Consider the following 115343-nt stretch of genomic DNA (forward strand, 5'->3'; position numbering starts at 1 on the left):
TCCGTTCCAGCCTGCGCGGTCCTGCTGACCTGAGAGTTTCCGGGGCGGTTGCTCCTTCGGTGGTGAGGCGCCGGTTGCCCTGCCCTCACGCTCTCCCGCGCGGCCGGTCGAATCTCTTGCGAGACCCGACAGACACCCGAGCCTTGGCGCTGCCCTTTTGCGGAGTCAATCGGCGAGCGCGCGGATTGCATCGTTTTCGTGGATATGCGCGCCCGAACCGCCCTGCGCGGCGAGTGCGACGATCGCCGCCGCGACGGTTGCGCCCGAAATCGAGCGATAGCGGCGGAAGGAGCCGTGGAGCAGCGCATCGGTCAGGGGCGCAGCGATCGTCGCGAGCCCCTCGCCCAATCGCTGCGGGCCCAGCCGGTCGCCGCGCAGCAGGCCGGGACGGATCAGGTCGAGCCGCTGGAAACCGAGCACGCGCAGCCCGTCCTCGGTCTCGCCCTTGGTGCGCAGGTAGAAATTGCTGCTTTTCGACGCGGCGCCGACCGAGCTGACCGCGATCATATGCGGCGTGCCGGCGCGCTTCGCGGCGCGGGCGGCGGCGAGGATGAGGTCGTGGTCGACGGCGCGAAACGCCGCCTGCGACCCCGCCTGCCGGATCGTCGTGCCGAGGCAGCAGATGAGGACCGCAGGCTTTTCGGCAGCGATGATGTCGGGCCAGGTTTCGGTCGGCGCGATTCGTTCGATGTGGTGCGGCGGCAAGCCTTCGACATCTCGACGCGCGAGGATAGTGATGGGTTTGCTACCGAAGCGTTCGATCACCGCGCGCCCGACAAGCCCGGTCGCCCCGACGATGAGCGCCTCAGGCATGCGCGAGCGCCGCTGGCACCGCATCGCGGCCGAAAATCCCGGCAAAGCGGTCGATGGCGAAGCGGTCGGTCATCCCGGCAATATAGTCACCAATATGGCGCACTGTCGCGCATTCTTCTCCGGGCACGCGCGACGACCAATCCTCGCCCATCAGGCGCGGATCGTCGGCATAGGCGGCGAACAGCCGTCCGACGACCTGGTTCGCCGCCTCGGCTGCGGCGACCTGTTCGGGGTGATGATAGAGATTGGCGTACATGAAGCGCTTGAGCTCGCGCTCTTCTGCCGCGAGACCGGCCGAGAAGCCGCCGAGGGTTCGGCCGGCGGCGCGCACCTGGTCGATGCTCGCCACGCCCGCAGCGGCAACATTGGCTTCGGTCGCGGCGATGACGTCGTTTACCATCACGCCAATCTGGTCGCGGACGAGTTCGCGCAGCAGCCGGTCACGCGGCGCGCCGGGGAAACGTCCCTCGACGGCGCGAAAATTGGCGGCGACGAAGGGCTGTTCCATCAACTGATCGAGGTCGAGCAGCCCGGCGCGCAGGCCATCGTCGATATCGTGATTGTCATAGGCGATGTCGTCGGCGACCGCCGCGATCTGCGCTTCCAGACTGGCATGACTACCGAGGCCGAGCCCGAAATCGCCATCGATTTCGGCGAGCGCCCAGCCCGGATTGATCACCGGGCCGTTGTGCTTGGCGAGCCCTTCGAGCGTTTCCCACGTCAGGTTGAGACCGTCGAAGCGCGGATAGGGACATTCGAGCCGCGCCAGCGTGCGCAGCGTATGGCCGTTATGGTCGAAGCCGCCATGCGCAGCCATCGCCGCCTTCAACGCGTCCTCGCCGGCGTGGCCGAAGGGCGGATGGCCGATGTCGTGCGCGAGGCAAAGCGCCTCGGTCAGATCCTCGTTCAGCCCGAGCGCGCGCGCGATGCCGCGGCCGATCTGCGCGACCTCAATGCTGTGGGTCAGGCGGACGCGGTAATGGTCGCCGTCGGGCGCGACGAACACCTGCGTCTTGTGGCGGAGGCGGCGAAACGCGATCGAATGGATGATGCGGTCGCGGTCGCGTTGAAAATCATCGCGCGGCCCGCGCACGACGCGACCTATTTCTTCAAAACGGCGCCCGCGACTGGCTTCGGGACGGCTGGCGCAATCGGCAACGCTCACTTGATCGGGTCGACGGCCTGACCCGCCTCGCTGTTGAAGAGGAAGCCGTCGCCGCCCGCCTTCTTATAGCTTGCGAGCCAGTCCTGCGCCGCCTTGCGGTCCTTGAACGGGCCGACCAGCAGCCGGCGGGTCTTGCCCCATTCGGCGGTGGCGCCCGACTTGCCCTTGAAGACGTCGGGGCTTTTCCTGGCGAATTTGCCATAGTCGGTGGCGAGCGCGCGCGCGTTGGCGCCGGTTGCGACCTGGATCCAGATGCGCGCCGGGCTGGCTTTCTTCTCGGCCGCTTCCGCCTTTGCCTTGGCGTCGGCTTCGGCCTTGGCTTTTGCCGCAACGCTATCCTTTTCGCGCTTCGCCGCCTCGGCGACATCGGCGCGACGCTTGTCTTCGAGCAGCTTGGCCAGCGTCTCGACGCCGATCGCGTTGTCGGGCTGGTTCAGTTCCTCGGGCGGAATTTCGATCGACCCGACGATGTCGGCGAGCGAGGCGAGCGGAGCGGCGGCCGTCGGTGCGGGCGCGGGCGCGATGGCGGTGGGCAGGCCCGAACCAGCGGCAACGGGCGACGATGGCGAAGGGATCGCACCGCTCGACGGCGCATCGACCGCACCACGCCCGATGCCTGCAATCGAGAAGCCCGGTCCAACGCGATCGGACGGCTGTGCCGCGCTCGTGCCGATCGAAGCGGGAGCCGGGGCGGATGTCGGCGCGGACGCGGGCGCCGACGGCGATGCTGGAACAACGGCCGGTTCAGACCCTCTCGCGACAGGGAAAATACCCTCGGGCGTCGGCACGACCCCGATGATGGTCGGCTTCGTACCGCCCACAGCGGGAAATGGATTTTCCGGCGTCGGCCGTAGCGGCGCAGGTGCAGGTGCAGGCCGAACCGTTGCCGGGAATGTCGCAGGAGCGGGCCGCACTGTCGCCGGGGATGTCGCAGGCGGAATTGTCGAAGGACGCGGCGGTGTGCTTGCGGGCGCGGGTTCGGATTTGCGCGACGCGGTCACCGGTGCGGGGGCCGGCGACGGTGCGGGCTGGCGCCTGGCGCTGGCGGGTGTGCGCTTGCCTGGCGCAGTGGCAGGCGGCGGCGCCGCGGCCGCCACCTGCACGGGCGCCCGCTTCGGGCCGAGCTGGCCGTTCGGGAAGCGCCCGAAATGCGCGGCGGCCGCCTGTTGCGCCGGATTGAGCCGGTCCATCTGGGTCAGATAGGGCAGGATATTCTGGGCCATCGCGGGCGGCATCGTCGCGTTGACGATCTCGGTCGCTTCCTTGTCGCGGCCGTTCATCGCAAGGATCATCGCGCGCAGCCGCCACGCGCCGCGATCCTGCGCGCGCAATTGCGGCGTCAGCATCTGGATCGCACGATCGGCATCGCCGCTGATACCAAGCGACAGCGCATAGCGCCGCGTCAGTTCGTCATTGGGGGAAATCGACAACGCGAGCTGGTAGTCGCGCTGCGCCGCATCCTGCTGTCCGAGCAAATCGCGCGCGAGCCCGCGGTCGGACAGGAACAGCCGTTCGGACGCGCCCATCAACTGCGCCTCGCCGAAATAATCGAGCGCGCGTGTCGGGTTTTCCATATGGACCATCGCCGAACCGAGCGCAGCCTTGACCGCGCCGTCGCGTGGGCTCGCCTGTTCGGCGCGGACGAGGAAGCCCAGCGCGGCGCGATAATCTTCAAGCTCGATCGACGCGCGGCCGGCGTCGAGCAGCGCGCCGGTGTCGCTGTTGTTCGACGCGATGCGGGCGAGCGCCGACGACAGCAAGGAGCGCGCCGCGGTGCGCTTTTGCATCGCCACCCTGGTCGCGGAATCGGCCGGCGTCGCCTGCATCGCCTGAACGGGTGATACCGTCACGGCCCCAAGCAGCAGCACACCGAGCGCGCCGACATAAGACCGTGCGCGCACCGGCTTCGCCGTCATTTTCGCTTGCCGCATGGGCAAATCATCCCGATTCCCGGCCTGCCGTGCCCGGCGGGCGGCCGCTCGATAGCCCTGTTACTGGTTGTTCTGGCGCCCCAGGAAACGCGGGATGTCGACCCCGTCTTCCTTGTCGCCTTCTTCGCCATCGGGTGCGGTTGCCCCGCGCGAAAGCCGCGACATGCGTTCGAACAAGGTGCCGCCGCCGATCGATCGCGCAGGCGATTCCTCGGTGAGATCGGCATCCGTGGCGGTCGCCGGAGCGGGGCGGTATTCGGCCGGCGCTTCGGGGGCGTCGAGCACCAGCTCGTCGGCCGTATCGTCATAGGTCGCCGCGACCTCCGACAAGATCATCGGTTCCTCTTCGGCAGCCGCTTCGGGCTCGGCCGCATCGGCCAGCGAGAAGCCGGGGGCCGGGTCATTGTCTTCGATCGCTTCGACGACAGGTTCTTCCTCGACCGCCGGTTCGATGATCTCTTCAGCCACCGGAACCGGCGTTGCCGCCCGCGCCGGAGCGAAGGAAAAGCTGCGCGTCGCGGGCGAAGCCTGCGCCGCGCTTTCGCCGTTGCTGTCGATGCCCGTGGCGACCACCGAAACGCGGATCTTGCCGTCGAGATTGTCGTTGAACGCGCTGCCCCAGATGATGTTGGCGTCGGGGTCGACCAGCTCGCGAATATGGTTCGCGGCCTCGTCGACTTCCATCAGGCGCATATCTTCGCCGCCGGTGATCGAGATGATGACGCCCTTCGCGCCCGCCATCGACACGCCGTCGAGCAACGGGTTGGCGATCGCTTTCTGCGCGGCTTCGAGCGCGCGGCCATCGCCTTCGGCCTCGCCGGTGCCCATCATCGCCTTGCCCATCTCGCGCATCACGCTGCGCACGTCGGCAAAGTCGAGGTTGATCAGGCCGGGCATGACCATCAGATCGGTGATCCCGCGCACGCCCTGTTGCAGCACTTCATCCGCCATGGTGAAGGCTTCTTTGAAGGTCGTGTTCGGATTGGCGACCAGGAAGAGATTCTGGTTGGGGATGACGATCAGCGTGTCGACATGGTCCTGCAGCTCGGAAATGCCCGAATCTGCCGACCGCATGCGGCGCTGACCTTCAAAGGTGAAGGGCTTGGTCACGACGCCGACGGTCAGGATGCCGCGGTCGCGTGCCGCCTTGGCGATCACCGGCGCCGCGCCGGTGCCGGTGCCGCCGCCCATACCGGCCGCGATGAAACACATATGCGCGCCGTTCAGCGCCTCTTCGACCTGCGCGATGCTTTCCTCGGCCGCCGCGCGGCCGACCTCGGGCCGCGAACCCGCGCCCAGCCCCTGGGTGATCTGCGTCCCCAGCTGGATGCGCCGTTCGGCCGGCGAAGCGTTGAGCGCCTGGGCGTCGGTGTTGGCGACGATGAAATCGACCCCTTCGACCCGCGCCGCGATCATGTTTGCGATGGCATTGCCCCCCGCGCCGCCGACGCCGATCACCGCGATGCGCGGTTTCAGCTCATCGACCTGCGGCGGGCCAATATTGATGCTCATCAATCAGTCTCCCTGCAGCGGCGAACCGGTGCCGCTTCCCTCACCATGCGACCCGGACGGACGGTGGTCCTGCCGCCCGGATTCCTGTCACCGCATTGCACTATTGTGACGTGGGAATCACCCAAAAAATTAACCCTTTCGATGGCCAGAGGCCTAGAAACTGCTTTTAAGCGCCGCCATCAGGCGGTGCAGGATCGAAGTACCCGCCGGCCGATAGACATCCTGCGACATCATCGGCAGGTCGCGAAGGTCCACCGGGTCCGACGCGGCATAGAGAACCAGACCCGCGAGTGTCGCGAAAGCCGGGCCGCTATGCGCATCGGGCAGGCCGTGCAAGCCGCGCGGTCGCCCGACGCGCGCGGCGCGGCCAAGCGCGCTTTGGGTATAATCGGCGATCCCTTTCAAGTCGGCGCCGCCGCCAACCAGCACCACCTGACGCCCGATCGGTCCGACGAAATGCAGGTCTTTGAGCGTCCTGCCGATCTCTCCCATCATCGCATCGAGGCGCTGGCGGATCACCGACACCAGTTGCGCCCGCGTGATGCGCGGGGAATCGCCATTCGTCGGGGCGCCGGGCTCGAGCTCGATGATCTCGTTATTGTCGCGGGGGGACGCCGAGGCCGAGCCGTAGAAGCTCTGGAGCCGCTGCGCCTGGCTGCGGCGGATGCCGAAGGCCGAGGCGATGTCGTCGGTGATGTCGCTGGCGCCGAAGGGCAGCGACGCCATTTCGACGAGCATGCCGCCGGCATAAAGCGAGACGGTGGTGACCGCCGCGCCGAGTTCGACGAGCGCGACGCCGAGGTCGCGTTCCTCGTCCGACAGGCAGGCGAGCCCCGCGGCGATCGGTGAGGCGACGACGGCGTTGACGTCGAGATGCGCCTGCCGCACCGCGGCCTCGAGGTTCCGCACCGGCGCGCCGTCGGCCATGATGATATGGATGTCGACCCCGAGCCGATCGGCATGGAGCCCGATCGGGTTCTTCACCCCCGTCAGCCCGTCGAGCGTATAAAGCGCGGGCTGGGCATGGAGGATCATCCGGCCCTCGGGATCGATACCGGCACGTCCCGCCGCCAGCAAATCGTCGACATCTTCCTTTTCGATGCGGTGGCCGCCGAGCTCGCTTTCGATCGGCGCGACGTCGCTGATCAGCCCACCCGCCGAAAAGGCGACCCAGACATCGTCGATGTTGAGCCCCGCGATCCGCTCGGCCTGCTCGATCGCCTCGCGCACGATATGCTCGGTCTGCTCCATGTCGGCGACATAGCCGCGCTGGACCCCGCGGCTTTCGCGCTGACCGGTGCCGAGCACATGCAGCTGGCCATCGGCGGTCTGCCCGGCGATCAGCGCGCAGACCTTCCACGACCCGACATCGAGCGCGGTGATGATCTTTTCGATGCGCGGCGGCGCCATGGCTTATCCCTTCTCCGCCGTCGCTTCGGCGACGGCATCGACCGCGGCGCGGGCATCGTCGAGCTTCGCGGGCGCCACCTGTCCTTCGTGGGGCAAGCGTAGCACGAAGCGATCGGGATCGCGCATGTCGAAACGCAAGATGCCGCGCCCGAGCAAGCGGTTGGCGCCGTCCATATGCGCGAATTTGGCCAGCGCGGCCTTCGCCTCGGTTTCGCCTTCGGGAAGCGACAGGGTTTCGCCGCTGCGAAAGCGCAGGTCCCAGCGGCGGTTGCCGACCCAGGTCGCGCCCGCGAGCAATTCCTTGAGGCTGCTCGCTTCGGAAAGCAGGCGGCCCAGATCCTGCGAACGCTGGTTCGCCTTCGGCCCGATCACGAGCGGCAGATCTGGCATCGTCGCGACGCTCACGGGTTCGAGCACGACGCCCTTTTCGTCGATCAGCGACAGGCGATTATTATGCTGCCAGATTGCCGCCGGGGTCCGCTCGACGATGTCGACGACGAGCGTGTCGGGCAGGCGCCGCGACACGCGCGCATCCTTGATCCAGCCATATTTCATCAGGTCGCCGCGCACATCCTCGAGGTCGACCGCCGCCATCGAGCGGTCCTTCTGCGCGAGTGCGATGTCATAGACCTTGAGCCGGTCGATGCGGTCGGCGCCGACGACTTCGACCTTCTTGACCTGAAAACCCGCGCGGCCGACCGCCTGCGCATATTCCTCATGCACCTTGGCCGTCACGCCGGTGGCGTGGGCGGCGAGGCCAGCGACCGCGAACAGGCTGAGCCCGACCGTCCAGTTCGCGACCTTCTGCAATCGCTGCGGGCTGATCGGCAGCGCGTTGATGACCGCGTTGAGGCGCGACGTCTTGATCGTCTTGCGCTTCTTCGGCGCGCGCGACGGGCGCCGCGGCGGCGACTTGCCGCGTTTGATCTGTGTCTTGCTCATAACGCTTCCCCCACGATGCGTTCGACCAGTTCGGCATAATCCAGGCCCACCGCCCGCCCCTGTTCGGGCACGAGGCTGAGCGCTGTCATTCCCGGCTGGGTGTTGACCTCGAGCAGGAATATCCCCGCGAGGCCATGTTCGTCGTCCCAGCGGAAATCGGAGCGCGAGGCGCCTTTGCAACCCAGCAGGCGATGCGCCTGAAGCGCCAGATCCAGCATCCGCTGCGCCACGTCATCGGGCACCTCGGCGGGGCAGACATGTTCGGTCAGACCGTCGGTGTATTTGGCGTCATAGTCGTAGAAACCCGATTTGACGCGGAGTTCGGTGACGGCGAGCGCCCGGTCGGCGAGTACCGCGACGGTCAGTTCGCGGCCCTTGATGAAGGGTTCGGCGAGCAGGCGGTCGAACTCCTGCCACGGCCCCACCGCTTCGCGCGAGATCGGGTTGCCGTAATTGCTGTCGTCCTTGACGATCGCGACCCCGACCGACGAGCCTTCGTTGACGGGCTTCAGCACATAGGGGCGCGGCAAGGGATCGACTGTAAAGAGGCTTTCGCTGTCGACCATCGTCCCCGTCGGCATCGGGATTCCATGCGGCACGAGCGCCTGCTTCGTCAATTCCTTGTCGATCGCGATCACCGAGGTGACGAGCCCGCTGTGGGTATATTTGAGGCCCATCAGGTCGAGCATGCCCTGCACGGTGCCGTCCTCGCCCGGGACGCCATGGAGCGCGTTGAACACGACATCGGGCTTCGCCTCGGCCAGCCGCAGCGCGACGTCGCGGTCCATGTCGATGCGCGTGACCTTGTGGCCGCGCGATTCGAGTGCGTCGGCGACGCCGTTGCCGCTCATCAGCGACACTTCGCGCTCGGCCGACCAGCCGCCCATCAGGACGGCGACATGCCACGGACCCCGGCTCACTTCGCCACTCCCACGCGCTGAATCTCCCATTGCAGTTCGATGCCGCTCTTGTCCTTCACGCAGCGGCGGACCTCTTCGCCCAACGCCTCGATGTCGGCGCTGGTGGCTTCGCCAGTGTTGATGAGAAAATTGGTGTGCTTCTCGCTGACTTGCGCGCCGCCGACCATGAAGCCGCGGCAGCCGGCTTCGTCGACGAGTTGCCACGCCTTGTGCCCCTCGGGGTTCTTGAAGGTCGATCCGCCGGTCTTCGAGCGCAGCGGCTGCGACGCCTCGCGGCTCGCCGAGATGCGGTCCATTTCGGCCTGGATCACCGCAGGTTCGCCGGACTGGCCGCGGAAAGTCGCGCCGATGACGACCGCGCCCTCGGGCAGTTCGCTGTGGCGATAGGTGTAACCAAGGTCGGCGAGCGGCAGCGTCCGGCGCTCGCCCGAACGCAGCACGACGTCGCAGTCGATGAGGATGTCCTTGACCTCAGACCCATAGGCGCCGCCGTTCATGCGGACGAAGCCGCCGACGGTGCCGGGGATCGAGCGGAGGAACTCCATTCCCGCGATGCCCGCGTCGCGCGCGGTCGAGGAGACGAGGATGCCTGACGCGCCGCCACCGCAGCGCAGCGCCGTGGCGTCGATGGCTTCGACCTTCGCAAAAGCCTTGCCAAGGCGGACGACGACGCCAGGGAAGCCGCCATCACGGACAATGAGGTTCGACCCGAGGCCGAGCGCCATCACCGGCACGGCGGGATCGAGGTCGCGCAGGAAGTCCGAAAGGTCGTCGGCATCCCTGGGTTCGAACAGCCAGTCGGCTGGGCCGCCCGACTTGAACCACACGAGCGGGGCAAGCGGTGCCTGCTGAGTCAGCTTGCCGCGCACCACGGGAAGGGTTTCGACGGCGGTCATGCCGCCTCCACCGCGGCGGCAAGGCCCGCCGCCATTTTGGTGATGTCGCCCGCGCCGAGACAGATGATCTTGTCGCCCGCGCCCAACTCGCCCGCCGCAATGCTCGCGGCGAGGGCCGAGGCTAGCGCACTGGCGTCGGCAACGACATTCGCCTGACGATGCCCACGGTCGCGCAGGCCCGCGACCAGCGTATCCGACGACACGCCCTCGATCGGGCTTTCGCCCGCGGCGTAGACGGGCAGCGCGAGGACAATGTCGGCGTCATTAAACGCCTGCTGGAAATCGTCCATATGGTCGCGCAGGCGCGTGAAGCGGTGCGGCTGGACGACCGCGACGACGCGCCCAGCCCCAGCCCCTTCGCGCGCGGCGGAAAGAACCGCGCGGATTTCGACCGGGTGGTGCGCATAATCGTCAATCACCGTGACCATACCCTCGCCCACGGCGATCTCGCCGACCTTGGTGAAGCGGCGCTTGACCCCGGCGAAGCCATCGAAGCCCGAGGCGATCTTGTCGTCCGAAACCCCCATGTGCAGCGCCACGGCAATCGCGGCCAGCGAGTTCTGGACATTGTGGCGGCCCGACATCGGCAGGTGGATGCCCTCGATCGTGCGGCTGTTGCCGTCGCGGTCGCGCACGACGACATCGAAGCGGTTGCCGTCGGGTCCGGGCACCACATTGGTGCCGCGCACGTCGGCCTGCGCCGAGAAACCGTAAGTGATAATGCGGCGGTCGCGGATGCGCGGGATGATTGCCTGCACCTCGGGATGATCGAGGCAGAGCATCGCGGCGCCATAGAAGGGGACATTCTCGATAAACTCGACGAAGGCGTCCTTGATCGCGTCGAAGCTGCCATAGTGATCGAGATGTTCGGGATCGATGTTGGTGACGACCGCGATCGTGCCGTCGAGGCGCAGGAAGCTGCCGTCGCTCTCGTCGGCCTCGACCACCATCCAGTCGCTGGCGCCGAGGCGCGCGTTCGAGCCGTAATTGTTGATGATCCCGCCATTGATCACGGTCGGATCGATCCCGCCCGCATCGAGCAGCGCCGCGACGAGGCTGGTCGTCGTCGTCTTGCCGTGCGTGCCCGCAATGGCGACGGTCGATTTGAGGCGCATCAGCTCGGCGAGCATTTCGGCGCGGCGGACGAGGGGGATGCGGTGCGCGAGCGCGGCCTCGACCTCGGGGTTGCCGCGCTTGACCGCAGTCGAGGTGACGACCACCTGAGCGCCGTCGACGTTCGAGGCTTCATGCCCGATCGCGACCTTGATGCCTTTTTTGCGGAGGCCTTCGACGACATAGCTCTCGGCAATGTCGCTGCCCTGCACCTGATAGCCCAAATTGTGCATCACCTCGGCGATCCCCGACATGCCGATGCCGCCGATGCCGATGAAGTGGATGGTGCCGATGTCGGTCGCAACGCCGCGCATCATTCGGCTCCCTTGCGCGCCGACGCCATGCCGCCCGCGGCAGCGCGCTGGCCCGACGGTGCACCGACGCGGATCACATCCATCATCGGCGGCGCGGCGAGCGATTCGACAAGGTCGGCAAGGTCGCGGGTCGCATCGGGCAGGCCGCAGCTTGCGGCGCGCGCGGCGGCGTTTTCGAGCGCACCGGGTTCGAGCGCCATGCGCTGGATCTGCTTGGCCAGCTCGCTCGGGGTGAATTGCGGCTGCGGGATCGAGCGCGCGCCGCCGGCTTCGACCATATCGACGACATTATAGGTCTGATGATCGTCCATCGCGTGCGGATAGGGAACGAAGATCGCGGGGCGACCGGCGCAGGCGAGTTCGGCGACGGTCGACGCGCCCGCGCGTGCGATCACCAGATGCGCCCAGCGCAGGCGTTCGGGGAAATCGGAAATATAAGGCGCGCATTCGGCGGCGACCCCGAGCTCGGCATATTTGGCGCGCACCGTTTCCAGATCGGCCTCGCGGCACTGCTGGACGACCTGCAAACGGTCGAGCAGCGCACGCGGCAGCATCGCGATCGCGGCGGGAACGACCTCGCTCAGTACCGTCGCGCCGAGGCTGCCGCCGACCACGAGCAGGCGGAAGATGCCGTCCTCGGGCAGCGGCGGGTAACCCTCTTCACGGATCGCGATGATTTCGTCGCGCACTGGATTGCCGGTGATGTGCTTCTTCAGCTCATGCCCCGCCGGATAGCGCTGGATATTATGATAGGCGACCGCAACCGCATCGACACGCGGCGCCATCAGCCGGTTGACGCGGCCGAGCACGGCATTCTGCTCGTGGATGACGCGCGGGCGCCTTGTCGCGCCCGCAGCAAGCAGACTGGGGAGCGAGGGATAGCCGCCGAAACCGACGACCACCGCGGGGTCGAATTCGTCGATTAGGTCCACGCCCAGGCGCCGCCCCTTGCGGATCGCCAGCGCGGCCTTGACCCAGCCCACGGGGCCGCCCGAGACGCGGCCGGCGGGAAGCACATGCGTTTCCATCTCGGCGGGCGCGCCCGGAATCTTGAGGCCGCGGTCGTCGCTGACCAGCGCCACGCGGTGTCCGCGCGAAATCAATTCGCCCGCAAGGGCATAGGCGGGCAGCATATGGCCGCCGGTGCCACCGGCGGCGAGAAGGAAGTGGCGCGTTGCGGTCATTTTCGGGCGGTCATTTCTTGTTCCAGTTTCGGGTCATCGACACCCGCGCCGCATAGGGGTTCCGCCGGGTCAGCGACAAGAGTAAACCCATACCGATCGACAAGGCGATGAAGGACGAGCCGCCATAGCTGATGAAGGGCAGCGTCATCCCTTTCGACGGGAATATCTGCGTATTCACCGCCATATTGATCACCGCCTGCCCGCCGAACTGCGCGATCAGCCCCGAAACCGCGAGGATCAGGAAGCTGTCATCCTCGTCGAGCAGGCGGACGAGAACGCGCACGATGATCGCGAGATATAGAACCGCGATCGCAATGCACGCGATCATCCCGAATTCCTCGCCGATGACCGAGAAGATATAGTCGGTATGCGCTTCGGGCAGCTGGAACTTGGCGAGGCCGGCGCCGGGTCCGGTGCCGATCAGGCCGCCGGCGGTCAGCGTCGCATGCGCCTTGTCGACCTGGAAGCTGTCGCCTTCGGCAAACAGCCAGATGTTGATGCGCTGCTGCGCGACCGGATAGAAGAAATAGGCGAGGACGAGCCCGACGATACCGGCGCCCGCAAGGCCGGCGAGGATGCGCATCGACAGCCCAGCGACCATCACCAGCACCAGCCAGGTCGCCACGAAGATGACCGTCTGCCCCAGATCGGGCTGCCCCATCAGCAGCAGTGCGATGACGCCGGTAAGCACAAGAGCCAGCGGCACGACGGGCAGGCTTTGGTCGTGCAGCCGCAGCGAAAGTATCCACGCAAGCGACACCGCGAAAAAGGGTTTGAGGAATTCCGACGGCTGGAGGCGGAACACGCCGCTGCCGATCCACCGCTGTGCACCGTTCACCGATGTGCCGACGAGCGGGACGAGGAACAGGAGGGCCAGGAAAGCGATCGTGCCGTAAATGGCAAAACGGCGCGCCTGCGCTTTCGGCAGCATCGACACCGCGAGCATAACCGGCACGCCGACCATCACCCACATCAACTGGCGATAGAAATAGTAGAGCGGATCGAGCGACGCGGTGGTCGTCGACAATTTCTGCGCCGCGACGGGCGACGCCGCGGCCACCGCGACCAGCCCGATGGCGACCAGCATCGACACGAGGAGCAGGAGCACGCGGTCGATTTCCCAGAACCACAGGCCCAGCGGGGTGCGGTCGGCGCGGCTGAGGCGCGGGCCGCGGCGCTTGACCGTGCGGGTGGTGGTGGCGATCACGGGCCTTTCGGTCGTCGCGTCCATATTGTCCATTCTCCCGCTCATGCCCCAAGCGCCCGCACTAACCCACGAAAAACATCGCCGCGCTGCTCATAATCCTTGAACTGGTCGAACGACGCACACGCCGGCGACAGCAGCACAATATCGCCGGGCTTTGCCGCCGCTGCCGCATTCGCGACCGCATTCGCCATGTCGCCGGCAAGGTCGACAGGCATCGCATCGCCGATCTCGGTCGCGAACGGCTCCATCGCCTCGCCGATCAGATAGGCGTGCTTGACGTGCCCGAACCAGGGGCGGCACGCCGCCAGCCCGTCGCCCTTGGCCTGTCCCCCCGCAATCCAGTGCAAACGCTGGTCCGGCGCCGGCGGGAAAGCCGCCAGCGCCGGTGCAGCGGAAGCCGCGTTGGTAGCCTTGCTGTCATTGAACCAGCTGACCCCCCCGACTTCGCCGACCAATTCCATACGGTGCGGCAGCGACTTGTAGGTCGCCAGCCCCCGCTCAATCTGTTCGTCGTTCAGCCCCAGCACGCGGCACACCGCGATAGCGCACACGGCGTTCTGGGCATTGTGCGGCCCCTGCAATGCGGGCCAGCGTATTTGGTCAACCGGATCGATATCCTTCGCCGACACGCGGTGGAGGCGGTGGTTGATGCGGCTCGCGATCATCTTCGACGGATCGTCGTCGACCGCGACGATCGCGACCTGATCGCGGTGCTGCAGGCTGAACAGGCGCGCCTTTGAGGCCGTATAGCCGGCAAATCCGTCATAGCGGTCGAGATGATCGGGGGTGAGGTTCGTCAGCACCGCAACGTCGCAAGCGAGGCTGTGCGACAGGTCGATCTGGTAGCTCGACAGTTCGAGCACATAGACGCCGCCTTCGGGAAGCGGATCGCGGCTGAGGATCGGCAGCCCGATATTGCCGCCCATCAGCGAGGGTATGCCCGCGCTTTCGAGCATATGCTGGATCAGCGCGGTGACGGTCGACTTGCCGTTAGTGCCGGTGATGCCGACGACCTTGTGCGGCGGCAGATCGCCGCGCGCTTCGGCGAAAATCTCGACATCGCCGATCACCGGGACATGCGCTTCGCGCGCGTGCGCGACGATCGGATGACGGTTGAGCGGCACGCCGGGCGAGACAACGACGCCGGCAAAGCCAATCAGGTCGATCTCGAGCGGATTGCCGATGTCGGCGCCGAGCGCCATCGCATCGTCGCGTGCTTCCTCGCGATCGTCCCACGCGGTGACGCCCGCGCCGCTGGCGACAAGCGCCTCGACGGTCGCCAGACCCGAGCGCGCCAGTCCCAGCACCGCATAGCGGCGGCCGGCAAAGGCGCGCGAGGAAATCACCGGAGTTTCAAGGTCGCGAGCCCCGCGAGCGCGAGGACGATCGAGACGATCCAGAAACGGATGACGACGGTGGATTCGGGCCAGCCCAACTGCTCGAAATGGTGATGGATCGGCGCCATGCGGAACACGCGTTTTCCGGTGCGCTTGTACCAGAAAACCTGGATGATCACCGACAACGCCTCGACCACGAACAGTCCGCCGACGATGACGAGCACCAGTTCGTGCTGCGCGGTGACCGCGATCGTCGCGAGCGCCCCGCCGAGCGCGAGGCTGCCGGTATCGCCCATGAAGACGGCTGCAGGCGGCGCATTGAACCACAGGAAGGCGAGACACGCACCGATGATCGCGGCGGCAAAGATCGCGAGCTCGCCCGCGCCGGGAACATGCGGGATCCCCAGATATTCCGCGAACTTCACGTTACCCGACAGATAGACGATGACGAGGAACGTCAGGCTGGCGATGATGACGGGGAAGGTCGCGAGCCCGTCGAGCCCGTCGGTCAGGTTCACCGCGTTGCCGAAACCAACGATCAGCACCATCGCAAAGACATAATAGAGCGGCCCGAGTTCGAGCACGATGCCGCTGAAAAAGGGCAGATACAGGTCGGTCCCGGTGCGCGACACGATCAGGAACACCGCGACAGCCGCGATCACGAATTCGATCAGCAGACGGACGCGGCCGGGGATGCCCCGGTGGCTGGCCTTCGTCACCTTGTCGAGATCGTCGAGGAAACCGACCGCGGCGAAACCGCCGGTGACGAACAGGCACGCCCAGACGAAGCGGTTGGACAGGTCCATCCACAAGAGTGCAGAGACCATCAGCGAGATGAGGATCATGAGGCCGCCCATCGTCGGCGTGCCCTTTTTCGCGAGATGGCTTTGCGGCCCGTCATCACGGATCGGCTGCCCCTTCCCCTGCCGCATGCGCAGCATCAGGATGAAGCGCGGGCCGATCCACAGCCCGATGATCAGTGCGGTCGCGACCGCGGCGCCCGAGCGGAAGCTCAAATAACGAATGAGGTTGAGGACCCCCGGAAAGCCAAGCCATTCCGCCAGCCAGTACAGCATCAAAATTCCCCGTTGGTCAGCGCCGTCACAAGATGCGACAGGCCGACGCTGTTCGACCCCTTGATCAGCACGGCGTCGCCGGGATGAATCAAGTCGCCCAGCCGCGCCCTGGCGGCCGGATGGTCGGGCACATGCGCGAAATCGATGCGTCCCTCAAGCGCCTTTGCCAGCGGCGCCATCTCTTCGCCGACGAGCAGGGCGAATTGCACGCCCGATGCGACGAGCGGAGCCGCGAGGGCGGCATGATAGTCGTCGCTGCCCGGCCCGAGCTCGCGCATCGCGCCCAGAATCGCGATGCGCCGGTCGCCGGATTCGCTGGCGAGCTGGCTGATCGTTGCGGCCATCGAGGCGGGGTTGGCATTATAGCTTTCGTCGATCAGCAGAATGTGACCGCTGCCGAAAGGCACGCGGTGGCGCGCGCCACGCCCGGCAAGCCCCGCCATCTCGGCAAAGGCCAGCCCCGCTGCGGGAAGATCGCCGCCAACCGCCTTGACCGCGGCGAGAACCGCGAGCGAATTGGACACCCAATGTGCGCCCGCCTGCGCAATGGTGAAGCAGAGGAGCGAGTCCTGCACCTGCGCGGTGACGAGCGAACCGCCACGCCCGTCCGAAAGCCAATCGACCGCGCGGACGTCGGCGTCGGCACCGAGGCCGAAGCTGATCACATGCGCCGCGTGCTTTTCGGCTTTGGCGCGGAGCCGCGCATAGTGCGGACTGTCGAACGGGACGATCGCGGTGCCGCCGGGCTCGAGCCCCTCGAAAATCTCGCCCTTCGCGACTGCTATGGCTTCTTCGCTGCCGAAAAATTCCATATGCGCCGGGGCGATGGTGGTGACGATGGCGACGTGCGGGCGCACCATGCGGGTCAGCGCGGCCAACTCGCCCGCGTGGTTCATCCCCATTTCGAACACGCCGTAATCGGCGGTCGAGGGCATGCGTGCGAGGCTCAGCGGCACGCCGACATGATTGTTGTAGCTTTTGACCGAGCGGTGCGCCTTGCCGGGGCGGAAGCGGTCGAGCGCCGCGAACAGCGCCTCCTTCGTCCCGGTCTTGCCCGCCGAACCCGTCACGCCGATGATGCGGCCATGGCTGCGCGCGCGCGACGCGGCACCGAGCGCGTTCAGCGCCGCCACGCTGTCGGCGACGCGGACATGCGGATGGTCGATCGCAGTTTCGCAGACGATGCCGGCAGCGCCCGCGGCGATCGCCTTGTCGATGAACTTGTGGCCGTCGGTCGCCTCGCCGCGCATCGCGACGAAGAGATCGCCCGAGGTGACTTCGCGCGAATCGAAGGCGACGCCCTGCACGGTAAAGTCGGCGCTCGCATCGCCGCCGGTGGCGGCGGCGATGGCACGGGCGGTCCACAGCGGGTTCATGCCGCCGCCTCGCGCGCCACGGCGACATCGTCGAAGGGGATGACGCGCATGTCGGCGCCGGCACCGACGATCTGGCCCTGTTCGTGACCCTTGCCCGCGATGCAGATGATGTCGTCAGCCTGCGCCTCGGCGATGGCAGCGGCGATCGCGGCGCGGCGATCGCCGATGATCTGCGCGCCCGGCGCGCCTTCGGCAATCGCGGCGCGGATGACCGCCGGATCTTCGCCGCGCGGATTGTCGTCGGTGATGATCAGCACGTCGGCCTTGGCCGCGGCAGCACGGCCCATTTCGGGGCGTTTCGCCTGATCGCGATCACCGCCCGCGCCGAAAACGAGGACCAGGCGGCCCGTCGCGTGCGGGCGCAGTGCGTCGAGCGCCGCCTCGATCGCATCGGGGGTATGCGCATAATCGACATAGACGGGGGCGCCGGCCTTGGTGATCGCCGCGCGTTCGAGGCGGCCGCGCACCGGCTGGAGCCGCGCGAGGTTGCTGAGTGTCTGCGCGACATCGCCGCCGGTGGCGATGACGAGGCCCGCCGACACGAGCGCATTCGCGACCTGATAGGCGCCAATCAACGGCAGATCGACCTTTTGCGTCAGATCGCCCGCCGCGATGACGAGCGACTGGCCGAGCTGGGTCGGCTCGCGCGCAACGAGGCGCAGATCCTGGCCGGTCGTGCCCACCGTCATCAGGCGGACGCCCCGCGCCTTTACGGCGTCGATGACCGCCGACGACCAGCTGTCGTCGCTCCAGACGATCGCAGTGCCATCCTGCTCCACCACTTCGGAAAACAGTCGCAGCTTGGCGGCGAGATAGGCCTCCATCGTGCCATGATAGTCGAGGTGATCGTGGCTGAGATTGGTGAAAGCGGCGGCCTTCACCGGCAGCCCTTCGGTGCGATACTGGTCGAGGCCGTGGCTCGACGCCTCGAACGCCGCGTGGGTGACACCCTCGGCGGCAAGGCCCGACATATTGCTCAGAAAAGTGACGATGTCGGGAGTCGTGAGGCCCGTCGACGCGCTTTCCTGCGACGTCGTGATGCCGAGCGTGCCGATCGAGGCGGCGTGAAAACCCGCCATGCGCCACAGCTGGCGCGTCATCTCGACGGTCGAGGTCTTGCCGTTGGTCCCCGTCACCGCGACGCAGGTTGCGGGAAAGCGGTGAAAGAAGCGCGCCGCGATATGGGCGAAGGCGCGGCGCGGATTGGTATCGGCGATATGCACCGCCCCCTCGACGCGCGCCTCGGGCCGCGCAACGATCGCGATGGCGCCCGCCTCGACCGCGGCAGCGATAAAATCTTCACCGTTGAATTTTTCGCCGGAAAAAGCGCCGAAAACGGTTCCCGGCGCAACCTTGCGATGGTCGATAGCGAGGCCGGTGACGACCGGATCGGTGCCCACAAGCCCAGACTCGTCGAGCAGCGCGGACAGGCGCATTATTCGTCTTCCCCGTTTCTCCACAGCAGCGGGGTGAGCTCGGTGACGTCGACGTCGCGGCTTTCGTCGGGAAAAACCCCGAGCATCGGGCCGGCGCGGGTCACGACCTTGCTCACGACCGGCGCCGCGGTCCAGCCGGCGGTGCGCTGGCCCGAGCTAAAGGCGTTGCCCTTCGGTTCGTCGATCATCACCAGCACGACATAGCGCGGATTGTCCATCGGAAAGGCCGCGGCAAAGGTCGAGACGACCGAGCTGCGACGATAGCCACCGATGCCCGGCTTTTCGGCCGAGCCGGTCTTGCCGCCGACGCGGAAACCCGGCGCGTCGGCTTTTTTGCCGGTGCCGTCCGAGACGATCAGGCGCAGCAGCTGGCGCATCCGCGCGCTCGTCGCCGCCTTGAACACGCGGCGGCCCTGCGGCGGCGCCTTGTCGCCGAGCTTCGTCAGCGTTGCCGGGCGCCAGATGCCCCCATTGACCAGCGCGGCATAGGCGCTCGCAAGGTGCAGCGGAGTCACCGCGATGCCGTGGCCATAGCCGGTGGTCATGGTGGTCAGCCGACCCCAATCCTTTGGCCACAGCGGGAAGGACCGTTCCTTCAGTTCGATATGCGGACGGCCGTCGAACTCGAGGCTGCGGAACATCGCTTCCATCTTGTCGCGGCCCAGCTCGTCGGCAATGCGCGCGGTGACGATGTTCGAGCTGTGGATCAGCGTTTCGGGCACGTTCAGCCAGCGCCGCGACGGATGGCTGTCGCGGATGCGGAAGCCCGCGATCGCAAGCGGCTGGGTCGCGTCGTAACGGCGCGCCATGCTGGTCACCGTCCCGGCGTCGATCGCCGCCGCGACGGTCAGCGGCTTGAAGGTCGAACCGAGCTCATAGAGATTATAGGTCACCGCGTTGCGCCGCGCTGCCGGATCCTCGCCCATCAGCTTGTTGGGGTTATAGGTTGGCAGCGACGTCATCGCGGCGACTTCGCCGGTGTGGACGTCGAGGATGATACCCGCGCCGCCGATCGCCTCCAGATTGGCGACCGCCGAACCCAGTTCGCTTTCGAGCACGCCCTGCACGCGCGCGTCGATCGACAGCGCCAGCGGGTCGCCGCGCGTCGCCTTGTCGATCAGCCGCTCGTCGAAGGCGCCCTCGACCCCGGTGACTCCATGGCCTTCGGCATTGGTGAAGCCCAGCACATGCGCCGCGAGCGACAACTGCGGATAGAGGCGTTCCTTTTCGCGCGGAAAGTCGAAACCGACGTCGCCGATCGCATTCACCGCGGCGACCTGATCGGGCAGCGCGCGGCGGCGGATATAGGTCGGGCGCGAGCCGCTGAGCTTCGCCAGCAGTTCCTCGCGCGACGTGTCGGGGAAAATCTTGTGCAGCTCGTCGGCCAGATATTGGCGATCATTGAGCAGCTTCGACGGCACGACACGGATCGAATAACCGTCGATCGTGCGCGCCAGCGGCACGCCGTTGCGGTCGACGATGTCGGCGCGCGCCGGGACGAAGGCGGCGGCCGAACCGCGATCCGAAGCGGTATCGAACAGCGCGAAATAGAGCAGGCGCACCGACACGAGGAAAAAGGCCGCCATGAACAACAGCATCAGGATCATCAAACGCTGCTGCGCGGTCAGCAATATCTGCTGCCGCACACCAGCGGTACGAACCCGGGTCGGACGGACGACCAGCGTGTTCATCGACCCGCTTTTCCTCCCGCCGCTTCGGCCGCGGCCGCGCGCTTGAGATCGGCAAGCGTCGATTCGGCGAGCAACTGGTCCTCGATCATCTTGAGCTGTTCGCGGCGGCGCGTCGGCGCCATCCGCGGCGGCGTATCGCTGCGAATGTCGGCCTGCGCCATCACGACCGGCTTTTCAGCCTTGGCTTTCGGGACGGGCACCGGTGCGGTCGCCGCCTTGACCGGCTCGGGGACCGCGACGGGCGACACCATCGCCATCAGTACCGGCGCGACCTCGTTGGCGCCGCGGGCACGCGGCAGGCGGTCGAGCGACGCGAGCTGGCGTTCGCTGGCGAGATACTGGTCGGCGGCCGGCGCCGAATAGCCGAAAGTCTCGGCGTTCCATTGCTCAAGCTGGCGCATCGAGGCGCGCACCGCGAGTTCGGATTCGAGGTAGCGGATGTTGTCGCGCGTCCGGTCGATCTGCTTTTCGATGCGCGTCAGTTCGCTGCGCGTCGCCGCAACCTTGAGCGACACGGGATATAGCATCATCGCGAAGATGAGCACGAGCAGGACCAGGCCGATTCCCTGGAGCTTGCGAGCCGCCATCAGCATGACATTGCCTCCTTCATCGAATGGGCCGGAGCCGCGGTCCGGATCGCACTGCGCAGCGTCGCCGAGCGGGCGCGCGGGTTGCGCGCCTCTTCGGCCTTGCCCGGCCGCACCTTGCGCGCCGGGGTTTCGAAAGTTGCGGCCCGCGCCAGAGGGGTAGGCGCGGGCCGGTGGCGCGAACCAGCGGCATCGCCACCGCTGCGTTCGCGCAGGAAGTTCTTCACGATCCGGTCCTCGGTGCTGTGAAAGCTGACCACCGCGAGCCGGCCGCCGGGGCGGAGCAGCCGCTCGGCAGCGCCCAGACCGGCGACCAGTTCGTCGAGTTCGCCATTGATGTGGATGCGGATCGCCTGAAAACTCTTGGTCGAGGGATCCTTGGGCGCGCCCGGCGGATGGCGCAGCGCCTTGCGGATCACCGTGGCGAGTTCGCCGGTGCGGCTGAGCGGGCGCGCGGCGACGATCGCGCGCGCAACGCGGCGCGACTGGCGCTCGTCGCCATAATGGAAGAGCACATCGGCGATCGCGGTCTCGTCGGCGCTGTTCAGCCAGTCGGCGGCGCTTTCGCCTTCCTGCGCCATGCGCATGTCGAGCGGGCCATCCTTCTGGAACGAAAAGCCGCGATCATCGCGGTCGAGCTGCATCGACGACACGCCGATGTCGAAGGTGATCCCGTCGACGGCGTCGATCCCGCGCTCGGCAAGCAGCCGGTCGATCTCGCCGAAGCGGCCGTGGATCAACGTCAGCCGGCCATCGCTCGCCTCGACCAGCGCCTGCCCTTCGGCGATTGCGTCGGGATCGCGGTCGCAGGCGACAACCTCGGCACCTGCCGCAAGCATCGCGCGGGTGTAGCCGCCGGCACCGAAGGTCGCGTCGACATGGCACTCGCCGGGGGCAATGGCGAGCGCGGCGAGGACTTCGTCGCGAAGGACGGGATCATGGCGAGGGTCGCGCGGGAGGTCGGTCACTTGCGCCCCTTCCCTTTTGCCGCATCCCACGATGCCGCGAGGCGCTGGAGCACCGGATCGGCGTCGGCACATTCGGCGAGCGCCGGCAGCCACCAGATTTCGAGACGGCGGCCCGAGCCCACAAAAGCGGTCGCGCCGGCATCGCCGACGCGGTCGCGGTGGATGAAGCTGGGCAGGAAGCGACCGCTGTCGTCGAGCGTATAGGGCTCGGTATAGCTGAAGCGCTTCTTGAACTCGGCGTCTTCGTCGAAGTCGAGGTTGCGCAGCCGCGCGGTTTCGCGGTCGCGCTCGATCTCGCCGTTCAGGCGGTCATACTGGTCCTGGCCATACGCGACCAGGCAGGGCAGTTTTTCGTGGAAGCCGACCCAAAGCACGCGCTGGCCGTCCGCAATGAGGGGCACATTGTTGCGGAACTGAGAGGGGACGGCGATCCGCCCCTTGCCATCGATCGCGGCGAAATTGGTGCCCGCATATTGGCCGGGCGTCACAATCGCCATCGCTCTGCCCCCCCGTTTCGCGTCACCGGGCAAAACTTCCCCGTCCCCGGAATCGCAGGATTCCGGCTGGTTCGGCGCGGGTGGAGATTGCCCCTCTCCGATTCCTGAGTATCAACTATAGATCGGGGTGAAAAGGGGTAATTTAGGGTAAAATAGGGAAACTAGCCCCCATTTACCGCAAAAACCCCAAATGGACGTGTGAAAAGCGACCGTGCAGCGCAAAGCGGCACCGCAAAGCGAAGCATCATTGGGGTAAAATGGGGCGAGAATGCCGACTCAGTTGGCGCGGGCGCGGATCCAGAGCGGATGCAGCAGGCCGCTTCCCGCGCCGCGCCACAGGCGAGCCGACAGAAATTCTATCGAATCGGCCTGCCGAAGATGCGCCGCGCCGGGAACCAGCGGCTGCCATAACGGCGCGAAGAGCAGGTCGGCATCGCCCACCAGCCACGCCTCGCCCCCGCCGATCCGGCACAGCGCAACGCGCCGGTCGGCGAAGGCGCGGCATTGCGGCGGCAAGCGATCGAAGCGCCCTGCGCTGAACAGGCGAAGCCGCGCGCCGTCGATATCGACCGGCTGCGCCCAGCTCTCCCCGACAGGCGCGGCGCCCAGCGTCACGCCCCAATGGTCGAGCAGCGGGGTGAGCAGGCTGGTCACCGGCGGATTGCGCGGATCGCCGAGCGGGTGGCGCGCCGGCCAGCCCGAGAGAGCATCGGCCAGCACGACGGCGCGCCCGCCACCGCGGACGAAGGCGTCGATCGCGACCAGTTCCTGCGGCGCCAGCGCGCGCGGGTGCGCGAGAAGCAGCGTTCCGCCGGGCGGCGGCACATGATCGACAAGGCTGTCGACGAGCGCCACCGGCCCTGCCGCCTCCAGCCGCGCGAGCGCCGGGTCGTCGCCCGCCCCTTCGGCAATCATCGCCCCAATGTCGCCGCTTCCCGACCAGCGCAGCGGCAGTCCGGTCAGCATCGTCGCCGCGGGAGCCCCCGCCGAGGCCGCCGCCGGCCGGTAAAGAATGGCGAGCAGCGCATGGCCCGCGGCGAACCAGCCAACGACCAGCGCCAGCGCGGCCAACCATGGCCAGAGCCTTGCTCGCGCGCGCCACCGGACGAGTCCGTCGGCGACCAACGCCGCAGCCGCGCTCGCAAAGGAAGTTAGCAGCAGCTGGAACCATGCCGCCGATCCGGCCAGGACGGCCCCGAGCAGCGCCTGCGCCGCCGCCAGAAATGCCACCGTCAAAAACAGCGTGCGCCGCCTCTCGGCGGCCGCTTCGCCGCGCTGCCACCAGGCGAGAAGGAGCATCGGCAGCGGGAGCAGCGGGGCGGCCAGCGCTGGGTCGATCCGGCCGAGCAGCGCCTGCCCGCCCGCGACCCAGGTTAACGCGGCAATGCCGAAAGCTGTTGCGAGGGCGCGCAGCACGGGCCGGCGCAAGGCCGCTGTCACTGTTTCGACTGGCGCGCGCGCTGGAGTTCGGGGTCGGGTTCGAGATCGGGGACGGTGGCCGACGGTGCCGCCTGCGGCACCTTCACCGGCGTCGCCTCATTTTCATCCTTTGACACGGGCTGGACGCCGAGTTCTTCGAGCGGTGCACCGCCGCTATTTTCCTCCTCGCCCGGCATCTTGACCTCGGCCGCGGCCGTCGCGTCGCTTGCCACATTTTCGCGGGCGCGATCACCGATCAGCCCCGCCATGCCGACGAGCAGCAACACCGTCAGTACGCCGGCAATGCCGATCTGGAGCCGTCGCATCGTGTCGTTAACTGGCGCGGCGGCGGGCACCGGCTGCACCTGGGGTGCGCTATTGTCGATCCGCATGTCTCTCATGCCCGCGTCTCCCTTGGCGTCTCCGCCAGGCCTTTGCTCGCCAGCCACTGGGGGTTGAAGAGCGTCGAGAGATAACGAAACCCGCTGTCGCACAACATGGTTGCAATACGCTTGCCCGGACCCAATTGCCGCGCGAGCGCCATCGCCCCGGCGACATTGATCCCCGACGAGAGGCCCAGGCACAACCCCTCCTCGTCGAGCAGGGCGCGAACCACGGCCAGTCCCTCGGCATCCGAAATGCGGAACTGGGTGTCGATCGGCGCGCCGTCGAGATTGGCGGTGATGCGGTTCTGGCCGATCCCCTCGGCAACGCTGGTGCCCTCGGCCTTCAGTTCGCCGCACTGGTAATAATTATAGAGCCCCGCGCCATGCGGATCGGTGAGCGCGATGACGATGTCGGGATTGTGCGCCTTAAGCCCCAACCCCGTTCCCGCGATCGTACCGCCGGTGCCCGCCGCACAGGTGAAACCGTCGATACGGCCGTCCATCTGCTCCCATATCTCTTCGGCGGTTCCGTGCACATGCGATTTGCGGTTGGCGATATTGTCGAACTGATTGGCCCAGACCGCATTGTCGGTTTCCTCGGCAATCCGGCGCGAGGTGTGGACGAAATGGCCGGGGTTGGCGAAGGGCGCTGGCGGGACCAGCACCAGTTCGGCGCCGAGCGCGCGGATCGTCGCCATTTTCTCGGCGCTCTGGTTGTCGGGCATGACGATGATCGTCTTGTACCCCAGCGCATTGCCGACGAGCGCGAGGCCGATGCCGGTGTTACCCGCGGTTCCCTCGACGATCGTGCCGCCGGGTTTCAGGCTGCCGTTCGCCTCCGCATCGCGAACGATATAGAGCGCGGCGCGGTCCTTTACCGATCCGCCGGGGTTCGCATATTCGCACTTGCCCCAGATTTCGCACCCGGTGGCTTCGCTCGGCCCCTTGAGCAGCACCAGCGGGGTGTTGCCGATGAGCTCGAGGCTGTTTGCAGCAATAGTCATGCGCCTGATCTAGGGCCGCCTCCCGAGCCCCGCAAGACAGCTTCGCTTGTTCAGCGGAAGATCAGCCTTTGTCGACTAACGGGCATCGACGTCCGACGAACGGTCGTCACCGCCTCGCACCGGGGCTTGTCATTGTAACAATATATCATTACTGCCGCGCCAACAGGTCGCCATAACAACAGGACTCTCCCCTCATGCGTTTGCTTTGCTCTGCCGGTTTCACCTTTGCGATGTTGCTCGCCGCCCCTGCCTTTGCGCAGGATCGCCCCGCCGCGGGCAGCGATGACGATGTGCATACCGGCGAACCGATCGTCGTCACCGCGCCCTATGTCCGCAGCCTCGACATATTGGGCAATGTCTCGGTGCTCGAAGGCGACGAGCTGGCGCGCGACATTCGCGGGCAGATCGGTGACACACTCACACGGCAGCCGGGCGTCTCGGCCACGAGCTTTTCTCCCGGCGCCTCGCGCCCCGTCCTCCGCGGCTTTTCGGGCGAACGCGTGCGCGTGCTCACCGACGGCATCGGGTCGATCGACGCATCGAACACCTCCGCCGACCATGCGGTCACCATCGACCCGCTTACGGTCGAGCGCATCGAAATCCTGCGCGGCCCCGCGGTGCTGCTGTTCGGCAGCCAGGCGATCGGCGGCGCGGTGAACATGTTCGACCGCCGCATCCCCAGGAAAGTGCCGGCCGACCATGTCCATATCGACGCGATCGGCGGCTATGCGACCGCCGCCAACGACCGCAATGTCGGCAGCTCGATCGACGTCGCGCTGAGCCCGCAGATCGTCGCCCATGTCGACGGCAGCTGGCGCAAGACGGGTGACATGCGCACCGGCGGCTTCGTCTATGCCCCCGATATTCGCGGCGACCTGTTGCACCTTGCCGAGCATGCGGTGGAGGACGGACATCTCGACGAAGCCGCCGAACTGACTGCGCAGGCGGGCAAGCGCGGCAAGATCGACAACACGCAAAGCGAGACGTGGACCGCTGGCGGCGGCCTGTCGCTGATCAACGACGGCGGCCAGCTCGGCATTTCGATCGGCTATTTCGACACCAATTATGGCGTGCCCGACCGGCCGGACACCGCGCACGATCATGGCGGCGAGGAAGAAGAAGGCCATGAGCACGGCGAAGGCCCCGTCACCATCGGCATGAAGCAATGGCGCGCCGACCTGCGCGGCGAGGTCGAGCTGGGCGACGGCTTCTTCGACAAGCTGCGCATCCGCGCGGGCTTTGCCGACTACAAGCACACCGAGTTCGAGGGCGACGAGGTCGGCACGGTCTTCACCAACCAGGGCGTCGAAGGCCGGATCGAGCTGGCGCAGAACGACCGCGGCGGCTGGCGCGGCGCGAGCGGCGTGCAGTACAGCCACCGCGATTTCAACGCGGTCGGTGAAGAGGCGTTCGTGCCGCGCAACCTGACCGACCAGTTCGCGCTATTTACGCTGCAAGAATATACGATGGGCCCGCTCGGCCTCGAAGCTGCGGCGCGCTACGAAAAGACCAGCGTGCGTGCGCAGACTGTGGGCTTTGACCGCAATTTCGACAGCTTCTCGGGCGCACTCGGTGCGACCTATGACCTGTTCGAAGGCGCAAAATTCGGCGTATCGGTGTCGCGCGCGGTCCGCGCACCGTCGGCCGAGGAATTGCTGTCGAACGGTCCGCATATCGCAACGCAAAGCTTCGAGCTCGGCGACCCGAATTTGAAGCGCGAATCCAACTGGGGCGCCGAAGCTTCGTTCAAGATCAAGACCGACGCCTTCAACCTGAGCCTCACCGGCTATTCGAACTGGTTCGACAATTTCATCTATTCGGCCGCGACGGGCGCGGAAGAAGATGAATTGCCCATCTTCCAGTATTTCCAGCGCGACGCGCGCGTCTATGGCTTCGAGGCCGAGGCGAGCGCGCGGCTGGCGCAGATCGGCGGGTTCAACATCGTCGGCGATGTGACGGCCGACATGACGCGCGCGAAGATCAAGAACGCGGGCCTCGACCGCAACGTGCCGCGCATTCCGGCGCTGCGCGTGCTGGGCGGGCTCGAAGCGCAGGGCGAACGTGTCGATGCGCGCGTCGAGGTCGAATGGACCGACGACCAGACGCGCGTCGCGCAGTTCGAGACGCCGACCGACGGCTTCACTTTGGTCAACGCCTCGATCAGCTGGCGCCCGCTTCCCGATACGAAGAATCTGACGCTGAGCCTGTCGGCGAACAACATCTTCGACGTCGAGGCACGCCGCCACGCGAGCTTTACGAAGGATTATGTGCCGCTGGCCGGACGCGATTTCCGCCTCACGGCGCGGGCGAGCTTCTAACCCCTCTCACCGCTCGTCCCGCGGAGCCGGGGCCGGTTTGACCGGCTCCGGCTCCTATCCGGATCAGAAAGAGAGCAGCTTGCGCTTGTTCCAATAGATGGAAGTCGCCGCCGCATAGGCGCCGACCTTTTCCCATATCGCGCCGTCGACCTTTTCGATGTCGACGCCACTGTCGATATAGGCCTGGACGATCGCCATGATCTGGCCTTCGGTCATGTCGCCCGACAAATCGGGGTTGGCGCGGCCGAGGCCAAAGTCGAGCGCCTTGTCGACGACCGTCGTCGACAGGTCGAATTTCGCAAGGTCGGTGACCAGCCATTCGCGCGAAATACGCGCGAGACTATAGTCGAAATAGGGACCCTTTTGCGCATCGGTGATGCCGTGGCGCGCGACACAACCGTCGGTGATCGTCGCGAGTTGCTTGAACAACGCCTCACGCGAAGCTTCGTCCCCGCCGCCGGCCATCGAAGCACCGATTGACGATTTCACGTCCTCCGGCACCGACATCACCACGCAATCGAACGTCGCGCCTTCCTGCGCCGGGGTGGTGGCGGGCAGCGTTGCCAAGGCCAGCGCAACGCCCGCCATCAAAACCTTGTGCATCGATGTATCCTTCCGCCCCGCAATCCGACCCCTCAGGACAGCATGGCCATTCCGCCGTTCACATGCAACGTCTGGCCGGTGACATAGCCTGCCTCTTTCGATGCCAGGTAGACGACCGCCGCGGCAATATCGCTCCCCTCGCCCATCCGGCCCGTCGGGATACGCTGGTTGAGCGCTTCCTTCTGCGCGTCGGGCAGGTCGTCGGTCATCGCGGTGGCGATGAAGCCCGGTGCGACGCAGTTGGCGGTGACGCCGCGGCTCGCGAGTTCCTGCGCCAGCGCCTTGGTCATGCCGGTGACACCCGCCTTCGACGCCGCATAATTGGCCTGCCCCGGATTGCCCGTCGCGCCGACGACGCTGGTGATCGAGATGATGCGCCCGAAGCGCGCCTTCATCATCGGCTTGGCGGCGGCGCGCGCGAGGCGGAAATTCGCCTCGAGGTTGATGCGGATCACGTCCATCCACTCCTCGTCCTTCATCCGCATGATCAGATTGTCGCGCGTCACCCCGGCATTGTTGACGAGAATGTCGAGCTGCCCCAGCGCCTCGACCGCCGAGGGCACGAGCGCGTCGACCGCAGCGGCATCGCCGAGGTTGCACGGCAGCGCGACATGATCGCCGCCGAGCGTATCGCGAAAGGCATTGAGCTTGCCGGCGTTGGAGCCCGACACCGCGAGCCGCGCACCTTGTGCCGCCAGCGCCTGCGCGATGGCTGAGCCGATGCCGCCCGAAGCGCCGGTGACAAGGGCGGTCATGCCGGTGAGATCGAACATATTATTCTCCTGAAATCCGAATCCTAAAGCGTCTTGAGCACGGCTTCGATGTCGTCCATCGAAATGACGCTGACCGTCTCGACCTCTCGCGATGCGCTACGCTTGACCATCGGCGAAAGCACCTTGCCGCCGAATTCGAGGAACTGCGTGACGCCGATGTCCTCCATCGCGCCGACGCTTTCGCGCCAGCGGACGCGACCGGTGACTTGCTGGACGAGCAGGTCGCGGATCGTGTCGGCGTCGCTGACGGGGCCCGCGGTGACATTGGCGACGACCGGGATCAGCGGCGCGGCGGGCGGGTTCGCGCCGAGCGCCTCGGCCATCGCGTCGGCGGCGGGCTGCATCAGCGGACAGTGGAAGGGCGCCGACACCGGCAGCAGCACGCCGCGCTTGATGCCATAATCCTTGACCAGCGCGACCGCGCGCTCGACCGCGCCCTTGTGGCCCGAGATCACGACCTGCGACGGGTCGTTATCGTTGGCGACGGTGCAGATTTCGCCTTCGGCCGCGGCATCGGCGAGCTTTTGCGCGGTCTCGATGTCGGCACCGAGCAGCGCCGCCATCGCGCCGATGCCGACGGGGACCGCCGCCTGCATCGCCTGTCCGCGCGTCTTCAACAGGCGCGCGGTCGTGGCGAGGTCGAACGCACCCGCCGCGCAGAGCGCGCTATATTCGCCGAGGCTGTGCCCCGCGACATAATCGGCCTTGGCGGTGAGCGTCACGCCGCCTTCCTTTTCGAGCACGCGCAGCGTCGCGATGGCGTTTGCCATGATCGCGGGCTGGGCATTTTCGGTGAGAGTGAGCTGGTCCTCGGGGCCTTCACTCATCAGCTGGAACAGCTTCTGGCCGAGCGCGTCGTCGACCTCCTGGAACACTTCGCGCGCGACCGGCGAGGCGTCGGCGAGCGCCTTGCCCATGCCAACCGCCTGGCTGCCCTGACCCGGAAAAATAAATGCGCGCATATTGCGTCCCCTGCGATGCTATTCGTTATCGCGCGCCTATTCCCTCACCCCGCGCGATGCAAGCCGAAGGGGACGACCTTGTTCGCCGCATCATGGCCAATGTCGGCGCGGCCGAGCCACGCGATGCCGGTGCGTGCACACCAGCCTTGCGCAATTTCCTCGGCTTCCATCCCGAACGGCCGGTCGTTTTCAAGAATGTCGCTCACCCGCCCGAGCCGCAGGCCGGCAAGCCCGCGCGGACCCAGATAGGTCGCGACATGGAAGAAGGCGCGGTCGAAGGCGTAGAGATATTCGCTCACCTCCTCGACCAGCAGGACATGCCCCGACAGATCGGGTTCGAGCGGGGTGCCGAGCAACATCGACAGCGTCATCAGGTTGAACGCCGCGTGGCGCGCGCCATGCTGCAATCCCGCCTCGCATGCACCCGGATCGCGCGCAACGAGCCAGTCGAGCGCGCGGAGCACCGCCGCATCGCCGCCCTCGCGGCGGATGTCGGCGACCATCGGACCGTGCGCGACATGATCGAAACCTTCGCGATACAGCGCGCCGAGCAGATTGCCTTGATCCGAATAGCCGAGGAACGCCTTGTGTCGCGCCGCGTCGGTCATCGCCGCGACCGCATCCTCGGCGATCCGGCACGCGCCATAGCCGCCGCGCGCGAACCAGACCGCGTCGATGTCGGGTCGGCTCGCCATTTCGACGAGTGCGGCGAAGCGGTGGCCGTCCTCGCCCGCGAAATGGCCATGGACCGCGAAGCATTGGGGATCGAAAACCAGCTCGACGTCGGGATAGCCGAGGCTCGCGAGCGCGCGCACGGCCTCCGCGTCGTCGGGCAGGATCGGGGTCGATGGGGCAACTATTCCTATGCGCATCATTCAGCCAACCCCATGATCCGTTCGCATCGAGCGAAGTCGAGATGCCCCTCGGCATGGCGCTATTCCCATAGGTGTCTCGACTTCGCTCGACACGAACGGAATTTGCGGTGAGTGCCGGTTGCAAACCCTTCGCCAAGCCCATATCGCGCCGCGATGGCCGAAAACAAATCCTATTTCTTCTGCGGCATCGGCGGGTCGGGCATGTTGCCCCTCGCAATGATCGTCGCCGCGCGCGGCGGCAGCGTTTCGGGATCGGATCGCAGCCGCGACCAGGGCCGGACGCCCGGGAAATTCGCCTGGCTCGAAAGCCAGGGCATCGCCTTTTATCCGCAGGACGGCAGCGGGCCGAAAGCCGGCCAGATCCTCGTCGCCTCGGCGGCGATCGAGGACAGCGTCCCCGACATCGCCGCCGCCAACGCCCTCAGCCTCGTCCGCATGACGCGCGCCGACCTCAACGCCGCACTGTTCAACGCCGCCGCCAGCGCGATCGGCGTCGGCGGGACGAGCGGCAAGTCGACCGTAACCGGGATGATCGGCTGGATTCTCGAAAGCGCGGGCCGCAAGCCGACGGTGATGAACGGCGCGGTGATGCGCAATTTTTCGGGTGAGGACAGGCCCTTTGCGAGCGCGCTGGTCGGCGATGCCGCTACTTATGTCAGCGAGGTCGACGAAAGCGATGGTTCGATCGCGCTTTACCAGCCCGACGTAGCAGTGATCACCAACATCAGCCTCGATCACAAGAGCCTCGCCGAATTGCACCAGCTGTTCGGCGACTTTGCCGCGAAAGCACGCGTCGCGGTAGTCAATGCCGACGACCCCGAATCCGCGCCGCTGCTGACCAGCGACAATGCCGTCACCTTCGGGTTCAACGAAGCCGCTACGGTGCGCGGCAGCGATTTCGAAGCGCTAACCGACGGCTGCCGCTTCACCGTCCATGTCGAAGGTACCGCCTATAAGGTGAATCTCCGCATGCCCGGCCGGCACAACGCCGCCAACGCGCTTGCCGCGATCGCGGCCGCGCACGCGGCTGGCACAACGGTCGCGCAGGCCGTCGAGGCGCTGGCGGGCTTCGCCGGCCTTGCGCGCCGCTACGAGGTACTCGGTCAAGCAAGCGGTGTCACCGTGATCGACGATTTCGCGCACAACCCCGACAAAGTTGCCGCGACACTCGCCGCGGTCGCCGAACTGCCCGGCCGCGCCTTGCTCTTCTTCCAACCGCACGGCTACGGCCCGCTGCGCCAGATGGGTAAGGAACTGGCAGCAAGCTTTGCGCAGGGCATGCGCCCCGACGACAAGCTCTATGTCTGCGACCCCGTCTATTTCGGCGGCACCGTCGACCGCAGCATCGGCAGCGAAGCGCTGGTCGCCGACATCGTTGCTGGCGGCGCTGATGCGGTCCACCTGACCACTCGCGCAGCGTGCGGCGCAGCGATGCTCGACGAAGCCAAGCCCGGCGATCGCATCCTCATCCTCGGCGCGCGCGACGACACGCTCACCGAGTTCGGGCGGGATTTGCTCGCGCGGCTCTAGATCAGCCGAACGTATCTTCGATGTTGCTAATCCCCGCCTTGCGCGCTCGATAACGCCCAACGCCAAAACCGGCAAAGAAGACGATCGTTTCCAGGATCAGCTCGAAACCGATTGTAAAAATCATCACCAGGCCGACCGGAACGCCGTCGCCACCGGCGATCAATCCGCCCAAGCCGCCAAACAGACACGACAGCAGCAGAATAACCCCGGCGTGTTTGAACATCAGCCGGTCGCTGTTCATTCCCCAGCTGAACAGCCCGATCAGCGCCGCAATTTCCAACATCGCCCTCTCCCCAGAAAAACCGGCCTTTGTGTCGCGCACCAGCCCCTGCCGGGCAAGGCTTTTCCGGACGCCCCAGTGCGGAACCCGGCTTGCAATCGCACGCAAAACCTGTATAGGCGCGTCCATTCGGGGCGAGGCCACGTTGCCATCGCCCCGTTTGCTTTGCACCATTCGCAAAGCGAGACGACAGCCGGAGGGGTTTCGCGATTGGCGCGGAACCAGCGATCGGCCAAATCGAAGGAAGCGCACCATGCCGTTTTACGAGCATGTTTTTATCGCGCGTCAGGACCTGAGCCAGGCTCAGGTCGACGCGCTGGCGGAAACCGTCACCAACGTCATCGGCGAGTATAAGGGCCAGGTTCACAAGACCGAAACCTGGGGCCTGAAGCAGCTCGCCTACAAGATCCAGAAGAACCGCAAGGGTCATTATGTGATGCTGTCGGCCGAAGTGTCGGGCGAAGCCATCGCAGAGATCGAGCGCCAGGCTGCGATCAACGAAGACATCATCCGCTGGCTCACCATCCGCGTCGACGAACTCGAAAAGGGTCCGTCCGTGATGATGCGCAAGCAGGAACGTCGTGGCGGCCGCGGCCGTGACCGCGACGGCGAAGAATAAGGAAAACGATCATGGCACGACCCTTTTTCCGCCGCCGCAAGACCTGCCCCTTCAGCCAGAAGGACGCACCGGTCATCGATTACAAGGACGTCCGCCTGCTCCAGGGTTACCTGTCGGAGCGCGGCAAGATCGTCCCGTCGCGGATCACCGCGGTGTCCACCAAGAAGCAGCGTGAGCTGGCGAAAGCGATCAAGCGCTCGCGTCACATCGGCCTGCTCCCCTACATTGTGAAGTAAGGAGGGCTGGTCCGATGGAAATCATCCTGCTCGAACGTATCGAGAAACTCGGCGGCATCGGCGATGTCGTCAACGTCAAGAACGGCTTTGCCCGCAATTACCTGTTGCCCAACAACAAGGCGCTGCGCGCGAACGACGCCAACCGCAAGCTGTTCGAAGCGAACCGCGGCAAGATCGAGGCCGACAACGCCGAACGCCGCACCGACGCCGAAGGCCGCGCCAGCGGCATCAACGGCAAGCAGATCGTCCTGATCCGTCAGGCGTCGAACACCGGCCAGCTTTATGGCTCGGTTTCGGTGCGTGACATCGTCGAGGCGCTCGCCGAAGACGGCGTCGAAGGCATCGGCAAGTCGATGGTCGAACTCGAACGCCCGATCAAGTCGCTCGGCCTCGTCGACGTCAAGGTCAAGCTGCACCCCGAGGTCGTCGTGACCGTCGGCGTCAACGTCGCGCGTTCGCCCGACGAAGCCGAAATGCAGAAGCAGGGCATCGACGTCATCGCCGCGATGTTCGAGGAAGAACAGGCCGAGGCAGTTGCCACGGCGCTCGAACCCGACAGCGAAGACGAGTTCGAAGACGCGACGCCGCCGTCGGAACTGGCAGCGGAAGAAGTCGAAGCCGCTTCGGACGAAGCCGAAGAAGCTTAAGCGCCTTCAGGCAGAAGCCTTTAGAAAGGGCCGCGTTTCTGGATGGAGACGCGGCCCTTTTTCTGTTTCGGGAGGGGTCTGCTGGAAAATGTCTGGTGTCGACCGGAAGCTGCCCTTCCTTTCATCGTCATCCCGGACTTGATCCGGGATCCACGACGACGGCGCAGCGATGGATCCCGGATCAAGTCCGGGATGACGAAGGCAGGAAACGACCGATAGCGGACATAGCGTTAGGTGATAGGCTTTCGCCATGACCAGTGCACCTCAGGACGCCGATTTGATAATCGCCAGGATCGATGCTGGAGAGCTTGCTCCCAGCACCTTGCCGATCGTTCGCGCGTTTCACGAACACATTACTCTCGAACACCCCCTTCAAAGGGAAGCGCTGGAGGCATTCGACCAAAAAGCTGCGCCCGCTGTTTTATCGGCAATACAATCGCGGATATGGCAAGAGATCGATCAACTCGGCCCGTCGAATGACAACGGATTACGCCTTTCCAACTGCCTTGTGCGCCCGGATGAACCAATTGATTGGCACTTGGCTGAGTATCTGATCGAGTGGGCACGACAGCAAGGATTGTCGGAACAGCAAATCATCGGGGCATTCGCGGCTGCGAACAACGGCAGCTAACCACCCCAAAGCAGGCCTCGCCTTCAAATAAGCCTTTCCTACATTATCCGGCTGTGCCAGCCCTCATCCGGCTCTTTCATTTGGTGGATAAAGCGGTCGATGCCCGGCGTGCGGGGCGACCACGGCGGGGCGTGCCGGGCGCGTCCAGCACGCCGCGAGGTCCAAATCGGGGGATGCATAGGGCTGAACTTTCCTGAACTTTGGAATATTACGCGGCCCTGGCGCCGACCGGATCCCGGATCCAACCCGGGATGACGAAAGAAGGCCATGGCGGCTCACCACCCCAAAGCCGACACGGACCACCGGAATCATCCTATCTGGCCAACCCGTCCCGCCTTTCCTATGGCAGCGAGGATGGCCGATGATCCCTTCCAGCGCCGCTTCGCCGCCGATGCCAGCCTGCTGCCGCATATGGCCGACCTCGCGACCGATCGCATCCTCATCGCACTGGTGTCCGAGGCCGATTATCGCGCCGCGAGCTTCCTCGATCAAAGACTGCTGACCGACCGCATCGGACGCGAATGGATGGCATGGGACGCCCTGCCAAACCTTGGCCCCGCGGCGCGGCACCCGCATTTCATCTTCCATACCGGCCATGTCGGATCGACGCTTGTATCGCGCCTGCTTGCCGGGATCGGCGAGGTGCTGCCAGTGCGCGAACCGATGCTGCTGCGCACGCTGGCGCAGGTGGCGGAACGGACCGATCGGCCCGAGTCGGTCTGGTCGCCCGAGCTTTACCACCAACGCCTGGCGCAGGCGGTCGGCTGGCTCGGCCGCGGTTTTGCGCCCGGACAACGCGCGATGGTGAAGGCGTCGAGCGTGATCACCGCCATTGCCGACGACCTGATCGGGACCGAGGGCCGCGCGCTGTTTCTCTACGTCCCGCTCGTCCGCTATATCGAAACAATATTGGCGGGCGAGGCGTCGATGGCCGAAACGCTGGCGCAGGCACCGGCGCGCATGGCGCGGCTCGCGAAACTCTTCCCCGATTTCCCCTTCGCGCTGTGGCAGCTGCCGCCGGTGACGCGCGTCGCGATGAGCTGGCTCTGCGAAATGGCGACCGCGCGGCGGACCTTGCCGCCCGCCGACCCGCGCCATCTCTGGGTGGATTTCGAAGCGATGCTGGCCAGCCCCGCCGCCGCGCTTACCGCCCAATCGCTGCATTTCGGGCTGCCGGCCGAGACCGACCGGATCGAAGCCCTGCTCGCCGGGCCGATCCTGCGCCAATATTCGAAGGCGCCCGAACATGGGTACAGCCCTGACCTCCGCCGCCAGCTCCAGACGCAAGCCGCCGCCGAGCATGGCGCGGCGATCGCCGAAGCCGTCGCGTGGGTTGAAGCGCTCGCCGCACGCTATAAGAGTCTCGGCGACCTGCCGATCCGATAGGGAATTGCAATGTTCAAGCTAGTCCAACTGCTCGACGATGGCGCGGTCCGCGCGCTGCGCGACATTGCCGCCGCGGGCCAATTCGTCGACGGCAAGATCAGCAATCCCCACTCGAAAATCAAAAACAACCTGCAGCTGCACGACGCCGCCGCTTATGAAAGTTCATCGAAAATCCTGCTCGATGCGATGGTGTCGAACCCCGATTTCATGGAGTTCTCCTTTCCCGCCCGCATCGCGCCGCCGCTGCTGACGCGCTACACGCCGGGCATGCACTATGGATTGCACCCCGATGCCGCCTATATCCCCCTGCCCGACGGCCAGCTGCGCACCGATGTCAGTTGCACCGTCTTCATCAACGATCCGGCCGATTATGACGGCGGCGCGCTGCATGTGAAGCTGGGCAATGCCGACCTGCGCTTCAAGGAAGCGCCGGGGGTCGCAATCATCTATCCCTCGCACACGCTGCACGAGGTCGAACCGGTAACACGCGGCGAGCGGCTTGTTGCGATCACCTTCATCCAGAGCCTGATTCCCGATGTCGCCCACCGCAATCTGATGTACGAACTCAACGAGGTCGCGGCGCTCGAAGGCCTGAAGATGGAGCCCGAAAACTATACGCGGCTCCAGGCGGTGCAATATCAGCTGCTCAGGATGTGGCGGCGCTGACCTGCGTCATTTTTTCCGCAAGAATCCACACCCACACCGCGAGCGTCAGCCCGCCGCCCGCGATGGTCGCGCGGACCGCGAGCGAGAGCAATCGCGCCTGTGCGTCGATCGAATGGGTGAAGGCCGCGAACAATCGTTGCCGCAGCCCGTCGGACTTTTCGAGGCCATCGCTGTCGAATTCCTCGCCAAGCAAGAGCGCGCGCAGGCAAAAAAAGCTCGACAGGATCAGCGGCACGATACCGACTATGCTCGCGATCGTCAGCCAGGGCTGGGTAGCGGCATCGAGGCTGAGCGGCGCGCCGGGGCTGGCGGAAATGGGGTGCGTGCCGATGGTGATCGCCAGCGCGTTGAAAGCCAGCAACCCGCCGAGGCGGACCGACAGGTCGAGATCGCGGTTTTCGAGGAACTCGAGATCGGCGATGAAACCGGCGTCGGGCTCATCGCCGCGCATTTCCTGAAACGCCCGCAAGCGCGTGCGAAAACTTCGGTCGCGGCGCCCCCGCCAACGCATCGTCAATAACCCATCAGGCTGAGCACTTCCTTGCGGCTGCGTTCGTCGTCGAGGAAACAGCCGAGCAGGCGGCTCGTCACCATGCCGACGCCCGGAGTGCGCACCCCGCGCCCGGTCATGCAGCCATGCTGCGCATCGATGACGACGGCGACGCCCTGCGGCTGGAGATTGTCCCAGATGCACTTCGCGACCTCGGCGGTCAGCCGTTCCTGTACTTGCAGCCGGCGTGCATAGCCGTTGAGGACACGCGCGAGTTTCGAGATACCGACGACGCGGTCCTTGGGCAGATAGGCAATCGACGCCTTGCCGGTAATCGGCGCCATATGATGTTCGCAGTGCGACTGGAACGGAATGTCGCGGAGCAAGACGATCTCGTCGTAGCCGCCGACTTCCTCGAAGGTGCGCGACAGATGGAGCGACGGATCGTCGGCATAACCCGAGCAATATTCCTTCCACGCGCGCGCGACGCGCCGCGGCGTATCGAGCAGTCCTTCGCGCGCCGGATCATCGCCCGCCCATTCGATCAGCGTCCGCACGGCGTCGGCGACATGGTCCGGGACGACCACCTTGCCGTCGGGTCCCAACTCGGTCTTGCTGTCGCTCATCGCTCCGCTTTCACTGTTGCCATCATGTCGCACATTTCGACGCCAATGCGCCGATAAGCAAGGGCCCGACAAGAAGAATTTATGGCCGCCCACGAAGTTTACGTTGCGGAATCTTGGCTTTTTGTCCGATCGAATACGCGCGGTTTCGCGTCCTTTTTTGGGCCGAACAAGTCACTTGACGCTTTCGTCAACTCGGCGCACCTTCCTCGCCATACAGAACCCGCTCAAGCGGGTCGTATTCCGGAGAGGCCGGCGTATTCCCCGACGCCGGTGGGAGAGGACGATGACCAGCACAGCTGGCAAGTGGGATTCACGAGGGCACATGGCCGCTTTGGTCGGGTGCCCTTTGCCATGTCTGGTCGTTTCCCCTCCCCTTACCACAATTTGACGTTGGGCGACCCCGCACCTGCGAGGTCGAAAAAGGGAGGCTATAGATGAAGTTCAAGGCACTGATCGGAACCTCGATCCTTGCGATGACGGTGGCGACACCGGCATTTGCACAGGACGCGGCGGATGAAGTGGAACGCGATGCTTTCGGCGGCGAAATCGTCGTCACGGCGCAGCGCCAATCGGAACGCCTGCAGGACGTGCCGATCGCGGTCAGCGCCTTTTCGACCGAAGCCCTCGAAGCACAGCAGATCAAGACCCCGTCGGATCTTCAGCTGACGCTGCCGAACGTCACCTTCACCAAGACCAATTTCACCGGCGCCAGTTTCACGATCCGTGGTATCGGCGACCTTTGCGTCGGCACGACCTGCGACAGCGCGACCGCGATCCACCTGAACGGCGATCCGCTGTTTTCGACCCGCCTGTTCGAAACCGAATTCTATGACCTCGAACGCATCGAAGTGTTGCGCGGGCCACAGGGAACCTTGTTCGGACGCAATGCGACGTCGGGCGTGGTCAACGTCATCACCGCCAAACCAAAGCTTGGCGCGTTCGAGGCCGCGGCCGAAGCCGAATATGGCAATTATAATTCGATGAAGGGCAAGGCGATGGTGAATATTCCCATCGGCGACACCATGGCCCTCCGCGTCGCGGGCATCTATCTCAACCGCGACGGCTATACGAAGAACGCCTTCCTCGACACCCGCATCGACGACCGCGACCTCTATTCGGTCCGCGGCTCGCTGCGCTGGGAGCCCTCACCCGACACCACGATCGACCTGATGGCGTCCTATTTCCACGAGAAAGACAAGCGCACGCGCATCCAGAAGCAGCTTTGTCAGCGCGATCCGACCGGCATCCTCGGCTGTTTGAACAGCCGCCTCGACAATTCGCCCTTCAATGGCAACGCGACCTTCACCGCGGCGCTGACCTCGCGCGAATTCCTCGCCATCCGCGGTATTCCGCAGGCCTTTGCCCTGGGCAGCCTTTATGGCCCCGACGTCTATGCCAATACGACGATCCCATCGGATCCGCGGACGGTGAACACCGCTTATACGCCCAGCTATTTCACCAGCGAACTGACGCTGCAGGGCCAGATCGAGCATAATTTCGGCCCGGTGTCGTTGCAGGTTTCGGGCCAGTATCAAAAGATCAAGCTGGACGCTTCGCAGGATTATAACAGCAATGTCGGCAACCGCGCGCTCTATGCAGGCGGTCTTGCCACGTTGCAGGCGGCGGCGAACGGGGCATTCGGCCCGGGATTCACACCCTATTTCCGCCCCGTTGCTGCGGCGATCATCCCCAACGGACCGGCCGGTCAGCTTTGCGTCTCGCTCGCCGAGGAAACCGGATATGGCGCCTATGGCGGCAACAAGATTTGTAGCGATCAGTCGCTGCAGTTCGATCGCTCGAACCAGTATAACAGCAGCTGGTCGGTCGAAGGCATCCTGTCGAGCGACCTCGACGGACCGTTCAACTTCCTGGTCGGCGGCATTTATGCCGATTATCACCTGACCGAGAACAGCTATTATGTGAACGCCTTCCCGATCGATTATCTGACCGGGGTGCTGGGCGCGTTCACCGCGGCAACCAACCCGCCGGCCGCCGGCGGCCCGCTGCCGCCGTCGTTCCTCGCGACGCCGTTCTTCCGTAACAACACCGACGATCTGAAGATCACCTCCTACGGCCTGTTCGGCGAAGCCTATTTCGAGTTCAGCGATCGCCTGAAACTCACCGCGGGCCTGCGCTATAACAACGACAAGAAAGCGGTGACGGCACGGTCGACGCTGGCGAGTTTCCTCGCTCCGCATGGCGGAACCGGGAGCGTCTTCGATTCGCCCTTTGTCGGGTCGTTCGACGCCGACCCCGGTACGCCGGGCAACCAGATCATTCAGTCGCGCGATGTGAAATTCAACAAGCTGACGGGCCGCGCGGTGCTCGATTTCAAGATCACCGACGACAATCTGATCTACGCCTCTTATTCGCGCGGCTATAAATCGGGCGGCATCAACCCGCCGCTGCAGCCGATTTTTGCAGTGCCCGAATCGTTCAAGCCCGAACAGGTAGACGCTTTCGAAATCGGATCGAAGAACAGCTTCGACAACGGCGCGCTCCAGCTGAACCTCACCGCCTTCTACTATAAGTATAAGGATCTCCAGCTCAGCAAGATCGTCGCGCGTACCGCGGTCAACGACAATGTCAGCGCCGATATTTATGGCTTCGAGGCCGAAGGTATCGTCCGCCCCGATCCGGACGTGGTGGTCAACCTGGGCTTCAGCTATCTGCACACCAAGGTGACCGAAGACAAGTTCACCAGCAACCCGCGCGACTTTGGCGGCGGACGTGCCGATGCCGTGATCATCAAGGACATCACCAACGCCGCCAACTGCGCCGTCGCTTCGCGCTCGGGCAGCGTCGCGGGGGTCAACGCTTATGTCAATCAGATCCAGGCGCTGATCAACGGCGGTGCCATCCCGGGTGTCGTGGCCGGTGCCGGCCTGCAGCCGACAACTGCCTTCCCGGCCGACGGCGGCATCGCATCGCGCGGTGCCTTCAGCATCTGTTCGGTCATGGAGGCCACGGCCGGGACCGTTGGCAATGCATTCGGCGGGATCGAATATTTCTCCGCCGGTGTCCCCGTCAATATCAAGGGCAACAAGTTGCCGCAGGCGCCGAGCTACAAGTTCAGCGCCGGCATCCAGTATACCGCGCATCTGGGCGATAACGACATGACGCTCATTCCGCGCGTCGACATGGCCTATACCGGAGAGAGCTATGGCAGCATCTTCAACGGCAACGTCAACCGGATCAAGGGCTATGCGCAGGTCAATGCCCAGCTGCAGCTGAATGGGCCGGACGAAAAATGGTATGTCAAAGGGTTCATCCAGAACATCTTCGACGCCAATAGCGTCACCGGCCTGTACATCACCGACCAGTCGTCGGGTAACTACACCAACATCTTCACGCTCGAACCGCGCCGCTATGGCATCGCGGCGGGCGTGAAATTCTAACCTCACCGACGGCAACGTCAAAAAAGAAACCCCGGCCTCTCGATCGAGAGGCCGGGGTTTCTTTTGTCTGCGATGGCTGCGGCCGGGGCGGATGACCGCCCCGACCGCGGCGATCAGAATTTGAAGCGAACGGTGCCGCCATAGGTGCGCGGCTGGCTGGGATAGCCCGATACGCTGCCCGACTGCGCGACCGCCGGGAAGATCGTCGTCAAATACTGCGCATTGGTGAGGTTGCGGCCCCACACGCCGACGTCGAGGCCGTTGGTCAGGCGGATCGTGAACGATGCGTTGAGCGAGTTGACCTCGCGCTTCAGGTTCTGCGCTACGCTCGCCGGGAAGCCGCCAAGGCCCTCGACGATCTGGACCGGGCTTTCATAGGCATAGTCGACGTGCGCGATCGCCTTGGTCCCGCCCGCAAACTCATGCGTATAAGTACCGCCGATCGACATCGACAATTCAGGAATGCCCGCGGGCGTGGAGCCCGAGATGTCGCCGAACGCCGAATTGACGAAGCTGTCGTACTTGGCATCGAGGTAGGTCGCCGCCAGCGTCAGGTTGAGCCCGTCGACCGGACGCACCGAACCGTCGAACTCGATGCCGAAGGTCGACTGCTTGCCGGCATTGGCGAGCGCGAAGCCCGTGCCGGTGAAGACGTTCGACTGGAAGCCCTTGATCGACTGCTTGAACACCGCGACGTTCAGGGCAGCGACGTCCCACTGGCCCTTCAAACCGAACTCATAGACGGTCGATTCCTCGGGATCGGCGAAACGCGAACCCGCGACGAGGTTCGGGGTGCGCAAACCGGCGGCGGTGATCGCCGCCAGATCCGAAGCGAGCGGTCGGCTGTCGCGCGACAGGTTGACCGAGCTTGCCTTGAAGCCCGTCGCATAGGTCGCATAGACATTGACCGTGTCGGTAAGTTCATAGGCGGCGCGGACGCTGTACGAGAAATCGCCATCGTTCGTCTTGCCGTCTTCGACGGCGTTCGGAACGTTGAGGAACGGCGGCAGGAACTGGAACGCCTTCAGGCCGGCAAGCGGGTTCGCGCTGCGCCCGTCGGGCAGCGTCAGCGTCGGATTTGCCGCCAGGAAGGCGGCGGTCGGCGCCGGAACACCCTGACCGATCAGCAACGCCTGACGGAACGGCGTATAGGCCGCGGCGTCAAGGTTGATGCCCGAAAAGACATCGGTGCTGATCACATTGGTCGAGAAATTCTTGCGATCCTTGGTGTAGTTGCCGCCCACGGTGAACGTCAGCCGGTCGGTCACTTCGAAATCGACGGTGCCGAAGATCGAGAAGGCCTCGTCCTTCATGCGATAGGCTTCGTCGAGGCCGTTGCCGGCGCGGAAGAAGCTATTGGCATATTTGGCCGGATTGCCTTCGAGCGCGCCAAACGTCGCCTCGAGCATCGCGACATTGAGCGCATTGCCGCTCGCCGCACGGATCAGTTGGTCGCCATAAGGGCGGAACTGGGTGCCGAAGCGGATGTCGTTCTTCTGGTCGATCTTTTCGTTGAAATAATAACCGCCGATCAGGAAGTTGATCGGGCCGTCGAAATCCGACGTCAGGCGAAGCTCCTGGGTGAAGGTGTCGATCCCCAGGTCTTGGCTGTTCTCGCCGATCAGGTCGGCACCCGTGAAGTCCGAATCCTGGTTGGTCAGCGCCTTCACCTTGCGATAGGCGGTGATCGAGGTCAGCGCCATCGAGCCCAGATCATAGTCGATCTGCGCCGAACCGCCATAATTCTCGATTTCGTTCGTCGACAGGAAATTATTGTAGACGTCGTACGAGAAGGGATTGTTGGCATCGACGCTGGGACCACCGGCGAGGGCGTTGGTGATCGCGACCGTCGGGCCGGCGATGACGTTGCCCGCGATGCAGCAATTTTCGTCGATCTTGTCGTAATCGCCGATCAGGCGGATCGACAGCGCGTCGGTCGGTTCGAACAGAAGCTGGCCGCGCACGCCCCAACGGTTGCGGTCGTTGACGTCGGTGTCGAGCTTCAGGTCCTGCGCATAGCCGTCGCGGCGGTTGAAGCTGCCGCCGATCGAGAAGGCGACATTCTCGGCGATGGGGCCGGTGACGTCGCCCTTGACGGTGATCGCGTTGTAATTGCCATAGGTGACTTCGGCCGAGCCGCCGAATTCATACTGCGGCTTTTGCGTGACGATGCTGATGACGCCCGCCGAGGCGTTCTTGCCGAACAGCGTCGACTGCGGCCCGCGCAGCACTTCGATGCGCTCGACATTGGGAAGGTCGCCGATCTGGGCGGCCGAGCGCGAGCGATAGACGCCGTCGATGAAGACGCCGACCGACGGTTCGATGCCCGCGTTATTGGCGCCGTTGCCGAAACCGCGGATGATGAAGTTGGTGTTGGCGCTCGACTGCAGCTGCGACACGCGCAGGCTGGGAACCGACGATTGCAGGTCGATGAGGTCGCGGATCTGCGATTCCTCAAGTTGGGCCGCGGACGTCACCGAAACCGCGACGGGCGTATCCTGCAGCGTCTGCGAACGCTTGCTGGCGGTGACGATGATGTCGTTGCCATAATCGGTATCGTCGGCGGCAACCGTCGTGTCGGCGGAAGCGGCGTCCTGGGCAAAGGCGATGACGGGGGTGGTGCCGGCGCACAGCATGGTGGCGCCCAACAGGATGTTGCGCAAAGTCATGATGATGTCTCTCTCTCCAAACCGGTGAAAAGCGCGGCCTTTGGCCAAAGAGGGAGATGCCCCACCGGAACCGACCGCTGTAATATCGCCGTTCGCCGCGTCAACGCGCGGAAGCTGAAAAGGCCGATTTTCCGGAGGTTAGTGGCCAAAAAGCAACAGTTTACGCTACGGAATAAGGCAATCCTACTGTCACAAAAGGCAATGCGTCAGGGATGGGGGAAGTGGTGCCCGGGGACGGGATCGAACCGCCGACACTGCGATTTTCAGTCGCATGCTCTACCAACTGAGCTACCCGGGCAAGGCCGCTGCGACCGGACGGCCGCGCTGGCGAGCGGCGGCTATAGGCACGGCTTTGCATCCTGTCCAGTGGCTTTGTGACGCCGATTTCCCGGCGTCAGCCCTCGTCGAAACGATCGTCATCGGCCGTGCCATCCGGTGTCTGATCGACGGGTACCCGATAGCCCTCTCCGAACCATGCGAGCAGGTCGCGGTCGCGGCAGCCGCGACTGCAAAAGGGTTTGAATTCGGGCTCGCGCGGTTTGCCACAAAGGGGGCAGCGCGGTGATTTACTGGGCATGGCCCGCTCCTTTAACGGCCGCATCCGCCTCCAGGCGGACGGCACGGCCCGTACGGTTTTGCAGCACCTCGGCCCAGGCCGGATGCGCCGCGATATGATCGATCACACCGCCCCGTGCGGTCAAGGTGAGTATGCCCGTCCCGACCGCACGTTCGCCCTGACGCAGCAGCAGCGCGGCATCGGTGACAACGGGATCGAGGCATACCTGTTCGATCAGCGAAGGCCGGTCGCGGCGGCGAATGATCTGCATCAACCCGAAGCCGTTGACCGCGGTGCGCTCGAACGGCCCCGGCAGTGCGGCGTCGACCGCGGCGTCGATCGCCAAGCGCGCGGCGCGATCGGGCAGCGAGGGAAAATCGATCCCGATCGACCCGCCGATGTCGCAGCAACGGATCAGCGCCGACGCCGCCCTTGCGCCCGCCTTCGCCAGCGCCAACGCATCGCCCTCGCCGTCGATATCGATCAGCACCATCGCCGGGGTCGCGTCCACCCACAGCGCGCCGCCGGCGAAAGGCCAATGTCCGGTGCGCACGCAATCGATCAGCTCGGACCAACCGGCCTGTTCGAGAAGGTCTGTGTCGGTCGGCCGCACTTCAATCACGGGGGCGCCGCTTTCCGCGATACGGGTCCGCAGGTCCGGGCCGTCGGCCACCGCCGCGCCGGCATCCGCGAGCCGCGCCCGCGCGGGCTTGTCGCGTCCGCGCTCGCGCAGCGCCATGCGGGCAATCTTCACCGTCATCCGTGCGCCGACGGATGTCGCCGGGGGTGGCTCGACGAGCGTCGCTTGCGGCTGGCCGGGCAAGTCGAGCGCGACCAGCGCGCCCTTGCCGCCCCGCCCCGCCTCGACAAGCTTCGCGCCGACAATCGCGCCGAGACGCGGGCCATCGCTCTCGCGCTCGATCCGCGCCTCGATGATCGCGCCGTCCTCGACCAGCGCCGCGCGCGCCTCGCCGATCCCGGCTTCGTAAAGCCACTCAGCCAAGTGCGATTCCCGCGCTGCTCAGCAACGCCCTGGTCTCGAACACCGGCAAGCCAACGACGTTCGAATGGCTGCCCGACAGGAAACGCACAAAGGTTTCGGCGCGGCCCTGGATCGCATAGCCACCTGCCTTGCCCATGCCCTCGCCGCTTTCGACATACCAGTCGATTTCGGCCGCGCTCAATGCCTTGAACGCGACGACGGTATCGACGACACGCACCCGCGCCTTCCCGTCGGTTCCGACAACGCACAGCCCAGAATAGACATGATGCCGCCGACCCGACAGTAGGCCAAGCATGCGCCGCAGATCGGCCTCGTCGGAAGGTTTTTCCAATATGCGGCGTCCGACCGCAACGGTGGTGTCGCCCGCCAGCACCACCTCGTCCGGCACCCGCTCTACCGCCAGCGCCTTCCCCTTCGCGAGCCGCGCGACATAGTCGCGCGGAAGCTCGCCCTTCAGCGGCGTCTCGTCGATGTCGGGCGATGCAATGCGCGCCGGAACCACACCGATCCGCGCCAGCAATTCACGCCGGCGCGGCGAGGTCGAAGCAAGCACCAAAGTCGGCACGGGCGCGGGAATGTTCGCCGCGCCGCTCACTTGAAGCGATAGGTGATCCGACCCTTGGTCAGGTCATAGGGGGTGAGTTCGACGAGCACTTCGTCGCCGACCAGCACACGGATGCGGTTCTTGCGCATCTTTCCGGCCGTGTGGCCCAGAATTTCGTGGTCATTTTCCAGTTTGACGCGGAACATCGCGTTGGGAAGCAGTTCGACCACTTGGCCGCGCATTTCCAGAAGTTCTTCTTTCGCCATCAGTCCTCTATGGGCTCGAAATACAAGGATGCGCGCCCATAACGCCAATTTGCGGCAATTGAAAGCAATCTGTCATCTGTGTTTTGAAGCGGCGCAGACCGGGTGAGGGAGCGGGCTGGCGCCGCTACTATTTTGAGCGTTTTCAGGACACGAAGCGCAGCCGGCGGGCGATGCGCCAGCCGACCGTTTTCATCCAGGCGTAGCTCGGCCAGCGCGGCGGCATTGCGGGGTCGAGGCCCATGCGGCGCAGCGCGGCATTGGCGGCGTGCGCCTCGGATTCGCGGTAGCTCCATTCGCTGCGCCACGTGATCGAGAGCGAGATCGACGGCGCATCGCCATTGGCGACGAAATGCGGCGCCATCACCGGCATCAGCACGGCGTCGCCGGGGCCGAGCGGCACCTGTTGCGCGTCGCCATGATAGGCATCCTGCCAGGGCAGGTTGCGGTGGCCGCCGGTATGATAGCGCTCATGCTCGCGGCGATGGGCGAAACGTTCATCGCCCGACGGCCAGACGTTCATCACCTTCTGCCCCTTGAGTTGCAGCAGGATATTATGCTCGGGGTCGAAGTGGAACGGAGTGATCGATCCCGGCGACGAGATGAAGATGAACCCCTGCGGCGTGAGCATCGCGCCGGTGCGCGGTTCGACGATGGATTCGAGTTCCCCGAGCAGGTCCATCAGCAGCATGCGATAGGCGTCAACATTCTCGATATTCTTGAGCACCGCCCAGCTGCCGTTGCTGTCGATCGTGCGGATCGTCTCGCCGATCGACAGGCCGTTCGACGGCAGATCTTCGGGCAAAATGCCGATCGGCACATTGCCCGGATTATATTCGACCTGCGCTTCGGGCAGCCCTTCGGCCAGCACCGCGAGCGCCTCAAGCGACAGCAACGGGTGGTCGGGAAGGTGGTGACGCAGCAACCCCGCCTGCTGCGGATACAGCGCCGCCATCCGTTCGAGCGTTTCGGCCGGAAAAACAGGTCGGGCGATCGACTGGCGCGCGGTCATGACGGGCTTTCTACTTCATTTCCGAGCGCCGCGGCACCCTTCCAGCGCCGCCAGAACCGTTCGGCTTTCGTCAGCATGGCGAAGCGCAGCCGGTCGGACGCGGCTGACAACGGCACATTGACCCAGACGAGCGCGCGGCGTTCGCGCCAGACGCTGTCGATCATCGGATGGCCAGGCGCGGCGCAGCTGTCGACCCAATCGATTTGCGGATCGTCGAGCAGATCGAGGTTCGCCTGTTGCAGCAGCACGCCGGGCGAGAAGCGGGCATAGTCCTCGTCGAACGCGGTCTTGAACGAAAAGCCGCCGGGCGGGCAAAGGAAGTTGACGAGCATCGCGAGCGGGCGGTCATCCAGATCGAGCGCGCGCATGTCGAGCCTGCCCGTCTCACCCGCCGCGGTGAGGATCGCGCGGAACCAGGCCGCCGTGTCGCTGTGGCTGGCAAGCGCCGATCCGGCGCGCCCCTTCCAGCCGCGCGCCTCGAGGTCGAGGAAAGCGTCGATCCACGGATCGATCGCCTCGCTCGGCTGCCAGCGGCGAAACTGTACCGCACCCTGCTCGGCCAGCCTGTTCGCCTGCCGCCGCAGCTCCTTGCGCTTTTTGGCGCGCACCGCCGCGTCCCAATAGTCCGTCGGCGACAGGTTGCTTTCAAGCAACGCGCGTTCCTCGCGGTGCACGACTTCGGCCTCGCCGCCGCGCACCCGCGCAACGTCGACCAGCGCGCGGTGGAGCGGGCCGTCCTCGGTCAGCCGCGGCACATGCACGAGCGTGCGCGCCCACGACGCCGCATCGCACCAGCCGAGCAGGATCGACCAGAACAGGCTTTCGAACCCCGCCCTTACCAACGGCGCGCCATGGAAATGATTGGGATGCGCCCATCCGGTGACATGGTGCAAAGGCACACGACCATAGCGCGCCGCGGGCGCGAGCGGCATGATACCGATCACCGGCCCGTCGCTGCCGTCGCGCACGAGCACCAGCCGCGCGTGCCGCTCGGGATCGAGCAGGTGCAGCGCCGATTGGAGGCACCAGCGCTCGGCAAAGGGATTGGGCTCGCTCGCCTCGTCGGCCAGCCGATCCCACGCGGCGGCGAGGTCGGGTGACAGCGACAGCGGATCGACGACGCGCACAGTCAGCGGGGCAGCTGGGGCGGCGTTGGCCGGAAAGGCAGGATGGACCGTCATCGGGTGGAGGTTAGCAGGGAAGCGTTAAAATGGGGTGGCTGTAATAACCCGCCCCCGCGCAGGCGAGGGCCGCTATCGACTCTGCTCAGCGCCGAAGGTTTCCACCTCCAGCGCCCCCCGCCTGCGCGGGGGCGACGGATATTTCTCAAATCCCGAACAGCTTCGCCAGCGACTTCTCCAGCATGAAAAATTGCCAGATCAGCCGGCCATGGTCGCGCCGCCCTGACTGGTGCGCGGCGACGATGCGCTCGATCTCCGCCATATCGAACCAGCCCGAGCGCGCGAGCGTCGACGAGGTCGCGAGGCCCTTGGCGGCATTGACAAGCGGCCCCCGGAACCATTGCGATACCGGCGTCACGAACCCCATCTTCGGGCGATAGAGAATATCGTGCGGCAGATAGCGTTCCATCGCCTGTTTCATGATCGCCTTGCCCGTCCCGCGCTTGACGCGCATCGATGCGGGCAGGCTCGCGGCAAATTCGATGAGGCGATAGTCGAGCAGGGGCTCGCGCGCCTCGAGGCTCACCGCCATGCTCATCCGGTCGGTTTTGGTCAAAATGTCGCCGGGCAGCCATATCTGGAGGTCGGCATATTGCGCACGATCGAGCGGCTCGCGCGCGGGCGCCTCGGCCATCGCCTTCCAGTAGCGCGTCTCGGCGACATGATCGCCGAGCGCATGATGCGCGGCGTCGTTGAACAGGCGCGAACGCTGGGCCACCCCCGTCACGCCCACGGCTTCGGCATAACCCTCTGCCCCGCTCTTCGACAGGCTGGCGAGCGTCGCGCGGGCGCGCAGCGGGCGCGGCGCCCAATCCATCTGCGGCCAGACGTGCGACAGCGGGCCGAGCACCCCACGGCGCAGAAATCCGGGGATCAGGCCGCGCAGCCTTTCCTCCTGATGCTGGAAGACGAGGCGGCGGTAGCCCGCGAACGCCTCGTCGGCGCCGTCCCCCGACAGCGCCACGGTCACTTCTTCGCGCGCGAGTTCGCAGACGCGGTAGGTCGGTAGTGCACTCGCATCGGCAAAGGGCTCGTCGAACTGGTCCGCGATCTTGTCGACGAGCGTGAAGTCGCCCGAGGACACCGTACGGGTCCGATGATCGGTCGCGAAACGCTCGGCGATTTGCTGCGCATATTGCGTCTCGTCGAGCGCCGCCTGATCGAATCCGATCGTGCAGGTTTTGACCGCCTTCGCGCTCGCCTCGGCCATCAAGGCGACGACCGCGCTGCTGTCGACCCCGCCCGACAGGAACGCCCCGAGCGGGACGTCGGCGACCATGCGATCGGTCACCGCGGCGCGCATCAGGTGGACGAGATGTTCGGCCGCCTCGCCCTCGCTCGCGCGGATGCGTTTCGAGAAATCGGGCGCCCACCAGCGCGTCGGCGCGGGCACGGGCCTGCCGCGTTCGAGCATCAGATAATGGCCGGCGGGCAGCTTCTCGACCCCCGCGACGATGCAATTGTCGTCGGGGACATAGCCGAAGGCGAGGAAATCCTCGACTGCAGTCAGATTGGCTTCCTGCCGCAGCAACGGATTGCGCAGCAACCCTTTCAGCTCGGATGCGAAAGCCACCGACCCGTCCGAGAGGCGGGCGAAATGAAGCGGCTTGACCCCCAGCCGGTCGCGCGCGAGGAACAGGCAGCCGCGCTGGTGATCGTGGATCGCAAAGGCGAACATGCCGTTGAGTCGCGACAGGCAATCGGGGCCCCATTGGCGCCACGCTGCGATGATGACTTCGGTATCGCCGCTGGTGCGGAAGCGGTGGCCGCGATCCTCGAGTTCGGCGCGGAGCTCGCGAAAATTATAGATTTCGCCGTTGTAGGTGAGCGTGACGATTTCGTCGTCGCTCGCCATCGGTTGCGGACTTCCCGCGATGTCGATGATCGACAGGCGCAGGTGACCGAGCCCGACGCCGGGCGCGGTCCACTCGCCCGACCCGTCGGGGCCGCGATGCTGCATCGGCTGGAGCATCTGGCGCAGGCGCGCGGGATCGACCGGCTTCGCCGTCTCCAGATGATAAATGCCCGCAATCCCACACATATAGGAACCGCCTTTAACGTGTTTCGAGCGCGCGGTCAGCCATCGCCTTGGCTCCGCCCGACGCGGAAAGGAAATCCTCTATCGCATTGCGCCCGCCGTGCCGCTCCTCGCTCGATATAATCAGCGACAGTGCGCGCGGATCGCCGCCGAGCAGCCGCGCCTTGAGGCCCGCGAGTTTCGCGCGGCGCGGATCGCCGGTCACGTCAGCGCCGACGACATACCAGGTCGCGGCATCGCGCAGCACGGGGCCGGGATGCAGCAGGCGTTCGGTCTTCGCGCCCTCGATAGCGGGCAGCGATGCACTCCACCCCCATTTGCTGTCGGGGTCGACCGCGCCCTGCCCGAACGCGACGACCTCGCGCCCTTCGGCCTGGCGTTCGTAACCGCCGATAGCGACAGTCACCCCCCGCCCTTTTTCATCGACGAAGTGGCGCAGCAGCCGCTGGTCGGCACCGTCGAAACGCGGCGCCCACGCAGTGCCCTCCCCGCGTGCCTCACGCCAGCCCGGCGGTGCCTTGACCGTCATCGTGTCGGGCAGCGGCGCGCTGCGCCCGCCGACCAAAATCCCCCAGCCGGCAAAGATCAGTGGGACCGCCAAAGCGGCGGGCAGCACCGCCTTCGCCGCTCCCGCAAAGCGCGGCAGGCCATCGAGCCCGCGCACATCGACCGCGGCATCGTTCGCGGGCCGGTCGAACCAGCGCCGCGCGGCGAGCATGACGACCAGGATCACGAGGCCGAAGAAAATCCAGCCATAGAAAATATGGTCGATCCCGCCCGCCGCCTCGATCCCCCAGATTTCGGCGGCGACCATCGTGCCATAGGCACGCAGCGCGTTGGCAAGGATCGTCGTCGCCAATGCGAGCACGACGAAGACGATCCGCCGCGTCCAGCCCTTGAAGCAGAGATGCGCCGCGAACACCGAGTAAGCGAGCATCGCGATCAGGAAATTGACCCCCGAACATTCCTCGGCAACCTCGAAGAAACCCGCGCGCGTGGTGACGAACACACCCTGCATTTCGGCCGAAATGCCCGACAGGTGGAGCAGCGCGACGCTGATATGCGCGGTGAAGGTCTGGAGCAGCGGCACCAGCTCCTCGCCAAAGGGCACGAGCAGCAGCGCACAGCCGAGCGGAAAGAGCAGTGCGCGGACAAGCTTTTCGCCGAGCGTCGCCGCGACCGCTCCCTGCAGCATCAGCACAAGCCCCAGCTGACGGAACAAGCCGACACCAGCGGCTTCACCGACCAGCCACACCAGTCCCGCCCCCGCCATCCATAGAAGCGCCGGCCACCAATAGGCGGGCGTCAGCGGGCGCAGCAGCGGCACGCGCAGCGACACCAGCCAGCCGATCATCGGCACCATCAACAAGCAATGGGTGAAGGTCGAGCTATGCCACCAGATGCCGGCCATATCGGCGGCGTCGCGCCAGAAAATTGCGAGGATCGCGGCCGACAGCAGCGCCAGCGCCGCAAGGTGGCGTTGCCACAGCGTCACGCGGGCAGTCCCAGCAGTTCGCTGAGCGGGGCAAGGCGGGCGTCCCAGCCGTAGCGCGCGATCATCCGCGCACGCGCCGCCTGTCCCATCCTTGCTGCGGCGGCGTGATCGCCGAAGAGCGAACATATCGCATCGACCATCCCGATAGCATCGTCGGCGACGAGCAGATGCTCGCCCGGCGTCGCATCGATCCCCTGTGCCGCGGCGGCGCTCGCGACCACCGGCCGCGCCATCGCCATCGCCTCGAGCAGCTTGTTCTGCACCCCGCGCGCGAGCAGCAGCGGCGCGACCACCGCATCGGCGGCGGCGAGCCACGGCCGCACGTCGGGGACCTCGCCGGTCACCACCACGCCGGGCAGCTTTTCGAGCGCGCGCACGTCATCGGTCGGCGCGCGGCCGACGATGGCAAAGCGCGCGCCGGGATGGCGCTGACGGAGCAGCGGCAATATGTCGGCCGCGAACCAGCGCACCGCGTCGATGTTGGGGCGATAGTCCATCTGGCCGGTGAAGACCGTCAGCGGCCCTTCGCCCGTCGCGACCGGTTCCAGCGCTACCACCGGGTCGAAGCGATCGGTGTCGATGCCGTTCTCGACCGCGCGCACCTTGTCGGCGGCCAGCCCGCTATGCTCGCGGAACAGCGCCGCTTCGGCCTCGCTGACGAACAGGCTGGCATCGACGCGGCACGCCGCTGCGGCTTCATAAGCGCCCAGAACCCGCGCCTCGCGCGCATGCACCCAGTGGAGCGGCTGGCGTTTGTCCTGCTCGGCGTAGGCCCGGAATTTGGCTGAATCGACATCGACGAAATCCATGAGGACGGGACCGTCGAAATCGGCGGGAAGATATTGCGCCATCTGCCCCGAGAAGGCGACGATATGACTGATCTTGCCATGCGCCAGCAGCGCTTCGACATGGCGCGCGAGTGCGGCATTCCCGAACAATCGGTTCGACACCGGCTCCCCGCGCAAGACCGCCTGCATCAGCGCGGCGGGGCGCGACACATTGCGCACTTCGATCGCCAGACTCTTGCAAAGCGGCGCCATCTTGGCGCGTGCAGCCTCAGCGTCCTTCGCATTGTCGGCGAGCGCCGCGACATGCACCGGCGCGAGCTTTGCCAGCGCCTCGAACATATGCCAGCTGCGGATCCGGTCGCCGCGGTCGGGGGGCCAGGGCGCGCGGTGAACGAGGAACAGGATTTCGGCCACTAGCGGCGTCTTACCCTAGACCGCGCGCGATCAGCGGGCCGATCCGGTTGGCCGCCCACAGCGGCAGCTTCTTCCAAAGATCGACCTGCAGCCGGTATTTGGCGCTGTTCGGATTGGTATCGCGCGCGGTTTCGCCCGGGGCGAGCCAGCGCGCATAAACGAGCGGCTGCGGCTCGAAACCCCAATTCTTCTTGTAGGCGAAGGGCCCCGTTCCGACCTTCGAGCGGCCGAAATCGAAGCGCGTGCAGCCCTTGGCGCGCGCGTGGCGCATCAGCGCGAAATACATCAATTCGTTGGCGCGCAGCTTGCGGGCATCGGCGGTGCCGCCGCCCCAATAGGGCATGACGGTGCCGCGCCAATAGAGGCTGAGGACGCTGGCCACAACTTCTCTATCGTTGCGCACATTGAGGATGTCGGCATCGTCGCCGAAGGCGTCGAGAACGCACGAAAACAATGACTTAGGAAATACGGGGGTGCCGAGGTTGCGAACACTGGTTGCGTAGGTGCGGTAGTGGTCGGCGCGATCCTGCGCACTGCAGCCGATGGTCACCGTCAGGCCGCTTTCGAGCACCTTGCGGACCTCGGCGCGTTGCTTGCGCGGGATGGCGAGCAGTTCGGCATCGTCGTCGGCCGCGAGGTCGCGGGCAAAGCCGGCGTAGACGCCTTCCTCGACCTGCCAGCCTTCGGGCTGCGGGCCGCCGCGCAGTTCGATCGATGGGACGCCGAGCGATTTCGCGAGGTCGACGGCGGCATCGGCGAGCGCCGCCGCGCCCGCTTCGCCATCGGCGAGCAATCCGCCGTCGACGGCGAAGCCGCTTGCCACAAGCGCCTGGCCGAAGAGTGGCGAGCGGATGTGATGCAGCGGCAACAGGCCCGCGATCTTTCCGCCCGCATCGCGTGCGACGAGCAAATGGCATTTGTGGCCGGTCGCCTTGGTGACCGCCTCGCACCACGCGCGGCTGTGGAACGGCGTCGCTTCCGGGTGCTTTGCGACATAGGCGTCCCATGCCGCGGCGTCGGTCAGCGGCGAAACGGAGAGCGTCTGGTCTGCGGTCGCCGCAATCGGCGCGGGGGCGTTCACGCCGCCTCGCGCCACGGCTGCGCACGTTGCTGCTGCGCGGCCAGCAGCGCATCGGCGCGGGTCCATTCGAAGTCGGCGAGCAGCTTCTTCAGCTTTCCTGCCATGGCCGACAAGCCGCTGTAATGGCGAATTTTCGATTTGATCGGCGCGTCGGCGACGCGCGGCTGGCCGGGGTCGATTTCCCACGGGTGGAAATAGAGGATGGCGGGATGCCCTTCGGCATTCATCCGCGCGATCGCCCAGCGCGTGAAGCCATAGGGCAGCATCCGCATGAAGCCGCCGCCGCCTGCCGCGAGCGTGCGCCCGGCAAAGCGTGCGGTCGTCACCGGCCATTCGACGAGATCGCTATCGGCGAGCGGCCGCCAGGCATGGCGCGGGCTGGCGGGCCAGCCATAATGGTCGTGCGCCACCGGCGCGACGCTGCTCGAATAGGCATAGCCCTGTTCGGCGAGGATCGCGTGCGCCCATGGCGTACGTTGGTCGACCGAGAAACTCGGCGCGCGATAGCCGCGAACGGGAATGCCGCCGAGATCCTCGAGTATCGCCTGCGTTTTCTGGAGATCGGCAGCGAATTCGTCGGCGGTCATGTTGAAGACGCGCTTGTGGTCGTAGCCGTGGCTCGCGAGTTCGTGCCCCGTCGCGACGATACGCTTGATCAGCGCGGGATAGCGTTCGGCGACCCAGCCCAAGGTGAAGAAGGTGCCCGTCGCGCCGGCGTCGGCGAAAATCTGTAGCACCGCGTCGCAATTCGCTTCGACCCGGCATTCGAGCGTCGGCCAGTCGGCGCGGTCGATCGTGCGCTCAAACGCGCCGACCTGGAACCAGTCCTCGACATCGACCGACAGGCCGTTCTGCATTTTTGCTCACCTTCATCGGCAGGGTAGCGGATTTTGGCCGGACTGTCAGGCCGCCCAGGTCCGCGACGTCGCCGGGTTGGGTGCATTGTCCGGATCGCGCTCGACCCATTCGATCAGCAGGTCGAGCACGCGGCGCAGCGCGGCGTCCTGTTCGACGAGGCGCTCCTCGAGCGAAGCGATCTGCGCCTCGAGCGCCGCCAGATGTTCGGGATCGACCGCCGGGGCGGCGGGGGCCGGTGCGGGCGCTTCGACCGCCGCCTCAGGCGCCAGCTCCAGGACGTCGTTTTCGGCTTCGGGCGCGTCTTGCGGCGTCAGCGTGATGACGCGCGCCGGTGAGGCGGGCGCGGCGAACGGCGGACGTGCGTCGGCGGCCGGCTCGGCACGTTGCGGCCATTCGAGCGGCGCCTCGGCGACCGGAGGCGCGGTAACCGCAGCAGGGGCGACGAAGGGCGCGGGGGCCGGCGCAACCGCGGCGGCGGCGAGTTCGACAACCTCTTCGACGGGCAGCGGCGCGAGCGTCGCCATGTCGATGCCGCGATCGGCCTCGATCTCGGCGACCACCGAGCGCACATTCTGCGCCGTGATCCGGTTCATCTGCTCGACCGCGCCGTAAAGCAGCAGGCGGCTGACAAGGACGTTCAGCTTGCGCGGCACACCCTCGCTGTAATCAAAGATTTCCTCGAAGGCGTCGGGGCTGAAGCTGGGGTTGCCCGTCCAGCCGACCTTGCCGAGGCGGTGAAGGATATAGGGTTCGACCTCCTCGGGCTCCATCGGATCGAGATGATGCGTCGCGATCACGCGCTGGCGCAGCTGTTCCAGCGCCGGCGAATGGAAGAGCGTCTGGCGGAATTCGGGCTGGCCGAGCAGGAAAATCTGGAGCAGCGAATGGCCGCCGAGCTGGAAGTTCGAGAGCATGCGCAGCTCTTCGAGCGCCGAGACGGCGAGGTTTTGCCCTTCGTCGACGATCAGCAGCGTCCGTTTCCCGGCGCGCGCCTGTTCGCGAAGATACTGCTCCATCGAACGCAGCAGTTCGGCCTTGCTCTCGCCCTCCCACGCGATGCCGAATTGTTCGGCAACGAGGCGGAGGAGATCGTCGCCTTCGACCTGCGTCGACACCAGCTTGACCGCGGTCAGGCGATTGGGGTCGATCGTGTTCATCAGGTGACCGACGAGCGTCGTCTTGCCCGCGCCGACGTCGCCGGTGATGACGATGAAGCCTTCACCCTGCGCGAGGCCATAGCCCAGATAGGACATCGCCTTGCGGTGCGTGCCGCTTTCGAAATAGAAATGCGGATCTGGCGTCAGCTGAAACGGACGCCCGGTGAAACCATAGAACTGATCGTACATCGCAATATTCCCGTTGCTTGGTCAGAAGTTGTAACGAAGTCCCACCAAAGCTGAACCAATAAGCTGGCTGTTGAAGCCGTCCTGATCGAAGGCGTTGAGGCTGGCGGCCGCGGTCCCGGTGAGACCGCGCCAGAAGCGCCGCGAATAGGCGGCCGACAGCCCGGCCGACTGGACGTCGCTCGCGCCCGGCGCGCCATTGTCGAAATAGTTGACATAACCCGACAGGCTGAGGTCGGAATCGACATCGAGCTGGCGGCCTGCCGACAGGAAGAGATAATAGCTCTCGTCCTTGATGCCGTTGAGGCTGGCGATCGGCGACAGCCGCGGTACGAGCAGCTTGCGCTGGTCGTAGCCGATGCCGACGCCATAACTCCAGCCCGCGAAGCGCGACGAGAGCGTCGCCTGCACACCGCGGCTGCGATATTGCGCCGCGGTCGCGCTGCCGAGCTGGTTGTTGAGGCAGCCGCCGCCCTCCTGGCCGAAGACACAAGGATTGACGTCGCCGCCGATCGGGTTGCGCGTCGGGTCGAACTGCGTCGGGAGCGCGGCAAGCCCGCTCGACATACCGCGGCCCAGGCTGGACAGCCCGTCATAGACGCCGACCTGGATCGTCGTCGCATGATCGGCGCGATAGGCGAAGCTGCCCGTATAGATGGTGTCGCCATAACGGCGCCCGACGCGCGCGGTCAGCGAGGTGCGGCGGCTCGGCTGCCACATCACACCGGCGTCCCAGATCAGCCCGTCGGTATCGAAGGACAGCTGGCGCGGGGTCGATTTGTCGGTGACGAAGCGGCCCTTGGCATCGCGCACCGGCACGCCATTGGCATCGAGTAGCGGATCGCGCTGCCCGATCTCGATATCTTCATAACCGACACCGCCGAGAAGGGCGACGGTCGGGCCGATCGGCATCGTCACATCGGCGCGGGCATATTTGCCCTCGAACCGCTGATCCAGCTGGCTCGCGTCCTCGCGCTCGTAACCGCCCGAAAGCTGCCAGCCGAACGGCAGATCGCCCGGCCGCGCGCCGACGCTGGCCCAGGCGACATGGTTCGTCGAGCTGTCGAAAATATCCTGCGGCTGGCTGCCCGGCCCAAGGATCGCCGGCTCGTCGACGTCGACCTTGGTGTAACCGAAGCGATAACCCGCCCCGACGTCGAGCCCGGCGATGCGCCGCGTGAAGGTCGGCCCGGCGTAGACCGAGTAGAGGTTCGCGACGTTGCTGGCGTCGCCGATGAACAGGCCGCTGTCGGCACCCTGCCGATCGGCGCGCGTGCGCGTCGCGAGCGCGCCGCCTTCGAGGTTCAGGCCGCGCGCGACCTCGAGCCGGCCGCGGGCAAGGCCGCTGATGACGTCCTGATCGCCCTCGCGGCCCCACCCGAACTGATGTTCGTAGCGCAGCGTCGCAGCCAATTCGGCGCGGCGCGTGACGATGGCGGCGTCGATCCCGGCCGCAACGGTCGTATAGGTCAGGACGTCGCCGCCGTTTTTGAGGTCGGCGGTCAGCACCTGCCCGACTTCGAGATAGGGGCTGACGTCGACCGTGCGCTGGGTGCGGCGCCGTTCGGCGCGCTTTTCGGCGCGGCCTGTTTCGGGTTTGGCTGCGCCTCCCGAAGGCGCTTCGCTCGCGCCCGATCCGGCATCGCCCGAAAATTGGGCGTGCGCGCCCGTCGCCGCCCCGGCGAGCAGCAGGGCCGCCAGCGTCCCCACGTGACGCATGGTGGTTGTGGTGCGCATCACGCGCCTCCTTGTCCGTAATAGGTGCCGAAGCGGCGGCCGCCCGGCGAATATTTCACGCCGTTCAGGAGCAGCTGGATATGCGGACACGCGCCCATCAGGCCGATCGCGTCGCGCAGCGCGGATTCGAGCGTTTCGTCGGCGCGCACCACCATGATCGTCTGCCCGACATGCCCCGCGAGCACCGCGGCGGGCGACGCCGCAAGCACCGGCGGCGAATCGAGGATCAGGATGCGGCCCGGTGCGCCGGCTTCGAGCTGGGCCAGCAGCGTCTCGGTCCGCGCCGAGGCGAGGAGTTCGGTGTCGTGCATATGCCCGGTGCCCGCCGGCATGACCTTCAGCCCCGGAATGTCGGTCTGGATCAGGCAGTCGCCAAGCGGCAAATGCGGATCGGCGAGCGCGTCCATCAGGCCGGGGCCGTCGCTCAGCCCCAAGGCTTCGAGCACGCTCGGCTTGGCAATGTCGGCATCGATCAGCAGCACGTCGTGATCGGCCTCGACCGCGAGGCTGAGCGCGAGGTTGACCGCCGAGAAGGTCTTGCCCTCGCCCGGGTTGGCCGAGGCGATGAGCACGCGGTGGCCGCGCGGCAAGAGCGGGCGGTTGCCCGCCCCGCCGAAATTGCGGATCAGTTCGCGCTTCACGATGCGATATTCTTCGGAAATGCCGGTGACCGGCGTTCCGGGCACGATCATCCCGCGCGAGGCGAGCCGGTCGCGGTCGATCGTTCCCTGCCGCGTCGGCGCGATTGCGGGCGCCGCTTTCGCAACATCCTTGCGCGGCGACGGCTTGGGCGAAGGCGCCGCTTCGACCGCGGGTGCGGCCTCGACAACGGGCTCGAGGATCTCGGCCTGCGGCGTTTCGACAGCCGGCTCGGCCTTGGCCTTCTTCGCCTTTTTGACGGGCTCGGGCGGCAGGTTCGAGACGTCGATCGTCGGCGCATTGGCCGCGGGATCGAGGCCGAACATGTCGGCTGCGCGTTCGAGGAGCGAGGGCGGGCGCTTGACTTTGCGTTGATCGTTCATGTCATCGTCCCCCGTCACGCAACCATGCCGCGCTGGATAAATTCGGCGACCAGCAGCAAGGCATAGAGGCCGACCAGCGCGCCCCCGCCGCTCGCCAGCCAGACGAGCTTCTTGCGCCGTTCGACATGGCGTTCGGGCGTTATCACCTCGGTGATCGAGCCGATCACCGGCAGACCGCTCGCGCGTTCGAGCTTGCTCGCGGTCGCATAGCTGGTGCGCACCTGGCCAAGGCCGAAGGCGACGCCGATGCCGCCGCCGATCCCGGCGAGCAGCACGAGCGTCAGGAACAGCGGCCGGTTGGGCGCCGCGGGGCTGGTCGGTTTCGACGGCGGATCGAGCAATTCGATCTTGATCGCATCGGTTCCGGTCTGCACCTCGCCGCGCATCCGCACCTGCTCGCGCTGGGTGAGCAGCTTGTCATATTGCGCCTTGAACGCGGTATATTCGCCGTTGATCCGGTCATATTCGGCGGCGATGCCGGGGTTCTGGATCTGCTGCGACGTGATGCGCGTGATGTCGCCGGTCAGCTGCGCCTTGCGCGCCGACAGCGCACTGACCGTCGCTTGGCGTTCGGCGCGCATCGCGGCGAGCGAGGCATAGGCCGGATTCTGCGAATTGCCGCCACCGCCGGCGCCCGTGCCTTCACGGTCGGCCATGGCTTTCAGCGACGCGATCTGGCTCTTCAATGCGATGACATCGGGGTGCGCATCGGTCAGGCCGCGCGCGCGCATCGACGACAGCTCGTTCTGCGCGCCGGCAAGCTGCTGGCGCGCGACACCGCCGCCGGTGGCATTGAGCCCCGGCACGTTGATCGTCGCCGGGGTCGAGGAAAGCTGGCCATTGGCGGCCGCAAGCTGCGCCTGCGCCGAAATGAGCTGCGAATCGATCTGGCTGAGTTCGGCGCGCGCGGCGTCGATGCGCTGCGCCGGCGAGCCCGAACCGCCAGGGATCAGGCCGATATTCTGCGCCTCGAACGCGCCGCGGCGCGCTTCGACCTCGCGCAACGCCTTTTCGCGGTCGGCGATCTGGGCATCGAGGAATTTCAGGCCCTCGCGCGCATTCATCCGGCCACCGCGCAGCTGGTCGTCGCGGAACACGGTGATCAGGCTGTCGAGCACGCCCGACGCAAGCTTGGCATTGTCGGCGTCCGACAGGCTGCCGACCCCGACGCTCGACGTGATTTCGAAGATATTGTCCTGCTGCGGGATGATCTTGATGCTCTTTTGCAACATCCCGACCGCGCCCGCCTTTTCGCGCTCGTTCGCGCCGGCGGGCAGCAGGCCGGTGGTCGCGGCGACCTTTTCCATGTTGCGCGCACTGGTCAGCGTTTCGCGGATCTGGTCGATCTGGGGGCGCCCGCCGCCGCCCGCTTCGTCGGGAAGGATTTCATTGGTGTCGACGAGCAGCCGCGCGCGGCTGTCATAGCGATTGGGGATCGACGCGATCGCCAGCCAGCCGAGGATGCAGATGCCCCACGCGACCGCCAGCACCAGCCACCGGCGTGTCCAGACGCTGTGCAGCGCCACCCGGAATTCGTCGTAAAGGCTGTTCATCGCGTCGGTTCAATCCTTGGGAGATGGGTTGGTTGGCGGCCGGCGGGTCAGAACATGCTTTCGGGGATGATGATGACATCGCCGGGCTGCAGCCGCACATTCGCCTTGATATCGCCGCGCTTGATCAGGTCATTGAGCCGCAGGCCAAATTCCTGCTGCTTGCCGCTGCCCTTGTCGAAACGGACGAGTCGCGCCTTGTTTCCTGCGGCATATTCGCCCAGCCCGCCCACTGCAATCATTGCATCGAGCACGGTCATGTTGGCACGGAACGGAATCGACGCGGGTTTTTCGGTCGCGCCGACGACGCGCACCTGCTGCGAGAAGGTGCTGTTGAAGGTGGTGACGATCACGCTGACGATCGGATCGTTGATATATTGGCTGAGCTGGAGCTTGATATCCTGCTGCAGCATCGTCGGCGTCTTGCCCACCGCGGGCATGTCGGTGATCAGCGGCGTGGTGATCCGCCCGTCGGGGCGCACCTGAACCTTGCCGCCGAGTTCGGGGTTGCGCCACACGAAGATCTGGAGCTCGTCGAGCGGGCCGATGATATATTCCTCGCCCGGCCCTTCCTGGTTCTGGACAAAGTTCGCGCTGGGCAACTGCGGCGCGGAGCTTCCGGCGCCCATGCAGCCGGTCAGCGCCGTCGCGGCGATACCGGAAACGAGCGCGGCGCGCGCGATGCGGAGCGAGGGGAACGAAGCCATGATCAATCAACCTTTCGAGCCGCCGACGATTGCCGCGGCCGAAATCCCCGCGACAACAGTCATTGCGTCAGCTTCAGCCATTGCTCGAAAAGGGTGAACATAATGTTAGTATTGAACTAAGTTTGCACCGCACCATCGCCAAACTGTCCCGATAAGGAACAGGTCTCCGCCCTCTCAGACGAGCATTTCGCGTGCCGGCCCCTGCCCCAGGAACGCCGAAGGGCTCGCGCTCGCGCCATAGGCGCCGGCCTGGAAGATCGCGATCAGGTCGCCGACGTCGGCGCGCGGCAGCGCGACCTGGTCGCCGAGCCGGTCGAGCGGGGTGCAGAGGCAGCCGACGACCGACACGGTCTCGACGGGTTCGCTGCCGAAGGCGTTCGCGACCGCGATCGGATAGTTGCGGCGGATCACGGTACCGAAATTGCCGCTCGCCGCGAGCTGGTGATGGAGGCCGCCGTCGGTGACGAGGAAGGTCTCGCCATGGCTGATCTTGCGGTCGACGATGCGGGTCAGGTAAACCCCCGCCTCGGCGACGAGCCAGCGGCCGAGTTCCATGGCGAAGCGGCTGTCTTTGAGCGCCGCCGCACGCTGCGCGAGCGTCTCCGCGAGTGCGGCACCCACCGCGGCCGCATCGACCGCCTTGTCACCGGGAAAATAGGGAACACCCATGCCGCCACCGAGGTTGACGAGCGGCGGCGTTACGCCGATTTCGTCTGCCAGCCGCGCCGCCAGCGCCACCGTCTGCGCCTGCGTGTCGGCGATGGCGGCGGCATCAAGCGCCTGTGATCCGGCAAAAATATGGAAGCCCTGCCAGTCGGCACCCGCATCGAGCAGGCGGCGCACCAGCGCAGGCACATCGGCGGCGTCGACCCCGAAGGGCTTCGCGCCGCCGCCCATCTTCATGCCCGACCCCTTGAGGTCGAAGTCGGGATTGACCCGCACCGCGAGCCGCGGCGCCACGCCCAGATGCGCGGCGATCGACAGCGCGCGCGCCGCCTCGCCCGCCGATTCGAGGTTCAGCGTCGCGCCCGCCGCAATCGCCCCCTCAAGCTCGCGGTCGCGCTTGCCGGGACCCGCGAAGCTGATGTGCTGCGCCGCCATCCCGCTCGCCAGCGCCGCCTTGAGCTCGCCGCCCGAGGCGACGTCGAACCCGTCGACCAGCCCCGCCATATAGGCGAGCAGCGGCGCATAAGGGTTCGCCTTCATCGCATAATGAAGCTGGACCTCGGCCGGCATCGCCGCGCGCCATCCGGCGACGCGCGCGGTCAGCATCGCGCTGTCATAGACGAATAGCGGCGTGTCGCCCGCGACATCGGCGAGCGCCTCGGCGCGATCGCCGCCGATCAGCAGCATGCCGTCTTCATCGGCGGAAAAACCGGGGGGGATCGGACCGTGCGGCTTCATGCCGTCCTCTCTTGCGCCCAATCGGCCGCGATAGCCACCCGGTCGAGCTTGCCGTTCGGATTGCGCGGCAGCGCATCGCGCCATTCGATCGCCTGCGGCTGCATGAAATTGGGGAGGTTCTGGCGGAGATAGGCGCTCAGCCCTTCGTCATCGGCAACGCCATCCCTGCCGCGCACGATCAGCACGATCGCGGCGCCGAGCCGCGCGTCGGGAACGCCGAACGCGACGGCTTCGTAGATCAGGCCCGACGCAACCGCGACATCCTCGACCTCGGTCGGGCTGACGCGGTTGCCCGCGGTCTTGATCATCGCGTCGTCGCGGCCGACGAAATAGAGGAGGTGATTGGCGTCGCGGCGCACCGTGTCGCCCGACCACACGGCCATTCCGCCATAGCGCGACGCCCGCGGCGCCGGCTTGAATCGCTGCGCGGTCCGCTCTTCGTCCTGCCAATAGCCCTTGGCGACCAGCGGCCCGCAATGGACGAGCTCGCCAGGCTCCTCATCGGCGGTGATCGTCCCGTCGGGCCGGCACACCAAAATCTCCGCATGCGGGATCGCCCAGCCCATCGATGTCGGATGATCGGCGACGAATTTCGGTTCGAGATACGTCGAACGGAACGCCTCGGTCAGCCCGTACATCGGATAGATGTCGGCCTTGGGAAATGTTCGGCGCATCGCGTCGATCAGCGACGGCGTCAGCGCGCCGCCGCTGTTGGTCAGGCGCTTGAGATGCACCGCGGTCTCGGCGGGCCAGTCGCTTTCGACCAGCTGCACCCATAGCGGCGGCACCCCGGCGAGCGTCGTCGCCCTGTGCCGCGCCACCGCCTTCACGACGTCGCGCGGGGTCAGATAATCGAGCGGGGCGACCGCCGCGCCCGCATGCCACGACGAGAGAAGTTGGTTCTGCCCATAGTCGAAGCTCAGCGGCAGGACTGCGAGCACGCGGTCGTCGGGGGTGATCTTCAGATAAGAAGCGACGCTTTCGGCGCCGAGCCACAGATTGGCGTGGCTCAGCATCACGCCCTTCGGCCGGCCGGTCGATCCGCTGGTGTAAAGAATCGCCGCCAGGTCGTCGGGCTCGGCGATTGACGGCGGTAGCCCCCGCCCGCCCGAATCGACCACCTCTTCGGCGATCTTGAGATCCTGCAGCGCGCATTCGACCGGGCGCGCTTCGCCGAGCATCTCGGCGCGCGAAACGTTGGTGACGAGCAGCTTGGCCCCGCTGTCGGACAGGATATGCGCGACCTGCGGCCCCTTGAGCAGCGGGTTGACCGGCACATGGATCAGCCCCGCACGCACCGCGGCGAGCGGCATCAGGCAGGCGAGGCGTGTCTTCGCGCTCCAGCTCGCGACGCGCTCGCCCGGCCCGCCCGTCTGCTCGAGCAGCCACGACGCGAGCCGTCCGACGCCGGCGTCGAGTTCGGCGTAAGTCGTGACCTTGTCGCCGATCAAAAGCGCAGGCGCGTCGGCGCCGCCGCAGCGGGCCAGATGATCGATCGGTCGCGAAGATGGGTTTTCGGGCGTGGTCATCGGCTGTTAGGACTGCGGTGATAGAGGGCGGCACCATGCAAGGGAACGGTGAAGATCACGCTAATGATGATGCGGCGCGCGCCGCAGGCTTCGCTGCGCCCTTCGACCGTGCCGAATGGTTCGACCTGCTCGCAGCGCATGGCTTTGCGGGTCGGGGTCGGTTCGACGCGCGCGGCCACGCCGACACCACGACCGCGTGGCTGCCGCTACGCGTCGAGAAGCCGGGCCATCTGGCTGGCCTGACAAACTGGTACAGCTTTGCAATCCGGCCGCTTTATTCGGGCAGGGGCGACCATGATATCGCGCTACTCGAGCTCTTTCATAACCTGCAGACCCAGGCTGCGCGCCTGTCGCTCTATCCGGTTCGCGACGACGAGCAGAAAGAAATCGTCACCGCGCTCCGCGCCGCGGGGTGGTGGGTGAAAGCGATGCGGGCCGGCGATCGCCACTGGCTCGACCTTGGCGATATGGACCATGGCGCCTGGTGGGCCAGCCGGCCGGGCGCATTGCGCAACACTGTCCAGCGCAAGGCGAAAAAGGGCATCGTCGACATCCAGTTGCTCACCGCTTTCGATCATGGAAGCTGGGCCGCGTACGAGCAGATTTATGCCGCGAGCTGGAAACCCGAAGAGGGCCATCCCGCCCTGCTGCGCGCCTTCGCCGAAGCCGAAGGCGCCGGCGGACGCCTGCGGATGGGGATTGCGCGCATCGACGGCGTGCCGGTCGCGGCGCAATATTGGACGGTCGAGGGCGGCACCGCCTTCATCCACAAGCTCGCGCATGTCGAGGACAGCCTGAAAGCCTCGCCCGGCACCTTGCTGTCGGCGGCGCTGTTCCGCCATGTGATCGAGATCGACGGCGTGAAGCGTGTCGATTTCGGCACCGGCAACGACGGGTATAAGCGCGACTGGATGAACCGGCACGACCCGCTGTGGCGTATCGAGGCTTTCAATCCGTCGCGGGTCGCGGCATGGGGTCCGGCACTAAAGGCATTTGCCCGTTCCGTGTTGAGGAAAGAATCGTGACCGATAGCAGCACCGTCGACGCCACCCTCCGCGCCCTGCTCGCCGATGTCCTCGGCCTTGGCGAAGACCGCGCCGCGGCGCTGACCGAGGAAAGCGGGCTGTTCGGCGAGCTGCCCGAATTCGATTCGATGGCGGTCGCGACGGTGCTGACCGAGATGGAAGACCGGCTCGGCATCCTCATCGACGATGACGAGATCGATGGCGAAATCTTTGAAACCTACGGCAACTTGCTGGCCTTTTCGCTGCGCAAAGTGACCGACTGAGCCGGACGCGGGGCGCATGGCCGAACAGATCCTGCATATCGACCCCGCCGGCACACCGCGCGCCACCGTCCTCATCGTCCCGCCGCTGTTCGAGGAAGCGAACCGCACCCGCCGCACGCTGGTTCTGGCGATGCGCGCGCTGGCCGCGCAGGGTTTTGCCACGCTGCTTCCCGACTTGCCGGGGCAGAATGAAAGCCTGGTTCCACTCGAGGACATCGACCTCACGCGCTGGCAAGATGCCCTCGCCGATGTCGCCGCGGCGATAGAGGGCGCGGTCCTGGTCGCGTCGGTGCGCGGGGGCGCGCTGATCGATCATCGGGTCGGCGCGGCGGGCTGGTGGCGCCTCGCCCCGGTGGGCGGGGCTTCGCTGCTCCGCACGCTGTTGCGCGCGCGCGTGACGGCCGACCGCGAGGCCGGTCTCGCTTCGTCGCTCGAAAGCCTGCAGGACGCCGGCAGGACGACCCCGCTGCTTCTTGCCGGCAACAAGCTCTCACCCGCCATGATCGCCGGGCTTGGCGCCGCGGAGGTCCAACCCGTCGCCCCGCTCCGCAATGCGGCGCTGGGCAGCGGCGACGATATGATCGCGGGAACCCCGCTCTGGCTGCGCGCCGAACCCGGCGAGGATGCCGCGATGGCCGAAGCGATCGCCGACGACATCGCCATATGGAGCGGAACATGCGGCGTCAGCTGAGCTTCGCCTGCGAAGGCGCGGCGCTCGCCGCGAGCCTCGACGAGGCGCCCGGCGCGACCGGCCTGCTGATCGTGTCGGGCGGCAACGAGATCCGCAGCGGCGCGCATCGCGGCATGGCGATGCTGGCAGGGCGTGTCGCCGCCGCAGGATTTCCGGTGTTCCGCTTCGATCGGCGCGGGATCGGCGACAGCGAGGGCGAGAATGGCGGCTTTGAATTCAGCGGGCCCGATATTGTTGCCGCGATCGCAGCCTTTCGGCATGCAGCGCCGCAGGTTTCGCGCATCGTAGCCTTTGGCAATTGCGATGCCGCGAGCGCGCTGCTGCTCCACCAGCCGCTGTCTCTCGACGCGCTGATCGTCGCTAATCCGTGGACGTATGACAGCGACGCCGAGGAAGGCGAGACGGCGGACGAGCCCGCACTACCTCCCGCTTCAGCGATCCGGGCGCGCTATCTGTCGCGGCTGAAGGATCCGAAGAGCCTGCTCAGGCTGCTCAAGGGCGAGGTGGATTTTCGGAAGCTGGTTCGCGGCCTTTCGGCGCTCGGCAAGTCGACGGCACCAGCCGCGCCCGACGGCGTGCCCGCGCGGATAGAGGTTGCGCTGTCGGGGCTTGCCTGTCCCGCCACCATCTTGCTCGCGACCGGCGACCGCACCGCGCAGGCCTTCATGGAAAATTGCCCGGCGGCGCTGAATCGTCTTCCGGTCGAACGCCTCGCCAGCCCATCGCACAGCTTTGCCGGCGACGACGCCGATTGGCTGGCGGAGCGGATCCTGGAAATATTGGGACGATGATATTGTTTGCCCCGATACCGATGTCGGCTTTGGGGCGGAAAGCGGACGGTCCTTATTCGTCATCCCGGGCTTGACCCGGGACCCGCCTTCCTTCTTCCCAACCGAGAAAAGACAAGGCAGGCCCCGGGTCAAGCCCGGGGTGACGCTAGAAGGAACGGCAACAATCGGCCAATTGCCGTCGCAGCCTCAGGCCTCCACCATCGCGTGATATTCGGCCTCGGCCAAAAACCGTTCGGCGTCGAGCGCCGCGATGCAGCCCATGCCCGCTGCGGTCACCGCCTGGCGATACACTTTGTCGGCGACGTCGCCCGCGGCGAACACGCCGGGGATCGAGGTCAGCGAGGTGCCCGGCGTAATCTGCATATAGCCGTCGTCGTCGATCGGCAGCTTGCCCTTGAACAGCTCGGTCGACGGGCTGTGGCCGATCGCGACGAAGCCGCCGTCGGTTGGCTCGTGGCTCGCTTCGCCGCTTTCGGTGTCGATCAGGTCGACGCCGACGAGCCCCGACACGCCGTCGCCCGCGACGAAACGCTCGACGCGCTTGTTCCACAGGACCTTGATCTTGGGATTGGCGAACAGGCGGTCCTGCAGGATCTTTTCGGCGCGCAGATGGTCGCGGCGGTGGATCAAGGTCACATCGTCGCTGTGGTTGGTGAGGTAAAGCGCTTCCTCGACCGCGGTGTTGCCGCCGCCGATCACCACGACCTTCTTGCCGCGATAGAAGAAGCCATCACAAGTGGCACAGGCCGACACGCCCTTGCCGCCAAGTTCCTGCTCGCCCGGCACACCCAGCCATTTCGCCTGCGCGCCGGTCGCGATCACCAGTGTTTCGGCCATATAGACATCGCCGCCGTCGCCCGTCAGCTTGAACGGACGACGCGACAGGTCGACGTCGACGATCGTGTCCCAGATCATGCTCGTGCCGACATGCGTCGCCTGCGCGGTCATCTGCTCCATCAACCACGGGCCCTGCACCACCTCGGCAAAACCGGGATAGTTTTCGACGTCGGTGGTGATCGTCAGCTGGCCGCCGGGCTGGAGCCCCTGCACGACGATCGGCATCATGCCCGCGCGCGCCGCGTAAATGGCGGCCGACAGGCCGGCGGGGCCGGACCCGAGAATAAGCATTTTGGTGTGATGAACGCTGGGCATGACGATCTTTCAAAGGCTGTGCGGACACGCACAGATGGGTGTTGCCAACCGCGCTAGCAAGGGTCACCTTCCGCGCCAAGGGGAGACAGCGACGATGACGAGCTGGTGGGAACGTCATGGAGTACCACGCCTGATCAAATGCGCCTGTTCGCAGGGGCAGATCATGAAGCTTCGTAGCAAGATCGTGCCGCACGCGGCGGGCGATGTGCTCGAACTGGGCTGCGGCGGCGGCATCAACATGGAATTCTATGACCCGGTGCGAATCGGCAGCTTTACCGGGCTCGATCCCTCGCCCGAATTGCTCGCGATGAGCCGGGAAGCGGCGGCAGCGCGTGGGATCGACGCCGACATCCAGGGCGGCGTCGGCGAAGCGATGCCGTTCGCGAGCGGGCGCTTCGACACCGTCGTCACCACCTTCACCCTCTGTTCGGTCGCCGAACAGATGGCGGTACTCGCCGAAATCCGCCGCGTGCTCAAACCCGGCGGGACCGCGCTCTTCCTCGAACATGGCGCCGCCCCCGACGCCAGCGTCGCCAAATGGCAGCGGCGGATCGAACCGATCTGGAAACGCATCGGCGGCAATTGCCATCTGACCCGGCCAATCAGCGACGCTTATGAAAAGGCAGGCTTTTCGGTCGACCGGCAGGCGGCCGCCTATGTCCCCAAAACGCCGCGACCGTTCGGCTGGTACGAATATGGAACCGCCCGCCCGCTTTCCTGACCAGAGGATAAAGAGATGATGAGAACCTGGCTTATCGCGCTCACCGCGCTCTTGCTGCTCGCTCCCACGGGCGCCGAAGCACGCAAGGTCGCGCTGGTGATCGGCAACAGCGACTATGCGAACACCAGCCGCCTCGCGAACCCGGTCAACGACATCAAGATCATCGCGGCGTCGGCGCGGGCTGCGGGCTTCGACGACGTGACCATCGCCGCCGATCTCGCGGTCAACGACTTCCAGAAGGCGATGCGCGATTTCCGCGCCAAGGCCGACGGCGCCGAAGTCGCGATGGTCTATTATGCCGGCCACGGGATCGAGGCGCAGGGCAAGAACTGGCTGATCCCGACCGATGCGCAGCTGAAATCGGACCTCGACCTGCCCTATGAGGCGATCAACCTCGACCGGCTGATGGAATCGGTATCAGGCGCGCAGATCCGCATGGTCGTGCTCGATTCGTGCCGCAACAATCCGTTCGGCCGCTCGTGGCGGTCGGGGACGCGCGCGGTGTTGACCGGACTTGCCGGGGTCGAGGCTGACGATGTGCTCGTGATTTTCGCGGCCGCGCCGGGACAGACGGCGGCCGACGGCACCAGCGGCAATTCACCCTTCGCCACGTCGCTCGCCAAACGCCTGCCGCAGCCCGATTTGCCCGTGCAGCTCTTGGGCGGCGCGATCCGCGACGATGTGTTGCAGGCGACGGGGGGCAGCCAGCGGCCGTTCGTCAGCGCCAGCATCACGGGAACCCCGGTCTATCTCGTCCCGCGTGCGGTGTCCTCCCCTGCGCCCGCGGCATCGGGCAACCGATCGGGATTGGAGGAGCTGTTGTGGAAAGGCGCGATGGCCGAAAACAGCGTCCGCGGCTTCAGCGCCTATCTCGCCGAGTTTCCGGCGGGCAAATATGCGGGCCAGGCGGGCGACAATATCAATCGCCTGCTGAAAGACTCCGGCGCGATCACGGCACCCGTGACGATGGTCGCGATGAAAGAACCGGCGGCAGCGGCCCGTCCGGCCGCGCGAAAATTCACGCTGTCGAACGTCCGCGTCGAATGCGTGAAACTCACCGGGCGCCTCGGCCTCGGCCTGCCCGACCAGCTGTTCCTGCGCTTCAACACCGGGCAGCGTTTCCCCGAGGCCAAGAGCGAGATCTATTCGATCAAGAAGGGCGAAAGCTGGGTGGTGAACGAAACCTTCGAATTCGATCAAGCGGTGAGCTTTCAGCTCCGCGAATTCGACGACATCGGCGGCAGCGACAATATCGGGACGATCGACATCGGCGAGGCGCCAGGGACCTTCACCAGGACGCTCGACGGCGACGCCAGCGATTATAAGGTGACCTATACGCTGACGGTCGCGTGACACCCCTTGTCGTCATCCTGGCGAAGGCCGGGATGGCGACATGATGAAGAGTCATTCCTTCTCGCCCACCTCGATCAGCCCGTGGCCGACACTCACCCGCTCGTCGAAGACGAAGCAGCTGCCGTGCCAACGGCTCTCGCCCTCGGGCACCTGTTCGAGATAGGCTAGGATGCCACCCTTCAGGTGCACGACGTCGTCGACACCCTCGCTGCGCAGGAAGGCGGTCGATTTTTCGCAGCGAATACCGCCGGTGCAGAACATCGCGACGCGCTTGCCCGCGAATTTTTCCGCATTCGCACGCCACCAGTCGGGAAACTCGCCGAAGCTTTTGGTTTCGGGGTTCAGCGCGCCGTCGAAGCTGCCGTAGCCGACCTCGAAATCGTTGCGCGTGTCGATCAGCACCGTATCCGGATCGTCGACCAGCGCATTCCAGTCGGCGGGATCGATATAGGGCGCAGCGTCGCGCGCCGGGTCGATACCGGGCACTTTCAGCGTCACGATTTCTTTCTTCAACCGCACCTTCAGGCGGCCGAAGGGCATCGTCGCGGTGGCCGAATATTTGACGTCGAGGTCGGCGCAATCGGGGAGCGCGCGGATATGCGCGAGCACCGCGGCGATCCCGGCTTCGCTGCCCGCGATCGTGCCGTTGATGCCTTCGCGGGCGATGAGAAGCGTGCCCTTCACGCCTTCGGCGGCGCACAGGTCGAGCAGCGGCTGGCGCAGCGCGGCGGGGTCGTCGAAGGGCGCAAAGCGATAGAGGGCGGCAACGGTGAAGGTCATGGCGGCTGCCCCTTAGCCGTTTGCATCGAGCGAAGTCGAGATGCCTATCGTTGGCGCGTGGCCTCCCGGTGTCTCACTTCGCCCGACACGAACGGATTTTATATGGCAGCCTTAGCCGAACGGATCACTCCGCCCGGTCGCATATTGCGCCATCGCCATCGTGGTCCATTGCGCGTTGACGCGGATACAGCTCGGGAAAACACTCGCGTCGGTGACGAGCACGTTGGTCGTGCCGTGGACGCGGCAGTCGAGGTCGACGATGCCATATGCCGGATCCTCGTTGATCGCATTGCCGCCGTGCGGATGGCTGCTCGACAGCGTCACATCGTCCTGTTCGCGGATCGCCCCCGCGAAAAAGGCATCGACGTCCATATCGGGGGTCACCTTCCGCCCCGTGGCCAGCGCCGGATAGCATTCGAGCGCGCCGGCGGCGAAATGCACCTTGGTCAGCGTCGCCATCGCGCGGCGCAGCACGGGGAGGTCGTCCTGCGCATCGAGCCGGAAGTGAAGCTTGTCGCCCGTCACCTGCCCACGCCGGTCGGCGGGAAAAAGGATGCCCGCCGAATGGACGCGGCCGAAATTCTTCATGCGGCTCGCGTGATCGCCGAACCAGCCGGGCATCAGCGACGCCATCGACATCGGCGGCTGGAAATGGCTTTCGAGCAGGAAGTCGCCGCAGTCGACATAGCTCGACATCTGGTCCTCGTCCCACGCATCGCCGCCGACGCCATCGGGCATCAGCGCGACAACGGGCGAGGCGACGTTGAGCGACACCTGATAGCCGGTGCCGGCGATGTCGCTGCGGTCGAGCAGCTTCGACGACGCGATCGTCCCGCACGCGACCACCACGCCGACGCGGGCGCGCACCAGCGCGTTCGACCCGCCGGGCAGGATCAGCTTCACCGCCTCGGCCTCGCGCCGCCCGTCATAGGCCGTCTGCCAGACGATCTGCTCGGCCTTGGTGCCGGGAAGGATGCGCGCGCCATGGTCGCGGCACGCCTCGGGCAGATAGGTCTGCGCGATCCCCATGCGGCGACCATAGGCGCAGCCCGAATTGCAATAGCCGCAATAAGCGCAGGCGTTGATCGTGTTCGGCGGGCCGAAATTCTTCGCGAACCAGTCGGCGACCGCGCGCTGCTCGCGGGGATCGCTCGACACCGCGGCATAGCGGCGCCAGCCGTCGATCAGGTGCGGCCCGTTGTGGCGCCCGCTGCGCGGCTCGATCGGCGCGATCCCCAATTTGTCGCGGACGGCATCGTAACTCGCATGGAAGGTGCTCGCGTCGACGGGCGCGCCGATGCTCGCCCATTTGGCGAGGACATCCTGTGCATCGGGATGCGTGCGCCCCGCCTCGTTGACGCGCAGGCAGATGCCGTTGTTGATCGTCGACGACCCGCCAACGCAGCGCCCCTGGAACACCACGAAATCGCGGTTGGTCGAGGTCTGCAGCGCACCATGCTTGTACAGCTTCGCGATCATGTCGAGTTCGTGATGGGTGATCGCGTGCGAGGGATGGAAGGGCCCGGCCTCGACGACCAGCACCTTATACCCTTGGGCCGCGATATTGAACGCGGCGACGCCGCCGCCCGCGCCCGAGCCGATGACGATGACGTCATATTCGTCCTCGAGGCTCTCGGCGTTCAGGATATATGCGGGGTCGATCTCGCGCCCATGCACGGGTTCGAGCGGTATCTCGCCGGCGCCGCGGGTGCGGAATTTGGGGAGCGTGAAGCCGATCTGACGGTGGACCGGGTTGGCGATATTCGCGTCCTGATCGCCGGGTTCGAGCCCCGGTTGCCAATGACCATAATAGCAGGCGTAGATGATGCCGCGCAGCCGCGCCATGTCCTGGAACAGGTCGATCTGGCTGTTCTGAAACCGGTCGCGCAGTTTTTCGGCGCGCCCGGCAACATCATCCTCGGTGAAGAAAGGCCCGCCGAGCACGGCCTCGGTCGCGACCAGCGACAGCTGGATCTCGTCGAGCTTGGTCCCACCGACCTTTTCAAACAGGTCGCAGACATTGGCGACGACCTGATCGGCCGAAATCGCCATCTCGGCCTCGTGAAACAGCGCCTCGGTGAGCGCTTTCAGAAATTTGAGCTGCCCGAAATTAAACGGTGCCGTCATCGCCCTGCCCCCTGTTTGCCCGCACATGCAAATGCCGGGTTATAGCCGGTGAAGGCAAGGCGTATTGTACGGGACCGCCAGCTATGCCGTTTCAGTCACCGCGGCTTCTGCCATCAGGAACGGACGCACCGCCGCCATCGCGCGGTCGACATAAAGCGCCTTCTCCCCCACCGGCGCGACATAGTGCAGCGCCTCCTCGGCCTCGGCGGTGCCCGCGAGTCGCGCAATGATCCACGCCGCGAGATATTGCGACGCAAGACAGCCGCCCGCGGTCGCGACATTGCCGTGCGCCACGAAAGGCGCGTCGAGCACCTCGACCCCCGCCTCGATCACCCACGGCTTCGTCGTGAGGTCGGTGCAGGCCGGCAGGTCGCCGATCAGCCCCAGTTTGGCGAGCAACAGCGTCCCCGAACATTGCGCGCCGACCAGCTGGCGCGCGGGGTCGAGCCGGATGCGGCCGAGCATCAACGGGTCCGCGGCAATCTCGCGCGTGCGGATGCCGCTGCCGATGATCACGGCATCGGCTTTCGTCGCGAAGTCGAGCGGCTGCTGGCGGTCGATCGTCACCCCGTTCATCGAGGTCACCTGCGGCGTCGGCGAGGTGATATGCGCCGCCCAGCCCTGCCCGCGCAAACGGTTCAGGATAGCCGCGGCGACGAACGAATCGAGTTCGTTGAAGCCGTCGAAAGTGAGCACCGCGATCTGCACATCAAACTCCTTGAAAGAGGGCCGGCCTTATACCGCGCCGTCGAGGACATCCTCAAGCCAGCGCGAGCGCGCGGCGGCGTCGCGCGGCGAGGCGAGATAACGCCCCCATGCCGCGCTTTCATGCGCAACGATGCCCAGCTCCCAAACGCAGAAGGTCGGACGCACGACACCCGCGGCAGGGGGATAGGCCGGATCGAAGGCCGCGAACGCGGGCATGTCGCCATGGCGATACCAGACGGCTTCCCACAATTCGTTCGACCCGCGCCACACCGACACGAGCAGAAAATAGAAGTCCGCGCCGCAACGGTGGAGGATGACGAACCCGCAATCGCCCTCGGCCAGCGTCATGCCCGCCTGCTCGCGAAACCAGTCGGCGCAGAGCGCCGCCACATCATCGGGCACCGGCGCATCGGGCGCGGTCAGGTGATAGAGCTTCATCGCCGCGCCGCCGGCTTCGACGAGCTCACGATATTGGGCATGCTTGGGGTAGTGGCGATAGGCGGCATCGACGGCGGCGGACATGGCGAATCCCTCTCTTTGTTCTATATATGTTCTACTAGGCCATAGTCCGGCAAGCAAGAGGGTTGGTGGACTCTCCCGTCGCTGGCCTCCGATACGAGTTAGGGCTCCACCGCAGGCGCAGGCTGCCCTTGCAACAGCGATGCCAGCCAGAAAAAGGCAAGGTCGGCATAACGGCCGCCCGCCGGATCGCCTGCCGCAGAGCGGAACGCCGCCTCCGCCTCGGCTCGCTCGCCGACGCGAAGCCGCGACATGCCTAACCGGACCTGCGCGCCGTCCTTGTTCGGCAGCTCGGGCCTGGCCGCCGATTCATTTCGGGCCTTGGCAACCGCCCGATCCACTTCGGCGATGATCTCGCGCGTCGGCGAGGCCTCAGCGTCGAGCAGGCCGCGCTTCATCCCTTCGTCGAGTACCGCCTTCGCCTCCCGCGGCTCGCCGGACTGGCTCAGCAGTTGGGCCATACGGTGATATTCGGCCGCCTGAGCAAGCACGCCCACGTGGCGCATCAAGCGGAGAAGGTCGATTTCGAGCGCCTCCTCGGGCACGACCAACTGCCGGTAAACGACCAATGCGGCGCGCCAATTTTCCGGCGTCGGATAGGTGCTGACGAGCGCGCGCGCGGCGTCGATGCCCGGTGCTACGAGATTGCCTTGCTGGACAATGCTCAACCGTTGCCGATACCATCCTTCCGAAGCCGCTTGGCCAAGCGCCGCGCGCGCGGCGATGGCGCGCGTGAGCAGATCCATGGCACCGGGCGCGTCCTTCTGCGCCAATCGAACCTGCGCGAGATTGGCGAACACGTCGGGATCGGACGGCGTCAGTTCGGCCAATCGCGCCCAGAGCCTTCCCGCCGCCTCGAAATCGCCCGCTCGATAGGCGATCTGCCCGCGGGCCGCCAAATGACCTGCCAACCTGTCACGCCCCGTACGTTGGCTGGCGATCAGCGCGTCCAGCGCCCCAGCGCGCATCGCGTCGTCGCCGCGTCGATTGCCGATCTCCAGTTCGTAGAGCGCCAGGGCGTGGCGAGCATCGCGGCTGTTCGCGACGCGACGCGCTTCCGCCAACGCACGGTCCTGGCGACCCTTCTGCCCGCCGCGGACCAGGTTACCGAGATTCGACAGCGCCCTCATTTCTTGAGGCGACACCGCGAGCTTGCTCCCGCCAATTTCCATGACGGTGCTCGCCTGCTCCCGTGCATTGGCGGTGCACGAGGCTGCACAGCCGGTGCCGGAGAGGACCATCGTAGCAGCAACAAGGCAAGCGAGTGCCGCCCCCATCGCAGCCTTCGAACGAGGGCCAGAACCCGCTACTTGGACGATCGAGGCGTCCGGATAGCGAAGATATGTGCTCACCAAATTAATCGGCCTGACCCTAACGGATTGCTGAACTGTCGAATGAGCCCCGCAACTTCCCATTCGTGAGTTCGAACAGATTACCCCACCTGCCAATGTTCACAATGGGTTGTTGGCTGCCACGGCCGTTCCCCTATCCCGCCGCCTTTTTCGCCTGCCGATATTTGTGGAGCAACGGTTCGGTGTAGCCCGACGGTTGCGTCACGCCTTCGAAGATCAGCGACCGCGCCGCCCGGTATGCGATGCCCTCGGGCGTCAGCTTTTCGTATAGCGGATCGTCGGCGTTCTGCGCGTCGACCTTGGCCGCCATGCGCGCCAGCGCGGCGTCGACCTGTTCGGGGGTGCATACGCCGTGGAGCAGCCAGTTGGCGAGCGCCTGGCTGGCGATGCGCAGCGTCGCGCGGTCCTCCATCAGGCCGACGTCGTCGATGTCGGGCACCTTCGAACAGCCGACGCCCTGATCGATCCAGCGCACGACGTAGCCCAAAATGCCCTGGCAATTATTGTCGAGTTCGCGGGTAATTTCGGCCGCGCTCCAGTTGCGTCCGGTCGCGACCGGAATGTTCAGGAGACGGTCGAGCGACGGCACCGCCTCGCCGGAGATCTCCTTCTGGCGGGCGAAGACGTCGACCATATGATAATGCAGCGCGTGGAGCGTCGCGGCGGTCGGCGACGGCACCCATGCGGTGTTCGCGCCCGATTTGGGATGGCCGATCTTGGCGTCGAGCATGCCGCGCATCAGGTCGGGCATCGCCCACATGCCCTTGCCGATCTGCGCCTTGCCGCTGAGGCCGCACGCGAGACCGATGCGCACGTTGCGATCCTCGTAGGACGCGATCCAGTCGCTCGCCTTCATCTCGCCCTTGGGGATCATCGGTCCCGCGCGCATCGAGGTGTGAATCTCGTCGCCGGTGCGGTCGAGGAAGCCGGTGTTGATGAACACGATGCGGTCCTTCACCGCGTGGATGCACGCGGCAAGATTGGCGCTGGTGCGGCGTTCCTCGTCCATCACCCCGACCTTCATCGTGTGACGCGCGAGGCCGAGCATATCCTCGACGGCGTCGAACAGGCGGTCGGTGAAGCCGCATTCCTCGGGCCCATGCTGCTTGGGCTTCACGATATAGATGCTGCCGGCGCGGCTGTTGGTGAGCGCACCGAGCCCCTTCAGGTCGTGGAGCGCGCACAGGCTGGTAATGACGGCGTCGCACAATCCCTCGGGGGCTTCGGCGCCGCCCGGCAGCTTGATCATCGGGGTCGTCATCAGGTGACCGACGTTGCGCACGAACATCACGCTGCGGCCGTGGAGGATGAAGGGATCGCCGGCGGGCGAGGTCCACTCGCGATCGGCCTCCATCGCACGCGTCACCGTCTGCCCGCCCTTGGCGAAGCTTTCGATCAGGTCGCCGCGCATCAGGCCGAGCCAGTTGGCGTAGCCGAGCGCTTTGTCCTCGCCGTCGACCGCCGCGACGCTGTCTTCGAGGTCGATGATCGTGGTCAACGCGGCCTCGAGCACGACGTCGGCGATGCCCGCGGGGTCGGTCTTGCCAATCGCGCTTGCCGAATCGATCACCAGTTCGATGTGGAGGCCATTGTGGCGGAGCAGGATTCCGCCGGGCTTGCTGCCAACCCATTGCGCCGGATCGGCGAGCGTCAGTTGTCCGCCCTGCCAGCCGGCCCAGCTTCCCGATGCCAGCGGCACCGCTTCGTTGAGGAACGCCTTGGCGCGCGCGATCACCGCCGCGCCGCGCGCGGCATCGTAGCCGCCGGGTTTCGCGGGCGGCGCGTCGAGCGCGTCGGTGCCGTAGAGCGCGTCGTAGAGGCTGCCCCAGCGCGCATTGGCGGCGTTGAGCGCGAAGCGGGCGTTGAGCGCGGGGACGACGAGCTGGGGGCCTGCCATCGTGGCGATTTCGGGATCGACATTTTGGGTGCCGACCGCAAACGGCGCGGGTTCGGGGACGAGATAGCCGATTTCGTGCAGGAAGGCCCGATAGGCTGCGGCGTCATGCGCCTGACCCCCTCCAGATTCTTTGGCGCGAGCCTGATGCCAAGCGTCGATCTGCGCCTGCAAATCCTCGCGCTTCGCCAGCAGCGCCGCATTTTCCGGCGCGAATTTGCCGAGCAAGGCGGCGAAATCGCTCCAGAATTTGGCGGCGCCGAGCCCGGTGCCGGGCAGCGCGCGCTGCTCGATGAAATCGGCCAGGCGCGAATCGACGGACAGGCCGGAACGATCGAGATATTCGGTCATGGTAGCACCCTCTGGTCGGCGCGGCTGCGCCAGTGGACCCGGGGAGGAAAGGGCCGCCGCCCTATGCCGCGATTGGTTTCGATTGGCAATGGGCGGTGTTCTGCGCATAGGTTTTCAGCCACTCTGCGGGCATTCGGCACTTGCCCGCTGCGTCCGCATGTGCATTATGTTGCAACGCACAACAGAATCTTCTTCCCCGAACGGCCCCGAACCCATGGACGACACACGACTGAAATTGATGGAAGCCATCGCCCGCAAACGGAAGGTGACGGCGCATTACAATGGCCAGGTCCTGACGCTGGCACCCCACCTGCTGTTCGAACGGCGCGGCGACCTGTTCATCAGCGCGCTCAATTTGAACAAGAGCTGGCGGTCGGACGAGGATCCGCGGCTCGGCCATTTCAAGCTCGACGGTCTCGCGTCGATCGAGCTGATCGACGAGAGTTTCGATCCGCTGCCCGGCTTTGAACCCGCAGCGCCGCGCGACGAAGACACCCCGCTTCTAGCCGTTTGACGACGACGCCCTAGGCGACGCCCACGGCAGGCATCGGCGGCATTTCGCCCAGCGCGACACGAACCTGGTTCCGGCCGGCCGCCTTTGCGCGATACAGCGCGGCGTCGGCACGGCGCGACAATTCGAACAGCGAATTATCGGAGGTTCGCTGGGCAACGCCGAAGGATGCCGTGAAGCCGCGGTCGACCCCCAGCACCGGTAACCGCGCCGAAGCGAAGGCGGCGCGCACGGTTTCCGCATAGAGCCGGCCGTCGGACAGCAACGCGTCGGGAAGCAGAGCCGCGAATTCTTCGCCGCCGATGCGGCCGACGATCGCGTTCGGGGGGGCCGCGTCGACCAGCATCGCCGCGAAATGCGCGATCACGCCGTCGCCCGCGGCGTGACCAAAACTGTCATTGATCTTCTTGAAATGGTCGAGGTCGGCCACGATCAGCACGGCGACCTCCCCGCGTATGAATGCCAATTCGGCATGATGTTCGAAACCGCGCCGGTTGAGCACGCTTGAAAGCGGATCGGTTTCCGAGCGCGCGACCATCTCTGCGGTCGTGTCGCGCATCATCACGAGCAAGAACACGAGCGCGATCGCAATGAGGATGACGACGCCCGCGCTCTGCGAAATCGCGGCATAGGTCGTCGACATATAGCCCTGCGGCCGGCTCGCCGCCCCGACCGTCGCCGCGATCAACGGCTTGACGAGATAGAGGGTTGCCGCGGCCCCCTGCAGAAAAATCAGCACCAGATCGAGCGCCTGGTGGCGGCCCGAGCGCCAGATCACCAGGACGAACAAGGACTGCATCGCGAAATAGGGCAGCTGATAGAGCATCAGCCGCGGCGTCGTCCCGTATGTCATGCTGAAAATCACCGGCACAGCAACAATCGTGAGCACCCAGATCGCCGCCATCGCGATCCACGGCGGCGCCGCGCGATAATGGTGCGAAACGCCAATCAGCGCGAAGCTGAGCGCAAGCAGAAAGACGAGGAATATGGCGATTCCGACCGGTGCAGGATCGACCTGCCGCGTCAGCAGAAACTCGAGACCGACATTGACGATTCCCATGCCGTAGCCAAGCGCGATCCACCATGCACCGCGCGCGGTGCGGTTGGTCGCCGCGACCACAGCGAACGCAACGGCAAAAATGCCGGCAACGAACATATTGATGCCAAGTATAAAGGCGGCAGTCATCGGCTCACTCTCTCATCGATCCGGACAGCCTAGCGAAGTGGTCTCGAACTTTCGGTTAATGCGCTGTGCTTCGGGATAATTCGCGCGCGCTTTTACCCGAGCGTGCGGCCGGCAGCAGTGACTTACGGTATCGCTACGACAAAATGCCGGGCGGGGGTGCAAAAGCCGTTCGCCGCTCGCTATAGCCGCGAGATGACCACCCTCTCGGCCACCGAAAATGCTGTCCTCGATCGCGCCGCCGATGCACCGATGCTGGCGCAGGTCGAACAATGGGCCGCGGTAAACAGCGGCACGGGCAATCTGGCGGGGCTCAAGACAGTCGCGGGCCTGCTCGCCGACGCCTTTTCCGCGCTGCCGGGCGAGGTGCGCCTCGTCGCGCCCGACCCGGTCGAGAGCGTCGACAGCACCGGCGCCATCAACGCCATCCAGCGCGGCGACCACCTGCACCTGCGCGTGCGGCCCGAGGCGCCGGTGCAATTGCTGCTCACCGGGCATATGGACACGGTGTTCGCCGCCGACCATCCGTTCCAGAGCTTGAAATGGCTGGAAGACGGCGTGCTCAACGGTCCCGGCACCGCCGATATGAAAGCGGGCATTTCGGTGATCCTCGCGGCGCTCACGGCGCTCGAGGCGTCACCGCTCGCGAGCCGCGTCGGTTATGACGTGATGATCAACAGCGACGAGGAAACCGGCAGCCAGGCGTCGGCCGCGCTCATCGCCGAACTTGCCAGGGGCAAGACCGCCGCGCTGACCTATGAACCCGCCCTTCCCGACGGGACGCTTGCGGGGGCAAGGCCGGGAAGCGGCAACTTCAGCATCATCATCCACGGCCGCGCCGCACACGCCGGGCGCAATCCGCAAGAGGGGCGCAATGCGCTGCTCGCCGCCGCCGATCTTGCGCTGCGGTTGAATGCACTTAAATCATTGGAATTAAAGGTTAATCCTGCAAAGATCGACGGCGGCGGGCCGAACAATATCGTCCCCGATCAGGCGATCCTGCGCGTCAACATGCGCCCCTCGACCCCCGAAGCGATGGCCGCCGCCGAAGTCGCGCTACGTGACACTTTAGCCAACATCCAGCGCGAGCATGATGTGCATTGCCACGTCCACGGCGGCTTCAACCGCCCGCCCAAGCCGCTCAACCCGGCCGCGACGCGCCTGTTCGAGCTGGTTCGCGACTGCGGCGCCGCGCTCGGCCTCAAAATCGGCTGGAACGCCACCGGCGGGGTTTGCGACGGCAACAATATCGCGGCGTGCGGGATTCCCGTCGTCGACACGATGGGCCCGCGCGGGGGCGCGATCCATTCGTCGGACGAATTTCTGATTACCGACAGCCTGCCCGAACGGGCGCAATTGTCGGCACTCACCATGATAAGAATAGCGGAACGGGGGACTGTGTGAATTATGTGATCCGGGCGGCCAAGCCGGGCGATTTGCAAAGCATTTATGAGATGGCGAAACTGACGGGCGGCGGCTTCACCAACCTGCCCCCCGACCGGCAGGCGCTGCGCGCCAAGCTCGAGCGCGCCGAAGCCTCGTTCGCGAGCGACAAGGAATATCCGTCGGACGAGCTCTACCTGCTCGTGCTCGAAGACATGGACAGCGGCGAAGTGCGCGGGACGTGCCAGATTTTCGGGCAGGTCGGCCAGCGCTGGCCCTTCTACTCCTATCGCATCGGCACCGACAGCAAGCATAGCGAACAGCTGGACCGCACCTTCCACGCGCAGGTGCTGATGCTGAGCAACGACCTCAACGGCGCGAGCGAGGTCGGCGGGCTGTTCCTGCATCCCGCGGCGCGCGCCGGCGGGCTCGGGCTGCTGCTCGCACGCTCGCGCTACCTGTTCATTGCCCGCCACCGCGCGCGCTTCGGCGACCGCATCCTTGCCGAGCTGCGCGGCGTGATCGACGAGGCGGGCGGCTCGCCCTTCTGGGATGGGGTCGCGGGCAAATTCTTCGGGATGAGCTTCCAGGAAGCCGACCAGTTCAATGCGGTCCACGGCAACCAGTTCATCGCCGACCTGATGCCCAAACATCCCGTCTATATCGCGATGCTGGGCGAGCATGCGCGCAGCGTGATCGGTGTCCCGCACCCCAGCGGGCGCGCCGCGATGCGCATGCTGGAGAATGAGAATTTCGCGTTTGAAAATTATGTCGACATCTTCGACGGCGGCCCGACGATGACCGCGCGCACCGACCAGGTGGCGAGCATATCGGGCGCGAAGCATGCCGAAATTTCGGCAATCGCCGAAAAGGGCGAGGATGCGCTGGTTGCGACCGGGCGGCTCGCCGAATTCCGCTGCTGTTTCGGCAAGGTCGGCGACGGGGCGACGCTTGACGGCGAGGCGGCGAAGCTGCTCGGGGTGAACGCAGGCGACGAGATCAGCTGGATCGGGCGGTAGCACGCACGCCCCTTCTCCGTTCGTGCTGAGCTTGTCGAAGCACTGTCCTTCTCTCTTTCACTGCTGAAAGAAAGAAGGACAGTGCTTCGACAAGCTCAGGGCAAACGGTTTTTGGATTGAACGGACTGGAACGAAAGTCACCTATGCTGACCGAAATCAATTTCGACGGGATCATCGGCCCGAGCCACAATTATGCGGGCCTCAGCCGCGGCAATATCGCGTCGGCGTCGAACGCCGGCGACGTGTCGCAGCCGCGCGCCGCGGCACTGCAGGGCCTCGAGAAGATGCGCCACAACCTGGCGCTCGGCCTGCCGCAGGGCTTTTTCATGCCGCTCGATCGCCCCGACGCGCCGTGGCTCGAAACGCTCGGCACGACACTGGAAGATGCCGAGGGGCATTTGCGCGCGCAGGCCTGGTCGGCGTCGTCGATGTGGGCGGCCAACGCCGCGACCGTCTCTCCCGCCCCCGACAGCGCCGACGGCAAATGCCATCTGACCGTCGCCAACCTCGTCACCATGCCGCACCGCAGCCACGAATGGCCGGGGACGCTGGCGCAGCTTCGCCTCGCCTTCGCCGATCCCGCCTTCGCGGTGCACGCGCCGGTCCCGGCGCCCTTCGGCGACGAGGGCGCGGCGAACCATATGCGATTGTGCAGCGGCCATGACGCAGCGGGTGTTGAAATCTTCGTCTATGGCGTCGGCGGCGGGCGCTTCCCGGCGCGCCAGCATCTCGACGCGTCGAAAGCGATCGCGCGGCACCACCGGCTTGACCCGCAGCGCACCTTGTTCATCCGCCAGTCGGACAGCGCGATCCAGGGCGGCGCGTTCCACAACGACGTCGTCGCGGTCGCGAACGAGCATGTGCTCTTCACGCACGAGACCGCGTTCGAGGATCGCGAGGCGGCGCATGCCGAGATCCGCGCGGCGTTTCCTGCGGTCGAGATCGTCGAGGTGCCCGCAAGCGCGGTGAGCCTGCCCGACGCGATCAAATCCTATCTGTTCAACGCCCAGCTCGTCAGTCTGCCCGACGGCGGCGGCATGGGGCTTGTCGTGCCGACCGAAGCGCAAGCCACTCCTGCGGTGTGGCAGTGGCTGGAGGCGCATGTCGCGGGCAACGGCCCGATCCGGCGGCTGCTTCCCGTCAACGTCCGTCAGTCGATGGCGAACGGCGGCGGCCCCGCGTGCCTGCGGCTGCGCGTTGTCGCCGATCCCGCCACGATCGATCCGCGCTTCATCGCCGACGCGGCGAAGCTCGACCGGATCGCCGAGGTGCTGGCGGCGCACTGGCCCGAGACGATCGCCCCCGGCGACCTCGCATCGGCGGCGCTCGCCACCGACGTGCGCAAGGCGCGCGCGGCGCTGCTGGAAGCGCTCGATTTGACCGAACTGGCCTGAACAGTGAAAATGCGCGAGCTGATCGACACGGCAGAGGTACCCGGCGGCGAGGAACTGCGCCTGTTCCGACGCGGGGATGATTTCATCATCGCGATCGGCGGCAATGAATTGATGAACAGCCGGATGAGCGGGTCCGAGGAAGCGCTGGCCACGATGACGTGCGACCGGTTGCGCAGCCCGGGCGCAGCGCATCTGCTGATCGGCGGCTATGGAATGGGCTTTACCTTGCGCGCGGCGCTGGCGAAGCTTGGGCCCGACGCGAAAATCACCGTCGCCGAGCTTGTCCCCGCAATCCTCGATTGGGCGCGCGGACCGATGGCGGAGCTTGCGGCGGGCTGCCTCGACGATCCGCGCGTCGAGCTGGTCATCGGCGACGTGGCAACGACGATCGCGGCAGCAACCCGCCGCTATGACGCGATCCTGCTCGACGTCGACAATGGTCCCGACGGGCTGACACACCCGTCGAACGACCGGCTCTACTCGCCCGGGGGGCTCGCGGTGGCAAAGGCCGCGCTGCGGCCCGGGGGCATTTTGGCAATATGGTCGGCGGCGCCGGACGCGCGCTTCGCGCGCCGATTGACGGCATCGGGCTTCAAGGTCGAAGAGGTCGGCGTCCGCGCGCGATCCAACGGCAAGGGTCCGCGGCACGTCATCTGGTTTGCGCGATCGGGGTAGAGGGCCCATGTTGCCGCGGATGACGGCTCCCGACCGGAAGCTGCCATCATTCTCCCCTCCCGCAAGCGGGAGGGGATCCTTTGTCCGCTTTCCATCCCAAAGCAGGCGTCGCCTTCTAATAAGCCTTTCCTACATTATCCGGCTATGCCAGCCTTCACCCGGCTCTTTCATTTGGTGGATAAAGCGGTCGCTGCCTGGCTTGCCGGTGCGACCACGGCAGGGCGCGCCGGGCGCGTCCAGCACGCCGCGAGGTCCAAATCGGGGCGCGCATAGGGCTGAACTTTACTGAACTTTGGAATATTACGCAGCCCTGGCGCCGACCGGATCCCGGATCCAACCCGGGATGACGAAAGAAGGCCATGGCGGTTCACCACCCCAAAGCCGACGTGGGGACTTTATCCGGGCATGCTCCGCCTCTACGGTCGTTCCATGCAGAAAAGTTCGATATGCCGATTGACGGGCGCGGCACTGGTGGTTCTCACACTCCCCGCCTGTGCCGGGGGCAATTTCCGGCCCGTGGCCGACGCGCCGGTCCGGATCGGTCCGGCCTATTCGATCCGCGGCACGACCTATGTGCCCGCCGCCGCCCCGGCCTATGATGCGGTGGGATATGCCAGCTGGTACGGGAACGAGTCGGGGAACCGGACCGCCAATGGCGAGCAGTTTCGTCCCGGCTGGATCACCGCGGCGCACACCACCCTTCCCCTGCCGACCTATGTCGAGGTGACCGCGCTCGATACCGGGCGGCGGGTCATCGTGCGGGTCAACGATCGCGGGCCGTTCGCGCTCGGCCGGATCATCGACCTGTCGCGCGGCGCCGCCGAAGAGCTGGGCATCAAGGCGCAGGGCCACGCCGCGGTACGCGTGCGCCGCGTCGAGCCGTCGGAGAAAGACCGCAAGCGCCTTCGCAAGGGCAAGCCAGCCGCCGCGCTGGACCCCGTGCCGGCGCGCGAACTGCAACAGCTCCGGATGCAGCTTTCGGCGGGGCGGTAGGTATGAGGTGGCGTCTCCCACCATCGTCATGCCGGACTTGATCCGGCATTCATAACCATCCGTTGCCTGGACCCCGGATCAAGTCCGGGGTGACGAAAGAGTGGGAAAGCAATCCCACCCTTCCCTCATCTGTCGGATTAACTTACAGTTTACCATAAGTCCGGCGCGCCAAGTCCCGCTTTTGCGCCAGTGGCACAGCTCTTGCTGGATAGATGGTGATGCTGAAAAAAATCGGACGCCTGTTCGTCATCAAGACCCGCCTCGAGGCGTGCCTCATCATTTATGCGCTCGCCGTCGGCGCGATGGCGCGCGGCGCCGCCTATCTGCACGAATATCCGGGGGTTGGCGGCAAGCTGTTGCTGCTCGCGTGCACCGGGTCGGTGTTTCTGGCGGGCGCAAAGATTTTCGATTGTTTGCGGTTTGAGCAAGCGGCCGCCAATCGACAGGCAATTAATAGGGACTGTCCTATTTAATTGCCGACCTTTCGCGTGTCATCGAAACATGCGAAGGCAGCCGCCATGAGCAGGATCAGCGGCCGGCCGGCCATCAGTACCGAGCATGTTTATGGTCTATCGCTGCGTGTCGCGCGCTGGCGCGAAGGGTCCGGGGACACGCCTTTGCTGTTCCTGAACGGCATTGGCGCCGATATGGCGGCCGCAGCGCCGCTGCTCGCGCAAATGCACGGGCGCGAGGTCTGGACGCTCGACATGCCCGGCGTCGGCGGCTCGCCCGACGCGCTGCTTCCTTACGCTGCGCCGACGATCGCGGCGGTGGTGATGGAGATCGCCGACCGCTTCGGCCACAAGCTGGTCGACCTGGCCGGGTTCAGCTGGGGCGGCGCGCTGGCGCAGCAGATCGCGATCCAGTTTCCGGGCCGCGTTCGCAGCCTCGTGCTGATGGCAACGACCCCCGTCATGGGGGCGCCGGGAATCGGTTGGGCGGCGCTGTTCGATGACGATATGCTGGCGAGCGGGCTCAAGATCCAGACCGCGACGCCGCTTGGCATCGCTTACCAGACCGCCGCGATGGCGGGGTGGACCAGCATGGGTTTCTTGCCCGGGCTGAAGAGCCTCCCGACGCTGGTACTGATGGGCGAACAGGATGGCGTCATGCCGGCCTGCTATGGCCAGATGCTCGCCGATCAGATCGACGGCGCGCTACTGGAGGTGGTGCCGGGATCGCACCTCTTCCCCTTCACCCATGCCGCCGCCGTTTCGGCGCGGCTCAGCGCGTTTCTGGACCAGTCGGCGCCAGATATTTCGGGGACGGCGCAACAAGCCGCCGCTTGAGAAAGTCGGCGATCGCCGCCGCGGTCGCATCGGGCGCTTCCTCCATCGGCAAATGGCCGATCTTGTCGAGCAGCACGACTTCGGATCCGGCGATCCGTTCGTGGAAGGTCTGCGCCGCGCTGGCGTTGATCAGCCGGTCCTTCTGGCCGAACAGGATCAGGGTCGGCGTCTTGATCTCGCCGACACGCGCCGCCATCGCGGGTTCGCGGTCCATCCGCGCGCGCAGCACCGTCGCTTCCCGATTGCCGGGAAAGCGAAGCAATTCCCAATAACGGTCGATCATCGCGTCATCGACTATTCCCTGTTTCGCGACCGACCCGCGTAGCGATTCTTCGACCAGCGAGCGCGGCGTGATCTGCGTCGCGAGCCAGCGCCCGAACGGATATTCGAGGACACGAAAACCGATGTTCGACGGCGGCGCCTTCTCCCCCTTGCGCAGCGGCATGCCCGCGGCGTCGAGGAGTAGCAGCGCGTCGACGCGGTCGGGGCGGGCAAGCGCATAGCGCCAGCTGACCCAGCCGCCCATCGAATTGCCGCCGAGGACGAAATGGTCGAGTCCGAGCTTGGCCGCGACGACGTCGACCGCCGCCATCATGCCTGCGGCCGAATAGTCGGTGTCGGGAGTCGCGCCGGTCAGCCCATGGCCCGGCAGGTCGAGGGTGACGATGCGATAGGTGCCGCCGAGCCGCTGCACCAGCGGTTCCCAGGTGTGGAGGCTGCTGTTCGCGCCGTGGATCAGGATGATCGCGGGACCATCGCGTTTGCCCTGGTCGCGGTAATGGACGCGCTGGCCCGCGGGGCCGGCGACGAAGGTCGCGTTCGGCCCGCCATATTTGGCGATCATTTCGTCGCGGTCGGTGTCCGAGGTACGGAGCAGCAGAAAGGCGGCAAGGATTGCAGCGATAAGCCCGAGCGGGATCAGCACCCGCTTGCGCCGGAACAGCGGTCGCCGCGGCGGCAACGGTTCGAAATCGTCGTCGTCGATATTGGCCATCTCACCCCACCTTTTGTCCGCTGCAACCCTAGTGCGCGGACCTTTTTCGTCAATGCCGGGCTATTCGTGGATCTTGCGCCGGAAGGTTTCGGGCAGGAACAGGAGGCCGACAATGAGGGTGATCACAGCCACAGTGACCGGATACCAGAGGCCATAATAGATATTGCCCGTCGCCGCGACCATCGCGAACGCCGTCGTCGGCAGGAAACCGCCGAACCAGCCGTTGCCGATATGATAGGGCAGCGACATCGCGGTGTAGCGGATGTGGCTGGGGAAGAGCTCGACGAGCAGCGCCGCGATCGGGCCGTAGACCATCGTCACGAGCAGGACGAGGTAGAAGAGGATCGCGACGACGAGCGGCTTGTTCATCGCCGCAAGATCGGCCTTGGCCGGATAGCCCGCGTCGGCAGTCGCGGCCGCGAGCTCCTTTCGGAAAGCCTCGGCAGCCGCGGCGCGATCTTCCTCGGCAAGCCGCCAGGGTTCGGGCGCGACCAGCACGCGATTGCCGATCCACACGTCGGCGGCTTCGCCGGTGCGGCGCGGGCGGGTGACGCTCGTGTAGCTGACGCCCGCCTTGGCGAGCGCCGATTTGGCGATGTCGCAGCCGGTGCTTTCGAATTTCTCCTTGCCCACCGGATCGAACTGGAAGGCACAGGCGCCGGGATCGGCATTGACCGTCACCGCCGCGCTTGCCTGCGCCTTCGCCATCGCCGGATTGGCCGCTGTCGTCAGCATATGGAACGCGGGGAAATAGGTCAGCGCCGCGAGCGCGCAGCCCGCGAGGATGATCGGCTTGCGCCCGATCTTGTCGCTGAGCCAGCCGAAAAAGATGAAGAAGGGCGTGCCGAGCGCGAGTGCGATGGCGATCAATATGTTCGCGGTCGCGCCGTCGACCTTCAGCGTCTTTTCGAGGAAGAAGAGCGCATAGAATTGCCCGGCGTACCAGACAACCGCCTGTCCCGCGACCGCGCCGAAGAGCGCGACGATCACCCATTTGAGGTTCGCCCAGCGCCCGAACGCCTCGGTCAGCGGCGCCTTCGAGGTCGTGCCCTCTTCCTTCATCTGCTTGAAGACCGGGCTTTCCTCGAGCTGGAGGCGAATCCACAGCGACACGCCCAGCAGGATCACCGAGATGAGGAAGGGGATGCGCCAGCCCCAGTCGGCGAACGCCGCCTCTCCGATCGCCGATCGGATGACGATGACGACGCCCAGCGCCGCGAACAGGCCGAGCGTCGCCGTGGTCTGGATGAAGCTGGTGAAGAGGCCGCGCTTTCCCTCGGGCGCATGTTCGGCGACATAGGTCGCAGCGCCACCATATTCGCCGCCGAGCGCAAGGCCCTGGACAAGGCGCAGGAAGACGAGGAGGATCGGTGCCGCGACGCCGATCGACGCATAGCTGGGCAGGACGCCGACGAGGAAGGTCGAGAGGCCCATGAGGCCCATGGTGACGAGGAAGGTGTTCTTGCGCCCGACGAGATCGCCGATGCGCCCGAACACGAGCGCGCCGAACGGCCTTACCGCAAAACCCGCGGCAAAGGCCGCGAGCGCGAAGATGAAGCCGGTGGTTTCGTTGACGCCCGAAAAGAATTGCGCCGAGATGATCGTCGCGAGCAGGCCGTAGAGGTAGAAATCATACCATTCGAAGACCGTGCCGAGCGAGGACGCGAGGATGACCTTGCGTTCGCTCTGCCGGCTATCGATCGGTGCTACCTCTGCTTCGCCGTCCGCCATCAACCGCTCCCCTTATATAGGAAGCGGCCCAATCAACATCCGCTCGCCCTGAGCCTGTCGAAGGGCCGTTCTTCCTTTGCATGATGCCTAAGGAAAGGACGGTGCTTCGACAAGCTCAGCACGAGCGTAATGAGAGATTTGTTTAGCGCGTCAACCGACGCGCTTCACCGCGCCCTTGTGCGCGCCGACGCTTTTGTTGCGCGGGCGGAAGCGGCGCTTGCGCTGGCCCTCGGCGCCTTCGCCGGCTGCTGCGCCATCACGGCGCGGACCGCGTTCGCCGCGCGGCTGACCGCCATCGCGCTGACGGTGCGCGTCTTGACGCTGGCGATTGGGGTCGCGGCCCTGGCTGCCGGTGTCGCGGGGGCCCGCAACGGGCTTGGGCAGGTTGCGCACCATCTCGTTGAAATTCTCGGGCAGCGGCATCGGTTCGGACTTGCTCCGCGTGACGCGTTCGATGTCCTTCATGTACGGACGCTCATCGGGGGCGATGAAGCTGATCGCCTTGCCCTCGGCGCCGGCGCGCGCGGTGCGGCCGATGCGGTGGACATATTGTTCGGGCACGTTCGGGATCTCGAAGTTGATGACATGGCTGACGCCCGACACGTCGATGCCGCGCGCGGCAATGTCGGTCGCGACGAGCAGCTTGATGTCGCCCGAGCGGAACGCCTGCAGCGCGTGGGTGCGCTGCGACTGGCTCTTGTTGCCATGGATCGCCATCGCCTTGATGTTCGCGCCCGCAAGGTGGCGCACGACGCGGTCGGCGCCATGCTTGGTACGGGTGAAGATCAGCGCGCGGTCGATGTCTTCGCTGGCGACCACCGAGTGAAGCAACGCCTGCTTTTCCTTCTGTTCGACGAAGGTCGCGAACTGGCGGATTTTTTCGACCGTCGTTGCCTGCGGCGTGACCGACACGGTGACCGGATCGTTGAGGAACTGCTCGGCCAAACCAGCGATTTCCTTCGGCATCGTCGCCGAGAAGAACAGGTTCTGGCGGCGCGACGGCAGCAGCTTGGCGACGCGGCGCAGCGAGTGGATGAAGCCCATGTCCATCATCTGGTCGGCTTCGTCGAGGACGAAGATTTCGACATCGTCGAGGCGCAGTGCGCGCTGGTCGATGAGGTCGAGCAGGCGGCCCGGGGTCGCGACGAGGATGTCGACGCCGCCCGAGAGGTCGCGGATTTGCTTGTTGATGGGCACGCCGCCGAACACGGTCGTGACGCTGAGCTTGGTAAAGCGGCCATAGTCGCGGCAGCTCTGCGCGATCTGCGCAGCGAGCTCGCGCGTCGGCGCGAGGACGAGCATCCGACAGCCGCGCGGGGTCGAGCGATGCGGATAGGTCAGAAGGTGATGGATCGAGGGCAGCGAGAAACCGGCGGTCTTGCCGGTGCCGGTCTGCGCGATACCGCACAGGTCGCGGCCCTTCATCAGCGGCGGGATCGCCTGCATCTGGATCGGGGTCGGGACGGTATAATCCTTGGCGGCAAGCGCGCGATTGATGTCGGCGTGCAGGCCAAAGTCGTTAAAAGTCGTCATAAAATACTCACAATGAGCGACGCGCAGGCGCATCCGTTCGGATCGAACGGACGGCGCACGGGCCGCGGGTTCGAAACGACCCGCGTGAAAGGGTGCCTCTGGGGACAAAGCGCTGGTCCGGCTCGTCCCGCGCCTGATTTGGACGGGAAAATCACGCTGCCGGTGGTTACGGCGGGTGACCCCGCCATGCTGCGCTGCACAACATATGGCATGGGTTGCGCGGGATTGCAAGATTATTGCGTGACGTTCGTTAGCGCGCTCCCCAATCCGTTCGTCCTGAGCTTGTCGAAGGGCTGTTCTTTCTTCATCACTAGGGGAAAGAAGAACGGTGCTTCGACAACCCCGGGTCAAGTCCGGGGACGAACGAATGAGGGGTAGCGCTTTGACCGAAAAGATCATCGTCATCGACGAGGGAACCACCTCGACCCGCACGATGCTTTTTGCCGCCGACGGCACCCCGCTGGGTAGCGCGCAGCGCGAATTCCGGCAGCATTACCCCGGCCCCGGGCTCGTCGAGCACGATGCCGCCGAAATCTGGACCGCCACCCTCGCCTGCACCCGCGCGATGATCGCGAAGGCGGGCGGGCCCGACCGGATCGCCGCGATCGGCATCACCAACCAGCGCGAGACTGTCGTATTCTGGGACCGCACGACGGGCGAACCGCTGGCGCCGGCGATCGTGTGGCAGGACCGCCGCACCGCCGCCGATTGCGCGGCGCTGAAAGAAGCGGGGCATGAGGAAGCGGTGCAGGCAAAAAGCGGCCTGCTGCTCGATCCCTATTTTTCGGGAAGCAAGATCGGCTGGGCGCTCAAGAACTGGCCGCAGCTCAAGGACGCGGGCGAGCGGCTCGCGGTCGGGACGATCGAATCCTACCTGGTCTTTCGCCTGACCGGCGGCGTGCATATCACCGACGCGACCAACGCATCGCGCACCTTGCTGATGGACATCAACGGCGCGGGCGGCTGGAACGCGGACCTGTGCGAACTGCTCGGCGTGCCGATGACCCTGCTGCCCGAGATCACCGGATGCACCACCCGCGTCGGCACGACCGTTCCGGCGCTGTTCGGCGGCGCGATCCCGATCTGCGGCATAGCGGGCGACCAGCAGGCGGCGACGATCGGGCAGGCGTGCCTGTCGCCGGGGCAGACCAAAGCGACCTTCGGCACCGGCGCCTTCATCCTCTCGGCGAGCGGCACCACGCGCCCGCATTCGACGAACCGCCTGCTCGCGACCGTGCTGGTGCAGGAAGGCGATGTTCGCAGCTATGCGCTCGAGGGATCGGTGTTCGTCGCGGGTAGCCTGATCAAATGGCTGCGCGACGGGCTCGGTCTGCTCGCCAATGCGGGCGAGAGCGAGGGGCTGGCGCGGTCGGTAGCCGACAATGGCGGGGTCTATCTGGTCCCTGCCCTCACCGGGCTCGGCGCACCGCATTGGCGGCCCGATGCGCTCGCGGCGCTATCGGGCCTGAGCTTCGCGAGCACCAAGGCGCATGTCGCACGCGCGGCCCTGGAAGCGCAAGCCTATCAGGCGCACGACCTCAAATCGGCCTTTGCCGCCGATGGTGTCGATTGGGCCGATTTGCGGATCGATGGGGGCATGGCCGCGAACGACTGGATGGCGCAGGACCTGGCCGACATGCTGGACCTGACCGTCGAGCGGCCCGATTTCGTCGAGAGCACCGCGCTCGGCGCGGCGATGCTCGCGGCGACCGGCGCAGGGCTCTATGCCGACCTCGCAAGCGCCGCCAAGGCGATGCGCGGCACCGCAACGCGCTTCACGCCCGCGCTGGACACCGACAAACGCAAAACGCGCCTCGCCGGATGGCAAAGCGCGCTCGCAAAGGTTCTGGGCTCTTAAGCCCCTCTTCTTCAGAGGAGGGGCTTGTTCAGGGTTAGCGCTTGAGCGTCAGCCCACCGAAACGCTTGTTGAACTTCGCGACCTGGCCGCCCGCGTCGAGCATCCGCCCGTGGCCGCCGGTCCATGCCGGATGCGCGGTGGGGTCGATTTCGAGCGTCATCGTGTCGCCCTCTTTGCCCCAGGTCGAGCGCGTCTGATATTCGGTGCCATCGGTCATCTTGACCGTGATCATGTGATAAGCGGGGTGAATGTCTTTTTTCATCTCTTAAGCTCCTGTGCCGCTGGTTACCGACCAGCAGCCGAGTCTGTGCTTTCCCCGCTGTGGGGCTCGCGAAGCGGTGGCCCCTAACGGCGAATCGTGGAAAATGCAACACCCCTCACCTCGTCATCCCGGACTTGATCCGGGATCCATGCCGGCGCTGAAGTCGTGGACCCAGGATCAAGTCCGGGGTGACGATGGAAGGAGTGGTCGCTTCTAGTCGCTCGGCGGGTCGGCGATCATCGCGGTGAACTGGCATTCAGTCGCCAGTTGATCGCCCAGCATCGCGCGGCCTTCGAACTTGCAGATATTCCGCTTTGCCTGAAGGATCGTGACGTGGAGATCGAGCAAAACGCCCGGTTCCACAGGCTTGCGGAACTTCACCCCGTCGATGCCCATGAAATAAACGAGCTTGCCCGAACCACCGAGACCGAGCGATTCAATCGCAAGGATGCCCCCGGCCTGCGCCAGCGCCTCGACGATGAGGACGCCGGGCATGATCGGCCGGCCGGGGAAATGCCCCTGAAAAAAGGGCTCGTTCATCGTCACCGCCTTGACCGCGTGGATCGAGGTGTCCTTCACCATCGATTCCACCCGGTCGACGAGCAGCATCGGATAACGATGCGGCAACAGCGTCAGAATCCGGCGAATATCCACCGGACCCAACGCCCCGCCCGACTTTTCCCCTTCCGTCATCGATTTAGCGGGTCGTCGGCGGGGTGCCCGTCGGTGCCGGGGTCGCCGGCTTCGGGGTACCCTGCGCCGCGCGCGCCTGATCCATCAGCTGCTGGTTGCGCTGCTGGACGAGCTGGCCCGGCTGGTAACCCGCGGGCACCGCGGTCGACACGTTGGGCAGGATGCGATTGAGTTCGGCGACGACCGCGTCGGTGATGTCGACGTTATTCTCACGCGCCATCACCGCGTCGGGGTTGAGCAGCACGTCGATCTTCCTCGCGGTCATCGCCGCCTTGATCGCCTCGTTCATGCGAACGCTGATCTGATCCTCGACATAAGCGATGGCGAGATCGACGGGCGCGCCGATCTGGCCCAGTTCGGTCTGCGCGGCCTGGCGCTTGTCCTGGACGGCCTTGGCCGCGGCCTGCAGCGCGGCCTGGTTCGCCGGCGTCTTCTTCGCCTCTTCGTTATATTTGGCGATCAGGACGTTGATTTCGGCCTGCAGCGTCTGGCCGCGCGACTGCTGCTGATCGATCTGTGCCTTGTAGGTGGTTTCGATCTGCGTCGACGCGGTCTGGAAAGCGTTCGAACGGGCGGCGGCGACGCGAACGTCGGCAACGCCGACACCCTTTGCCTGCGCGAAAGCCGGAGCCGACAGGATGGGCGAAACCGTCAGCGTGGCAATCGCCAGCGCCGAAGCGACTAGAATTTTCTTCATCAGAATTGGGTTCCTACGTTGAATGAGAAGCGTTTGGTATCATCGCCCTCTTCTTTGCGAAGGGCGTAAGCGAAGTCGATCCGGAAGGGACCGAACGGAGAGTTCCAGTTGACCCCGGCGCCGATCGAAACGCGCGGCATCCACGTGTCGCCGAAGAAGCGTTCCTCGAACGGCGCCAGCGGCGAGAATCCGGTTCCGCAGGTCGTGTACTGCCCCGTGCCGGTGACGACGCCGGTCGTCGCGTCGGTTGACGTGGTTTCGGTGGCAAAGACCTGTTGCCCGGTGGTGGCGTTCCGGCACAGATATTTGGTCAGATTGTCGGTCGGATCCTTAAAGTTCGCGAGCGTAGTCAACGTCGGGCGCTTCACGCTGAACACCGAGCCGATATCGACGAAGATCGACGGCCGCAGCCCCAATTCCTTCGCTCCGGTGCCGAGCGGAATATCGAGCTCGATCCGGCCCTGGTAATAGGCGCGGCCGCCGAGCGCATCGTCGATCTGCCCGCGATCGTTGGTCGTGGTATCGAGGATCGGGTTCGCGGGATCGGTGAGGTCGACGCTGCCATAACGGATGACGCGCGGCCCGATGCCGCGGATGTCGAAGCCGCGCATCTGCGGTTCGCCAAGGAAGAAGCGGTCGGTCAGGCGAACCTTGTCACTCGTCGGCGTCGGCGCGTTGCCGAAGGGATAGATATAACCGCCCTCGGCCGAGATGTTCAGGATGAAGCGGCTGCCGAGGTTGAAATGCTTCGACGCGTTGGCGCGCGTGCGAACATATTTGACGCTGCCGCCGAGGCCGGCGAAATCCTGGCTGAGCGACGCCGACTGGCCGCGCGTCGGGCGCAGGCGGTTGTCGCGGTCGTCATAGGCCAGCGTATAGCCGATCAGCGACGTCGTCCGCGTGCCGATCGCGTCGCACAGGTAGCGGCCGGCGACGAGCGGGTCGCAATCATTGCCGAAATAATAGATCGACTTGTCGAGCGTCACATCGTCATAGTTCAGGCTGTAGCGCCCGAAGAAGGACAGGAATTCGGTCAGCGGCACGCCGGCGTTAAGCTGGAAACCCGTCGTCACCTGCTGGAACGTCGTCCGGCGGTCGTTGTTGATGAAGTTGAACGAGTTCAAGTCGCGGCGATAGACGCTGCCGCCGACCGAGATATTGCGGTCGAACAAATAGGGTTCGGTGAAGCCGAGTTCGATCGACTTCGAATAGCTCGAATAGTTGACCGACGCTTGCAACTGCTGGCCGAGGCCGCGGAAGTTGCGCTGGCGGATCGACGCCTGGAGCAGGAAATTCTCGATCGACGAGAAACCCGCCGACAGCGACAGTTCGCCGGTCGGCTTTTCCTCGACATTGGTTTCGAGGATGATGCGGTCGGGGGCGCTGCCTTCCTTGCGCTCGATCTCCAGATTTTCCTGGAAATAACCGAGGCTGTTGATGCGGTTCTCGGTGCGCTTGATGCCGAAGCTGTTGAAGGCGTCGCCCTCGTTCAGTCGGAACTCGCGGCGCACGACCTTGTCGTGGGTCAGCGTGTTGCCGTTGACGTCGATCCGCTCGACATAGGTCCGCGGGCTTTCGGCGACGTTGAACGTAATCGCCATCGTGCGGGTTTCGGGGTCGCGGCGGAATTCGGGGTTGATGTCGGCAAAGGCATAGCCGAACAGGCCGGCGGTCTCGCTGAGGCTTTCGACCGTATCCTCGACGAGCTTGGCGTCATACCAGTCGTCCTTCTTCATCGGCAGCAGTTTTTGCAGCATTTCGGGCTGGAAATCGCGCAGCTCGCTCTTCACGTCGATGTTGCCGAACTTGTAGCGTTCGCCCTCCTCGACGACATAGGTGATGATGAAGTCCTGCTTGTTGCTGGTCAGTTCCGCCACCGCCGAGATGACGCGGAAATCAGCATAGCCGTTCGCGAGGTAGAAGAGGCGCAGCTTCTGCTGGTCATAGGCGAGGCGGTCGGGGTCGTAGCTGGTGTTCGACGACAGGATCGTCAGCAGGCCCGACTCCTTGGTCGCCATCTCGTCCTTGAGGTCGCCGTCGCCAAATTTCTCGTTGCCGATGATATTGATCTGGCGAACCTTCGATTTCGGTCCCTCGTTGATTTCGAACACGACATCGACGCGGTTCTGGTCGAGCGACACCATCTTCGGCTCGACGGTCGCCGCGAAGCGGCCCTGGCGCTTGTAGAGTTCGATGATGCGCGCGACGTCGGCGCGGACTTTCGAGCGGGTGAATATCTGGCGCGGCGCAAGTTTTATCTCGGGCCGGATCTTGTCTTCCTTGAGGCGCTTATTACCTTCCAGGATAACGCGGTTGATCACCGGGTTCTCGGTGACCTGGATCGTCAGCGCACCGGCATTGTCGGTGATCTGGAAATCCTTGAACAGCTCGGTCGCGGCGAGGTCCTTCAGCGCCTGGTCGAGGATCGAGCGATCGTAGGCCTGGCCGACGCGCAGGCGCAGGTACGACAGGATCGTCTGCGCCTCGAGCCGCTGGTTGCCGACGACCGTGATCGACTGGATGGTCGTCGCGGTCGGGACCGCTTCGGGAGCGGGAGCGGGAACGACCGGCGGCGCAACGTCCTGCGCCATCACCGGCGCCCCGAGCATCGTTCCTGCCATAAGGAGGGCCGACAGCTGTGTCCGCGCCGAGAATTTGTGTGAAGCCACGCTGTTCATCCCGAAAAAATAACTCAAAAGCGTCCAACCCCCATTGTCAGCGGTCAGCGCGCACTCCCTGCCCCAGACTCGCTAGCCAATCAAGCGCGCGATCCCGTCCCACAGGCCCAATGAGCCCAAATCGTTGAAAGTTACGACCAGCATCAGCGTGACCACGGCCGCGAAGCCGAATCGGAACGCCCATTCCTGCACCTGCAGCGGCGCGGGGCGCCGGCGGACCGCTTCATAGGCGTAGAATAGCAAATGACCACCATCGAGCATGGGCAATGGCAAGAGGTTGATGAACCCCAGATTGATGGAAATCAGCGCGATGAAGAATATGAGCGACGCCACCCCCAGCGTGGCCGCCTGCCCCGAAATCTCGGCGATCTTGACCGGGCCGTTCATGTCCTTGATCGAACGGCGGCCGGTAAGGAACTGGCCGAGCACCTCGCCTGTCTGGCGGACGATCTGCCAGGTCTGGTGAAGCCCGACCGCGGGCGCTTCGAGTAATGATACCGGCTGCAATTGCACCGGCGGCGGCGCGAGACCGATGATCGCGCGTTCAAACTCCTTGCCGAACGGATCTTTCGCTTTGACCAACCGCGGGGTCAGCTCGACCATGCGTGCGCTTTCGCCGCGCGCGACGCGCACCTGCATCGCCTCGCCCGGGCGATGCGCGACAGCCATCGAAATATCGCCGAATACCGAAATCGGCCGGCCGTCGATCGCGACGATCCGGTCGCCGGTGCGCAGTCCCGCGGCAGCAGCGGCCGATCCCGCCTCGATCCCGCCCGCGACCGGCGGCGTCACCGGCTTGCCCCCCGCCCACGCGAAGCCGGCGAGGATCAGGATGGCGAACAGGAAATTGGTGACCGGCCCCGCGGCGACGATCAGCGACCGCTTCCACACCGGTTGCGCCGGGAAGGTGTGCGACTTTTGCTCGGCGGGCAGTTGCTGCCAAGTCGCGTCAGGCTGGCTGACCGCGTCGCGATCGCCCGCGAACTGGACATAGCCGCCGAGCGGAAGCCAGCCGATCTTCCATTCGGTGCCACGCTTGTCGGTCCAACCGAGGATCTTGCGGCCGAAGCCGATCGAGAAGGTATCGGCCTTCACCCCGCACCAGCGGCCGACAATATAGTGGCCATATTCGTGCACGAACACGAGCGGCCCGAGCACGAGCAGGAAGGCAAGCACGGTAAAGGCGAAACCGGGTGACTCAAGCATGTTCATATTGGTCCACAAAGCGTTGGGCAGCCGCGCGGGATGCGGCATCGACGCTGAATATGTCCTGAAGCGATGAGGGCGCTGTGGGTTCCGCGGCATCGATCACGCGGCGCACCGTATCGACGATCGCGGGGAAGGATATGCGGCCGGCGAGGAAGGCGGCGACCGCCACCTCGTTCGCAGCGTTGAGCTGCGCCGGGCGCGCGCCGCCCTCGGCAATCGCGGCGCGGCAGAGCGCGGTCGCGGGGAAACGCACCTCGTCGGGTGCTTCGAAATCGAGCCGCGCGATGGTGGCGAGGTCGAGCGGGGCGCACGGCGTCGCCATCCGCTGCGGCCAGGCGAGCGCGCTCGCAATCGGGATACGCATGTCGGGCGAACCGAGCTGCGCCAGCGTCGAGCAGTCGATATATTCGACGAGGCTGTGGATCACCGATTGCGGGTGGACAAGGATTTCGATGCGGTCGAGCCCGACAGGAAAAAGATGATGCGCCTCAATGAGTTCGAGGCCCTTGTTCATCATCGTTGCCGAATCGACGCTGATCTTGGCCCCCATCGACCAATTGGGATGCGCGACCGCCTGCGCCGGGGTGACGCGCGCCATGTCGGCGGCGCTCATGGTGCGGAACGGCCCGCCGCTGGCGGTCAGGATTATGCGGCGCACCTGATCGATCCGGCCGCCAGCGAGGCACTGAAAAATGGCGTTATGCTCGCTGTCGACGGGCAGCAGCGTCGTACCCGACGCCCGTGCGGCGGCGGTCATCAGCTCGCCCGCCGAAACGAGCGCCTCCTTGTTGGCAAGCGCCACGTCATGCCCCGCCTCGAGCGCCGCCATCGTCGGCGCAAGGCCCGCGGTGCCGACGATCGCCGCCATCACAAGGTCGGTTGGCTGCCGGGCGACTGCAACCAGCGCCTCAGCGCCCGCCGCAGTTTCTATGCCGGTGCCGGTGAGCGCATCTTTCAGCGCGCCGTAGAGCGTCTCGTCAGCGATCACGGCGATGTCGGGACGGAATTCCTTTGCGAGCTTCGCCAGTTCGGCGACATCGCTGTTCGCCGTCAGCACGCCGACACGCCAAGCCTCGCCATCACGGCGGACGAGATCGAGGGTCGATTGCCCCACCGATCCCGTGGCCCCGAAAAGCGAGAGGGCGCGGGTCATGTCAGCTCACCGCCCGTATGGTTATCTGCCCGGCAAACGCGAGCGCGCCGAGAAGCAGCGCAACCGGCAGCACACCGTCGACACGGTCGAACAGGCCGCCGTGGCCGGGGATGAGCTTGCCCGAATCCTTGACCCCCGCGCGGCGCTTCATCCAGCTTTGCGCGAGGTCGCCGAGCTGCGCGAGCAGCCCCATGAACAGGCCGATCCACAACGGCACGCCGACGATGCCCGCGCGGTCGCCGATCGTCGCGCTGGCGATCAGCGCGGCGACCATGCCGCCGACCAGTCCCGACCATGTCTTCGACGGGCTGATCTTCGGCGCAAGCCGCGCGCCGCCAAAGGCGCGGCCGGCGAAATAAGCGCCGATGTCGGTCGCCCAGACCATGCCGAAGACCCAGAGCGCGGCGGTGACGCCGAGATGATCGCGAATGAACCACAGCCCCGCCATCGCGCCGAGGATGAGGATCGGTCCGAGCGCGGTCAGCGCGGCTTTCGCGCCGCCGCCGATCGCCATCGCGCGGACCAGTGCGAGCCATTCGACGATGACGAGCGCACCGCCGACCAGCAGCAACAGGCCGAAAGCGAGGCCGCCGAACCACAGCGCGGTGCCCGCAATCGCGAACAGCACGATCGCCGACCCAACCCGCACCCACAGATCCGATTTACCCGCCGTCGCCATGCCCTAGAGTCCCCCGTAACGGCGATCGCGCCGTGCAAAATGATCGAGCGCCGCCTTCAGATCGGCCGGTTTGAAATCGGGCCACAAAATGTCGGTGAAATAGAGTTCGGCATAGGCCGACTGCCACAGCAGGAAGTTCGACAGCCGCACTTCGCCCGATGTGCGGATGAGCAGGTCGAGCGGCGGCATGTCGGCGGTGTCGAGATGCGCCGCGATCGCATCCTCGGTGATCGCACCTTGTGCGGCGGCGGCGGTGGCGGCGCGGACCAGTTCGTCCTGCGCACCATAGTTCAGCGCGACCGCCAGCGTCGTGCGCTTGTTGCCTGCGGTGCGCTCGAGCGCATTCTCGATCAGCCCCACGACATCGGGCGCGAGCGCGCGCCAATTGCCGATGACCTTGAGCTTCACGTCGTTCGAGGCGAATTCGTCGAGATCGCTCAGGATGAAGCGCTTCATCAGCCCCATCAGGTCGCTGACTTCTTCCTCGGGCCGCTTCCAGTTTTCGGACGAAAAGGCGTAAAGTGTCATCGCCTCGATCCCGAGGTCGCCCGCGGCGCGGACGATGGTCCGCACCGCCTCGACCCCGGCTTTGTGACCGGCGACGCGGGGCAGCAGGCGCTTTTTGGCCCAGCGGCCATTGCCATCCATGATGATAGCGACATGGCGCGCGCCGTGGTGGCTATTGGACACGGGATAAACCTAAAAATCCGCTCGCCCTGAGCTTGTCGAAGCCTGTCCTGAGCGACTGACAAGTCAGTCGAAGGGGGCCGTTCTTTCTTGAAGAAAAGGACGGGGCTTCGACAGGCTCAGCCCGAACGGCTGAGAGGAATGCGCCGGACAGCACTAGCCCAGGATTTCCTTTTCCTTGGCGGTCGCCGCGGCATCGAGTTCGGCGATCGTCGCGTCGGTCAGCTTCTGCACCTCGGTTTCGTGGCGCTTGCGCTCGTCCTCGCTGATTTCCTTCTTGTTCTCGTCGGCCTTCAGATTGTCCATGCCGTCGCGGCGGACGTTGCGCACCGCGATGCGCGCCTTTTCGGCATATTGGCCCGCGAGCTTCGACAGCTCCTTGCGACGTTCCTGGGTCATTTCGGGGATCGGCAGGCGGAGAAGCTGGCCATCGACGATCGGGTTGAGGCCAAGCCCGGCCGAGCGGATCGCCTTGTCGACGGGGCCGACGTTCGATTTGTCCCACACCTGCACCGTCAGCATCCGCGGTTCGGGGGCGCTGACCGAGGCGACCTGGTTGAGCGGCATATGCGCACCATAGACCTCGACCGTCACGGGATCGAGCAGTGCGGTATGCGCGCGGCCGGTGCGGAGGCCGGAGAGGTCGCTCTTCAGCGCTTCGACCGCGCCGTGCATGCGGCGTTCGAGGTCGGCCTTGTCATATTTCGCCATTTGTCTTTCCTCTCTTATGCGTGCCCGGCGGCGTCGCTGACGACAGTCGAGACACCCTCGCCCGCCAGCACGCGCGCCAGATTGCCGGGTTCGCGGATGTTGAACACGACGATCGGAATATGGTTGTCGCGGCACAGCGCCACCGCGCTGGCGTCCATCACCTTCAGATTGTCGGCGAGCACGCGGTCGTAGCTGAGCGTTTCGTAGCGAACCGCCGACTTATCCTTCTTCGGATCGGCATTATAGACGCCGTCGACGCTGGTGCCCTTGAGCAGCGCATCGCACTTCATCTCGGCCGCGCGGAGCGCCGCACCGCTGTCGGTCGTGAAATAGGGCGCGCCGACACCGGCGGCGAAGATCACGACGCGGCCCTTTTCCATATGGCGTTCGGCGCGGCGGCGGATGACGGGTTCGCACACCTTGTCCATCTCGATCGCCGACTGGACGCGCGTTTCGACGCCGAGCTGTTCGAGCGCATTCTGCATCGCGAGCGCGTTCATCACGGTGGCGAGCATGCCCATATAGTCGGCCTGCGCGCGGTCCATGCCCTTGGCGGCGCCCGCCATGCCGCGGAAGATGTTGCCCCCGCCGATGACGAGGCAGATCTCGAGCCCGCGATTCTTGGCTTCCTTGACCTCGGCGGCCATACTCGCGACCGTTTCGGGGTCGATGCCAAAGGCGCTCGAGCCCATCAGCGCCTCGCCCGACAGTTTCAGCAAAATTCGTTTCATGCCGGGCAGAGCCATGATCGGGGGAACCTCATGTGATCGATGAATAAGCGAATGGCGCGCACCCTAGTCAGAGTACGCGCCATTGCCAAGCGGACTGCCGCGCCCGTGGCGCGCCAATCCCGCGCTTCTTTTAGACGCCGGCGACCGCCGCGACTTCCGCCGCAAAGTCGCTTTCTTCCTTCTCGATGCCTTCGCCGAGCTGGAAGCGGACGAAGCTCTTGAGCGTGATCGTCGCGCCGACATCCTTGCCGGCGGCAGCGACGACTTCGGCGACCGGGGTCTTGCCGTCCATCACGAACAGCTGCGACAGCAGCGCGTTTTCCTTGCGGAACTTCGCGATCGCGCCATCGACCATCTTGCCGACGATTTCGGCGGGCTTGCCCGACTGGGCGGCCTTTTCCTCGGCGATCGCACGCTCGCGCGCGACCATGTCGGCGTCGAGATCGTCGCCGTTCAGCGCCAGCGGGTTGGCGGCGGCGACGTGCATCGCCAGCTGCTTGCCGAGCGGTTCGAGAACGTCGGCACCGGCGGTCGATTCGAGCGCGATCAGCACGCCGATCTTGCCCATGCCCGCAGCGGCGGCGTTATGGACATAACCCGTGACGACGCCCGAGTTGACCGAGACGATCGCCGAACGGCGCAACGACTGGTTCTCACCGATCGTCGCGATATTCTGCGTCAGCGCTTCGGCGACGGTGCCGCCGGCCGGATAGGCCGACGCACCCAGCGCGTCGATGTCGGCGATGTTGCCGGCGAGCGCGACCTGCGTCACGTCGCGGACGAAGCCCTGGAACTGCTCGTTCTTGGCAACGAAGTCGGTTTCGCTGTTCACTTCGACCATCGCGCCGCGGTTGCCGTCGGTGGCGACGCCAACGAGGCCTTCGGCGGCAACGCGGCCGGCTTTCTTGGCGGCGGCGGCGAGACCCTTGGTGCGCAGCCAGTCGATCGACGCTTCGATGTCGCCGCCATTTTCGGCGAGCGCCTTTTTGCAATCCATCATGCCTGCGCCCGTGCGGTCGCGCAGTTCCTTGACGAGAGCGGCCGTAATTTCAGCCATGGGTGATCCTTTCCAATGTGGAGCAATCCGTGAAACGGGACTGCTGCGCCGCACGCGTGGCGGCGCGATAAGTCAAAACGATGACCGAGGGCGGCGGCTGCCGTTCGCAGCACGCCGCCCCGTCATTCAGGCGCGCTCAGGCGTCGCTCTGGCGTTCGGTTTCGGCAGCAGCTTCGGCCGGGACCTGTTCGTCCTCGGTCACCGGAGCGGCGTCGACGACGGGAGCGGCTTCGACGGCCGGGGTTTCTTCAGCGACGGGAGCCGCTTCTTCGGTCAGCGCCGCTTCGGCGACGGGCTCGACGGCAGCGCCGAGATCTTCGCCGCGGTTCGCGCGGGCCTGCTGGCCACCACGCGTTGCCGCCTGGGCAACCGCATCGCAGTAAAGGCGGATCGCGCGGGCAGCGTCATCGTTCGCCGGAACCGGGAACGCGATGCCGTCGGGCGAGACGTTCGAATCGAGGATCGCGACGACGGGGATGCCAAGGACGTTGGCTTCCTTGATCGCCAGCTCTTCCTTGTTCGCGTCGATCACGAACATCACGTCGGGAATGCCGCCCATGTCGCGGATGCCGCCGAGCGACATTTCGAGCTTGTCGCGTTCGCGGGTGCGATTGAGCACTTCCTTCTTGGTGAGACCCGAGGTGTCGCCCGAGAGCTGCTCTTCGAGCGTCTTGAGGCGCTTGATCGAGTTCGAGATCGTCTTCCAGTTGGTGAGCATGCCGCCCAGCCAGCGGTGGTTGACGAAGTGCTGGCCCGAAGCACGCGCGGCGTCGGCGATCGGACCCTGCGCCTGGCGCTTGGTGCCGACGAAGAGGACCTTGCCGCCGGCAGCCGACGAGGACGCGATGAAGTCGAGCGCGCGCGCAAAGAGCGGCACGGTCTGCGACAGGTCGAGAATGTGGATGCCGTTACGCGCACCGAAAATATACGGCTTCATGCGCGGGTTCCAGCGGTGGGTCTGGTGGCCGAAGTGGGCGCCAGCCTCGATAAGATTCTGCATCGTGACGACAGGTGCCGCCATAGTCTTTCTCCTTCCGGTTGGTCCTCTGGAAAGCAAGAACCGAAGGTCCGCAAGCGGACGATCCGGCACCGGTTTATGTGCGCCTTCCATGTGGAATGGCCGGGCCGTTAGCCGCCTTGGCTGTCAAAAGCAAGGGGTGAACGCCCATTTTTGCGACGAAGAACCACCACGCGCGCGCCTCAACCCGGCGACAAACTGACTCCGTTCGTCGCAAAACGGTTGAGAACAAAACGGGAACATGGAACGAAGAGCCAAGCGAAGCCGTCCCAAGGACACGTCCCAACAACAGGGGTTTCGCATAATGAAGCCGGAAGGACAAGATCATGGTTCAGGTCGCAGCCGCTCTCCTTTTCGCCATCGCCGCCGGACTCGGCGTCACGGTGATCCTGGCCATGCTCAAGAATAACGAGAATGCGATTCTCTCGGCGCTGCTCGGCGAAGGCGCATTCCCCGTCGAAGCCGCGCCGCAGGCAGGACCCGCTCCGCAAAAGATAACGCTGCGCCGTTCGCCAGCGCGCCACGACGCCGCGCGCCCGATCCGCGCTGCCGTTCGCATGCAGCCGGCACTCAGCCGCGCCGCCTGACCTTCGCGTAACTCGCGATGCCGAAAGGCAACATCGCCATATAGAGGGCGCACACCGCGAGTAACGTGTGCCATGGCGCGGTGACGAGCGCGGCGCCGAGCAGGCCGACGCCGGCCAGCGCGAAGATACGCCACGAGCGGCGAAGCCGGATCGAAGACCAGCTATAGGTCGGGATCGCCGAAATCATCAGCATGGCGACGGCGAGCGCCCAGGGCATGACGACATACCATTCACGAAACAGGTCGTTCCCGGTCACCAGCCACAGATAGACGGGGACGAACGACAGCCCCGCCCCCGCGGGCGCCGGAATGCCGGTCATGAAGCCCGCCGACTTGTGCGGCTGGAAATCGGCATCCAGGCGCGAATTGAAGCGCGCAAGGCGCAGCGCGCAACACACGGCGAGGGCCAGCGCCGCGGTCCAGCCGAATTTGGGCGCGTCGGCCAGCGACCAGAGGAAGAGGATCATCGCCGGCGCGACGCCAAAGGCGATCACGTCGGACAGCGAATCGAGCTCGGCGCCGAATTTGCTCTGGGCGCGAAGCAAACGGGCGATGCGCCCATCCATGCCGTCGAGCACCCCGGCGACGATGACCATTGTGACCGCCGCAGCCCATTCGCCGCCGATCGCGAAGCGGACGCCGGTCAGCCCCGAACATAGCGCGAGGATGGTAATCGCGTTGGGCGCGAAGGCGCGCAGGCTGATCCCGGCAATGCGGCGCCCCGCGGCGTCGGGAATGACCTGCTCGTCCTCCGTCATTTTACTGACCGACGCCGTCGATCATCTCGGCCTTGCCGATCCGCGCGACGATCGTCTCGCCGGCGAGGGTGCGCTGGCCGAGCAGCACCTGCGGCGTCGTGCCCGCGGGCAGGTAGACATCGACGCGGCTGCCGAAACGGATGAGCCCGACGCGCTGGCCGGTGGCGAGTTCGTTGCCCATGGTGACGAAGGGCATGATGCGCCGCGCGACGAGGCCGGCGATCTGGGTGAAGCCGACGCGTACCCCGTCGGCGCGCTCGACGACGAAATGCTGGCGTTCATTTTCCTCGCTCGCCTTGTCGAGGTCGGCGTTCAGGAACTTGCCGGGGATATAGACGAGCTTGCGCAGCGTGCCCGCAACCGGGGTGCGGTTGATGTGGACGTCGAAGACGCTCATGAAAATCGACACACGCAGCATCGGCGCATCGCCCAGCCCGTCGAGGCCGGCAATCTCGGGCGGCGGCGGCACTTCGGCGATCTGGGTCACGAGCCCGTCGGCGGGCGCGATGATGACATCGCCGCTCGTCGGGGTCACGCGTTCGGGGTCGCGGAAGAAGGCGCCGACCCAGACGGTCACGCCCAGCATCAACCAGCCGAGGATTTCCCAGCCGAGCAGCCAGAAACAGAGGGTGATGATACCCGCGATCAAAAGGAACTTGCGGCCTTCGGGATGGATCGACGGCCAGTGCCATTTGATACCGCCACCGGGGCGGTTGGAAGAGATGATGGTGGACATGGCGGTTCTTCTAGGGTGCGCTCCAACACCTGACAATGGATAAGGTATCGGGGCAGTTCCACCGGCAGTTGAACAATCGCGCCGCATTGCCTAAGGCGCCAAGCAATCCGACTCCCCAAGGAAAAAGGCAGCAGCATGGGCAAGATCAAGGTAGTCAACCCGGTCGTCGAACTCGATGGCGACGAAATGACGCGGATCATCTGGCAATGGATCCGCGAACGGCTGATCCTCCCCTATCTCGACGTCGACCTCCATTATTACGATCTCAGCATCGAGATGCGCGACCAGACCGACGACAAGATCACGGTCGATGCCGCCAATGCGATCAAGAAGCACGGCGTCGGCGTGAAGTGCGCGACGATCACTCCCGACGAACAGCGCGTCGAGGAATTCGGCCTGAAAAAGATGTGGAAATCGCCGAACGGCACGATCCGCAACATCCTGGGCGGCGTCGTCTTCCGCGAACCGATCGTGATGAAGAATGTCCCGCGTCTCGTTCCCGGCTGGACCGACCCGATCGTCGTCGGCCGCCACGCGTTCGGCGACCAGTATCGCGCGACCGACTTCCGTGTCCCCGGCCCCGGCAAGCTGCGCTTGGTGTTCGAGGGCGAGGACGGCACGCTGATCGACGAGGAAGTGTTCCAGTTCCCGTCGTCGGGCGTCGCGATGGCGATGTACAACCTCGACGATTCGATCCGCGACTTTGCGCGCGCCAGCCTGAACTACGGCCTCGCGCGCCAGTGGCCGGTGTATCTGTCGACCAAGAACACGATCCTCAAGGCCTATGACGGCCGCTTCAAGGACCTGTTCGAGGAAGTGTTCAACGCCGAATTCAAGGCGCAGTTCGACGAAGCCGGCATCACTTATGAGCATCGCCTGATCGACGACATGGTCGCATCGGCACTGAAATGGTCGGGCAAGTTCGTCTGGGCCTGCAAGAATTACGACGGCGACGTCCAGTCGGACACCGTCGCGCAGGGCTTCGGCTCGCTGGGCCTGATGACCAGCGTGCTGATGACCCCCGACGGCCAGACGGTCGAATCCGAAGCCGCGCACGGCACCGTCACCCGCCACTATCGCATGCACCAGCAGGGCAAGGCGACCTCGACCAACCCGATCGCGTCGATCTTCGCCTGGACAGGCGGGCTCAAGCATCGCGGCAAGCTCGACGGCACGCCCGAGGTGGTGAAGTTCGCCGACGACCTGGAGAAGGTCTGCGTCGCGACGGTCGAAAGCGGCAAGATGACCAAGGATCTGGCGCTGCTGATCGGCCCCGATCAGAACTGGCTCACGACCGAAGGCTTCTTCGAAGCGATCGTCGAAAACCTCGAAAAGAAGATGGGTAGCTGAAAACAACCAAAAAGGTTGGGTTAGCCATCTAGCCAACCGGGGCCGGCCTGCATAAGGTCGGCCCTTATGGTATCGGAAACAGAAACCTCCGCCATCGGCAATGCGCTGGTGGTCCTCGGCGCCGCGGGCATCGTGATCCCGGCGTTCGCGCGTTTCCGCCTTCCGCCCGTGATCGGCTTCATCCTCGTCGGCCTGCTCGTCGGGCCATCGGGGCTCGGTGCGCTCGCGGGCGATTATCCGTGGCTGAAGCACATCACGATCGCGTCGACCGAAGACATCGCGCTCTTCGCCGAATTCGGCATCATCCTGCTGCTGTTCTCGATCGGGCTCGAGCTGTCGTTCCGCCGCCTCTGGCAGCTGCGGAAACTGGTGTTCGGCATCGGCGCGGCGGAGCTGTTGCTCGGCGGCGCGATCCTCGGCGGCGCGCTATGGCTGGTGGGCGGTTATTCGACCCCCGCCGCTTTTGGCCTCGGCATTGCCCTCGCCCTCTCCTCGACCGCGCTGGTGCTGCCCATCGCGGGCACCAAATCGGCGGTCGGGCGCGCTTCCTTCTCGATGTTGCTGTTCGAGGATCTGGCGATCGTCCCGATCATCTTCATCCTCGGCGCGCTGGCGCCGACTGCGGCCGCGGGCGGCACCGAAGCGCTGCTGACGACGTTATGGCAAGGGGTCGTCGTCGTGGCGGTGCTCGCAATCGCCGGCTGGTTCCTGTTGCCGCGCATCTTCGCGCAGGCCGCGCGCGCCAAGGATCCCGAGCTGTTCCTCGCCGCCAGTCTGCTCGTCGTGATAGTCGCGGCGATGGCGACTGCGGCGGCCGGGCTGTCACCGATCGTCGGCGCACTGCTCGCAGGGCTGATGATCGCCGAAACCGAATATCATAACGAGGTCGAGGCGATCACCGCACCGTTCAAGGGCCTCGCGCTCGGGGTGTTCCTGATCAGCGTCGGCATGGGCCTCAACCTCAAGACAATCGCCGAGCAATGGCCGCAGCTGATCGTCGCGGTCGTCGGCGTCGTTGCGATCAAGGCGATCGTCACCGCGGCGCTCCTGCGCTTTTCGAACGTCGCGCGGCGCGGCACCGCGGCCGAGGTCGGCCTCTTGATGTCGAGCCCATCCGAGACGACCCTGATCGTGCTCGCGACCGCGTTGCAGGCGCAGATCATCGGCCGCGACACCGCCGAATTCTGGCAGCTCGTCACCGCGATCGGCCTGACCATCACGCCTTTGCTCGCACGTATCGGCCACGACATCGCGCGGCGGATCGAAATGCGCAGCGAAGGCGCGAGACCCGAAGAGACCCCCGAAGGTCGCACCGTCGTCGTCGGCTTCGGCCGCGTCGGGCACACCGTCGCCGAACTGCTGCGCGAGCATGACCGACCCTATATCGCCGTCGATGCCGACATTGACACCGTCGCCGCGGCGCGGCGCGACGGCTTCATCGTCCGTTTTGCTGACGTCGCGCGCCCGGGCGCCCTCGACAAGCTGGGGATCGAGACCGCCAACGCGATCGTTCTCACCATGGACGATCCGGTACAGCAGCTCAGGATGACGCGACAGCTGCGCCAGAAATATCCCGACCTGCCGATCATCAGCCGCGCGCGCGACGCCGACCATGCCGCCACCCTCTATCAGGCGGGCGCGAGCGATGCGGTGCCCGAAACGCTCGAAAGCTCGCTGCAACTCGCCGAAGCGGTGCTGATCGACCTCGGCGTCGCGATGGGGCCGGTGATCGCGTCAATCCATGATGTGCGCGCCAAGATGCGGCACGACATCATGACCAAAGGCCAGCTCGAGCGCGAGCCGCGTATCCGCAAATTGCGTCCCCCCATCCGTACGCCGCAAAGCGACGGCACCTAGCCCTTTTTTCGAGGAGTTCGTCGTGACCGCGAAGCGCAAGACCCAGATCGTGATCGTGGGCGGCGGCGCGGGCGGGCTCGAACTCGCGCGACGGCTCGGCGTCCGCTACGGCCGCGCGAAGCACGACATCATCCTGATCGACAAGAATCGTACCCATGTGTGGAAGCCGCTGCTCCACGAGGTCGCGACCGGATCGCTCGACGCCAATCTCGACGAGGTCGGCTATCGCAGCCATTGCCACCGCTGGGGCTATCGTTTCTTTCCGGGCACGCTCGAAAGCATCGACACCGCCGCGCGCGAGATCGTCATCGCGCCGATGCTCGACGAGGACGGCAGCGAGCTGATCGCGCGGCATCGGCTGCGCTTCGATTATCTGGTGCTCGCCATGGGGTCCGTCGGCAACGACTTCGGCACCCTTGGCGCACGCGAACATTGCATCTTCCTCGACGAACGGCCGCAAGCCGATCGCTTCCGCAACAAGCTGCTCGATCATTGCCTGCGCGTCTCGCACGCGATGATGAAAGACCCGGCGAGCGATGCGCAGGTCCATATCGCGCTCGTCGGCGGCGGTGCAACGGGGGTCGAGCTGGCCGCCGAACTGTTCAACGCCGCGGGCGGGCTGCGCTATTATGGTCTCGAGGTGTTCGACGAGAAACGCCTGCGCGTCACGCTGATCGAAGCGGGTCCGCGCATCCTGCCCGCGCTTCCCGAACGGCTGGCCGAGGCGGCACAGCAGGAGCTCGAGGCGCTCGGCGTCACCGTGCTTACGAACATGCCGGTGACCGAGGTGCGCGCCGACGCGATGATCCTGAAATCGGGGGAGCGCATTCCCGCCGACCTCCGTGTGTGGGCGGCGGGCGTAAAAACCGCGCCGCTCGCCAATGAGGACGACGGGCTGGAGCGTGCGCGCAGCGGACAGTTCGTGGTCCGCCCGACGCTGCAAACCACCGCCGATGACCGCATCTTCGCGATCGGCGACTGCGCCTATTGCGTGCTGCCCGGCGACGAACGGCCGCTCCCGCCACGCGCGCAGTCGGCGCACCAGATGGCGTCGGCGGTGTTCCGCAATCTCGTCGCGATCCAGGCGGACAAGCCGCTCACCGATTTCGTCTATCGCGACCATGGCTCGCTCGTGTCGCTCAGCCGTTTTTCGACGGTGGGCAGCCTGATGGGCAATCTGATCGGCGGGCGCATGGCGATCGAGGGGCGGCTCGCGCGCTTCGTCTATACCTCGCTATACCGCATGCACCTGATCGCGATCCACGGCTGGCTCCACGGGCTGGCGTTGATCCTGATCGGCCGGGTGAACGCGATCATCCGCCCCCGTCTCAAGCTGCACTAACGCCCGCCCGCCGCCGGCGCGGGCGCCGCGCCCAGCGCCGACGCATCGGCCAGCGTCATCCCCTTGGGCAGGATCGCCAGCGACCATTGGCGCTCGGGCGTCAGATATTGCCGCGCGAGCCGCTGCACGTCGGCGGCGGTGACCGCCGAAATATCGTCCTGAATCGACAGTGCCGCCGCGGCGACGCGCGGATCGCGCGTCGCGCCCTCGAGCAGGAACATCCAATAGACATTGCCGGTCGAGGCACGCGCAACCTGCTCGCGGATCGGCACGGCGTTGCGCGCCAGCTCGTCGGCGCTGACCGGCTGCGCCACCAGGTCGGCGGCAATATCCCTCGCGATCCCATAGAATCGATCAAGGTCCTTGGGCGCCAGCAGGCTGCCGACGAGCAGGTAACCGCCGCTGTCGAAACCCGTCGGCCAGTGGCTGTCGACCACCGGGCCATAGCTCGCGCCCTGCTCGGCGCGGAGGCGGTCGAACAAGCGGTCGTTGAAGACCGCAGCCAGCACTTCCAATCCGCGCGCGTCGCGCGGGCTGGCAAGGCCGCCGCCGGTCGGCCAGGCGGTCATCGCGGCCGCTTGCCCCTGTTCGCCGCGGTGATAGGCGATCTCGGGCGCGGTAACATGTTTGGCGAAGTCGACACGCTGGCCGCTTGGCGGCGCCAATATCTTGCGCGGCGGCAGCGCGCCCAGCGTTTCGGCGAGGATCCTGCGATAGTCGATCGATTCGAGATCGCCGAAAATCTGCACTTCGATCGGCCCGCTGGCGAGCCGCGGTTCCCAAAAGGCGCGGAAGGCGGCGGGGGTCAGCGCGTCGATCTGAGCCTTGTCGGGGGCCGCCCAGCGCGCGTCGTTGTTCGTAAGCCAGCCGCGCAAATTGCGGTCGAGCACCGCGTTAGGGGTCGCGTCGTTGAGGTCATAGCCGGTGAGGAAACCGATGCGGAGCCGTTCGACCGGCGACGGATCCCAGCGCGGCTGGGCCAGCTTTCCGGCGATCAGCCGCATCTGGTCGGAAAGGTCGGCGGGCTTGCTTTCGGCCGACAGTTCGAACGCATCGTCGTCGATCGCAAAATTCAGCTGGATCTGCCGTCCGTTGGTCAGCTGGTCGATCTCATTCTGGCCCCAAGGGCCAATGCCGCTCGCGACCAGCGCATAGTCGCCGGTCCACAAGAGGTTCGGCGCGTCGGCGGCGACGCTGCGGTTGCCGGTGCCGAAGCGGACATTGACGCGCACCTTGCCCGGCTCGACCTTGTTGTTCGAAACGAGCGCGGTGACGCCGTTGGCAAATTCGATCCGTTCGGCGCGCAGGCCAAGGATGCTGGTCGTCGATGTGATCGTCCCCGGCTGGCCGATGGCGGGAAGCTGTTTGAAATCGGCCCTGACCGTCGCCAACCGGTCGTCGCGCGCGGTCACCGGCGCCTTCAGGGCGGCGAGCACGGCGGCATTGCCGCCCGCGGCAGTCGGGGTCGTCAACACGACGCGCGTCACCGGCGCGGCAAAGATTGCGCGGCTGATGTCGAGCATCGTCTTGGGCGTCGCCGAGGCGCGGATCGCCTTGAACATGTCGACCTGGCCCTGCGGGCTGGTCACCGTCTCGCCGATGTCGACCGCGCGGACCATATCGTCGGCCAGCCGCGCGCCGGGTTCGTTGCGGGCATTTTCCAGTTCCTTGCGCAGGAATGCCTCGATCTCGTTCGCCTCGCGGTCGATATCGGCCTGCGACGGCGGTTTGCTGGTTGCGTCGGCGATCACCCCGCGCACGTCGGCAAGCGCGGCCTTCCAGTCGCTGAGCGGGACAATCGATGCCATCGTCACATCGGCACTGCGGCTGACATATTGCTGCTCGACCGTGGCGACCAGATAGCTGCCGCCGCTGCGCGCGCGGTTTTCGAGCCGGCGATTGACCAGCGCCTGGGCGATGAATTCCAGGTAGAGCCGCCGTGTATTTTCGACGGTGTCGATCCGCTTCTGCCACGGCCGCACCATCGCCAGCGTCAGCGCGAGCGGCTGGTTCGCCTCGACAATCTCGAGCGCCGCCGGCTTCTTGGGGTCGGGCTTGCCGAAATCGGGTTGCGCCGGCTTCGGTGCATTGGCGCGCCAGTCGCCATAATATTTCTCGATCAGCCGGGCGAATTCCGCCGGATCGCCATCGCCAGCGATGACCACCACCGCGCGGTCGGGACGATACCAGCGATCGTGAAAGGCGGCGACCGACGTCGCGTTTGCCTTGCCCAGCGAGGCGGTCGTGCCGATCGGCGAGCGGTCGCCGAGGAGCTGGCCGGCGAACAGATGCGCGTTGGTGGCATCGCCGATCCGCTTTTGCGGACCATCCGATTCGCGCAGCTCGGACATCACGACGCCGCGCTCGGCGGCGACCGCCAGTTCCGAAATCCGCGGTTCGCGGACCATGCCCGACAGCAATTTCATGCTTTCGTCGAGGTTGGCCGGCGTCACGCTCGGCAAATCGAGCTGATACGCGGTCTGGGTCGGGGTCGTCTGCGCGTTCGAATCGCTGCCGAAGGTAACGCCGAAACGCTGCCAGATACGCTTGGCTTCGCCATCGGGGATATGCTCCGACCCGCGAAAGGTCAGATGCTCGAGAAGATGGGCGTAGCCGCGTTCCTGCTCGGTTTCGAACATCGAACCGACATCCATCCGCACCCGGATCGACACCTGCCCCGGGGGCACGCCGTTGTTACGCACCGCATAACGCACGCCATTGGGCAGGACGCCGAACTGCCATGCGGTGTCGCGCGGGATGTCGCTGCCGGCATAGAGCCAGTCGCCACCGTTCGCCTGGCTAGCTGCCGTCGTGGTCGATGCGCCGCTCTGCGCATAGCTCGCGGGCGAAATCAGCAGCAGCGCGGCAGCGGCGCTGGCGGACAGGAGGAGACGGGCGAAACGAAGCGGCGTGCGCGCGGGAGAATTGGACATTGGCGTATCTTATCGCCTTCGAACCTTGCTGGCCACTGAACTGTCGCGGGCGCTTGTCCTGCGCGCGACAGAGGCTTAGCCAGATGCGATGAACGCCCTTGCATCATCGCCCACCTCCCCCGTCGCCGCTTTGGTGCAGATGACGAGCGGGATAGACCCCGCCGCCAATCTCGCGGCGATCGACCGCGTCATGGGCGAGGCCGCGGCGGGCGGCGCCGCCATGGCCTTCCTGCCCGAAATGTCTTTGCTGCTCGACCGCGACCGCGCACGCTCGGCGACGCATATCGTCCGCGAAGCCGACAGCCCCTGGCCCACCGCGCTCCAGGCGATGGCGCAAAAGCACGGCCTATGGCTGCATTCGGGATCGATGCCGCTGCTCGCCGACGACGGCGCGCGCCGCGTGAACCGCAGCCATGTCATCGCCGCCGACGGCAGCATCCGCGCCCGCTATGACAAGATCCATATGTTCGACGTCACACTGCCGTCGGGCGAGAATTGGCAAGAATCGGCGGCCTATGCTGGCGGCGATGCAATCACCGTGGTCGACACGCCGCTCGGGCTATTGGGGCTCAGCATCTGCTATGACCTGCGCTTCCCCGAACTCTATCGGGCGCTGGTCGATCGCGGTGCGACGTTGATTGCCATCCCGGCGGCCTTTACCGTGTCGACCGGCGAGGCACATTGGCATGTGCTGATGCGCGCGCGCGCGATCGAAACCGGCTGTCATATCGTGGCGGCGGCGCAGTGCGGAACGCATGGCGACGGCCGGGAAACCTATGGCCACAGCCTGGCGGTCGATCCCTGGGGCAAGGTGCTTGCCGATGCGGGGACGAAGGGCGATGCGGGAAATGGGGGCTATGCGTTGAGCTATGCGCCGATTGCCGGCGCCGCGGCCGACGGCGCGCGGCAAGCAATCCCGCTCGCGCGATCGCGGGCAAACCGGAACATCGCGCTTTAGATCATATCTTCAGTTGCGCCGCGTGCGTCGCATAAGGCGCACCGCAGCGAAAGCCAGCCGAGGCCGATGACCATCATGGACGCGCAAAGGGCCCCGAGCGAAGCTCGGAGCCCTTTGGTATCGGTATTGATCAGCCGTGATTACGGGCTGGTCGGTTCGTCGTCGTTGTTGTCCGACGCGATGATGATGCCACCAACGATAGCAACGAGAGCGAGGACAGCGATGATCCAGCTCGTGCTGCCTTCGAGTTCGCTCTGGCCGTCAACGGTCGAAACGGCAGCAGCTGCGGGAGCGGCCGAAGCCGCAACGGGAGCTACAACCATCGAGGTCGCTGCGAGGGAGATCGCAGCCTTCTTAAGCAGGTTCATCATATTCTCCGTCCACTGGATTAGTCTTGTCGAATCACACCGGAGGAACATCCCCCGATCTGCTTCTGCAGGGCCCTCTTAGGCACAGCGGTCAGCAATTGCAACGACGATTTGCCCTAGCCGGCCAATTCTTAGTAAATTGCTAAATAGGGAGAAAATTGCTTGTCCAAAG

At 65.7% G+C, this 115343-nt stretch carries 104 protein-coding genes, 1 tRNA gene and 1 riboswitch; of the genes, 29 read left to right on the plus strand and 76 right to left on the minus strand.

The features are described from left to right. Positions 1–6: 6 nt before the first annotated feature. Positions 7–108, minus strand: a riboswitch (glycine riboswitch). 57 nt (positions 109–165) lie between these two features. From V6M50_RS00160 to V6M50_RS00265, 22 genes are all read right to left on the minus strand, one after another. After that, positions 166–813 carry an NAD-dependent dehydratase gene (locus V6M50_RS00160; RefSeq protein WP_332816505.1) on the minus strand — a complete coding sequence of 216 codons (648 nt, stop codon included), beginning with the start codon at positions 811–813 and terminating at the stop codon, positions 166–168. Beyond that, positions 806–1978, minus strand: a complete 1173-nt coding sequence (locus V6M50_RS00165) for a deoxyguanosinetriphosphate triphosphohydrolase (RefSeq protein WP_332816506.1) — start codon at positions 1976–1978, stop codon at positions 806–808. The genes V6M50_RS00160 and V6M50_RS00165 overlap by 8 nt, the downstream gene beginning before the upstream one ends. Then, a complete protein-coding gene (locus V6M50_RS00170; RefSeq protein ID WP_332816507.1) occupies positions 1975–3894 on the minus strand; it encodes a tetratricopeptide repeat protein in 1920 nt (639 codons plus the stop codon). Before V6M50_RS00170 ends, V6M50_RS00165 begins: the two co-directional genes overlap by 4 nt. A 75-nt stretch (positions 3895–3969) precedes the next feature. Then, positions 3970–5421 carry a cell division protein FtsZ gene (gene ftsZ, locus V6M50_RS00175; RefSeq protein ID WP_332816508.1) on the minus strand — a complete coding sequence of 484 codons (1452 nt, stop codon included), beginning with the start codon at positions 5419–5421 and terminating at the stop codon, positions 3970–3972. 153 nt (positions 5422–5574) lie between these two features. Beyond that, positions 5575–6831, minus strand: coding sequence for a cell division protein FtsA (gene ftsA, locus V6M50_RS00180; RefSeq protein ID WP_332816509.1), 1257 nt, complete (start codon positions 6829–6831; stop codon positions 5575–5577). A gap of 3 nt (positions 6832–6834) precedes the next feature. Continuing rightward, complete coding sequence (locus tag V6M50_RS00185) at positions 6835–7773, minus strand: cell division protein FtsQ/DivIB (protein WP_332816510.1); 939 nt, start codon at positions 7771–7773, stop codon at positions 6835–6837. Beyond that, positions 7770–8693: a D-alanine--D-alanine ligase gene (locus V6M50_RS00190; protein ID WP_332816511.1), complete on the minus strand. Its 924-nt coding sequence runs from the start codon at positions 8691–8693 to the stop codon at positions 7770–7772. The genes V6M50_RS00185 and V6M50_RS00190 overlap by 4 nt, the downstream gene beginning before the upstream one ends. Next, the gene (gene murB, locus V6M50_RS00195; protein WP_332816512.1) at positions 8690–9589 is read right to left on the minus strand and encodes a UDP-N-acetylmuramate dehydrogenase; all 900 of its coding nucleotides are present in this window, start codon (positions 9587–9589) and stop codon (positions 8690–8692) included. The genes V6M50_RS00190 and murB overlap by 4 nt, the downstream gene beginning before the upstream one ends. Continuing rightward, a complete protein-coding gene (gene murC, locus V6M50_RS00200) occupies positions 9586–11016 on the minus strand; it encodes a UDP-N-acetylmuramate--L-alanine ligase (protein WP_332816684.1) in 1431 nt (476 codons plus the stop codon). Before murC ends, murB begins: the two co-directional genes overlap by 4 nt. Continuing rightward, complete coding sequence (murG, locus tag V6M50_RS00205; protein WP_332816513.1) at positions 11016–12200, minus strand: undecaprenyldiphospho-muramoylpentapeptide beta-N-acetylglucosaminyltransferase; 1185 nt, start codon at positions 12198–12200, stop codon at positions 11016–11018. The genes murC and murG overlap by 1 nt, the downstream gene beginning before the upstream one ends. A 10-nt stretch (positions 12201–12210) precedes the next feature. Then, the gene (locus V6M50_RS00210) at positions 12211–13452 is read right to left on the minus strand and encodes an FtsW/RodA/SpoVE family cell cycle protein (protein WP_332816514.1); all 1242 of its coding nucleotides are present in this window, start codon (positions 13450–13452) and stop codon (positions 12211–12213) included. Beyond that, positions 13449–14753: a UDP-N-acetylmuramoyl-L-alanine--D-glutamate ligase gene (gene murD / locus V6M50_RS00215; RefSeq protein WP_332816515.1), complete on the minus strand. Its 1305-nt coding sequence runs from the start codon at positions 14751–14753 to the stop codon at positions 13449–13451. Before murD ends, V6M50_RS00210 begins: the two co-directional genes overlap by 4 nt. Next, positions 14750–15820 carry a phospho-N-acetylmuramoyl-pentapeptide-transferase gene (gene mraY / locus V6M50_RS00220; protein ID WP_332816516.1) on the minus strand — a complete coding sequence of 357 codons (1071 nt, stop codon included), beginning with the start codon at positions 15818–15820 and terminating at the stop codon, positions 14750–14752. The genes murD and mraY overlap by 4 nt, the downstream gene beginning before the upstream one ends. Beyond that, a complete protein-coding gene (locus tag V6M50_RS00225) occupies positions 15820–17196 on the minus strand; it encodes a UDP-N-acetylmuramoyl-tripeptide--D-alanyl-D-alanine ligase (RefSeq protein ID WP_332816517.1) in 1377 nt (458 codons plus the stop codon). Before V6M50_RS00225 ends, mraY begins: the two co-directional genes overlap by 1 nt. Further along, positions 17193–18632 carry a UDP-N-acetylmuramoyl-L-alanyl-D-glutamate--2,6-diaminopimelate ligase gene (locus V6M50_RS00230; protein ID WP_332816518.1) on the minus strand — a complete coding sequence of 480 codons (1440 nt, stop codon included), beginning with the start codon at positions 18630–18632 and terminating at the stop codon, positions 17193–17195. Before V6M50_RS00230 ends, V6M50_RS00225 begins: the two co-directional genes overlap by 4 nt. Continuing rightward, positions 18632–20323, minus strand: coding sequence for a peptidoglycan D,D-transpeptidase FtsI family protein (locus tag V6M50_RS00235; RefSeq protein ID WP_332816519.1), 1692 nt, complete (start codon positions 20321–20323; stop codon positions 18632–18634). Before V6M50_RS00235 ends, V6M50_RS00230 begins: the two co-directional genes overlap by 1 nt. Continuing rightward, entirely contained in the window at positions 20320–20916 is a 597-nt protein-coding gene (locus V6M50_RS00240) for a hypothetical protein (protein WP_332816520.1), read from the minus strand. The genes V6M50_RS00235 and V6M50_RS00240 overlap by 4 nt, the downstream gene beginning before the upstream one ends. Further along, positions 20910–21878 (minus strand): 16S rRNA (cytosine(1402)-N(4))-methyltransferase RsmH, encoded by a 969-nt coding sequence (gene rsmH / locus V6M50_RS00245; protein WP_332816521.1) that lies wholly within the window; start codon positions 21876–21878, stop codon positions 20910–20912. Before rsmH ends, V6M50_RS00240 begins: the two co-directional genes overlap by 7 nt. Continuing rightward, a complete protein-coding gene (locus tag V6M50_RS00250; protein ID WP_332816522.1) occupies positions 21875–22375 on the minus strand; it encodes a division/cell wall cluster transcriptional repressor MraZ in 501 nt (166 codons plus the stop codon). Before V6M50_RS00250 ends, rsmH begins: the two co-directional genes overlap by 4 nt. A gap of 276 nt (positions 22376–22651) precedes the next feature. Continuing rightward, on the minus strand, positions 22652–23791 hold the full coding sequence (locus V6M50_RS00255; protein ID WP_332816523.1) for a Gldg family protein: 1140 nt from the start codon (positions 23789–23791) through the stop codon (positions 22652–22654). Positions 23792–23811: 20 nt separating this feature from the next. Beyond that, on the minus strand, positions 23812–24195 hold the full coding sequence (locus tag V6M50_RS00260; RefSeq protein WP_332816524.1) for a hypothetical protein: 384 nt from the start codon (positions 24193–24195) through the stop codon (positions 23812–23814). Continuing rightward, positions 24192–25184: a cysteine synthase A gene (locus V6M50_RS00265; RefSeq protein ID WP_332816525.1), complete on the minus strand. Its 993-nt coding sequence runs from the start codon at positions 25182–25184 to the stop codon at positions 24192–24194. The genes V6M50_RS00260 and V6M50_RS00265 overlap by 4 nt, the downstream gene beginning before the upstream one ends. A gap of 194 nt (positions 25185–25378) precedes the next feature. On the opposite strand from V6M50_RS00265, the gene V6M50_RS00270 reads away from it, so the two are divergent. After that, positions 25379–27502, plus strand: a complete 2124-nt coding sequence (locus V6M50_RS00270; protein ID WP_332816526.1) for a TonB-dependent receptor — start codon at positions 25379–25381, stop codon at positions 27500–27502. A 63-nt stretch (positions 27503–27565) separates the two neighbouring features. Here V6M50_RS00270 and V6M50_RS00275 read toward each other — a convergent pair whose 3' ends face one another. Genes V6M50_RS00275 through V6M50_RS00290 form a run of 4 tightly spaced genes read right to left on the minus strand, consistent with a single transcriptional unit; the run spans position 27566 to position 30715 of the window. After that, positions 27566–28105, minus strand: coding sequence for a hypothetical protein (locus V6M50_RS00275; protein WP_332816527.1), 540 nt, complete (start codon positions 28103–28105; stop codon positions 27566–27568). A 32-nt stretch (positions 28106–28137) separates the two neighbouring features. Continuing rightward, positions 28138–28878, minus strand: coding sequence for a 3-oxoacyl-[acyl-carrier-protein] reductase (fabG, locus tag V6M50_RS00280; RefSeq protein WP_332816528.1), 741 nt, complete (start codon positions 28876–28878; stop codon positions 28138–28140). Positions 28879–28901: 23 nt separating this feature from the next. Next, positions 28902–29840, minus strand: a complete 939-nt coding sequence (gene fabD / locus V6M50_RS00285; RefSeq protein ID WP_332816529.1) for an ACP S-malonyltransferase — start codon at positions 29838–29840, stop codon at positions 28902–28904. Positions 29841–29884: 44 nt separating this feature from the next. Further along, on the minus strand, positions 29885–30715 hold the full coding sequence (locus tag V6M50_RS00290) for an LD-carboxypeptidase (RefSeq protein WP_332816530.1): 831 nt from the start codon (positions 30713–30715) through the stop codon (positions 29885–29887). A 153-nt stretch (positions 30716–30868) separates the two neighbouring features. Between V6M50_RS00290 and V6M50_RS00295 the strand changes: the two genes are divergently transcribed. After that, the gene (locus V6M50_RS00295; protein WP_332816531.1) at positions 30869–32245 is read left to right on the plus strand and encodes a Mur ligase family protein; all 1377 of its coding nucleotides are present in this window, start codon (positions 30869–30871) and stop codon (positions 32243–32245) included. Position 32246: 1 nt separating this feature from the next. Here the strand turns inward: V6M50_RS00295 and V6M50_RS00300 are convergent, their stop codons facing one another. Beyond that, positions 32247–32699, minus strand: coding sequence for a hypothetical protein (locus tag V6M50_RS00300; RefSeq protein ID WP_332816532.1), 453 nt, complete (start codon positions 32697–32699; stop codon positions 32247–32249). A gap of 79 nt (positions 32700–32778) precedes the next feature. Here V6M50_RS00300 and rpsF point away from each other — a divergent pair, with 79 nt between their 5' ends. The 6 genes from rpsF to V6M50_RS00330 all read left to right on the plus strand — a co-directional run bounded on the left by rpsF (position 32779) and on the right by V6M50_RS00330 (position 36710). Next, entirely contained in the window at positions 32779–33144 is a 366-nt protein-coding gene (rpsF, locus tag V6M50_RS00305) for a 30S ribosomal protein S6 (RefSeq protein ID WP_093510730.1), read from the plus strand. Between the two features lie 11 nt (positions 33145–33155). After that, positions 33156–33380: a 30S ribosomal protein S18 gene (rpsR, locus tag V6M50_RS00310; RefSeq protein ID WP_037517582.1), complete on the plus strand. Its 225-nt coding sequence runs from the start codon at positions 33156–33158 to the stop codon at positions 33378–33380. Positions 33381–33394: 14 nt separating this feature from the next. Beyond that, entirely contained in the window at positions 33395–34027 is a 633-nt protein-coding gene (gene rplI / locus V6M50_RS00315) for a 50S ribosomal protein L9 (protein ID WP_332816533.1), read from the plus strand. A gap of 250 nt (positions 34028–34277) precedes the next feature. After that, complete coding sequence (locus tag V6M50_RS00320) at positions 34278–34658, plus strand: hypothetical protein (RefSeq protein ID WP_332816534.1); 381 nt, start codon at positions 34278–34280, stop codon at positions 34656–34658. A 354-nt stretch (positions 34659–35012) separates the two neighbouring features. Continuing rightward, a complete protein-coding gene (locus V6M50_RS00325) occupies positions 35013–36044 on the plus strand; it encodes a hypothetical protein (protein WP_332816535.1) in 1032 nt (343 codons plus the stop codon). Between the two features lie 9 nt (positions 36045–36053). After that, positions 36054–36710 carry a Fe2+-dependent dioxygenase gene (locus V6M50_RS00330; RefSeq protein ID WP_332816536.1) on the plus strand — a complete coding sequence of 219 codons (657 nt, stop codon included), beginning with the start codon at positions 36054–36056 and terminating at the stop codon, positions 36708–36710. Here V6M50_RS00330 and V6M50_RS00335 read toward each other — a convergent pair. Together V6M50_RS00335 and folE are read right to left on the minus strand one after the other, a co-directional pair. Continuing rightward, the gene (locus tag V6M50_RS00335) at positions 36691–37161 is read right to left on the minus strand and encodes a hypothetical protein (protein WP_332816537.1); all 471 of its coding nucleotides are present in this window, start codon (positions 37159–37161) and stop codon (positions 36691–36693) included. The two genes, V6M50_RS00330 and V6M50_RS00335, sit on opposite strands and share 20 nt — an antisense overlap. Positions 37162–37223: 62 nt before the next feature. Then, positions 37224–37826 carry a GTP cyclohydrolase I FolE gene (gene folE, locus V6M50_RS00340; RefSeq protein WP_332816538.1) on the minus strand — a complete coding sequence of 201 codons (603 nt, stop codon included), beginning with the start codon at positions 37824–37826 and terminating at the stop codon, positions 37224–37226. A gap of 434 nt (positions 37827–38260) precedes the next feature. Here folE and V6M50_RS00345 point away from each other — a divergent pair, with 434 nt between their 5' ends. Next, positions 38261–41224: a TonB-dependent receptor gene (locus V6M50_RS00345; protein ID WP_332816539.1), complete on the plus strand. Its 2964-nt coding sequence runs from the start codon at positions 38261–38263 to the stop codon at positions 41222–41224. A gap of 113 nt (positions 41225–41337) precedes the next feature. Here V6M50_RS00345 and V6M50_RS00350 read toward each other — a convergent pair whose 3' ends face one another. From V6M50_RS00350 to V6M50_RS00445, 20 genes are all read right to left on the minus strand, one after another. Continuing rightward, entirely contained in the window at positions 41338–43893 is a 2556-nt protein-coding gene (locus V6M50_RS00350; protein ID WP_332816540.1) for a TonB-dependent receptor, read from the minus strand. Positions 43894–44115: 222 nt separating this feature from the next. Further along, a tRNA-Phe gene (locus V6M50_RS00355) sits at positions 44116–44191 on the minus strand. A gap of 96 nt (positions 44192–44287) precedes the next feature. Beyond that, positions 44288–44470 (minus strand): DNA gyrase inhibitor YacG, encoded by a 183-nt coding sequence (locus tag V6M50_RS00360; protein WP_332816541.1) that lies wholly within the window; start codon positions 44468–44470, stop codon positions 44288–44290. Beyond that, positions 44460–45452 (minus strand): ribonuclease, encoded by a 993-nt coding sequence (locus tag V6M50_RS00365; RefSeq protein WP_332816542.1) that lies wholly within the window; start codon positions 45450–45452, stop codon positions 44460–44462. The genes V6M50_RS00360 and V6M50_RS00365 overlap by 11 nt, the downstream gene beginning before the upstream one ends. Beyond that, positions 45445–46017 carry a Maf family protein gene (locus tag V6M50_RS00370; RefSeq protein WP_332816543.1) on the minus strand — a complete coding sequence of 191 codons (573 nt, stop codon included), beginning with the start codon at positions 46015–46017 and terminating at the stop codon, positions 45445–45447. The genes V6M50_RS00365 and V6M50_RS00370 overlap by 8 nt, the downstream gene beginning before the upstream one ends. A 26-nt stretch (positions 46018–46043) precedes the next feature. Beyond that, entirely contained in the window at positions 46044–46262 is a 219-nt protein-coding gene (gene infA, locus V6M50_RS00375; RefSeq protein ID WP_010162480.1) for a translation initiation factor IF-1, read from the minus strand. Between the two features lie 142 nt (positions 46263–46404). Continuing rightward, positions 46405–47271 carry a cupin-like domain-containing protein gene (locus V6M50_RS00380; protein WP_332816544.1) on the minus strand — a complete coding sequence of 289 codons (867 nt, stop codon included), beginning with the start codon at positions 47269–47271 and terminating at the stop codon, positions 46405–46407. Beyond that, a complete protein-coding gene (locus V6M50_RS00385) occupies positions 47268–48452 on the minus strand; it encodes a GNAT family N-acetyltransferase (protein ID WP_332816545.1) in 1185 nt (394 codons plus the stop codon). Before V6M50_RS00385 ends, V6M50_RS00380 begins: the two co-directional genes overlap by 4 nt. A 145-nt stretch (positions 48453–48597) precedes the next feature. Then, positions 48598–50493 carry an XrtA/PEP-CTERM system amidotransferase gene (locus V6M50_RS00390; protein WP_332816546.1) on the minus strand — a complete coding sequence of 632 codons (1896 nt, stop codon included), beginning with the start codon at positions 50491–50493 and terminating at the stop codon, positions 48598–48600. Between the two features lie 13 nt (positions 50494–50506). Further along, positions 50507–51985, minus strand: coding sequence for an exosortase A (xrtA, locus tag V6M50_RS00395; RefSeq protein ID WP_332816547.1), 1479 nt, complete (start codon positions 51983–51985; stop codon positions 50507–50509). Continuing rightward, positions 51982–53187, minus strand: coding sequence for a TIGR03087 family PEP-CTERM/XrtA system glycosyltransferase (locus V6M50_RS00400; protein ID WP_332816548.1), 1206 nt, complete (start codon positions 53185–53187; stop codon positions 51982–51984). Before V6M50_RS00400 ends, xrtA begins: the two co-directional genes overlap by 4 nt. 10 nt (positions 53188–53197) lie before the next feature. Continuing rightward, positions 53198–54268, minus strand: coding sequence for a FemAB family XrtA/PEP-CTERM system-associated protein (locus V6M50_RS00405; RefSeq protein ID WP_332816549.1), 1071 nt, complete (start codon positions 54266–54268; stop codon positions 53198–53200). Further along, positions 54265–55125, minus strand: a complete 861-nt coding sequence (locus V6M50_RS00410) for an XrtA system polysaccharide deacetylase (RefSeq protein ID WP_332816550.1) — start codon at positions 55123–55125, stop codon at positions 54265–54267. The genes V6M50_RS00405 and V6M50_RS00410 overlap by 4 nt, the downstream gene beginning before the upstream one ends. 45 nt (positions 55126–55170) lie before the next feature. Beyond that, the gene (locus V6M50_RS00415) at positions 55171–56472 is read right to left on the minus strand and encodes an XrtA/PEP-CTERM system-associated ATPase (protein ID WP_332816551.1); all 1302 of its coding nucleotides are present in this window, start codon (positions 56470–56472) and stop codon (positions 55171–55173) included. A gap of 21 nt (positions 56473–56493) precedes the next feature. After that, positions 56494–58206, minus strand: a complete 1713-nt coding sequence (locus tag V6M50_RS00420; RefSeq protein ID WP_332816552.1) for a hypothetical protein — start codon at positions 58204–58206, stop codon at positions 56494–56496. Continuing rightward, entirely contained in the window at positions 58206–59228 is a 1023-nt protein-coding gene (locus V6M50_RS00425) for a P-loop NTPase (RefSeq protein ID WP_332816553.1), read from the minus strand. Before V6M50_RS00425 ends, V6M50_RS00420 begins: the two co-directional genes overlap by 1 nt. 14 nt (positions 59229–59242) lie before the next feature. After that, positions 59243–60781: an XrtA system polysaccharide chain length determinant gene (locus V6M50_RS00430; protein ID WP_332812626.1), complete on the minus strand. Its 1539-nt coding sequence runs from the start codon at positions 60779–60781 to the stop codon at positions 59243–59245. A gap of 47 nt (positions 60782–60828) precedes the next feature. Further along, positions 60829–61485 (minus strand): XrtA/PEP-CTERM system exopolysaccharide export protein, encoded by a 657-nt coding sequence (locus V6M50_RS00435; protein WP_332816554.1) that lies wholly within the window; start codon positions 61483–61485, stop codon positions 60829–60831. Between the two features lie 174 nt (positions 61486–61659). Then, the gene (locus tag V6M50_RS00440; RefSeq protein ID WP_332816555.1) at positions 61660–62889 is read right to left on the minus strand and encodes a pyridoxal-dependent decarboxylase, exosortase A system-associated; all 1230 of its coding nucleotides are present in this window, start codon (positions 62887–62889) and stop codon (positions 61660–61662) included. Further along, complete coding sequence (locus V6M50_RS00445) at positions 62886–64418, minus strand: acyl-CoA ligase (AMP-forming), exosortase A system-associated (RefSeq protein WP_332816556.1); 1533 nt, start codon at positions 64416–64418, stop codon at positions 62886–62888. The genes V6M50_RS00440 and V6M50_RS00445 overlap by 4 nt, the downstream gene beginning before the upstream one ends. A gap of 35 nt (positions 64419–64453) precedes the next feature. Here V6M50_RS00445 and V6M50_RS00450 point away from each other — a divergent pair, with 35 nt between their 5' ends. The 4 genes from V6M50_RS00450 to V6M50_RS00465 are packed head-to-tail and all read left to right on the plus strand — an operon-like array spanning position 64454 to position 67188. Next, positions 64454–65443, plus strand: coding sequence for a GNAT family N-acetyltransferase (locus V6M50_RS00450; RefSeq protein ID WP_332816557.1), 990 nt, complete (start codon positions 64454–64456; stop codon positions 65441–65443). Further along, complete coding sequence (locus tag V6M50_RS00455) at positions 65440–65706, plus strand: acyl carrier protein (RefSeq protein ID WP_332816558.1); 267 nt, start codon at positions 65440–65442, stop codon at positions 65704–65706. The genes V6M50_RS00450 and V6M50_RS00455 overlap by 4 nt, the downstream gene beginning before the upstream one ends. Before the next feature lie 16 nt (positions 65707–65722). Beyond that, positions 65723–66397 (plus strand): hypothetical protein, encoded by a 675-nt coding sequence (locus tag V6M50_RS00460; protein WP_332816559.1) that lies wholly within the window; start codon positions 65723–65725, stop codon positions 66395–66397. After that, complete coding sequence (locus V6M50_RS00465) at positions 66382–67188, plus strand: hydrolase 1, exosortase A system-associated (RefSeq protein ID WP_332816560.1); 807 nt, start codon at positions 66382–66384, stop codon at positions 67186–67188. The genes V6M50_RS00460 and V6M50_RS00465 overlap by 16 nt, the downstream gene beginning before the upstream one ends. Before the next feature lie 186 nt (positions 67189–67374). Here the strand turns inward: V6M50_RS00465 and trxB are convergent, their stop codons facing one another. After that, positions 67375–68340, minus strand: coding sequence for a thioredoxin-disulfide reductase (trxB, locus tag V6M50_RS00470; RefSeq protein ID WP_332816561.1), 966 nt, complete (start codon positions 68338–68340; stop codon positions 67375–67377). Positions 68341–68434: 94 nt separating this feature from the next. Between trxB and V6M50_RS00475 the strand changes: the two genes are divergently transcribed. Beyond that, positions 68435–69061, plus strand: coding sequence for a class I SAM-dependent methyltransferase (locus V6M50_RS00475; RefSeq protein WP_332816562.1), 627 nt, complete (start codon positions 68435–68437; stop codon positions 69059–69061). Positions 69062–69076: 15 nt separating this feature from the next. Further along, a complete protein-coding gene (locus V6M50_RS00480) occupies positions 69077–70414 on the plus strand; it encodes a caspase family protein (RefSeq protein WP_332816563.1) in 1338 nt (445 codons plus the stop codon). Positions 70415–70465: 51 nt separating this feature from the next. Here the strand turns inward: V6M50_RS00480 and trhO are convergent, their stop codons facing one another. The 6 genes from trhO to V6M50_RS00510 form a co-directional block, all read right to left on the minus strand. Beyond that, entirely contained in the window at positions 70466–71194 is a 729-nt protein-coding gene (trhO, locus tag V6M50_RS00485) for an oxygen-dependent tRNA uridine(34) hydroxylase TrhO (RefSeq protein WP_332816564.1), read from the minus strand. Between the two features lie 111 nt (positions 71195–71305). Next, a complete protein-coding gene (locus tag V6M50_RS00490) occupies positions 71306–73321 on the minus strand; it encodes a GMC family oxidoreductase N-terminal domain-containing protein (protein WP_332816565.1) in 2016 nt (671 codons plus the stop codon). Positions 73322–73402: 81 nt separating this feature from the next. Then, positions 73403–74029 carry a DJ-1/PfpI family protein gene (locus V6M50_RS00495; protein WP_332816566.1) on the minus strand — a complete coding sequence of 209 codons (627 nt, stop codon included), beginning with the start codon at positions 74027–74029 and terminating at the stop codon, positions 73403–73405. 27 nt (positions 74030–74056) lie between these two features. Continuing rightward, positions 74057–74551 (minus strand): hypothetical protein, encoded by a 495-nt coding sequence (locus V6M50_RS00500; protein WP_332816567.1) that lies wholly within the window; start codon positions 74549–74551, stop codon positions 74057–74059. A gap of 98 nt (positions 74552–74649) precedes the next feature. Beyond that, on the minus strand, positions 74650–75789 hold the full coding sequence (locus V6M50_RS00505; protein WP_332816568.1) for a hypothetical protein: 1140 nt from the start codon (positions 75787–75789) through the stop codon (positions 74650–74652). Between the two features lie 244 nt (positions 75790–76033). Then, a complete protein-coding gene (locus tag V6M50_RS00510) occupies positions 76034–78145 on the minus strand; it encodes a malate synthase G (RefSeq protein ID WP_332816569.1) in 2112 nt (703 codons plus the stop codon). 214 nt (positions 78146–78359) lie between these two features. Between V6M50_RS00510 and V6M50_RS00515 the strand changes: the two genes are divergently transcribed. Continuing rightward, a complete protein-coding gene (locus V6M50_RS00515; RefSeq protein WP_332816570.1) occupies positions 78360–78659 on the plus strand; it encodes a WYL domain-containing protein in 300 nt (99 codons plus the stop codon). 10 nt (positions 78660–78669) lie between these two features. Here the strand turns inward: V6M50_RS00515 and V6M50_RS00520 are convergent, their stop codons facing one another. After that, positions 78670–79842, minus strand: a complete 1173-nt coding sequence (locus tag V6M50_RS00520) for a GGDEF domain-containing protein (protein ID WP_332816571.1) — start codon at positions 79840–79842, stop codon at positions 78670–78672. 192 nt (positions 79843–80034) lie between these two features. Between V6M50_RS00520 and V6M50_RS00525 the strand changes: the two genes are divergently transcribed. The 7 genes from V6M50_RS00525 to V6M50_RS00555 all read left to right on the plus strand — a co-directional run bounded on the left by V6M50_RS00525 (position 80035) and on the right by V6M50_RS00555 (position 86592). After that, positions 80035–81243 (plus strand): hydrolase, encoded by a 1209-nt coding sequence (locus tag V6M50_RS00525; RefSeq protein WP_332816572.1) that lies wholly within the window; start codon positions 80035–80037, stop codon positions 81241–81243. Then, positions 81240–82241, plus strand: a complete 1002-nt coding sequence (locus V6M50_RS00530; RefSeq protein ID WP_332816573.1) for an arginine N-succinyltransferase — start codon at positions 81240–81242, stop codon at positions 82239–82241. Before V6M50_RS00525 ends, V6M50_RS00530 begins: the two co-directional genes overlap by 4 nt. A gap of 143 nt (positions 82242–82384) precedes the next feature. Next, entirely contained in the window at positions 82385–83635 is a 1251-nt protein-coding gene (locus V6M50_RS00535; RefSeq protein WP_332816574.1) for an N-succinylarginine dihydrolase, read from the plus strand. A 3-nt stretch (positions 83636–83638) separates the two neighbouring features. Further along, positions 83639–84310 carry a spermidine synthase gene (locus tag V6M50_RS00540; protein WP_332816575.1) on the plus strand — a complete coding sequence of 224 codons (672 nt, stop codon included), beginning with the start codon at positions 83639–83641 and terminating at the stop codon, positions 84308–84310. A gap of 429 nt (positions 84311–84739) precedes the next feature. Beyond that, positions 84740–85303, plus strand: a complete 564-nt coding sequence (locus V6M50_RS00545; RefSeq protein WP_332816576.1) for a septal ring lytic transglycosylase RlpA family protein — start codon at positions 84740–84742, stop codon at positions 85301–85303. A gap of 218 nt (positions 85304–85521) precedes the next feature. Then, the gene (locus V6M50_RS00550) at positions 85522–85776 is read left to right on the plus strand and encodes a hypothetical protein (protein ID WP_332816685.1); all 255 of its coding nucleotides are present in this window, start codon (positions 85522–85524) and stop codon (positions 85774–85776) included. A 45-nt stretch (positions 85777–85821) separates the two neighbouring features. Then, positions 85822–86592 carry an alpha/beta fold hydrolase gene (locus tag V6M50_RS00555; protein WP_332816577.1) on the plus strand — a complete coding sequence of 257 codons (771 nt, stop codon included), beginning with the start codon at positions 85822–85824 and terminating at the stop codon, positions 86590–86592. On the opposite strand, the gene V6M50_RS00560 is transcribed toward V6M50_RS00555, so the two are convergent. From V6M50_RS00560 to V6M50_RS00570, 3 genes are all read right to left on the minus strand, one after another. Next, a complete protein-coding gene (locus V6M50_RS00560) occupies positions 86528–87586 on the minus strand; it encodes an alpha/beta fold hydrolase (RefSeq protein WP_332816578.1) in 1059 nt (352 codons plus the stop codon). The two genes, V6M50_RS00555 and V6M50_RS00560, sit on opposite strands and share 65 nt — an antisense overlap. Before the next feature lie 60 nt (positions 87587–87646). Beyond that, complete coding sequence (locus V6M50_RS00565) at positions 87647–89317, minus strand: MFS transporter (RefSeq protein WP_332816579.1); 1671 nt, start codon at positions 89315–89317, stop codon at positions 87647–87649. Between the two features lie 150 nt (positions 89318–89467). Continuing rightward, the gene (locus V6M50_RS00570) at positions 89468–90850 is read right to left on the minus strand and encodes a DEAD/DEAH box helicase (protein ID WP_332816580.1); all 1383 of its coding nucleotides are present in this window, start codon (positions 90848–90850) and stop codon (positions 89468–89470) included. Between the two features lie 382 nt (positions 90851–91232). Between V6M50_RS00570 and V6M50_RS00575 the strand changes: the two genes are divergently transcribed. After that, positions 91233–92708 carry a glycerol kinase gene (locus tag V6M50_RS00575; RefSeq protein WP_332816581.1) on the plus strand — a complete coding sequence of 492 codons (1476 nt, stop codon included), beginning with the start codon at positions 91233–91235 and terminating at the stop codon, positions 92706–92708. 34 nt (positions 92709–92742) lie between these two features. Here the strand turns inward: V6M50_RS00575 and rpmE are convergent, their stop codons facing one another. The 12 genes from rpmE to rpsB all read right to left on the minus strand — a co-directional run bounded on the left by rpmE (position 92743) and on the right by rpsB (position 104286). Next, positions 92743–92970 carry a 50S ribosomal protein L31 gene (gene rpmE / locus V6M50_RS00580; protein ID WP_332816582.1) on the minus strand — a complete coding sequence of 76 codons (228 nt, stop codon included), beginning with the start codon at positions 92968–92970 and terminating at the stop codon, positions 92743–92745. 213 nt (positions 92971–93183) lie between these two features. Continuing rightward, positions 93184–93663, minus strand: coding sequence for a 3-hydroxyacyl-ACP dehydratase FabZ (fabZ, locus tag V6M50_RS00585; RefSeq protein ID WP_332816583.1), 480 nt, complete (start codon positions 93661–93663; stop codon positions 93184–93186). A gap of 4 nt (positions 93664–93667) precedes the next feature. Then, positions 93668–94360, minus strand: a complete 693-nt coding sequence (locus V6M50_RS00590) for an OmpH family outer membrane protein (protein WP_332816584.1) — start codon at positions 94358–94360, stop codon at positions 93668–93670. Continuing rightward, positions 94360–97038 carry an outer membrane protein assembly factor BamA gene (bamA, locus tag V6M50_RS00595; RefSeq protein WP_332816686.1) on the minus strand — a complete coding sequence of 893 codons (2679 nt, stop codon included), beginning with the start codon at positions 97036–97038 and terminating at the stop codon, positions 94360–94362. The genes V6M50_RS00590 and bamA overlap by 1 nt, the downstream gene beginning before the upstream one ends. Positions 97039–97110: 72 nt before the next feature. Then, positions 97111–98244: an RIP metalloprotease RseP gene (gene rseP, locus V6M50_RS00600; RefSeq protein WP_332816687.1), complete on the minus strand. Its 1134-nt coding sequence runs from the start codon at positions 98242–98244 to the stop codon at positions 97111–97113. Then, positions 98237–99400: a 1-deoxy-D-xylulose-5-phosphate reductoisomerase gene (locus tag V6M50_RS00605; RefSeq protein WP_332816585.1), complete on the minus strand. Its 1164-nt coding sequence runs from the start codon at positions 99398–99400 to the stop codon at positions 98237–98239. The genes rseP and V6M50_RS00605 overlap by 8 nt, the downstream gene beginning before the upstream one ends. Position 99401: 1 nt before the next feature. Then, positions 99402–100079 (minus strand): phosphatidate cytidylyltransferase, encoded by a 678-nt coding sequence (locus V6M50_RS00610; RefSeq protein ID WP_332816586.1) that lies wholly within the window; start codon positions 100077–100079, stop codon positions 99402–99404. A gap of 3 nt (positions 100080–100082) precedes the next feature. Then, positions 100083–100769 carry a polyprenyl diphosphate synthase gene (gene uppS, locus V6M50_RS00615; RefSeq protein WP_332816587.1) on the minus strand — a complete coding sequence of 229 codons (687 nt, stop codon included), beginning with the start codon at positions 100767–100769 and terminating at the stop codon, positions 100083–100085. 153 nt (positions 100770–100922) lie between these two features. Next, positions 100923–101477 (minus strand): ribosome recycling factor, encoded by a 555-nt coding sequence (gene frr / locus V6M50_RS00620; RefSeq protein ID WP_332816588.1) that lies wholly within the window; start codon positions 101475–101477, stop codon positions 100923–100925. Between the two features lie 14 nt (positions 101478–101491). Continuing rightward, positions 101492–102223: a UMP kinase gene (gene pyrH, locus V6M50_RS00625; RefSeq protein ID WP_332816589.1), complete on the minus strand. Its 732-nt coding sequence runs from the start codon at positions 102221–102223 to the stop codon at positions 101492–101494. Positions 102224–102338: 115 nt separating this feature from the next. Continuing rightward, positions 102339–103265, minus strand: coding sequence for a translation elongation factor Ts (gene tsf, locus V6M50_RS00630; protein WP_332816590.1), 927 nt, complete (start codon positions 103263–103265; stop codon positions 102339–102341). Between the two features lie 136 nt (positions 103266–103401). Continuing rightward, positions 103402–104286 carry a 30S ribosomal protein S2 gene (gene rpsB, locus V6M50_RS00635; protein WP_332816591.1) on the minus strand — a complete coding sequence of 295 codons (885 nt, stop codon included), beginning with the start codon at positions 104284–104286 and terminating at the stop codon, positions 103402–103404. A gap of 323 nt (positions 104287–104609) precedes the next feature. On the opposite strand from rpsB, the gene V6M50_RS00640 reads away from it, so the two are divergent. Next, positions 104610–104870: a hypothetical protein gene (locus V6M50_RS00640; protein WP_332816592.1), complete on the plus strand. Its 261-nt coding sequence runs from the start codon at positions 104610–104612 to the stop codon at positions 104868–104870. Here the strand turns inward: V6M50_RS00640 and V6M50_RS00645 are convergent. Further along, positions 104854–105627, minus strand: a complete 774-nt coding sequence (locus V6M50_RS00645) for a CDP-alcohol phosphatidyltransferase family protein (protein ID WP_332816593.1) — start codon at positions 105625–105627, stop codon at positions 104854–104856. The genes V6M50_RS00640 and V6M50_RS00645 overlap by 17 nt on opposite strands. A 1-nt stretch (position 105628) precedes the next feature. After that, positions 105629–106363, minus strand: a complete 735-nt coding sequence (locus V6M50_RS00650) for a phosphatidylserine decarboxylase (protein ID WP_332816594.1) — start codon at positions 106361–106363, stop codon at positions 105629–105631. A 135-nt stretch (positions 106364–106498) separates the two neighbouring features. Between V6M50_RS00650 and V6M50_RS00655 the strand changes: the two genes are divergently transcribed. The 3 genes from V6M50_RS00655 to V6M50_RS00665 all read left to right on the plus strand — a co-directional run bounded on the left by V6M50_RS00655 (position 106499) and on the right by V6M50_RS00665 (position 110912). Next, positions 106499–107713 carry an NADP-dependent isocitrate dehydrogenase gene (locus tag V6M50_RS00655; RefSeq protein ID WP_332816595.1) on the plus strand — a complete coding sequence of 405 codons (1215 nt, stop codon included), beginning with the start codon at positions 106499–106501 and terminating at the stop codon, positions 107711–107713. 66 nt (positions 107714–107779) lie between these two features. Then, positions 107780–109570 carry a cation:proton antiporter domain-containing protein gene (locus V6M50_RS00660; RefSeq protein WP_332816596.1) on the plus strand — a complete coding sequence of 597 codons (1791 nt, stop codon included), beginning with the start codon at positions 107780–107782 and terminating at the stop codon, positions 109568–109570. 22 nt (positions 109571–109592) lie between these two features. Continuing rightward, positions 109593–110912 carry an NAD(P)/FAD-dependent oxidoreductase gene (locus V6M50_RS00665; RefSeq protein WP_332816597.1) on the plus strand — a complete coding sequence of 440 codons (1320 nt, stop codon included), beginning with the start codon at positions 109593–109595 and terminating at the stop codon, positions 110910–110912. Here the strand turns inward: V6M50_RS00665 and V6M50_RS00670 are convergent. After that, a complete protein-coding gene (locus tag V6M50_RS00670) occupies positions 110909–113845 on the minus strand; it encodes a M16 family metallopeptidase (protein ID WP_332816598.1) in 2937 nt (978 codons plus the stop codon). The genes V6M50_RS00665 and V6M50_RS00670 overlap by 4 nt on opposite strands. Positions 113846–113984: 139 nt before the next feature. Between V6M50_RS00670 and V6M50_RS00675 the strand changes: the two genes are divergently transcribed. Continuing rightward, on the plus strand, positions 113985–114803 hold the full coding sequence (locus V6M50_RS00675) for a carbon-nitrogen hydrolase family protein (RefSeq protein WP_443030462.1): 819 nt from the start codon (positions 113985–113987) through the stop codon (positions 114801–114803). Between the two features lie 140 nt (positions 114804–114943). Here V6M50_RS00675 and V6M50_RS00680 read toward each other — a convergent pair whose 3' ends face one another. Next, positions 114944–115174, minus strand: coding sequence for a hypothetical protein (locus V6M50_RS00680; RefSeq protein ID WP_332816600.1), 231 nt, complete (start codon positions 115172–115174; stop codon positions 114944–114946). Between the last annotated feature and the right edge of the window lie 169 nt (positions 115175–115343).

Origin of the sequence: Sphingopyxis sp. (genome assembly GCF_036675685.1) — a bacterium.
GTDB lineage: Bacteria > Pseudomonadota > Alphaproteobacteria > Sphingomonadales > Sphingomonadaceae > Sphingopyxis.

Excerpts from the sequence above, each read along its gene's own strand:
- folE (WP_332816538.1), bottom strand. The coding sequence starts at position 37,826 with ATGAGCGACAGCAAGACCGAGTTGGGACCCGACGGCAAGGTGGTCGTC.
- V6M50_RS00550 (WP_332816685.1), top strand. The coding sequence starts at position 85,522 with ATGCTGAAAAAAATCGGACGCCTGTTCGTCATCAAGACCCGCCTCGAG.
- V6M50_RS00460 (WP_332816559.1), top strand. The coding sequence starts at position 65,723 with ATGGCCGAACAGATCCTGCATATCGACCCCGCCGGCACACCGCGCGCC.
- rseP (WP_332816687.1), bottom strand. The coding sequence starts at position 98,244 with ATGCTTGAGTCACCCGGTTTCGCCTTTACCGTGCTTGCCTTCCTGCTC.
- fabG (WP_332816528.1), bottom strand. The coding sequence starts at position 28,878 with ATGTTCGATCTCACCGGCATGACCGCCCTTGTCACCGGCGCTTCGGGC.
- V6M50_RS00555 (WP_332816577.1), top strand. The coding sequence starts at position 85,822 with ATGAGCAGGATCAGCGGCCGGCCGGCCATCAGTACCGAGCATGTTTAT.
- murB (WP_332816512.1), bottom strand. The coding sequence starts at position 9,589 with ATGACCGCCGTCGAAACCCTTCCCGTGGTGCGCGGCAAGCTGACTCAG.
- ftsA (WP_332816509.1), bottom strand. The coding sequence starts at position 6,831 with ATGGCGCCGCCGCGCATCGAAAAGATCATCACCGCGCTCGATGTCGGG.
- V6M50_RS00160 (WP_332816505.1), bottom strand. The coding sequence starts at position 813 with ATGCCTGAGGCGCTCATCGTCGGGGCGACCGGGCTTGTCGGGCGCGCG.
- V6M50_RS00430 (WP_332812626.1), bottom strand. The coding sequence starts at position 60,781 with ATGAACAGCCTTTACGACGAATTCCGGGTGGCGCTGCACAGCGTCTGG.
- mraY (WP_332816516.1), bottom strand. The coding sequence starts at position 15,820 with ATGCTGTACTGGCTGGCGGAATGGCTTGGCTTTCCGGGGGTCCTCAAC.
- V6M50_RS00450 (WP_332816557.1), top strand. The coding sequence starts at position 64,454 with ATGCAAGGGAACGGTGAAGATCACGCTAATGATGATGCGGCGCGCGCC.
- rpsB (WP_332816591.1), bottom strand. The coding sequence starts at position 104,286 with ATGGCGGCACCTGTCGTCACGATGCAGAATCTTATCGAGGCTGGCGCC.
- V6M50_RS00670 (WP_332816598.1), bottom strand. The coding sequence starts at position 113,845 with ATGTCCAATTCTCCCGCGCGCACGCCGCTTCGTTTCGCCCGTCTCCTC.
- V6M50_RS00260 (WP_332816524.1), bottom strand. The coding sequence starts at position 24,195 with ATGAGAGACATGCGGATCGACAATAGCGCACCCCAGGTGCAGCCGGTG.
- V6M50_RS00475 (WP_332816562.1), top strand. The coding sequence starts at position 68,435 with ATGACGAGCTGGTGGGAACGTCATGGAGTACCACGCCTGATCAAATGC.
- V6M50_RS00385 (WP_332816545.1), bottom strand. The coding sequence starts at position 48,452 with ATGACGGTCCATCCTGCCTTTCCGGCCAACGCCGCCCCAGCTGCCCCG.
- V6M50_RS00275 (WP_332816527.1), bottom strand. The coding sequence starts at position 28,105 with ATGCACAAGGTTTTGATGGCGGGCGTTGCGCTGGCCTTGGCAACGCTG.
- V6M50_RS00380 (WP_332816544.1), bottom strand. The coding sequence starts at position 47,271 with ATGACCGCGCGCCAGTCGATCGCCCGACCTGTTTTTCCGGCCGAAACG.
- V6M50_RS00445 (WP_332816556.1), bottom strand. The coding sequence starts at position 64,418 with ATGACCACGCCCGAAAACCCATCTTCGCGACCGATCGATCATCTGGCC.
- rpsR (WP_037517582.1), top strand. The coding sequence starts at position 33,156 with ATGGCACGACCCTTTTTCCGCCGCCGCAAGACCTGCCCCTTCAGCCAG.
- V6M50_RS00185 (WP_332816510.1), bottom strand. The coding sequence starts at position 7,773 with ATGAGCAAGACACAGATCAAACGCGGCAAGTCGCCGCCGCGGCGCCCG.
- rpsF (WP_093510730.1), top strand. The coding sequence starts at position 32,779 with ATGCCGTTTTACGAGCATGTTTTTATCGCGCGTCAGGACCTGAGCCAG.
- V6M50_RS00300 (WP_332816532.1), bottom strand. The coding sequence starts at position 32,699 with ATGGTGCAAAGCAAACGGGGCGATGGCAACGTGGCCTCGCCCCGAATG.
- V6M50_RS00505 (WP_332816568.1), bottom strand. The coding sequence starts at position 75,789 with ATGGTCCTCTCCGGCACCGGCTGTGCAGCCTCGTGCACCGCCAATGCA.
- pyrH (WP_332816589.1), bottom strand. The coding sequence starts at position 102,223 with ATGGCTCTGCCCGGCATGAAACGAATTTTGCTGAAACTGTCGGGCGAG.
- V6M50_RS00435 (WP_332816554.1), bottom strand. The coding sequence starts at position 61,485 with ATGGCTTCGTTCCCCTCGCTCCGCATCGCGCGCGCCGCGCTCGTTTCC.
- bamA (WP_332816686.1), bottom strand. The coding sequence starts at position 97,038 with ATGAACAGCGTGGCTTCACACAAATTCTCGGCGCGGACACAGCTGTCG.
- V6M50_RS00345 (WP_332816539.1), top strand. The coding sequence starts at position 38,261 with ATGAAGTTCAAGGCACTGATCGGAACCTCGATCCTTGCGATGACGGTG.
- V6M50_RS00590 (WP_332816584.1), bottom strand. The coding sequence starts at position 94,360 with ATGAAGAAAATTCTAGTCGCTTCGGCGCTGGCGATTGCCACGCTGACG.
- V6M50_RS00415 (WP_332816551.1), bottom strand. The coding sequence starts at position 56,472 with ATGTACGATCAGTTCTATGGTTTCACCGGGCGTCCGTTTCAGCTGACG.
- V6M50_RS00650 (WP_332816594.1), bottom strand. The coding sequence starts at position 106,363 with ATGTCCACCATCATCTCTTCCAACCGCCCCGGTGGCGGTATCAAATGG.
- V6M50_RS00350 (WP_332816540.1), bottom strand. The coding sequence starts at position 43,893 with ATGACTTTGCGCAACATCCTGTTGGGCGCCACCATGCTGTGCGCCGGC.
- V6M50_RS00290 (WP_332816530.1), bottom strand. The coding sequence starts at position 30,715 with ATGATGCGCATAGGAATAGTTGCCCCATCGACCCCGATCCTGCCCGAC.
- V6M50_RS00510 (WP_332816569.1), bottom strand. The coding sequence starts at position 78,145 with ATGACCGAATATCTCGATCGTTCCGGCCTGTCCGTCGATTCGCGCCTG.
- V6M50_RS00235 (WP_332816519.1), bottom strand. The coding sequence starts at position 20,323 with ATGAACACGCTGGTCGTCCGTCCGACCCGGGTTCGTACCGCTGGTGTG.
- fabD (WP_332816529.1), bottom strand. The coding sequence starts at position 29,840 with ATGCGCGCATTTATTTTTCCGGGTCAGGGCAGCCAGGCGGTTGGCATG.
- V6M50_RS00265 (WP_332816525.1), bottom strand. The coding sequence starts at position 25,184 with ATGACTATTGCTGCAAACAGCCTCGAGCTCATCGGCAACACCCCGCTG.
- V6M50_RS00565 (WP_332816579.1), bottom strand. The coding sequence starts at position 89,317 with ATGGCGGACGGCGAAGCAGAGGTAGCACCGATCGATAGCCGGCAGAGC.
- V6M50_RS00410 (WP_332816550.1), bottom strand. The coding sequence starts at position 55,125 with ATGCAGAACGGCCTGTCGGTCGATGTCGAGGACTGGTTCCAGGTCGGC.
- V6M50_RS00520 (WP_332816571.1), bottom strand. The coding sequence starts at position 79,842 with ATGACTGCCGCCTTTATACTTGGCATCAATATGTTCGTTGCCGGCATT.
- V6M50_RS00655 (WP_332816595.1), top strand. The coding sequence starts at position 106,499 with ATGGGCAAGATCAAGGTAGTCAACCCGGTCGTCGAACTCGATGGCGAC.
- V6M50_RS00675 (WP_443030462.1), top strand. The coding sequence starts at position 113,985 with ATGACGAGCGGGATAGACCCCGCCGCCAATCTCGCGGCGATCGACCGC.
- V6M50_RS00295 (WP_332816531.1), top strand. The coding sequence starts at position 30,869 with ATGGCCGAAAACAAATCCTATTTCTTCTGCGGCATCGGCGGGTCGGGC.
- V6M50_RS00560 (WP_332816578.1), bottom strand. The coding sequence starts at position 87,586 with ATGGCCAATATCGACGACGACGATTTCGAACCGTTGCCGCCGCGGCGA.
- V6M50_RS00225 (WP_332816517.1), bottom strand. The coding sequence starts at position 17,196 with ATGAACCCGCTGTGGACCGCCCGTGCCATCGCCGCCGCCACCGGCGGC.
- V6M50_RS00170 (WP_332816507.1), bottom strand. The coding sequence starts at position 3,894 with ATGACGGCGAAGCCGGTGCGCGCACGGTCTTATGTCGGCGCGCTCGGT.
- V6M50_RS00610 (WP_332816586.1), bottom strand. The coding sequence starts at position 100,079 with ATGGCGACGGCGGGTAAATCGGATCTGTGGGTGCGGGTTGGGTCGGCG.
- V6M50_RS00360 (WP_332816541.1), bottom strand. The coding sequence starts at position 44,470 with ATGCCCAGTAAATCACCGCGCTGCCCCCTTTGTGGCAAACCGCGCGAG.
- V6M50_RS00390 (WP_332816546.1), bottom strand. The coding sequence starts at position 50,493 with ATGTGTGGGATTGCGGGCATTTATCATCTGGAGACGGCGAAGCCGGTC.
- V6M50_RS00420 (WP_332816552.1), bottom strand. The coding sequence starts at position 58,206 with ATGCGCACCACAACCACCATGCGTCACGTGGGGACGCTGGCGGCCCTG.
- V6M50_RS00660 (WP_332816596.1), top strand. The coding sequence starts at position 107,780 with ATGGTATCGGAAACAGAAACCTCCGCCATCGGCAATGCGCTGGTGGTC.
- murC (WP_332816684.1), bottom strand. The coding sequence starts at position 11,016 with ATGCGCGGCGTTGCGACCGACATCGGCACCATCCACTTCATCGGCATC.
- V6M50_RS00645 (WP_332816593.1), bottom strand. The coding sequence starts at position 105,627 with ATGACGGAGGACGAGCAGGTCATTCCCGACGCCGCGGGGCGCCGCATT.
- rplI (WP_332816533.1), top strand. The coding sequence starts at position 33,395 with ATGGAAATCATCCTGCTCGAACGTATCGAGAAACTCGGCGGCATCGGC.
- V6M50_RS00335 (WP_332816537.1), bottom strand. The coding sequence starts at position 37,161 with ATGCGCGGCGATGAGCCCGACGCCGGTTTCATCGCCGATCTCGAGTTC.
- trxB (WP_332816561.1), bottom strand. The coding sequence starts at position 68,340 with ATGCCCAGCGTTCATCACACCAAAATGCTTATTCTCGGGTCCGGCCCC.
- V6M50_RS00230 (WP_332816518.1), bottom strand. The coding sequence starts at position 18,632 with ATGCGCCTGTCCGCGCTGCTCGACGAGTCTGGGCTTGTGGGCACCGAT.
- trhO (WP_332816564.1), bottom strand. The coding sequence starts at position 71,194 with ATGACCTTCACCGTTGCCGCCCTCTATCGCTTTGCGCCCTTCGACGAC.
- infA (WP_010162480.1), bottom strand. The coding sequence starts at position 46,262 with ATGGCGAAAGAAGAACTTCTGGAAATGCGCGGCCAAGTGGTCGAACTG.
- V6M50_RS00680 (WP_332816600.1), bottom strand. The coding sequence starts at position 115,174 with ATGATGAACCTGCTTAAGAAGGCTGCGATCTCCCTCGCAGCGACCTCG.
- V6M50_RS00240 (WP_332816520.1), bottom strand. The coding sequence starts at position 20,916 with ATGCTGATGGCGGCTCGCAAGCTCCAGGGAATCGGCCTGGTCCTGCTC.
- V6M50_RS00605 (WP_332816585.1), bottom strand. The coding sequence starts at position 99,400 with ATGACCCGCGCCCTCTCGCTTTTCGGGGCCACGGGATCGGTGGGGCAA.
- V6M50_RS00490 (WP_332816565.1), bottom strand. The coding sequence starts at position 73,321 with ATGACGGCACCGTTTAATTTCGGGCAGCTCAAATTTCTGAAAGCGCTC.
- V6M50_RS00425 (WP_332816553.1), bottom strand. The coding sequence starts at position 59,228 with ATGAACGATCAACGCAAAGTCAAGCGCCCGCCCTCGCTCCTCGAACGC.
- rpmE (WP_332816582.1), bottom strand. The coding sequence starts at position 92,970 with ATGAAAAAAGACATTCACCCCGCTTATCACATGATCACGGTCAAGATG.
- V6M50_RS00515 (WP_332816570.1), top strand. The coding sequence starts at position 78,360 with ATGGACGACACACGACTGAAATTGATGGAAGCCATCGCCCGCAAACGG.
- tsf (WP_332816590.1), bottom strand. The coding sequence starts at position 103,265 with ATGGCTGAAATTACGGCCGCTCTCGTCAAGGAACTGCGCGACCGCACG.
- V6M50_RS00210 (WP_332816514.1), bottom strand. The coding sequence starts at position 13,452 with ATGAGCGGGAGAATGGACAATATGGACGCGACGACCGAAAGGCCCGTG.
- V6M50_RS00640 (WP_332816592.1), top strand. The coding sequence starts at position 104,610 with ATGGTTCAGGTCGCAGCCGCTCTCCTTTTCGCCATCGCCGCCGGACTC.
- V6M50_RS00440 (WP_332816555.1), bottom strand. The coding sequence starts at position 62,889 with ATGAAGCCGCACGGTCCGATCCCCCCCGGTTTTTCCGCCGATGAAGAC.
- V6M50_RS00545 (WP_332816576.1), top strand. The coding sequence starts at position 84,740 with ATGCAGAAAAGTTCGATATGCCGATTGACGGGCGCGGCACTGGTGGTT.
- ftsZ (WP_332816508.1), bottom strand. The coding sequence starts at position 5,421 with ATGAGCATCAATATTGGCCCGCCGCAGGTCGATGAGCTGAAACCGCGC.
- frr (WP_332816588.1), bottom strand. The coding sequence starts at position 101,477 with ATGGCGAAATATGACAAGGCCGACCTCGAACGCCGCATGCACGGCGCG.
- V6M50_RS00270 (WP_332816526.1), top strand. The coding sequence starts at position 25,379 with ATGCGTTTGCTTTGCTCTGCCGGTTTCACCTTTGCGATGTTGCTCGCC.
- V6M50_RS00480 (WP_332816563.1), top strand. The coding sequence starts at position 69,077 with ATGATGAGAACCTGGCTTATCGCGCTCACCGCGCTCTTGCTGCTCGCT.
- fabZ (WP_332816583.1), bottom strand. The coding sequence starts at position 93,663 with ATGACGGAAGGGGAAAAGTCGGGCGGGGCGTTGGGTCCGGTGGATATT.
- V6M50_RS00330 (WP_332816536.1), top strand. The coding sequence starts at position 36,054 with ATGTTCAAGCTAGTCCAACTGCTCGACGATGGCGCGGTCCGCGCGCTG.
- V6M50_RS00525 (WP_332816572.1), top strand. The coding sequence starts at position 80,035 with ATGACCACCCTCTCGGCCACCGAAAATGCTGTCCTCGATCGCGCCGCC.
- V6M50_RS00325 (WP_332816535.1), top strand. The coding sequence starts at position 35,013 with ATGGCCGATGATCCCTTCCAGCGCCGCTTCGCCGCCGATGCCAGCCTG.
- V6M50_RS00535 (WP_332816574.1), top strand. The coding sequence starts at position 82,385 with ATGCTGACCGAAATCAATTTCGACGGGATCATCGGCCCGAGCCACAAT.
- V6M50_RS00570 (WP_332816580.1), bottom strand. The coding sequence starts at position 90,850 with ATGACGACTTTTAACGACTTTGGCCTGCACGCCGACATCAATCGCGCG.
- V6M50_RS00320 (WP_332816534.1), top strand. The coding sequence starts at position 34,278 with ATGACCAGTGCACCTCAGGACGCCGATTTGATAATCGCCAGGATCGAT.
- V6M50_RS00465 (WP_332816560.1), top strand. The coding sequence starts at position 66,382 with ATGCGGCGTCAGCTGAGCTTCGCCTGCGAAGGCGCGGCGCTCGCCGCG.
- V6M50_RS00500 (WP_332816567.1), bottom strand. The coding sequence starts at position 74,551 with ATGTCCGCCGCCGTCGATGCCGCCTATCGCCACTACCCCAAGCATGCC.
- V6M50_RS00250 (WP_332816522.1), bottom strand. The coding sequence starts at position 22,375 with ATGGCGATTGTGACGCCCGGCCAATATGCGGGCACCAATTTCGCCGCG.
- murG (WP_332816513.1), bottom strand. The coding sequence starts at position 12,200 with ATGACCGCAACGCGCCACTTCCTTCTCGCCGCCGGTGGCACCGGCGGC.